Source organism: Bordetella tumbae (assembly GCF_054780995.1).
Genome location: NZ_BAAGVG010000003.1, coordinates 170,978 through 262,380, shown reverse-complemented (window position 1 = coordinate 262,380; position 91,403 = coordinate 170,978). Strand labels below are relative to the sequence as shown.

Annotated in this window: 89 protein-coding genes (1 of these 89 cut by a window edge); 27 read left to right on the top strand and 62 right to left on the bottom strand. The window is 60.2% G+C overall.

From position 1 onward, the window contains the following. Window positions 1-187: 187 nt before the first annotated feature. The 7 genes from ACYVI2_RS02755 to ACYVI2_RS02725 form a co-directional block, all read right to left on the bottom strand. Window positions 188-1,093, bottom strand: a complete 906-nt coding sequence (locus ACYVI2_RS02755) for a LysR family transcriptional regulator (RefSeq protein ID WP_415819115.1) — start codon at window positions 1,091-1,093, stop codon at window positions 188-190. A 39-nt stretch (window positions 1,094-1,132) separates the two neighbouring features. After that, window positions 1,133-1,714: a DUF924 family protein gene (locus tag ACYVI2_RS02750; RefSeq protein ID WP_415819116.1), complete on the bottom strand. Its 582-nt coding sequence runs from the start codon at window positions 1,712-1,714 to the stop codon at window positions 1,133-1,135. Continuing rightward, the gene (locus ACYVI2_RS02745) at window positions 1,699-1,947 is read right to left on the bottom strand and encodes a hypothetical protein (protein WP_415819117.1); all 249 of its coding nucleotides are present in this window, start codon (window positions 1,945-1,947) and stop codon (window positions 1,699-1,701) included. The genes ACYVI2_RS02750 and ACYVI2_RS02745 overlap by 16 nt, the downstream gene beginning before the upstream one ends. A 7-nt stretch (window positions 1,948-1,954) precedes the next feature. Next, window positions 1,955-2,728, bottom strand: coding sequence for an SDR family oxidoreductase (locus tag ACYVI2_RS02740; RefSeq protein ID WP_415808581.1), 774 nt, complete (start codon window positions 2,726-2,728; stop codon window positions 1,955-1,957). A 329-nt stretch (window positions 2,729-3,057) separates the two neighbouring features. Next, on the bottom strand, window positions 3,058-3,708 hold the full coding sequence (locus ACYVI2_RS02735; RefSeq protein WP_415819118.1) for a CoA transferase subunit B: 651 nt from the start codon (window positions 3,706-3,708) through the stop codon (window positions 3,058-3,060). Window positions 3,709-3,719: 11 nt separating this feature from the next. Next, entirely contained in the window at window positions 3,720-4,418 is a 699-nt protein-coding gene (locus ACYVI2_RS02730) for a CoA transferase subunit A (RefSeq protein ID WP_415819119.1), read from the bottom strand. A 124-nt stretch (window positions 4,419-4,542) separates the two neighbouring features. Continuing rightward, on the bottom strand, window positions 4,543-4,998 hold the full coding sequence (locus ACYVI2_RS02725) for an acyl-CoA thioesterase (RefSeq protein ID WP_415819120.1): 456 nt from the start codon (window positions 4,996-4,998) through the stop codon (window positions 4,543-4,545). A 100-nt stretch (window positions 4,999-5,098) separates the two neighbouring features. On the opposite strand from ACYVI2_RS02725, the gene ACYVI2_RS02720 reads away from it, so the two are divergent. After that, window positions 5,099-6,745, top strand: coding sequence for an electron transfer flavoprotein-ubiquinone oxidoreductase (locus ACYVI2_RS02720; RefSeq protein ID WP_415819121.1), 1,647 nt, complete (start codon window positions 5,099-5,101; stop codon window positions 6,743-6,745). A 3-nt stretch (window positions 6,746-6,748) separates the two neighbouring features. Continuing rightward, window positions 6,749-7,585 carry an NAD-dependent epimerase/dehydratase family protein gene (locus ACYVI2_RS02715; RefSeq protein WP_415819122.1) on the top strand — a complete coding sequence of 279 codons (837 nt, stop codon included), beginning with the start codon at window positions 6,749-6,751 and terminating at the stop codon, window positions 7,583-7,585. A 25-nt stretch (window positions 7,586-7,610) separates the two neighbouring features. Here the strand turns inward: ACYVI2_RS02715 and ACYVI2_RS02710 are convergent, their stop codons facing one another. Continuing rightward, a complete protein-coding gene (locus ACYVI2_RS02710) occupies window positions 7,611-8,579 on the bottom strand; it encodes a LysR family transcriptional regulator (RefSeq protein WP_415819123.1) in 969 nt (322 codons plus the stop codon). Between the two features lie 134 nt (window positions 8,580-8,713). Between ACYVI2_RS02710 and ACYVI2_RS02705 the strand changes: the two genes are divergently transcribed. After that, entirely contained in the window at window positions 8,714-9,691 is a 978-nt protein-coding gene (locus ACYVI2_RS02705) for a Bug family tripartite tricarboxylate transporter substrate binding protein (protein ID WP_415819124.1), read from the top strand. A gap of 46 nt (window positions 9,692-9,737) precedes the next feature. After that, window positions 9,738-10,547 carry an alpha/beta fold hydrolase gene (locus ACYVI2_RS02700; protein WP_415819125.1) on the top strand — a complete coding sequence of 270 codons (810 nt, stop codon included), beginning with the start codon at window positions 9,738-9,740 and terminating at the stop codon, window positions 10,545-10,547. Between the two features lie 61 nt (window positions 10,548-10,608). Here ACYVI2_RS02700 and ltaE read toward each other — a convergent pair whose 3' ends face one another. The 6 genes from ltaE to ACYVI2_RS02670 all read right to left on the bottom strand — a co-directional run bounded on the left by ltaE (window position 10,609) and on the right by ACYVI2_RS02670 (window position 18,861). After that, entirely contained in the window at window positions 10,609-11,619 is a 1,011-nt protein-coding gene (gene ltaE, locus ACYVI2_RS02695) for a low-specificity L-threonine aldolase (RefSeq protein ID WP_415819126.1), read from the bottom strand. A 73-nt stretch (window positions 11,620-11,692) separates the two neighbouring features. Next, on the bottom strand, window positions 11,693-12,577 hold the full coding sequence (locus ACYVI2_RS02690; protein WP_415819127.1) for a DMT family transporter: 885 nt from the start codon (window positions 12,575-12,577) through the stop codon (window positions 11,693-11,695). Window positions 12,578-12,689: 112 nt separating this feature from the next. Further along, a complete protein-coding gene (acs, locus tag ACYVI2_RS02685; RefSeq protein WP_415819128.1) occupies window positions 12,690-14,669 on the bottom strand; it encodes an acetate--CoA ligase in 1,980 nt (659 codons plus the stop codon). Window positions 14,670-15,230: 561 nt separating this feature from the next. Continuing rightward, window positions 15,231-16,571 (bottom strand): MFS transporter, encoded by a 1,341-nt coding sequence (locus ACYVI2_RS02680; RefSeq protein ID WP_460490257.1) that lies wholly within the window; start codon window positions 16,569-16,571, stop codon window positions 15,231-15,233. Continuing rightward, window positions 16,568-16,975, bottom strand: a complete 408-nt coding sequence (locus tag ACYVI2_RS02675) for a heme-binding protein (RefSeq protein ID WP_094820258.1) — start codon at window positions 16,973-16,975, stop codon at window positions 16,568-16,570. The genes ACYVI2_RS02680 and ACYVI2_RS02675 overlap by 4 nt, the downstream gene beginning before the upstream one ends. Further along, entirely contained in the window at window positions 16,972-18,861 is a 1,890-nt protein-coding gene (locus ACYVI2_RS02670; RefSeq protein WP_415822579.1) for a propionate--CoA ligase, read from the bottom strand. Before ACYVI2_RS02670 ends, ACYVI2_RS02675 begins: the two co-directional genes overlap by 4 nt. Before the next feature lie 256 nt (window positions 18,862-19,117). Here ACYVI2_RS02670 and ACYVI2_RS02665 point away from each other — a divergent pair, with 256 nt between their 5' ends. Next, window positions 19,118-19,762, top strand: a complete 645-nt coding sequence (locus ACYVI2_RS02665) for a C40 family peptidase (protein WP_415822577.1) — start codon at window positions 19,118-19,120, stop codon at window positions 19,760-19,762. 54 nt (window positions 19,763-19,816) lie between these two features. On the opposite strand, the gene ACYVI2_RS02660 is transcribed toward ACYVI2_RS02665, so the two are convergent. The 4 genes from ACYVI2_RS02660 to ACYVI2_RS02645 form a co-directional block, all read right to left on the bottom strand. Beyond that, a complete protein-coding gene (locus ACYVI2_RS02660; RefSeq protein WP_415808594.1) occupies window positions 19,817-20,128 on the bottom strand; it encodes a DUF2325 domain-containing protein in 312 nt (103 codons plus the stop codon). A gap of 247 nt (window positions 20,129-20,375) precedes the next feature. Continuing rightward, complete coding sequence (locus tag ACYVI2_RS02655; RefSeq protein ID WP_415822576.1) at window positions 20,376-21,320, bottom strand: CysB family HTH-type transcriptional regulator; 945 nt, start codon at window positions 21,318-21,320, stop codon at window positions 20,376-20,378. 432 nt (window positions 21,321-21,752) lie between these two features. Then, a complete protein-coding gene (locus ACYVI2_RS02650) occupies window positions 21,753-23,246 on the bottom strand; it encodes a CoA-acylating methylmalonate-semialdehyde dehydrogenase (RefSeq protein ID WP_415821775.1) in 1,494 nt (497 codons plus the stop codon). 141 nt (window positions 23,247-23,387) lie between these two features. Further along, window positions 23,388-24,605 carry an ABC transporter substrate-binding protein gene (locus ACYVI2_RS02645; protein WP_415821774.1) on the bottom strand — a complete coding sequence of 406 codons (1,218 nt, stop codon included), beginning with the start codon at window positions 24,603-24,605 and terminating at the stop codon, window positions 23,388-23,390. A 143-nt stretch (window positions 24,606-24,748) separates the two neighbouring features. Between ACYVI2_RS02645 and ACYVI2_RS02640 the strand changes: the two genes are divergently transcribed. Next, window positions 24,749-25,669, top strand: coding sequence for a LysR family transcriptional regulator (locus tag ACYVI2_RS02640; protein ID WP_415821773.1), 921 nt, complete (start codon window positions 24,749-24,751; stop codon window positions 25,667-25,669). 12 nt (window positions 25,670-25,681) lie between these two features. On the opposite strand, the gene lptF is transcribed toward ACYVI2_RS02640, so the two are convergent. Further along, a complete protein-coding gene (gene lptF, locus ACYVI2_RS02635; protein WP_415821772.1) occupies window positions 25,682-26,779 on the bottom strand; it encodes an LPS export ABC transporter permease LptF in 1,098 nt (365 codons plus the stop codon). Window positions 26,780-26,833: 54 nt separating this feature from the next. Here lptF and ACYVI2_RS02630 point away from each other — a divergent pair, with 54 nt between their 5' ends. From ACYVI2_RS02630 to ACYVI2_RS02615, 4 genes are all read left to right on the top strand, one after another. After that, on the top strand, window positions 26,834-28,330 hold the full coding sequence (locus ACYVI2_RS02630) for a leucyl aminopeptidase (protein ID WP_415821771.1): 1,497 nt from the start codon (window positions 26,834-26,836) through the stop codon (window positions 28,328-28,330). Between the two features lie 128 nt (window positions 28,331-28,458). Next, a complete protein-coding gene (locus ACYVI2_RS02625) occupies window positions 28,459-28,902 on the top strand; it encodes a DNA polymerase III subunit chi (RefSeq protein WP_415821770.1) in 444 nt (147 codons plus the stop codon). Between the two features lie 20 nt (window positions 28,903-28,922). Further along, window positions 28,923-29,480: a hypothetical protein gene (locus ACYVI2_RS02620; RefSeq protein WP_415821769.1), complete on the top strand. Its 558-nt coding sequence runs from the start codon at window positions 28,923-28,925 to the stop codon at window positions 29,478-29,480. Between the two features lie 247 nt (window positions 29,481-29,727). Then, entirely contained in the window at window positions 29,728-30,438 is a 711-nt protein-coding gene (locus ACYVI2_RS02615) for a Bax inhibitor-1/YccA family protein (RefSeq protein WP_415821768.1), read from the top strand. Window positions 30,439-30,491: 53 nt separating this feature from the next. Here the strand turns inward: ACYVI2_RS02615 and ACYVI2_RS02610 are convergent, their stop codons facing one another. From ACYVI2_RS02610 to ACYVI2_RS02515, 20 genes are all read right to left on the bottom strand, one after another. Further along, window positions 30,492-31,703, bottom strand: a complete 1,212-nt coding sequence (locus ACYVI2_RS02610; RefSeq protein ID WP_415821767.1) for a vWA domain-containing protein — start codon at window positions 31,701-31,703, stop codon at window positions 30,492-30,494. A 517-nt stretch (window positions 31,704-32,220) separates the two neighbouring features. Further along, entirely contained in the window at window positions 32,221-32,829 is a 609-nt protein-coding gene (locus ACYVI2_RS02605; protein ID WP_415821766.1) for a flavodoxin family protein, read from the bottom strand. Window positions 32,830-32,974: 145 nt separating this feature from the next. Then, a complete protein-coding gene (gene recO, locus ACYVI2_RS02600) occupies window positions 32,975-33,562 on the bottom strand; it encodes a DNA repair protein RecO (RefSeq protein ID WP_094820240.1) in 588 nt (195 codons plus the stop codon). Next, a complete protein-coding gene (gene era / locus ACYVI2_RS02595) occupies window positions 33,555-34,445 on the bottom strand; it encodes a GTPase Era (RefSeq protein WP_415821765.1) in 891 nt (296 codons plus the stop codon). The genes recO and era overlap by 8 nt, the downstream gene beginning before the upstream one ends. Next, on the bottom strand, window positions 34,442-35,203 hold the full coding sequence (gene rnc, locus ACYVI2_RS02590; protein ID WP_415821764.1) for a ribonuclease III: 762 nt from the start codon (window positions 35,201-35,203) through the stop codon (window positions 34,442-34,444). The genes era and rnc overlap by 4 nt, the downstream gene beginning before the upstream one ends. A 1-nt stretch (window position 35,204) precedes the next feature. Continuing rightward, entirely contained in the window at window positions 35,205-36,089 is an 885-nt protein-coding gene (lepB, locus tag ACYVI2_RS02585) for a signal peptidase I (protein ID WP_415821763.1), read from the bottom strand. Window positions 36,090-36,110: 21 nt separating this feature from the next. Continuing rightward, entirely contained in the window at window positions 36,111-37,904 is a 1,794-nt protein-coding gene (gene lepA / locus ACYVI2_RS02580) for a translation elongation factor 4 (RefSeq protein ID WP_415821762.1), read from the bottom strand. A 275-nt stretch (window positions 37,905-38,179) separates the two neighbouring features. After that, window positions 38,180-39,664: a DegQ family serine endoprotease gene (locus ACYVI2_RS02575; protein WP_415821761.1), complete on the bottom strand. Its 1,485-nt coding sequence runs from the start codon at window positions 39,662-39,664 to the stop codon at window positions 38,180-38,182. 44 nt (window positions 39,665-39,708) lie between these two features. Beyond that, window positions 39,709-40,764 (bottom strand): MucB/RseB C-terminal domain-containing protein, encoded by a 1,056-nt coding sequence (locus tag ACYVI2_RS02570; protein ID WP_415821776.1) that lies wholly within the window; start codon window positions 40,762-40,764, stop codon window positions 39,709-39,711. Next, window positions 40,764-41,264, bottom strand: a complete 501-nt coding sequence (locus ACYVI2_RS02565; RefSeq protein WP_415821760.1) for a sigma-E factor negative regulatory protein — start codon at window positions 41,262-41,264, stop codon at window positions 40,764-40,766. Before ACYVI2_RS02565 ends, ACYVI2_RS02570 begins: the two co-directional genes overlap by 1 nt. Before the next feature lie 12 nt (window positions 41,265-41,276). Continuing rightward, a complete protein-coding gene (gene rpoE, locus ACYVI2_RS02560; protein WP_094820233.1) occupies window positions 41,277-41,876 on the bottom strand; it encodes an RNA polymerase sigma factor RpoE in 600 nt (199 codons plus the stop codon). Beyond that, the gene (locus tag ACYVI2_RS02555; protein ID WP_415821759.1) at window positions 41,873-42,211 is read right to left on the bottom strand and encodes a hypothetical protein; all 339 of its coding nucleotides are present in this window, start codon (window positions 42,209-42,211) and stop codon (window positions 41,873-41,875) included. The genes rpoE and ACYVI2_RS02555 overlap by 4 nt, the downstream gene beginning before the upstream one ends. Before the next feature lies 1 nt (window position 42,212). Next, a complete protein-coding gene (gene fabF / locus ACYVI2_RS02550) occupies window positions 42,213-43,442 on the bottom strand; it encodes a beta-ketoacyl-ACP synthase II (protein ID WP_415821758.1) in 1,230 nt (409 codons plus the stop codon). 177 nt (window positions 43,443-43,619) lie between these two features. After that, entirely contained in the window at window positions 43,620-43,859 is a 240-nt protein-coding gene (gene acpP / locus ACYVI2_RS02545) for an acyl carrier protein (protein ID WP_003813816.1), read from the bottom strand. Window positions 43,860-43,987: 128 nt separating this feature from the next. Continuing rightward, a complete protein-coding gene (gene fabG, locus ACYVI2_RS02540; protein ID WP_415808653.1) occupies window positions 43,988-44,740 on the bottom strand; it encodes a 3-oxoacyl-ACP reductase FabG in 753 nt (250 codons plus the stop codon). Between the two features lie 42 nt (window positions 44,741-44,782). Further along, window positions 44,783-45,718 (bottom strand): ACP S-malonyltransferase, encoded by a 936-nt coding sequence (fabD, locus tag ACYVI2_RS02535; protein ID WP_415821757.1) that lies wholly within the window; start codon window positions 45,716-45,718, stop codon window positions 44,783-44,785. A gap of 105 nt (window positions 45,719-45,823) precedes the next feature. Next, window positions 45,824-46,810: a beta-ketoacyl-ACP synthase III gene (locus ACYVI2_RS02530; protein WP_415821756.1), complete on the bottom strand. Its 987-nt coding sequence runs from the start codon at window positions 46,808-46,810 to the stop codon at window positions 45,824-45,826. Beyond that, window positions 46,810-47,874, bottom strand: coding sequence for a phosphate acyltransferase PlsX (plsX, locus tag ACYVI2_RS02525; RefSeq protein ID WP_415821755.1), 1,065 nt, complete (start codon window positions 47,872-47,874; stop codon window positions 46,810-46,812). The genes ACYVI2_RS02530 and plsX overlap by 1 nt, the downstream gene beginning before the upstream one ends. Before the next feature lie 49 nt (window positions 47,875-47,923). Then, window positions 47,924-48,106, bottom strand: coding sequence for a 50S ribosomal protein L32 (gene rpmF, locus ACYVI2_RS02520; RefSeq protein ID WP_094820226.1), 183 nt, complete (start codon window positions 48,104-48,106; stop codon window positions 47,924-47,926). Window positions 48,107-48,158: 52 nt separating this feature from the next. Then, complete coding sequence (locus ACYVI2_RS02515; RefSeq protein WP_415821754.1) at window positions 48,159-48,776, bottom strand: YceD family protein; 618 nt, start codon at window positions 48,774-48,776, stop codon at window positions 48,159-48,161. Between the two features lie 164 nt (window positions 48,777-48,940). On the opposite strand from ACYVI2_RS02515, the gene ACYVI2_RS02510 reads away from it, so the two are divergent. From ACYVI2_RS02510 to ACYVI2_RS02500, 3 genes are all read left to right on the top strand, one after another. Beyond that, window positions 48,941-49,555 carry a Maf family nucleotide pyrophosphatase gene (locus ACYVI2_RS02510; protein ID WP_415821753.1) on the top strand — a complete coding sequence of 205 codons (615 nt, stop codon included), beginning with the start codon at window positions 48,941-48,943 and terminating at the stop codon, window positions 49,553-49,555. Beyond that, on the top strand, window positions 49,552-50,268 hold the full coding sequence (locus tag ACYVI2_RS02505) for an SAM-dependent methyltransferase (RefSeq protein ID WP_460490256.1): 717 nt from the start codon (window positions 49,552-49,554) through the stop codon (window positions 50,266-50,268). Before ACYVI2_RS02510 ends, ACYVI2_RS02505 begins: the two co-directional genes overlap by 4 nt. A gap of 129 nt (window positions 50,269-50,397) precedes the next feature. After that, window positions 50,398-51,192 (top strand): N-acetylmuramoyl-L-alanine amidase, encoded by a 795-nt coding sequence (locus tag ACYVI2_RS02500; RefSeq protein ID WP_415821751.1) that lies wholly within the window; start codon window positions 50,398-50,400, stop codon window positions 51,190-51,192. On the opposite strand, the gene msrQ is transcribed toward ACYVI2_RS02500, so the two are convergent. The 4 genes from msrQ to ACYVI2_RS02480 all read right to left on the bottom strand — a co-directional run bounded on the left by msrQ (window position 51,172) and on the right by ACYVI2_RS02480 (window position 54,504). Further along, window positions 51,172-51,792 carry a protein-methionine-sulfoxide reductase heme-binding subunit MsrQ gene (gene msrQ / locus ACYVI2_RS02495; protein ID WP_415821750.1) on the bottom strand — a complete coding sequence of 207 codons (621 nt, stop codon included), beginning with the start codon at window positions 51,790-51,792 and terminating at the stop codon, window positions 51,172-51,174. The genes ACYVI2_RS02500 and msrQ overlap by 21 nt on opposite strands. Window positions 51,793-51,807: 15 nt before the next feature. Then, the gene (gene msrP, locus ACYVI2_RS02490; RefSeq protein ID WP_415821749.1) at window positions 51,808-52,773 is read right to left on the bottom strand and encodes a protein-methionine-sulfoxide reductase catalytic subunit MsrP; all 966 of its coding nucleotides are present in this window, start codon (window positions 52,771-52,773) and stop codon (window positions 51,808-51,810) included. 100 nt (window positions 52,774-52,873) lie between these two features. Beyond that, window positions 52,874-53,533 carry an HAD family hydrolase gene (locus ACYVI2_RS02485; RefSeq protein WP_415821748.1) on the bottom strand — a complete coding sequence of 220 codons (660 nt, stop codon included), beginning with the start codon at window positions 53,531-53,533 and terminating at the stop codon, window positions 52,874-52,876. Window positions 53,534-53,535: 2 nt separating this feature from the next. Then, complete coding sequence (locus tag ACYVI2_RS02480; RefSeq protein WP_415821747.1) at window positions 53,536-54,504, bottom strand: RluA family pseudouridine synthase; 969 nt, start codon at window positions 54,502-54,504, stop codon at window positions 53,536-53,538. A gap of 539 nt (window positions 54,505-55,043) precedes the next feature. Here ACYVI2_RS02480 and ACYVI2_RS02475 point away from each other — a divergent pair. Continuing rightward, a complete protein-coding gene (locus ACYVI2_RS02475; RefSeq protein ID WP_415821746.1) occupies window positions 55,044-58,508 on the top strand; it encodes an Rne/Rng family ribonuclease in 3,465 nt (1,154 codons plus the stop codon). 365 nt (window positions 58,509-58,873) lie between these two features. On the opposite strand, the gene ACYVI2_RS02470 is transcribed toward ACYVI2_RS02475, so the two are convergent. The 6 genes from ACYVI2_RS02470 to ACYVI2_RS02445 form a co-directional block, all read right to left on the bottom strand. Beyond that, the gene (locus ACYVI2_RS02470) at window positions 58,874-59,413 is read right to left on the bottom strand and encodes an acyloxyacyl hydrolase (RefSeq protein WP_415821745.1); all 540 of its coding nucleotides are present in this window, start codon (window positions 59,411-59,413) and stop codon (window positions 58,874-58,876) included. 197 nt (window positions 59,414-59,610) lie between these two features. Beyond that, on the bottom strand, window positions 59,611-60,486 hold the full coding sequence (gene accD / locus ACYVI2_RS02465) for an acetyl-CoA carboxylase, carboxyltransferase subunit beta (protein WP_415808666.1): 876 nt from the start codon (window positions 60,484-60,486) through the stop codon (window positions 59,611-59,613). 33 nt (window positions 60,487-60,519) lie between these two features. Then, on the bottom strand, window positions 60,520-61,380 hold the full coding sequence (gene trpA / locus ACYVI2_RS02460; protein WP_415821744.1) for a tryptophan synthase subunit alpha: 861 nt from the start codon (window positions 61,378-61,380) through the stop codon (window positions 60,520-60,522). A gap of 4 nt (window positions 61,381-61,384) precedes the next feature. Beyond that, entirely contained in the window at window positions 61,385-62,584 is a 1,200-nt protein-coding gene (gene trpB, locus ACYVI2_RS02455; protein WP_415821743.1) for a tryptophan synthase subunit beta, read from the bottom strand. 309 nt (window positions 62,585-62,893) lie between these two features. Next, on the bottom strand, window positions 62,894-64,048 hold the full coding sequence (gene argE, locus ACYVI2_RS02450; RefSeq protein WP_415821742.1) for an acetylornithine deacetylase: 1,155 nt from the start codon (window positions 64,046-64,048) through the stop codon (window positions 62,894-62,896). Window positions 64,049-64,123: 75 nt separating this feature from the next. After that, a complete protein-coding gene (locus ACYVI2_RS02445) occupies window positions 64,124-66,418 on the bottom strand; it encodes a RelA/SpoT family protein (RefSeq protein ID WP_415821741.1) in 2,295 nt (764 codons plus the stop codon). A gap of 107 nt (window positions 66,419-66,525) precedes the next feature. On the opposite strand from ACYVI2_RS02445, the gene ACYVI2_RS02440 reads away from it, so the two are divergent. Both ACYVI2_RS02440 and ACYVI2_RS02435 read left to right on the top strand, forming a co-directional pair. Beyond that, window positions 66,526-67,374 carry a M90 family metallopeptidase gene (locus ACYVI2_RS02440; protein ID WP_415821740.1) on the top strand — a complete coding sequence of 283 codons (849 nt, stop codon included), beginning with the start codon at window positions 66,526-66,528 and terminating at the stop codon, window positions 67,372-67,374. Further along, window positions 67,371-67,883, top strand: coding sequence for a flavodoxin family protein (locus ACYVI2_RS02435; protein WP_415821739.1), 513 nt, complete (start codon window positions 67,371-67,373; stop codon window positions 67,881-67,883). The genes ACYVI2_RS02440 and ACYVI2_RS02435 overlap by 4 nt, the downstream gene beginning before the upstream one ends. Window positions 67,884-68,706: 823 nt before the next feature. Here the strand turns inward: ACYVI2_RS02435 and ACYVI2_RS02430 are convergent. Further along, window positions 68,707-69,060: a RidA family protein gene (locus ACYVI2_RS02430; RefSeq protein ID WP_415822516.1), complete on the bottom strand. Its 354-nt coding sequence runs from the start codon at window positions 69,058-69,060 to the stop codon at window positions 68,707-68,709. 89 nt (window positions 69,061-69,149) lie between these two features. Next, entirely contained in the window at window positions 69,150-70,325 is a 1,176-nt protein-coding gene (gene pncB, locus ACYVI2_RS02425) for a nicotinate phosphoribosyltransferase (protein WP_415822517.1), read from the bottom strand. 195 nt (window positions 70,326-70,520) lie between these two features. On the opposite strand from pncB, the gene fdxA reads away from it, so the two are divergent. From fdxA to ACYVI2_RS02375, 10 genes are all read left to right on the top strand, one after another. Beyond that, complete coding sequence (gene fdxA / locus ACYVI2_RS02420; RefSeq protein ID WP_415822519.1) at window positions 70,521-70,844, top strand: ferredoxin FdxA; 324 nt, start codon at window positions 70,521-70,523, stop codon at window positions 70,842-70,844. Between the two features lie 49 nt (window positions 70,845-70,893). Beyond that, on the top strand, window positions 70,894-71,691 hold the full coding sequence (locus tag ACYVI2_RS02415; protein ID WP_415822521.1) for a ferredoxin--NADP reductase: 798 nt from the start codon (window positions 70,894-70,896) through the stop codon (window positions 71,689-71,691). A 204-nt stretch (window positions 71,692-71,895) separates the two neighbouring features. Beyond that, complete coding sequence (locus ACYVI2_RS02410) at window positions 71,896-73,110, top strand: polyhydroxyalkanoate depolymerase (RefSeq protein WP_415822522.1); 1,215 nt, start codon at window positions 71,896-71,898, stop codon at window positions 73,108-73,110. 18 nt (window positions 73,111-73,128) lie between these two features. After that, window positions 73,129-73,782, top strand: a complete 654-nt coding sequence (gene rsxB / locus ACYVI2_RS02405; RefSeq protein WP_415822523.1) for an electron transport complex subunit RsxB — start codon at window positions 73,129-73,131, stop codon at window positions 73,780-73,782. Window positions 73,783-73,784: 2 nt separating this feature from the next. Next, window positions 73,785-74,423 carry an endonuclease III gene (gene nth, locus ACYVI2_RS02400; protein ID WP_415822525.1) on the top strand — a complete coding sequence of 213 codons (639 nt, stop codon included), beginning with the start codon at window positions 73,785-73,787 and terminating at the stop codon, window positions 74,421-74,423. Between the two features lie 209 nt (window positions 74,424-74,632). Then, a complete protein-coding gene (locus ACYVI2_RS02395) occupies window positions 74,633-75,406 on the top strand; it encodes an ABC transporter ATP-binding protein (RefSeq protein ID WP_415822526.1) in 774 nt (257 codons plus the stop codon). Next, entirely contained in the window at window positions 75,403-76,116 is a 714-nt protein-coding gene (locus ACYVI2_RS02390) for an ABC transporter ATP-binding protein (protein ID WP_415822527.1), read from the top strand. The genes ACYVI2_RS02395 and ACYVI2_RS02390 overlap by 4 nt, the downstream gene beginning before the upstream one ends. 59 nt (window positions 76,117-76,175) lie before the next feature. Then, complete coding sequence (locus ACYVI2_RS02385; RefSeq protein WP_415822529.1) at window positions 76,176-77,390, top strand: ABC transporter substrate-binding protein; 1,215 nt, start codon at window positions 76,176-76,178, stop codon at window positions 77,388-77,390. A gap of 92 nt (window positions 77,391-77,482) precedes the next feature. Further along, complete coding sequence (locus ACYVI2_RS02380) at window positions 77,483-78,370, top strand: branched-chain amino acid ABC transporter permease (protein WP_415822530.1); 888 nt, start codon at window positions 77,483-77,485, stop codon at window positions 78,368-78,370. Further along, complete coding sequence (locus ACYVI2_RS02375; protein WP_415822532.1) at window positions 78,367-79,350, top strand: branched-chain amino acid ABC transporter permease; 984 nt, start codon at window positions 78,367-78,369, stop codon at window positions 79,348-79,350. The genes ACYVI2_RS02380 and ACYVI2_RS02375 overlap by 4 nt, the downstream gene beginning before the upstream one ends. 464 nt (window positions 79,351-79,814) lie before the next feature. Here the strand turns inward: ACYVI2_RS02375 and ACYVI2_RS02370 are convergent, their stop codons facing one another. Genes ACYVI2_RS02370 through ACYVI2_RS02355 form a run of 4 tightly spaced genes read right to left on the bottom strand, consistent with a single transcriptional unit; the run spans window position 79,815 to window position 84,813 of the window. Further along, on the bottom strand, window positions 79,815-80,450 hold the full coding sequence (locus tag ACYVI2_RS02370; RefSeq protein ID WP_415822209.1) for a TetR/AcrR family transcriptional regulator: 636 nt from the start codon (window positions 80,448-80,450) through the stop codon (window positions 79,815-79,817). Further along, window positions 80,447-82,096 carry an efflux transporter outer membrane subunit gene (locus ACYVI2_RS02365; protein WP_415822210.1) on the bottom strand — a complete coding sequence of 550 codons (1,650 nt, stop codon included), beginning with the start codon at window positions 82,094-82,096 and terminating at the stop codon, window positions 80,447-80,449. The genes ACYVI2_RS02370 and ACYVI2_RS02365 overlap by 4 nt, the downstream gene beginning before the upstream one ends. 3 nt (window positions 82,097-82,099) lie before the next feature. Then, window positions 82,100-83,686, bottom strand: coding sequence for a DHA2 family efflux MFS transporter permease subunit (locus tag ACYVI2_RS02360; protein WP_415822211.1), 1,587 nt, complete (start codon window positions 83,684-83,686; stop codon window positions 82,100-82,102). Further along, window positions 83,683-84,813 carry an HlyD family secretion protein gene (locus ACYVI2_RS02355; RefSeq protein WP_415822212.1) on the bottom strand — a complete coding sequence of 377 codons (1,131 nt, stop codon included), beginning with the start codon at window positions 84,811-84,813 and terminating at the stop codon, window positions 83,683-83,685. Before ACYVI2_RS02355 ends, ACYVI2_RS02360 begins: the two co-directional genes overlap by 4 nt. Before the next feature lie 119 nt (window positions 84,814-84,932). Here ACYVI2_RS02355 and ACYVI2_RS02350 point away from each other — a divergent pair, with 119 nt between their 5' ends. Beyond that, on the top strand, window positions 84,933-85,955 hold the full coding sequence (locus ACYVI2_RS02350; protein WP_415822213.1) for an ABC transporter substrate-binding protein: 1,023 nt from the start codon (window positions 84,933-84,935) through the stop codon (window positions 85,953-85,955). Between the two features lie 68 nt (window positions 85,956-86,023). On the opposite strand, the gene ACYVI2_RS02345 is transcribed toward ACYVI2_RS02350, so the two are convergent. The 7 genes in view from ACYVI2_RS02345 to ACYVI2_RS02315 are tightly spaced (at most 14 nt apart) and all read right to left on the bottom strand, a layout consistent with a single transcriptional unit that may run on beyond the window. Continuing rightward, complete coding sequence (locus tag ACYVI2_RS02345; RefSeq protein WP_415822214.1) at window positions 86,024-86,737, bottom strand: ABC transporter ATP-binding protein; 714 nt, start codon at window positions 86,735-86,737, stop codon at window positions 86,024-86,026. Continuing rightward, on the bottom strand, window positions 86,724-87,509 hold the full coding sequence (locus ACYVI2_RS02340) for an ABC transporter ATP-binding protein (RefSeq protein WP_415822215.1): 786 nt from the start codon (window positions 87,507-87,509) through the stop codon (window positions 86,724-86,726). The genes ACYVI2_RS02345 and ACYVI2_RS02340 overlap by 14 nt, the downstream gene beginning before the upstream one ends. Beyond that, window positions 87,506-88,477 carry a branched-chain amino acid ABC transporter permease gene (locus ACYVI2_RS02335; protein WP_415822216.1) on the bottom strand — a complete coding sequence of 324 codons (972 nt, stop codon included), beginning with the start codon at window positions 88,475-88,477 and terminating at the stop codon, window positions 87,506-87,508. Before ACYVI2_RS02335 ends, ACYVI2_RS02340 begins: the two co-directional genes overlap by 4 nt. Window position 88,478: 1 nt before the next feature. Continuing rightward, the gene (locus ACYVI2_RS02330; RefSeq protein WP_094837524.1) at window positions 88,479-89,348 is read right to left on the bottom strand and encodes a branched-chain amino acid ABC transporter permease; all 870 of its coding nucleotides are present in this window, start codon (window positions 89,346-89,348) and stop codon (window positions 88,479-88,481) included. Window positions 89,349-89,362: 14 nt separating this feature from the next. Further along, window positions 89,363-90,526, bottom strand: coding sequence for an ABC transporter substrate-binding protein (locus ACYVI2_RS02325; protein ID WP_415822217.1), 1,164 nt, complete (start codon window positions 90,524-90,526; stop codon window positions 89,363-89,365). Window positions 90,527-90,537: 11 nt separating this feature from the next. Beyond that, window positions 90,538-91,398 (bottom strand): alpha/beta fold hydrolase, encoded by an 861-nt coding sequence (locus ACYVI2_RS02320; RefSeq protein WP_415822218.1) that lies wholly within the window; start codon window positions 91,396-91,398, stop codon window positions 90,538-90,540. After that, window positions 91,395-91,403: the 3' portion of a hypothetical protein gene (locus ACYVI2_RS02315; RefSeq protein WP_415822219.1), read on the bottom strand. 378 nt of this gene lie beyond the right edge of the window; 9 of the gene's 387 nt are visible here — the last part of the coding sequence; its start codon lies off the right edge, out of view — the gene reads right to left on this strand; its stop codon occupies window positions 91,395-91,397. The genes ACYVI2_RS02320 and ACYVI2_RS02315 overlap by 4 nt, the downstream gene beginning before the upstream one ends.

Here is a 91,403-nt window from a genome sequence, read left to right as displayed (position 1 = left end):
TTCCGCCATCTGATGCTGGATGCGGCTGAACGAGGGCTGCGCACGGGCTATCCGCGCGGCAACAGACAAAGGCGCCTGAGTCATGAATTCGGGGGGTGCTACGTAGGGAATACGGCAATGAGCCGACGTATGTAAATTAATTTACATTGTAATTGTATTCAAGAAAATTAATTTTCATACCGCGGGATTACCCCAGGTATGGCCGCATCAGGAACTCGAACCACTCCAGGAACACGGCCAGCCGCCGGGAGCGCTGGCGGCGATGGGGATAGAGCAACGCCACGGGCATGGCCGCGGCGCGATAGTCGGGCAGGATCTCGCACAACGCCCCCGTATCCAACAAGTGCTGCACGTCAAAACGAGGGATTTGTATCAATCCCATCCCTGCCAGGCAGCAGGCGATGTAGCTCTCCGCATTGTTTACGATCACCCTGCTCGGCAATGCCAGCGCATGCTCCGCCCCGTCCGGCCCGATATACTCCCATGGCATTTCCCGCCCCGTCGTCGCAGACGCATAGCCAACCGCCCAATGACCAGCGGCGAGATCCTCAGGGTGCGAGGGCTCGCCCTGCTCTCGCAAATACGCGGGGCTGGCGCAATTGATCAATGCGATATGCCCCAAGGGCCGCACCACGAGGCTGCTGTCATGCAGCGTGCCGATACGTACGGCGCAATCCACCCCTTCTTGAATCAAGTCAATTGCACGATCGGATGATCCCAACGCTAATTGCAAGCGAGGATGGCGGCGCAACAAAGCGGGGAGCGCCGGCGCGATCAGGCGCCTGGCGATGCGGCTCGGCACGTCGATATTCAGACGGCCCGACACCTGCCGTTCACTGAGCTCGAACAACTGATCGATGCTTTCGATTTCGGTCAGCAAGGGACGCACACGTTCGAGCAGCTGTTCGCCATCGGCCGTCAGCCGCACATGCCGCGTCGTCCGGTGCAGCAGGCGAGCCCCCATCCGGGTCTCCAGCTGTTGAACGGCCGCAGAGACGGAGGCTCTCGGTAAATCAAGTGCGTGGGCCGCCTTGATAAAGCTGCCCATTTCCGCGACCCGGACGAACACGCGATATTGATCGAATTTATCCACGCAGCTCGCCCATGCGCATTAAGAAATCAAGGGAATCAATCAGCCGGCGAAACCGCCCGCATCGAGAAAGGCCTGCTCCTGCGCCGTCGTACTGCGTCCAAGCAGCGGATTGCGATGCGGAAAACGGCCAAAGCGCTCAATGATATCGGCATGCCCCAAGGCATGCGTCAACCATGGCTGCCCCAGCCGCTGATTCAGTTCAACCCCACGGCGCTGATCCTCGATACGCTCGGAATGCGAAAACGGCAGGTAGAAGAATACCCGCAACGGTTTTTCAACCTGTTGATCCAGTCCATTATCGACGGCTTGCCGCGCCACCTCTCTGGCTCGCACGTCGGTCTCGTACATTCGCGCCGTCCCCCTGAAGACATTGCGCGGGAACTGGTCCAGCAAAATCAGCAGCGCCAGTGCGCCCTCTGCCGACTGTGCCCAGCCATCGAATTCGCCACGTGCGGCCGCTTCATGCAAAGACAGAAAACGCCCGCCGAACGCGAGATCAAACGCGTCTGATTTGCTGAACCAGCGGTCAGCGCCAGCGTCGCGCCAAAAGCGCACTACCGCCAGGGCCTCATCGGGCGGCTCGTGCGCATCGATCCGATCTGTATTTAACGTCGTAACCACCACCACACCCCCCAGGCCGCCGCGACGGGAATACCAAAGAGCACCACGTGGATAGGCAGCTCTTCGGCCAAGGTATATCCATGTGACAAGCCTGTGCGCAGATTCCAGGCCGACACACCGAACCAGGCCGCGGTAAACACGCCCGCGGCCCAGGTCCGATATGGTACGGGGACCCAACGCAGCAGCGCTGCCGCCACGACCAGCCCCACCACGATAAAAATCACCGTACGCATAGAGTCCTCACTTCGTGGTGTAGCCACCGTTGATCAAAATCGTCTGCCCCGTGATCCACCAGCCGTCACTGACCAAGTGGCGGATAAAGGGTACGACATCCTCAATATCCGTCAAGCCCGTTTTCGACAGCGGCGACAGCGCTGCGGCCGTCTTATGGTAAGCCACGGCATCGGCGCCTTCAGCAGGATAAAAGAATGGCGTGTCCATCGGGCCCGGACCGACGGCGGTGACGGAAATGCCCCGAGCACCGAACTCCTTTGCCGCGGCCCGCGTAAAGTGTTCAACCGGCGCCTTGGTACCGGCATACGCGGCATAAAACGGCGTGAACGCGCCCAAGAGCGACGTCACCAGGGTCACGACTTTGCCATTGTCGTTGACGTGTTTCCCCGCTTCTTTCAAAAAGAAAAAGGCGGACTTGGCATTCACCGCCGTCATGTCGTCGTATTCGGCCTCGGTGATCTCTGTGAAGGGCTTTTTCAGAACCTTGCCCACTGTATTGATCGCGATATCGGGCTTGCCTACCGCAGCAATCGCATCGGCAAAAAGCTTCTCGACAGCACCGGCCGTTGTCAAATCGGCCTGGATCGCAACGGCCTTGGCCCCCGCAGCCTGAATAGCGGCCACCGTGGCGTCGGCATCGGCTTTGCTCGCGGCGCTGTTGTAGTGAATGGCCACGGCCTTGGCGCCCTGTTCGGCCAGATCCCGTGCGATCAAGCCGCCGAGGTTCTTTGCGCCGCCCGCGATCAACGCGACTTTACCCTTGATGGAATGGTCTGCCATGGAAAACTCCTGCTCGGATGGAAAGGAGTTTCAGCATATACACGAAGGCAATGTCGATAAATCCGCTGCGGCTGGATGGATTATCCAGAAAAACCGCCCAATTCAACATACTTGGACAACTAATCAAACCCCAACACACTTTGAGAAATAGTGGAGGAACATTGCGATAGCCTACCCAGAATCCCCACTGCTCTACGGCACGGCACGCGCTTGTCTATTCAACTCCGGCAACCTGCTTACGGTCCGCGAAAGCGATCGAGCAATAAAGGCTGCTGACGATACGAAAAACCCTGCCGAGGCAGGGTTTTTATTGCCACCAATAACGTGGTTTACACGCCGGAGACATCCAGCTTGGCCAGGGTCTTGCCTTTGATCTCTTCGGCAGTCACGCCGGGAGCCAGCTCCAGCAGTTTCAAACCGTTGTCCGTGACTTCCATCACACCCAGATCGGTGATGATCAGGTTGACCACGCCGAGGCCGGTCAAGGGCAAATTGCACTCAGGCAACAGTTTGATGTCCTCGGTGCCGTCTTTTTTCTTGGCCACGTGTTCCATCAGGACCACGACCTTGCCGACGCCGGCAACCAAGTCCATGGCGCCGCCCATGCCCTTGACCATTTTGCCGGGGATCATCCAGTTGGCCAGATCGCCCTTTTCCGAGACCTGCATCGCGCCCAGAATCGCGAGGTTGATCTTGCCGCCACGGATCATCGCAAAAGAATCGGCCGACGAAAAAATCGACGAGCCAGGCAAGGTCGTGACCGTTTGCTTGCCAGCGTTGATCAGATCGGGATCGACCTGATCGTCAGTCGGAAATGGGCCGATGCCCAACAAACCGTTCTCGGATTGCAGCCACACCTCGATGCCCGCAGGCACGTGGTTGGCAACCAGGGTGGGCAAACCAATGCCCAGGTTCACATAAAAGCCGTCTTGCAGCTCGCGCGCGGCGCGCGCCGCCATTTCATCGCGGGACCATGCCATGTTGTTTCTCCTTAGGCCGGGCGAGTGGTGCGTTGTTCGATGCGTTTTTCCGGATTCGCATTCAGCACGATGCGATGCACGTAAATGCCCGGAAGATGGATCTGATCAGGGTCGAGCGATCCTGTGTCGACGACTTTCTCGACTTCGACCACGGTGATCTTGCCTGCCATCGCCACGTTGGGATTGAAATTACGTGCGGTCTTGCGGAAAACCAGGTTGCCGCTGCGGTCGGCGATATGCGCCTTGACCAGCGACACATCGGGCACCAAGGAACGTTCCATGACATATTGCTGCCCGTCAAACTCGCGCAACTCTTTGCCGTCGGCCACAATCGTGCCCACGCCCGTGCGAGTGAAAAACGCCGGAATGCCGGCACCACCGGCACGCAGTTTTTCTGCCAGCGTGCCCTGCGGCGTGAACTCCAGCTCGAGTTCGCCTGCCAGATACTGGCGTTCGAATTCCTTGTTTTCGCCCACATACGAGGCGATCATCTTGCGCACCTGGCGGGTATTGAGCAATTGGCCCAAGCCAAATCCGTCCACCCCAGCATTGTTGCTGATGCAGGTCAGGTCTTTCACACCTGAATCGCGCAGTGCAGCGATCAGCGCCTCGGGAATGCCGCACAGGCCGAAACCGCCCACGGCAATCATCTGGCCGTCTTTGACGACACCTGCCAGCGCCTCGGCGGCGCTTGCATACACTTTGTCCATCTCTCCAACTCCTAATGACATTCCAAATTGGACAGGCGCGGCTGCGAGGGGTGGCGCGCCCGATCGAACTATTGACTGCTTTTGATGTTTGCGTCGATTGTAGCGGCTTGGCGGACCCGGGACGCTAGCCCTGCCCGGCAGGAACGCATACGGCGGCTAATGCCCTCAACACGGCATCCGGCAGCGGCGCGGAGCAATTCGCGCCATAATCGAGCCAGACCATCACCGTACGGCCCTGCGCATAGGCCCCGGTGTCGTCGCCGACCTTGCCCAATATCAAATCTGTTTCCAGGCTGGAGCGGCCGATTCGGGTGACCTTGTGCGTGATACGCACATCGCAGGGGTACGTAAAAGGTCGGACAAAATCACAGGATGCATGAGCCAGGATAAAGCCCTGAGCAGATGGCAGCGCCATGCCGCTGCCATAGAGCATACGCATACGCGCCTCTTCCATCATGCGAAAGTAGACGGTGTTGTTCATATGATTGAGCGTGTCGGCATCGCCCCAACGCATGGGTAAATCGACATGATGGCAATCGCCCACCTGGAGGGCGCGCGAAGCGGAAAGCTCCTGACTCACGGAGAACTCCTAGAAATTTTTTGCACCGCAGCATTGCAATACAATCGATGATAATACTTCCTTGCAACATCAGAAGGCACCATTAGAGGGGATTGGAGTAATGTCCGAACGCGAGTCGATGGAATATGACGTGGTCGTTGTGGGTGGCGGGCCGGCCGGCCTGGCTGCTGCGCTGCGTCTAAAGCAGCTGGCCAGCCAGAAAAATCACGAGTTGAGCGTGTGCGTCTTGGAGAAAGGGGCCGAGCTCGGTGCTCACATCCTCTCTGGCGCGGTCATGGACCCGCAGGCCTTGACTGAGTTGATCCCTGACTGGAAAGACAAAGGCGCACCGCTGAATGTGCCTGTCACCGAGGATCGATTCCTGTTCCTGAGCCAGACGGGCGCGCGCAGCACGCCCAATTGGCTCTTGCCGGCCTGTTTTCAGAATCACGGCAATTACATCGTCCGCCTGGGCGACGTCGTGAAATGGATGGGCGAGCAGGCCGAGGCAGCCGGCGTCGATATCTTCCCCGGCTTTGCCGCTGTTGAAATCCTGTACGACGAAAATGGCGCGGTACGTGGCGTGGCTACGGGCGACATGGGCGTGGCACGCGACGGTTCGCATACCGAACACTACCAGCCCGGCATGGAACTCCTGGCGCGCTACACCATCTTTGCCGAGGGCGCGCGAGGCCAGTTGGGCCGCCAACTGATCGAACGCTACAAACTCGACGAAGGCCGCGACCCGCAGGCCTACGGGATCGGCCTGAAGGAAATGTGGGAAATCGACCCCGCACAGTCGCGCCCCGGCCTGGTGGTACACACCGCGGGTTGGCCGCTGGATGCCGACACCTATGGCGGCTCGTTCCTGTACCACCTGGATAACAACCTGGTCGCAGTCGGGATGGTCGTGGGTCTGGACTACGCCAACCCCTGGCTGTCGCCTTTTGATGAGTTCCAACGCTACAAAACGCATCCCACCATTCGCCCGACCTTCGAGGGCGGCAAACGCATCGCATACGGCGCCCGTGCAATCACGGCGGGCGGTCTGCTGTCGTTGCCCAAACTCACGTTCCCGGGCGGCGTACTGGTCGGTTGCGAGGCAGGATTCCTGAACGCATCGCGCATCAAGGGCAGCCACGCCGCGATCAAGACCGGCATGCTGGCAGCCGACGCCACGTTTGACGCTGTCGTCGCCGACCGCAAACAAGACGAGCTCCCAGCCTACCCGGCTGCCTTCGAATCGTCGTGGCTGCACACCGAGTTGAACAAGGCACGCAATTTCAAGCAGTGGTTCAAAAAAGGCCGCACGATCGCCACCATCATGACGGGCATCGAGCAGTTCGTCCTCAAGGGCAACATCCCCTGGACCATCCACCGCACCAAGCCCGACCATGCCTGCCTGCAACCCGCCTCGGAATGCGCGCGCATCGACTATCCGAAGCCGGACGGCAAGCTGACGTTCGACAAGCTCAGCTCGGTCTTCATCTCGAACACCAACCACGATGAAAACGAGCCCGTCCATCTGACGCTGAAAGACCCGAACGTGCCGGTGTCGGTCAACCTGGCCAAATACGGAGGCCCGGAGTCGCGCTACTGTCCGGCCGGGGTGTACGAATTCGTCAAAGACGACCATGGTGCCGACCGTCTGCAGATCAATGCGCAAAACTGCGTGCATTGCAAGACCTGCGATATCAAAGACCCGACGCAGAACATCGTCTGGGTGGCACCTCAAGGCGGCGAAGGCCCCGTCTATAGCGGGATGTAATCCATGACCGAGCGCGTGCTGCTGGCAGGCTGCGGAGATCTGGGCTTGCGCGTGGCACAACGCTTGTTGGCGCGCGGCGCGCAAGTCTGGGCGCTGCGCCGCCATCCGCCGCGCGATGACGGGCGCGAGCCCGCCATACGCTGGCTGCAAGGTGATTTGACGCGTCCCGAAACGCTCGACGCCTTACCGGCAGGCATCACGCATGTCGCCTATCTGCCAGCACCGGATTCACGCGATCCCGCGATCTATCGCGCGGTATTTCAAGAGGGGTTGCCTGCACTGTTGGCCGCGCTGGATCACACGGCCCTGCAACGGGTCTTGTTCGTATCATCGACCGCCGTGTATGGAGAACATCATGGCGATTGGATCGACGAAACGACACCTACTGATCCAGCGGGCTTTAATGGCCGCATTTTGCTCGACACGGAACACTGGCTGGCCGCGCAGCCAGTCTCCTCGATCAGCCTGCGTTTGGCTGGGCTGTATGGCCCTGGCCGCCTGCAGTTGATCGAACGGCTCCGCGCAGGATCCGCGCGCGCCCCCAGGCATCCACCGCATTGGGCCAATCGCATTCATATCGACGACGCGGCGGCAGCGGTGGTGCATCTGCTGGCATTGCCACATCCAGACGCGCTATATCTGGGCGGCGACGATACGCCTTTGCCACTGCACACGCTTTACGAACATCTGGCAGCGTTGATCCACGCACAGCCCCCTGGCGAAGGCCCCGCGCCCGCCAAGGTAGGCAGTAAAAAACTCAGCAATGCACGGCTGCGAGCCAGCGGCTGGACACCACAGTGGCCTGACTCGCGCACTGGCTACGCTGCACTATTGCGCTGAATCTGCCGGCCTGTCGCCTCATCTCTCACGCCTCAAGCTGAAAACGTTGGCTACGCATGAACGTGCTGAACACCTCGGCCGACGGTACCCGTTCCCTTTCCGGCTGCAGCAACCCCAGCGGCTCCAACGCGGTCTGACCGTCCATCCGCAAGGCCTTCATTTGCCCGGATTGCAGCAATGGTGACACCAGGGTGTAAGGCAAAATCGCCAGCAGATCATGTTGCAACAACAACCACCACATCATCGTGGGCGTGCGCGTCACGAGCGGGTGTATCTGGAAATCACCGCCGTTTGATGCGGCGAACTCATCCAGATGCACACGCGCGGCCGAGCCGGCGGGCAGCGCCAACCATACCGCTTGCTGCAAGGCAGTCCGCGACGGCGTCTTGTCCGTAGCGGCGAGGTTCGCCAACGGATGCTGAGTGCGGCACACAATCACGAAATGATCTGCCAGCAAGGCATGAAACTCCCAGCCCCCCGGAATGACTGGCGGCCGCCGGCAAACTATCACATCCACCTCGGCGCGCGCAATCGCATTGAGCTGCTCATCACGCTCACCCTCCTGCAGATGGACTTGGATCCCCGGCCATTGGCGATTGAATTCACCCATCGCTTTCATCAACAACCCATTGATCGCGGCCAACGATGCCAACAGTCTCACCCGGCCATCACCATGTCGATGGCGCGCCGCGATAGCCTCGGCACTTTCGGTCACGCCGAGCAACACCTGCTTGGCTAGCGGCAGCAGATCGCGGCAAGCATCGGTGGGTTGCACACCCCGGGCATGACGATGAAATAGCGGCGTCTCCAACAGATCCTCGAGATGCGCCAGCGTCTGCGTAACCGACGACTGAGTCACCCCGATCGCCTCTGCCGCACGGCCGAGGCTGCCCAGCTCTGCCAGCCGGATCAGGATCTGGATGTGGCGAAATTTTCCCCGCGCCAGCAACCGGTTGAGCAGGATCGAGGCAGAGCTGGCTGGTGAATTAGCCATACTAATATCTCCGGCCAAATTTTAATTATCGTTTATAGCCTGGCAAAGGCAAGATAGCCTCGGAATCGAACAACACAACAGACCGCCCGCCGATGCGGCAAGCGGTACACATAAAACCGAGACGGAGACACTCAATGCACTCGCGCATCCGCCGCGCAGCCTGCCTGCTGGCCACCAGCCTGCTGTGGACACACATGGCCACGGCCCAAACCAGCAACTGGCCCAGCCAAAGCATCCGCATCATCGTCCCGTCGCCTCCGGGCGGTGCTTACGACGCCACAATGCGCCCGGTAGCACGGTCCTTATCGCAGACACTGCAGCAAGCTGTCGTGATCGAAAACAAGGCCAGTGGCGGCAACATCATCGGCACACAGGCTGGCGCGCGCGCCGTGCCGGACGGCTATACCTTGACCATGACAGGCATGGTCAACACGATTTCGGCAGGCATCTACGACAACCTGACGTTTGATATCAACCAGGATTTCGCTCACATTGGCGCGATTGGCGCAGGCCCGCAATGGCTTGTCGTTCGCCCCGACGCGGGTATCGACAGTTTGCAAGACCTGATCGAACAAGCCCGCAAAGCACCTGGCAAAATCAATTACGCCAGCTCCGGGATAGGCAGCACCGCGCATCTGCTCATGGAATTGCTGCAACGAACGGCCAACATTTCACTCACTCATGTTCCATACAAAGGCGGCGCACCAGCCTTGCAGGATGTGCTCGGCGGCGTCGTTCCGACGATTGTGGTCCCGCCCAATACGGCGATCCCTTTTGTGAAACAGGGCACGCTCAAAGTCCTGGCGATTTCGTCGGCTGAGCGCGATCCGGCGCTGCCCGATGTCCCGACGTTCAAAGAGCTGAACTATCCTCAACTGACCGCCAGCGCATGGGTCGGACTATCCGCTCCCAAAGGCACGCCCGCCGAAATCGTCAACAAAGTCAACGCAGCCATCGCAACAGCCATGCAAGACCCCGATTTGAAATCGCAGCTGCTGGCCCTGGGTATGGTCCCCATGACGATGAGCCCCGCGCAATACACCGAACTGGTACGCAGCGACACCGAACGCTGGGGACAACTGACCAAAAGCCTGAACATCAAAGCCAACTAGGCCACTACGCTTTTCAAACTCAACCCTTAACATTCACGAGCCACTCATGCCCTTTGTTGTTTCCCATGGCCGCCAGATTTACTACGAGCGTCACGGCAGCGGTCCCGCCGTGATGTTTTGCCACGGTGCCGGCTCGAACGCCGCCACATGGTGGCAACAGTTGCCGGCATTCTCGACGGATTTCACTTGCCTCACGCTCGATCAGCGATGCTTTGGCCGCTCCGTCGCGCCGCTGGAGGAATTCCAGTTCAATCTGTTTGTCGACGATGTGCTGACTATCCTGGATGCGGAAAACATTGAGCGCGTCAGTCTCGTCGGCCAATCGCTGGGCGGCATGGTGGGCCTGCGCCTGGCGCTGGACCATACAGAACGCATCTCGGCTTTTGTCGCCTGCGATACGACCTTGGCCATTGACCATCCCGTGTTGTTGGACCTATTGGCCAAACGCGTCACCACTACACAGGCGCTGACTGTCGAGCAGCGTTCGTTAGGTGCCTGGTTTCTGGCCCATCATCCGGACAGGGCCGCCCTGTACGCGCAGATCAATCACTTCAATCCCAGTGCGCACACCTACTCTCGAGAGGCCTGGGGCGCAGCAATGATGAATCTGATGAAACCCGAGCATCTGCTCGCCATGGACCGCCTGCGAGAGGTCACCTGCCCCACCCTGCTGGTGGTCGGCAGTGTCGATCCCTTGGTGCCTGTTGCCGTGATGCAAGAGGTCCAGCAACAGATCCACGGCAGTGAATTATTTGTGGTGGATGCGGCCGGGCATTCGGCGTATTTTGAAAAGCCCGCCGAGTTCAATGAACGCGTCTTGCGTTTTCTGCGCCGCGTGCATGATCGATCGCGTTAACCCGCGCTCAGCCTCGTGATATGTGCGTGGCATTTTCTACGCCACGCACATATCGATGACGTCAACCGAAATACGCCCGCACGGCGTCGACGACTTTGCGGATGTCGTCTTGCGACACATCCAAGTGCGTCACCATACGCGTCGGGCCGCGATAGATCGCACGGATGATGATGTCCTGCGCCTGCAAGGCTTGGGATAGCTTTTCGGTATGCTCAGGCGCGAATTCGGCAAACACCATGTTGGTGTTCTGTGCCAGCACCTTGACACCCTCAATGCCGCGCAGCCCCTCTGCCAGCAATGCCGCATTCTCGTGGTCTTGCGCCAGACGCTCGACGTGATGATCCAGCGCATGCAAACACGCAGCCGCCAGAAAACCTGACTGCCGCATCCCGCCGCCCAGCACTTTGCGCCAACGACGTGCCTCGTCAATCAGGGCTTTGCTGCCCACCAGCACAGATCCCACGGGCGCGCCCAGTCCTTTAGAAAAGCAGATCGAGACGCTATCGAAAGGCGCACACACCTCATGTGCCGTACGGCCCGACGCGACTGCCGCGTTGAACACACGAGCGCCATCCAGGTGCAAGCCCAGCCCATGCTCGCGCGCAAACTGGGCGGCCTGATCGATGTAGGCTGCGGGAATCACTTTGCCTTGAAAGGTATTTTCCAGCGCCAACAAACGTGTACGCGCGTAGTGCGGGTCGCCTTTGGGCTTGACGGCTGCTGCCAATTTTTCCAACGGCAGGCTGCCATCGTCGGCGTGCTCGACCGGCTGCGGCTGGACACTGCCCAGCACCGCCGCCCCACCGCCCTCATATTTATAGGTGTGCGCCAACTGGCCCACCAGATACTCATCGCCTCGACCGCAATGCGCCATCAGGGCCGCCAGATTGCTTTGCGTGCCAGATGGGAAAAACAATCCCGCTTCTTTACCTACGCGCTCGGCCAGCGTTTGCTGCAGCCGTTGAACGGTAGGATCCGCTCCCATCACATCATCGCCTACAGGTGCATTAGCCATCGCCTGCAGCATGGCTGCAGTTGGCCGGGTGACGGTATCGCTACGCAGATCAATCATCAAAAGCTCCCGATATACCCCAGCATTATCTACGCCGGAAAAAAAGAGGCACGGCCATCAGGCCACCGATTGTTTACTTGGCATTACGACGAGGCGCTCGGCTCACGACTACCAAGCCGACCATAACCAGCGCCATTCCCATGATTTCCACAGCCGCCGGCTGCTCGCCCAGCAGCAACCAGGCCAGCAATGTCGCCATGATGGGCACGCCCAAACTGGACAGCCCCGCGATCGATGCAGGCACACGGCGCACCACCGACAACCACAGTAGCCATCCCGCTGCCGTGGCAATCAGGCCGGAATAAAGCAGCCCCACAGTGACCTCCCATCCCCACACCACCGGGGCATGGGGCACCCAGATCGCGGCAGGTACCGTCAACAATCCGCCCAGCAACATCTGCCAGGTCGTAAAGGTCATCAAATCGGGCGCGTGCAGATCGAACATACGCTTGGACAACACCGTCCCCAAGCCCCAGCTCAGGCCTCCTGCGAGCGCGAGCACGGCCGAGGCCCAATCCCCGCCCCCACTCCACGGCTGCAGAAAACAGACCAATCCCGCCGCGGCAAAACCAATGGCAATGCCATGACGCGCCGTCGGCCGTTCCCGCAAAATGAGCCAGGCAAAGGGGATGACCCAGAACGGCATCGTGTACGCCAATACCGAGACCTTGCCTACGCCGCCGCTGAGCAAGGCTAATTGAACCAGTGTCTGAAACCCTGCCGTTTGCGTCAAACCGGTGAGCAAGGTCAATTTCCATGGCGTCATCGCCAACGGCCGCCGCAATACGATCAGCAACGCGAACAACACCACCGCGCCGATCAAATACCGTGCGGCCACGACCTGAAACGGCCCCATGTATACGACCAGCAGCTTCATCGATATCCAACTTCCCGCCCACACCACAATCGTGGTGAACATTAAAACCAGGCCGGTCCTATCGAAATTGCTGCTACTCACTGGAAAACTCGTCAAAGAAAAGAAAAAGCGCTCGATCCGATATCAATCGGATCGAGCGCACTCGATGATACTCCTGTCGAACGGCGCGCCGGATGCGGCGCTGGCGTCACGGTCACACGGATTTCGACAACTGATCCAGAATGGCGGGGTTCTCCAGTGTGGAAACGTCCTGCGTGATTTCCTCGCCCTTGGCCACGACACGCAACAAACGGCGCATGATTTTGCCCGAGCGGGTCTTGGGCAGGTTGTCGCCGAAACGGATGTCTTTCGGTTTGGCAATGGGGCCGATTTCCTTGCCGACCCAGTCACGCAACTGCTTGGCAATCGCTTGTGCCTGATCGCCCTCGGGACGTGCTCCCTTGAGCACCACAAAGGCGACGACGGCTTCGCCGGTCGTGTCGTCGGGACGGCCCACGACAGCGGCCTCGGCCACCAACTCATGTGAGACCAGGGCGGACTCGACTTCCATCGTTCCCAGGCGATGGCCGGACACGTTCAGTACGTCATCGATACGGCCCATGATCCAGAAATAACCATCGGCATCGCGCTGCGCGCCGTCACCGGCCAGATAGCAGCCGTTGAGTTCCGGCGGAAAATAGCTTTTCTTGAAACGCTCGGGGTCGCCCCAGATCGTGCGGATCATCGAGGGCCACGGGCGTTTGATCGCCAGGAACCCGCCATTGCCGGGCTGGACATCGTTGCCGGTCTCGTCCACGACGGCGGCAGCAATCCCCGGCAACGGCAAGGTGCACGACCCCGGCTTGGTAGGCGTGGCGCCCGGCAAGGGATTGATCATGTGGCCGCCAGTCTCGGTCTGCCACCAGGTATCCACGATGGGGCAACGTTCCTGACCCACGTTCTTGTGATACCAGATCCAGGCCTCGGGATTGATCGGCTCGCCGACTGTCCCGATGATGCGCAGGCTATTCAAATCGTAGTTGCCCGGATGCGTGGACGGCGTGGCCTCGGAGGCCTTGATCAGCGAACGGATGGCCGTCGGCGCCGTGTAGAACGTCGTGACCTTGTGACGCGCAATCATGTCCCAGAAACGGCCTGCATCCGGGTAGGTGGGCACGCCCTCGAAGACGATTTGTGTCAGGCCTGCGGCCAATGGTCCATAGGTAATGTAGGTGTGGCCCGTGACCCAGCCCACATCGGCCGTGCACCAATAGACGTCGTCTTTACGCGCGTCGAAGGTCCATTTCACGGTCAGCAAGGCCCACAACAGATAACCGGCCGACGAGTGCTGCACGCCCTTGGGTTTGCCGGTAGAACCGGAGGTATACAGGATGAAGAGCGGATGCTCGGCGTTGACCGGCACGGGCTCGCAGGTATCGGCCTGACCGGATTCGACATCATGCATCCACAGGTCGCGCCCTTCGGTCCAGGGGATGTTGCCGCCGGTGCGCCGATAGACGACGATCTTGGTCACGGCATCGCAGCCGCCCATCGCAATGGCGTCGTCGACGGCGGGCTTGAGGGGGATGGTCTTGCCGCCGCGCACTTGCTCGTCGGCGGTGATCACGACCGATGCGCCCACATCGCCGATGCGTTCTTGCAGGCTCTTTGCGGAGAAACCGCCGAACACAACGGAATGGGTGACGCCCAGGCGTGCGCAGGCCTGCATGGCGACGACGGCCTCGATCGACATGGGCATGTAGATGATGGCACGGTCACCGGTTTTGTAGCCCAGGGATTTCAGGCCATTGGCAAAGCGGCTGACGCGCGCCAGCAGTTCGCGATAGGTGACTTTGGTGACCTTGCCGTCGTCGGCCTCGAAAATGATGGCGGTTTTGTCGGCGTTGCCATTGGTCAGATGCACGTCGAGGCAGTTGGCGGACACGTTGAGTTCGCCGTCGCCGAACCAGCGGTAAAACGGTGCGTTGGATTCGTCCAGGACCTCGGTAAAGGGTTTGGTCCAGGTCAGATGTTCGCGCGCATGGCGGGTCCAGAAGCCGTCGAAATCCTGTTCGACTTCCTGGCACAGGGCACGATAGGCATCGAGGCTGTCGATGCTGGCGCCTTTTGTTGCCCGCTCAGGCGGTGGGAATACGCGGGTTTCAACCAGGACGGACTCGATAGTGTTGGACATGGTTCTGTCTCCGAATGCGTGGTGTTTTAGGTATGCAATGCTGGCTATACCTAACCGTATCGCCGTGCTCTTACGGGCACCTTACGATGGTGCTGATCGCTTGGGGCTTTCGAGCCTGCGCGATGCGGGGGGCACGGCTGTTGGTGTAAGGATAACAGTCTGGGGAGGGCTGTTTTATGGCGGTGCAGCATGGGGGAGGATGCGGAGGGTGGGGTTGGCATTCCATTACTGCGGGCTGTAGAGTTCTTTTGGCGCCAGAGGCTGCCGGGCAATAGCCCCATCGGCCCTATCGCGGCGACTCGGCCCGTCAGCAGGGGCCTCGGCCTCGCTGCGCGAGGCTGAATCGCCGCTCTACGGGCCGGTGGGGCTATTGCCCGGCAGCCTCTGGCTCGCGATTTCTGCTGTTCGCGGATGCTTTGCGGGAGCGTCATCGACCGATCCTTTGGCCGGCGATGCTCATCTCTTGACGCGGTGGCATCAGGTTCGCAAAACAGGGTTGTAGACGCGGTGCGGAATTAATTTAGGTGACGGGAAGGCACACTGATCGTGCGGGGGCGCGATCTACGCGGGTTCTTGGGCTCGGCGTGCCAGGCCGCGGCGTACGTCGACGCGGGTCAGCAGCAACAGGCCGCCGACAAAGAAGATGCCCGTGATCAGGATGGCCAGGCGATGATTGCCCATCGTCAACCAAGTGACCAGGCCATATGTCAGCGGTCCGACGACGGCGGCCAGTTGTACGGCGAATGTCCAGAGGGCGAAAAATTCGGCCAGGCGTTTGCCGGGCGCCAGGGCGCCCACCATGGCTCGGCCGGCGCTCTGGCTTGTGCCCATGCATAGGCCGGCCAGGATGGCGGCGACCCAGAATACGGCCACGGTCACTGCAGCATAGGCAACCAATACCATGATGATCCAGCCAACGAGAGTGATGGCCAATGCTCGTTTGTGGCCAATACGGTCCTGGACGTAGCCAAAGCTGAATGCGCCGACGGCAGCGCCGATGTTGACGGTGAACACCAGCAGCATGATCTGCGGCATGGTAAAGCCCATGACCTGATCGGCATAGACGGCAGCCAGGGTGACGACGACGGCGATGCCGGCCTGATAGCAGGCACCGCACATCAGCAATCGACGAAATTCAGGATAGTGGGTGCCGGTATCGCGCCACACGGCGGCCAGTTGGCTCAGCATCCCGGACGCATTGAGCGCCATGCCCTGCGGCCTGGCTCGCTCACGCAATAGGAAAAACGAGGGCAAGGCTGCCAGGGCAAAGACGGCAGCAGTGATGACGATGACCCACGGCACGTACTCGGGCGCGGTCAATCCGCGCGATTCGCCTACGGTGACCGCAGCCAGGGACAAGCCCAGCGTGAGCATGCCGCCGCAATAGCCAAAGCTCCAGCCCCATCCCGATACGCGGCCGAGCGCATCGGGTCGCGCCAGCTCGGGCAAGAAGGCCGCCACGACGGATTCGCCGATGCAATAGCAGTAGTTGGACACGGCCAGCGCTGCGAGCGCCAGCCACACATCGCCCGGCCCGGCCTGGGTCAGCACCAGTGTGGCGACAACGCAGCCGATGGTGCTGGTATAGAGCAATCGCCGCTTGGCGGCCCGTGCATCGGCACGGGCCCCCAGCCGCGGCATGGTCAACATGATCAACAGATACGACAGCGACAACGCTGCCGTCCAGGCCAGCGTGGCCCAATGGGCACGCTGGCCCACCACGCTGACGAAATACGTGCTGAACACCGTGGTCAATATCACGGTGGTATAGCCCGAATTGGCGAAGTCATACATCGCCCAGGCCCAGACCTCTCGACGAGCCACGCCGGGATTCAATGCGCTCGAGACGTTGCCCGGCGTGCTCTCAGTTGGGCCAGCCTGTGGCGGTAAAGGCTGTGTCACAGACCTAGCGCGGCGATACCTGCGCGAGCGATTTCGACGTCCTCGGAGGATTTCACCCCGGACACGCCCACCGCACCCACGACTTCGCCGTCGACGATCACGGGCACACCGCCCTCCAACAGGCCTTCGAGTTGCGGAACCGACAGAAAGGCATAGCGGCCATTGTTGATGATGTCCTCGTAGCCGGCGGACTCGCGGCGGCCCAACGCAGCGGTTTTGCCCTTGGCCGGCGAAATGTAGCTGGAAATCGGCGCGGCCCCATCCAGACGCAGCAGACCCAATGTATGCCCCCCGTCATCCACCACGGAGATGGTCACCGCCCAGCCGTTCTTGACGGCATGCGCTTCGGCAGCCGCCAGGATTTTCTTGACGTCTTCGGCGGTCAATACGGGTTTGCTTTTCATTGCAACGAATCCTTTATTTGTTCAAGAGAGGTAGGGTCTTCGATCGTGGTGAGATCGCCCGGGTCCCGGCCCTCGCATACCGCGACGATCGCACGGCGCAGGACTTTGCCTGAGCGCGTTTTCGGCAAGGCGGACACGAACCGGATACGGGCCGGACGCGCCACCGCGCCCAGCTGATCTTCCACTACACGCATGATATCGCCTTCCAGCGCGCGTGCATCGTCAGGCCGTTCGGCTGCCGCGGGATTTTTCAATACGGCGAAGGCCATCGCCACCTGGCCTTTCAAGGAATCTGCTACGCCGACAACTGCGCATTCGGCAATTCCCGCGTGACTGTTGACGGACTCTTCGATTTCGCGTGTGCCCAGACGATGGCCCGCCACGTTGATCACGTCATCGGTACGGCCCAGAATGAACCAATAACCCTCATCATCGACCCGCCCCCAATCGAAGGTCGAATACAACTGCCGGCCGGGAATCGATGTGAAGTAGGTCTGTACGAACCGTTCATCATCGCCCCAGATCGTCGACATCGCGCCGGGCGGCAGGGGCGCTGCAATCGCAACCACGCCTTTTTCGCCCGGGCCGAGATCCTCGCCGGTATGCTCGCTGACAATGCGGGCATCAAAGCCATACACGGGAAACGATGGGCTGCCGAAACGCGTCGGCACCCGTTCAACGCCGGGCTGCGCCGACAGAATGGGCCACCCCGATTCCGTTTGCCAATAATTGTCGATGATAGGCTTGCCTAGCCCCTGCGAAATCCATTGTGCCGTGGGCTCATCGAGCGGCTCGCCGGCCAGATAGACCGCACGCAGTGACGACAGATCGTGCCGCGAGAGCAGCTCGGGCGCCTGGCGCTTGAGCACGCGCACGGCAGTGGGAGCCGAAAACAAGGTATTGACGCCAAAGCGCTCGACCAGCTTCCACAATATCGCGCCATCGGGGCGTACCGGCGTGCCTTCGTACAGGACCGTCGCCTGCCCGCCGATCAATGGCCCGTACACAATATAGGAATGCCCGACGACCCAGCCTATGTCACTGGTGCAAAAGTAGGTGTCGCCCGGCTTGCCATCGAACAGATATTCCATGGATGACGCCAGCGCCACGGCATAGCCGCCCACATCGCGTTGCACGCCTTTGGGCTTGCCGGTCGTGCCGGAGGTGTACAGGATATAGCTGGGCTCGGAAGACTCCAGCCATTGCACCGGCACCTGGGTGCCGTCATGACGCTGGCGCAGCTCGGCATAATCCAGATCGCGGCCCGGCTGACGATCGCACGGCGCCAGGCCGCGATCCAGCACGATCACTGCGCCCGGCGGATGCTGGCAAAGGCTGAGTGCCTTGTCGAGCAAAGGCTTGTACGGCACGACCTTGCCTGCGCGCGAGCCTGCATCGGCCGAGACAATGACTTTCGGCGTCGCATCATCGATGCGCTGCGCCAGATTCACCGAGGCAAACCCGCCGAACACCACCGAATGCACCGCGCCCAGACGTGCACAGGCGAGCATCGTAAATACGGCCTCGGGCACCATCGGCATATAAAGCAGCACGCGGTCACCGCGGCCCACGCCCTGCTCGCGCAGCATGGCGGCCACGGCATTGACCTCGTCATACAGTTGCCCGCGCGTGTACGTGATTTCTTTATCGACCTCGGTGGACACCCAGATCAGTGCGGGCTGGTCCGCCTGTTGCGGCACCCAGCGGTCAACCGCGTTATAGCAAAGATTGGTCTGCCCGCCGACAAACCAGCGGGCAAAAGGCGGACGGGAAAAATCCAGCACTTGTTCGAAGGGCGTTTCCCAATGGATACGCTCGGCCTCGGCACGCCAGAAGGCATCGCGGTCGTCAATCGAACGGCGGTGAAAATCGCGGGTTCTTTGCATACCTGTCTCCGGTGATATGCGGACGCTGTGGTCTCGTTTGCGCTATTGTCGCGGGCAAAGCTTGCATCAGACTTGCCGCTGAACCTGGGGTATTCCCGTAGTTATCGAGCTGTTTTTGCGCAGATGTAGCGCAAATAAAAAATAAATAGGCTATTTGGTGTAAGCATTTACCCAATTTGCAACCAAGCATTTGCTAGAATCGCGGCATCCCACATTTTTACGGCGTCCCTCTGCGGGGCAGCCTACACCGGCACTCATGACGCGCGCGCCACACACGCAAAGCGACCGCTTTACTTATCGTATTCCGGGTTTACTGATTGCCGCCCTCTGCGTGGTGCTGGCGGGCTGCGCAAGCACCAATCGCCATAGTGCCGACGCTGGCATCCTGGACGAACAGGATATCGAACTCGCGTCATTGTCCAGCGACCCCATCGGGGCACTGGCCACTACCACCACCACTCGCCGTACGATCAGCGCCGAACGGCGGCAGGCCATTGCCAATCCATTGATCGACACAGCGCTCGATCAACTCGGCATACGCTATCGCTATGGTGGGTCGTCGCCTGACACGGGCTTTGATTGCAGTGGCCTGGTGGCCTACAGTGCCGAACAAGGTCTGGGACTGAAACTGCCTCGCAACGCATCGGCTATCGCATTGGTAGGCACGTCGATCGACAAGCCCGAGTTGCGCCCTGGTGATCTGGTGTTTTTCAATACCCTGGGGCGGCGCTATTCGCACGTCGGGATCTATCTGGGCGAGGATCGTTTTGTGCATTCGCCCAGCGCGGGCGGCGTGGTGCGCATCGAAAAAATCACCATGAAGTACTGGGCCAAACGCTATAACGGCGCCCGACGCCTGGATGGCAATCTGGTGGCTTCGGCCAGCAATACGCGGCGTTAAACGAAAACAGGCCCGATCAGCAACAGCTGGCGTCGGGCCCGAGTCGGCGCGCCATCAATGGAGACCGCACAGGCCGCACTGCTGCAGGGCCTGCTGCATGCTGCATACCGAACGGCGGCATGCCACCACCCGGATACCACCGCGCTGGGCCGCGTTCCGGAAGGTTTTCATTACGTTGTGGCCTAAAAAATCTGTCAGCAAAATGACCAGCTGAGTGCCCGAAGGCAGTTGCAGGGTTTTTTTCTGATGAGACGGATCGCGCCCACTGATGTGATGCGTGATCGATATGTTGTGCCCTTTCAGCAGGTCTGGAATATTGCCCAGCCTGTCGGCGCCTACTACCACTGCGCTAAGCGCTGATGTCATGATGTGTACTCCAGATCGTTGAGGAAGTGGAGTTAATGATAATGATTCCTATTTTTTAGTCAACACAAATGAGATCGGTTCTTATTTAATATATTTATCGGCTTTTGATCCGGCATAGCAAGGCTCTCAAATGCGATAGGAAATCACATAATTCGGTAATAAGCTAAGCCGGAAATGACAGGAAATGCGATAAAAAAACCCGGCATGAAGCCGGGCCGATATATCTGCAACGCAAGGAGATCCACGACTATTCGCGACTGCCCTGCACTGCGTCGGTAACGACCTGACGAGTCAATGCAGGCGCCATCATTTCCAGGAAGGTGTAGACGTAGTCACGCAGGAATACGCCTGCTTTGACGCCCACGCGCGTGGTGTGTGTGCCAAACAGGTGCCCCACCGGCAGACCAACCAGATTGCCGTCGCGGCGCGGATCGTAGGCCACACCGGCAATAATGCCTATGCCCAGGCCGACGTCGACGTAGGTCTTGATCACATCGGCATCAATGGCCTCGAGCACGATATCGGGATGGATGCTTTGGCTGGCGAACACCTCGTCGATCGTGCTGCGGCCGGTAAAGGCGCGGTCGTAGGTCACGATGGGATATTCGGCCAATTGCGCCAAGCTCAGGTTCTTTGCGGCGCTGGAGGTCAGTTCGGCCAGAGGATGATCTGGACGGACCACGACGGTGTGTTCCCAGGCGTAGACGGGCAAGGTCGCCAGGCCTGGTGTCAGCGCCAGTGATTCGGTCGCCAGCGCCAGGTCGGCCTGCTCGTGCAACACCATTTCGGCCAATTGGGCGGGGCTGCCTTCGGCCAATGACAAGTGCACTTTGGGGAATTGTTTGCGAAAGTCGGGGATCACGCGCGGCAATAGATAGCGTGCCTGGGTATGGGTGCATGCAATGACCAGGCCGCCCTCGTCGCGGCGGGCAAATTCGTCGCTGACTTTTTTCAGGTTGTCGACTTCGCGCATGATGCGATCGATGACTTGGGAGACTGCCAGGCCCGGCTTGGTCAGGCCTTTGATGCGCTTGCCGTGGCGTTCGAAGATCTTGATGCCTAGCTCGTCTTCGAACTCGATGATGGCCTTTGATACACCCGGTTGGGAGGTGTATAGCATCCGGGCGGCTTCGGTCAGGTTGAAGTCGCGGCGGATGGTCTCGCGGACGAAACGGAATTGTTGCAGGTTCATAATGGCCCCGGATAGATTGGGGCATTATAGGTTATATAGAAGGTTGTTTATATTACTTATATTTATAAACTTAGAGGGGGCTGTGTCCCTGAATTGGTGCAGGGGGTTTGGCTGTCATCAGGGGGCATACGACGGGGTTCTTAAGACGTTTGCCGCAGCCGGGCAGGAGGGGACGGGCGGGCCTGGTCCGCTGACTCGTCCCCTGAACGGGGACTCGGCCTACGTCCGCGAAGGATCGGCGGGCCGGGGGCCAAACTCGCTTCGCTCAAACATGGCCCCCGGACTTCCCCCGCCGATCCTTCACGGACTCGGCAGCTTCCAACAGGCCCACCCGCCCCCTCCTGCCCGGCTGCGGCAAACTCGCGTTAGAGGGCTCGCGGAGAGGCCTGCGGGCTCGTGTTGGCAATGGGAGGGCCGGTGGCTAATAGTGGCTCAGCGCATTGAGATGGTGGTGTTTACTGTTCTTCCGTGTGCTGACCAACGGGCTGTGACTGTTTTGGTTTGGGTCCAGAACTGTACTGCCTGCTTTCCGTTCGGGCCCAGGTCGCCTAGTTTTGAGCCGCGAGAGCCTGTGAAACTGAACCATGCCACGGGCACGGGAATGGGGATGTTGATCCCGACTTGGCCTACGTCGATATTGTTTTGGAAGTAACGGGCGGCGCCGCCGTCTTGGGTGAATAGCGCTACACCGTTGCCGTTGGGGTTGCGGTTGATGAACGCTACGGCGTCCTCTAGGGTTTCGACACCGACCACGCACAGCACGGGGCCAAAGATTTCCTCGGTGTAGATGGTCATGTTTTCGGTCACGCCGTCGAACACGGTCGGGCCGACAAAGTTGCCTTGTTCAAAGCCGGAAACTTTCAGGTTACGGCCATCGAGCAGCAGCTTGGCGCCTTCGTCGACGCCTTTTTGGATCAGGCTCTCGACACGCTTTTTGGCATTGGGCGACACCAGTGGGCCCAGATCCGCCTCGCGGTCGGTGCCGGCATTGACTTTCAGACGCTTGGCACGCTCGACGAAGTCAGGCAGCCAATTGCGGGCCTCGCCCACCAGCACGGCGACCGATGCGGCCATGCAGCGCTGACCGGCTGCACCGAACGCGGCGCCGATCAGTTGATTGAGCGCGACTTCGGGATCGGCGTCCGGCAAGATCACGCAGTGATTCTTGGCGCCCATCATGGCCTGGCAACGCTTGCCGGCATTGGAGGCGCGTTGATAAATCTCGGAACCTACGCGGGTCGAACCGATGAACGATACGGCCTTGATGTCGGGGTGTTCGCACAGGCCGTTGGCAATCTCGGGGCCGCCGTGGACCACGTTCAGTACGCCGGGCGGCAAGCCTGCCTCCAGGGCCAATTGGGCGAGGAACAACGATGACGTGGGGTCTTGTTCCGAGGGTTTGAGCACAAAGGTATTGCCGCACGCTATCGCAATCGGGAACATGAAGCATGGCAACATCACGGGGAAGTTGAACGCGGTTATGCCCGCGCACACGCCCAGGGGTTGAATCAAGGTATAGACGTCGATGCCGCCCGCGGCATTCTCGGCGTATTCGCCCAGTTGCAGGTTGGCGATCGAGCATGCGTGCTCTACGACCTCCAGGCCGCGCCCTACTTCGCCCTCGGCGTCAGGCAAGGTCTTGCCGTGTTCGCGCGTGATCATTTCGGCGAGTTTGCCTGTGTTTTCGCGCAGCAGTTGTTGCAGCTTCAGCATGACGCGCATGCGCGCGCCCTGCCCGGCATTACGCCAGGTCTGAAAGGCCTCTTTGGCATTGGCTACCGCCAGATCCAATTCTTCCCGGGTCGCAAAGGGGACACGGGCGACGACCTGCTGCGTGGCGGGGTCGATGACATCGCGCCATTCTGTCGTCTTGGACTGCACGAGCTTGCCGCCGATCAGTAGCGGGACGTTGGGAACTTCACTCATGATGACTCCTTATTCCGAAAAAAACCGCTGCGCTGTTGCGCAGCCCGTGATTTAAAAAGGCTCCACGCCCGCCGCTACGTTGGAATACTGCCTCTGCAATGGCATTTTTCCTGCATGGCGGGCCTGGGATAAAAATGAAATCTACTTCTTGAGCAGCGGGCAGCTGGAGTCCGCCAACGGCTGAAAGGCTTCGTCGGCCGGGATCGTGGCGATCAATTTGGAATAGTCCCAACCGCCTTTGGATTCGTCCGGTTTTTTGACTTCATACAAATACATGTCATGAATCACGCGGCCGTCGGGCCGGATGCTGGCATTGCGCATGATCGGATCTTTGATAGGCAGCTCACGCATTTTGTCGGCCACCGCACGGCCTTCGGTACTGCCTGTAGCGGCGACTGCGCGCAGATAATGCAAGACGCTGGAGTACACGCCGGCCTGCGTCATCGTCGGTTTTAGGCCGCGAAACGCTTTTTCGAATCGAGCTGACCATTCGCGTGTCGTGTCGTCGTAGTCCCAATAAAAGCCGTCGACGTAGGACAGGCCTTGTGCGTTATCCAACCCCAAGGCACGCAGGTCCGACAGGAATATCAACAACGACACCAGCCGTTGGCCACCCGCGACGATGCCGAATTCACGAGCCTGTTTGACGGCATTGACGGTGTCCTGGCCGCCATTGGCCAAGGCCACGACTTGGGCTTTGGAGCTCTGCGCCTGCAATAGATAGGAGGCGAAATCGGGGGCGTTCAAAGGATGACGGACCGAGCCTGCCACGGTGCCGCCCAGGGCTTTCACGGCCTTGGCGGTGTCGGCCTCGAGCGAATGGCCGAAGGCATAGTCCACGGTGATGAAATACCAGGACTTGCCGCCCGCTCGTACCGTGGCTTTGGCGCCGCCGGCCGATTGCGAATAGGTGTCGAACATCCAGTGGAAACCGACCGGCGAGCATTCTTTATTGGTCAACGCCGTCGTGGCCGGCCCGGAGAACATTACGACCTTGTCTTTTTCTCGGGCAATGCCCTGTACGGCCAGGGCCACGGCGGAATTGGTCAGGTCGGCGATCGCGGTGACGCCTTCGCGGTCGAACCATTCACGGGCACGAGCGGCGCCGACGTCGGCCTTGTTCTGATTATCGGCCGACACCAGTTCGATCTTCATGCCTTTGCATTCGGCAGCCAGGCAGTCGTCGATCGCCATCTGAGCCGCGGCTACCGAGCCTGCGCCACCCATCGCGGCATAGGTGCCCGACATATCTGTCAGCACTCCGATTTTGACGGGCGGCTTGTCCGCAGCCCAGGCTGGGGCGGTCAAGATAGCGCCCAGGCACAAACTTGCGGCCACGCCGCGCGCATGCAGTGTCATGATGATTGTCTCCGGTGATTATTTATCTTGTTCGCGGTCCGCTGCACCGTTCGGACCTGCCGGTCTAGTGTAGATGTGTAAAAATCATCCAGCAACAGCACAAATTGCACATTCATTGTGCATAAATACACAAGGAAGCCACGATGCTGGATTGGGACAGTCTGCGCTATTTCCTGGAGGTCGCCCGCACGCAGCGCGTCAGCGCGGCCGCACGCAAACTGGGCGTGGAGCACACAACGGTGTCACGGCGCATTCGAGCGCTGGAGGCGGAGCTCGATTCACTGCTGTTCGAAAAATCGCGCAATACCGGATTTCTGTTGACCGAAGACGGTCATCGGCTGTTCGTCTACGCCGAGCAAATGGAAAGCGCAGTGCACACGGCGCGAGAAAATCTGTCTGGAATCGGACAAGCCCTGTCGGGCCATTTGCGCATCGGAGCGACTGAGGGATTCGGCAGTTATGTATTGACCCCACTGGCGGCGGACTTTCAGCGGCGCTATCCTCATATCACGCTGGATATCCTACCAGTGCCGCGTTTTGTCAGCCTGTCGAAACGTGAGGCGGATCTGGCCATCACCATTGAACGGCCTCAACGCGGGCCTTATGTGTGCACCAAACTGTGTGATTACACCTTGCGGTTATATGGCACGCCCGGCTATCTGGCGGATCATGCGCCCATCACGCGCCGCACGGATCTGACCGAGCATACGTTCATCGGCTATGTGGATGAATTGCTGTTCAGCGAGCGCCTGCGCTATCTGGAAGACCTGCTGCCCGAAAGCCGGGTCGTCTTGCGCAGCACGAGCGTGATTGCCCAATATCACGCCGCGCTGCAAGGACGATCGCTGGCCATTTTGCCGTGTTTTATCGCCGCCCAGGATCCGCGGCTGGTGCCTGTGCTGGAAAATGAAATCACCATCACGCGCAGCTTTTGGATGTACTGCCATGAAGACCTGCACAAGCTCAAACGGATGGCGATTCTGTGGGACTTCATGCGCAAATCCGTGATGCGCAATGCGAAGCTATTAGCGGGCAAACAAGGCGTCATGCGTTATCTGCCCTGAGGGTTGGCAGCCTCACGCGCCTTTTGGCGCCTTGACCCGTAAGCGCCGCATCAGCAGGTAGATCGCCAGCCCGGCGACGACGGCGTGAATCACCCACACCCCGACACCGAATGGCAATTTGCCGCTGCTGATCCAGGCTCGCGACAGGTTGATCAGGTTCATGTAGAGCAAACCGACCAGGCCCGCGATCAACAGATCGCCCGAACGGCCCAGACGCGGATTGACCGCGCCCAGCGGAATTGCCAACAGCGCCAGATTCAAGGCGGCGATGGGCAGAGAAACCCGCCACATGATCTGTGACCAGGAACTATCCGTATCATCGGCCACCAACTGCAATGTCGGGCGTGCCTTGCTCGAGCGCTCGGCGGCAGCTCGCGCCTCGGCAATAGGATCGCCGGACTTGCTCTCTAAGCGAAAGCCGTATCCCTCAAAGTCCACCAAGCGAATTTCGGGCGTGCCCGGCTTCAAGTCATAACGATGGCCTTTGCCCAAGACCAGAAAGCGATCGCCGTTCGGCTCGGTCTCGATATGTGCGCTGCTGGCGGTCATGACGCTGTGCCATTCAGGGCCGGTTTCGCGGGCGAAGACGCTACCCAGCTCATCACCGGCGTGAGCGGGCTCTTCGGCGAAAAAGACCCGCTCGCCGCCATTGGATTCGACAAACTGGCCAGCGGCGACTTTAGACAGATCCGATCGCTGCTCGAAGCGCTCACGATATTCTGCAATCTGGCGATACGCCCACGGCGACGCCCCTAAAGTCAGCACGGCGACAAGGACCGACACCGGTATCGCCACGCGCAAGACCGGGCGCAACCAATCCGCCAGCGACAGTCCGCTGGCAAACCACACGACCATTTCGGATTCGCGATAATTGCGGGTCACCGTCGTCAACACCGCGATGAACAGGGATACCGCCAACACGGTAGGCAGCGCGGTGATGGTGGAAAACGCAGCCAGCCCCAGCACGACATCCGCGCCGATAGTTCCGCCCGCGGCTTCGCCCAGCAGGCGTACCAAGAGGACGCTAAGCCACACCACGACCAACGTGGAAAACACGACCCCAGCATGGCTGGTGATCTCAGCAACGACAGACCGTTTGAATAGAGACATGTGAGAATATGCGGGATAATCAACCGCACTGCACCACGCACACGGGAATCCTCCATGGAATTTAGCACACAGACCACCGCCTCTTTGCACCAAATCAAGACAGCCGCACTGGCGATAGGCGTCTATGCTGACGGCGAGCTCAGTCCCGCCGCCGATGTCATCGACCGCGCAAGCAATCACGCCGTGCGTAATGTCGTCAAAACCGAGTTCCGTGGCCGTGCTGGCGCTACGCTGGTCTTGCGCGCCTTGCCGGGGGTCAGCGCGCAACGCGTCGTGCTGGTCGGCCTGGGCAAACAAAGCGAATACAACGCCCGCGCCCATGCATCGGCCGAGCAGGGTTTTGCAGCGGCCTGCGTCGCTGCCCGCCTGGCCGAGGGGGTATCCACCCTGGCCGCCAACCCGATCGCCGACGTCGATCTGCGTAGCCGTGCGCGTGCCGCAGCCATTGCCGCCGGCGCCGCGACCTATCACTATGACACCACGTTCGGCTCGCCTGATCGTGACAGCCGTCCAAAACTGAAAAAAATCGTGCAGGTCGTCGAGCGCGCCGACGCTGCAGCAGCCCAGCAAGGCCTGCGCGAAGGCGCCGCCATTGCCCACGGGATGGAATTGACCCGCACGCTGGGCAATCTGCCTGGTAACGTCTGCACACCAACTTACTTGGGCGACACCGCCAAAAAACTGGCGCGCGAGTTTCAATCGCTCAAGGCCGAAGTCCTGGATCGCAAACAGGTCGAGGCACTGGGCATGGGCTCGTTCCTGTCGGTCGCGCGTGGATCCGAGGAACCGCTGCGCTTCATCGTGCTGCGCCACCAGATCAAGAACGCCAAGAAATCCAAATCCGGCCCGGTCGTGCTGGTCGGCAAGGGCATCACGTTCGACGCGGGCGGCATCTCGCTCAAGCCGGCGGCCACCATGGACGAAATGAAATACGACATGTGCGGCGCGGCCAGCGTACTCGGGACGTTCCGCGCCCTGGCCGAACTGGAGCTGCCGGTCGAGGTCGTGGGCCTGATTCCCGCATGCGAAAACCTGCCCAGCGGCAAAGCCAACAAGCCTGGCGACGTTGTAACCAGCATGTCCGGCCAGACCATCGAAATCCTGAATACCGATGCCGAAGGCCGCCTGGTGCTGTGCGACGCCTTGACCTATGCCGAACGCTTCAAACCCTCGGCAGTCATCGATATTGCCACCTTGACCGGTGCGTGCGTCGTCGCGCTGGGCCACGTCAACACGGGGCTGTTCTCGCCTGACGAAAGCCTGGCCGATGCCTTGTTGTCGGCAGGCAAACAGTCGCTCGATACGGCATGGCGCATGCCGATGGATGACGCCTACCAAGACCAGTTGAAATCAAACTTCGCTGACATTGCCAACATCGGCGGCCCACCGGCTGGTTCGGTCACGGCGGCGTGCTTCCTGTCGCGCTTTACCAAGGCCTATCGCTGGGCGCACTTGGATATCGCCGGCACCGCATGGCGCAGCGGCAAGGACAAGGGAGCCACCGGCCGCCCCGTGCCCCTGCTGATGCAGTACTTGCTGGATCAGGCCTGAGTCCGTTGCATGCTTATTAACGTTACCGCGCCAGGAAAGACCGGCCATTATCCAGCCGGCTTGCCTCTCGTAGAGGGGAAACAGGGCCATGCCCTGTCCTGGTGCAGACCTCAGAGCGGCGTTGGTTTATGACGCGCATCGATTTTGCTTTTGGGGCCAACGACAGATTGCGCGCCGCCTGCCAAGTGGCGCGCAAGCGTTATCTGGCAGGCCAGCGGCTGGTGGTGTACTGCGCCAATGGATCTCGCCTGTCCGCGTTTGATCGTTTGCTCTGGGCATTTGACGACATTTCTTTTGTGCCGCACGTGCTGGCGAGCGATCCGTTGGCTGCCAGTACGCCGGTGATCCTGACGGCAGCTCCGCCGGCCGCGCCCCCCTCGGATGATGCCGAGGGGCCGTGGCTGATGAATCTCGATGATGACTGCCCCCCGGGCTACGAGGCGTTCACCCGAATCCTGGAAATCGTGTCGGGAGAGCCCGATGATCGTCAGGCAGCGCGCCAGCGCTGGCGGACTTATCAGGCTGCCGGGCACGATCTGCACGGCCACGATCTCGCCGGTCGTTTAGCATAAGGGCTGATTCAGGAGCCCTTATGCCCCAATATTCAGACCCTGGCATCCCTACGCTGACGCAACGCGTCGAGCCGACTTTGGCGCCGGCCCAGCCGGACAAGGAACAAACCGCGCAAGATCATCACGATGATTTGCCGGTCTTGACCGATGTCGCCGACCCGGCACCGTCCCGTACAACGCCGGCTGAACGGCAGGATGAGAACGAGCTGCCGGTCTTGACTGACATTGCCGATGCGACACCCGTGCCGGCCAGACCCCGTTCACCCGCGTCCGAACAGCAGGATCGAGACGAGCTCCCTGTGTTGACCGAAATCGCAGGCGATCAGGATGCACGGTATGCCTCATCGGAAGCTTCCTCTGGTGCTGCAGGTGGCGTTGGCTTGCCGCAGGCAGCTTTCAGCACCACGGCCGGCGGTACAGATGCCAATACGGCGGTCCTCAGAGCGGCCCTGCAGGCCGAGCTCGAACAAGCCCTGCAGCAGGCCATGGACGATGCCACGACCGGTGTGCGCGCCCGTCTGGAAGCAGAACTGCCGACATTGATCGCGCGTGCGCTGAGCAAAGTCCGGCCAGGCTGAGGCCAGAATGCCATTCGAGCGGGACAAACCGTATCCCGGCCACGATAAAGTCCATCCGGGCTAGATCCAGCGCGCTTAAACTCAGATACTTACCTCTTGTTTCGCATCATATGACCCCCATATTGGGTTCAAGGCAAACCGGAACCCAGCAAATTCTGCCTGCCAGTAGATTTTTCAGGGAACTGTAAGGTATCCTATCCCTCTAATACGTTGGGCAACCCCCGTTTGCCGTACACAGGAGCCGTCCATGAACGATTACCGTCCTTCCCCTTTTAACCGCTCTGGCGCCTATGCTGGCGCGCCGGGCGAAGTCGTCCGCAATAAAGTCCTGCGCAACACCTATTGGCTGCTGGCGCTATCGCTGATCCCCACCGTGCTAGGCGCGGCAGTCGGCCTGTATAGCGGCATCAACCAAGTCATGATGGCCAGCCCGGGCCTGTCGGCCATCATCTTTCTGGTCGGCGCCTTTGGCCTGATGTTCGCCATCGAAAAGAACAAAAACAGCTCGCTGGGCGTCGTCCTGCTGCTGGCCTTTACGTTCTTTATGGGTGTGATGCTGTCGCGCCTGCTGGGCTTTGTGCTCGGCATGGGTAACGGCGCCCAGTTGGTCATGACCGCCTTCGGTGGTACGGCGGTGGTGTTCGGCACCATGGCAACGCTGGCCACGACCATCAAGCGTGACCTGTCCAGCATGCAGAAATGGCTGTTTACCGGCGCGGTGGTCATCCTGGTCGCCGCACTGGCCAACATCTTCCTGCAGATGCCCGCCCTGATGCTGACCATCTCGGTCCTGGCCATCGTGATTTTCTCGGCCTTTATGCTGGTGGACCTGCAGCGTGTGGTCAATGGCGGCGAAACGAATTACGTGTCCGCCACGCTGGCCATCTATCTGGACGTCTACAACGTCTTCTCGAACCTGTTGATGCTGTTGGGTATTTTTGGCGGTAATCGCGAATAAACCGTCCGCAGCTCGGCATCCTGGGGCCCGCCTTGTGCGGGCCTTTTTCATTCTTAACGCTTGAGTGAATCAGTGTGATGATCGCCGTAGGCAGCGTTGACACGAGCCCTGTCCGCATCAATGCGCGCATTCATTTCCGCGAGCTCTGCCTTGGCCTGGTCTCGAAACGCCTGCATGTCGGCGTGCAGGTCATCATGATGCATCTTCAATTCGTTATACGCGTCGCGCGCGGACTGGGCATCGGTCTGCCCGTCCTCAATCATGCGGTGTGTCATGTCCAGAAACTGGGACGACTCGCGACTGATGATGTTTGAGACACAGGTGTTGGCGTGATTTGACGCGTGTAGCGCTTGCTGCGTATTTTCGTTTTTCACCTGCAGGGCCGCCGTTTCGTAGGCGGCCTTTTTTTCCCGGTTGGCATAACTGACACGCAGGTGTTGCTCCAGCTCTCGTTGATTCGCGGCATGAACAAATACCCCCCCGCCCGCGTGGGCGACCTGTTCGAGCGTGGGGCGATCCTTTTTGGGGACGTCAAAGCCGATGATGTTTACCACGGCTTTCACGTTCGAGTCATGCAGCGCCTGCGCAGCGGCGACCGGATCTCCGTCACAGGTTTCCAGCCCGTCTGACACGACAAAGAGGACCCTATGATCTTTTTTCTTATCCGTCTCTGGTTTGAACGCAGCCCCTGCCTGGGTAATCGCGGCAGCCAACGGCGTCCAGCCTTTGGCTTGCAAGCCATCCAACGCCTTGTTGAGTTTCCGCTCATCCACGCGGGCTGGATCAGAAAGCATCTCGACTGCCGCGCACGACATCGCCTTGTCTCGTTCGTCATTGCTACCGCGATGGCCGAACGCTAACAAACCCACTTCGGCATCGCTGGGGACGGTTTGCAGAAACGCGCGCGTGGCGGTTTTAGCAGCGTCCAATTTGCGCTTGCCACCCGCGCGGCCTCGCATCGAGCCCGAGGCGTCAATGGCAATCACGGCCTTGTTCCACCGTTGTCCCAGTGTCTCGGGCGCATCCGGCAGGGGCGGCCCCGCATGGAGACGATAGTCTGAGTAGCAGGCGTCGGCAGACTCGCCAAACTCGGAGAGAAAGTCCGTATATAGATCCTCTGCCGTCCAGAAGTCTCGTTTTGCCGACAATGTTGGGACATCGGCGCTCATCACAGTGATGGGCAAAAGCCAGACGCAGCCCACGGCGAACCCTAGCCATCGGCGTATCGCCAAGCGGGTTTTATGCGTCGATGCTGCGCCGTCCAAAATTCGCCTCCGTCAGAGGGGGCGAGGCTCATCGCCCCCAAGATTCCGGGGCCAACGATACCACCGGCGACAGCACCATAGGGACGAAAAACCTTGGCAAAGCCGTTACAAGCGCTACGGCCTATAACCGCTGCGGGCTCGACGATCGTCTTTTAACCAGCGCGGTCTCTCAACTCGGGCGCGCCCATTGCCCCTGCACAGTGCGCGCAGCAGAACATTTTTCCCTCTTTTTCAAGGCCGTGCCCAATAATTCGGACGCCACAATGTTCGCAGGTGGGAGCGAGCGTTTTAATGGCGCATTCAAAGCTATCAAACGTATATGACTTTCCCTGGATAGCTATTTCAAAAGATTTGTCATATTCATTTCCACACGAATCACATTTCGCCATATCGGCCTCCTCGATTAAGTCGTACTGAATGAGCAAAATTTGCTGTCCGGCTGATGACGGGTAGTCAGCGCGCGCGTCGTTCCGGCTTTATTGGTGCTGCGCCCAGACGCTGGCCCCTGGGTGATCCATTAACGGGGCGGATAAGGCGAGGCACGCAGCATAGTCGCCAAATGGGCGCAGTTGAGCGCCAGCTCCCTCGTCGCTTGAGCCGTCTTTTCAGGCGTAGCAGGCAACTGGTCAAAATTCGTTTTTTGCATGGCTTCGCCGACCCAATAGGTCACAGCACCGGCCGGTAATGTAAAGCCCACGTCATTCAACGCCTGAAACAGTTCGGCGCTGACATGGTGTGCGCCGTCCTCGTTGCCGACCACCGCAACCCCGGCCACCCGGCCGTAAGTGACCATGCGCCCGGCGTCATCCAGCTCGCCTAGGAACGCGTCCATACGCTCCAGAATGCGCTGGCATACGCTGGAAGGATGGCCCAGCCAGATGGGCGTTCCCAGTATCAGAATGTCGGCGGCCAGGATTCGCCGCCGCAGGTCCGGCCATTGGTCGCCGGCGCCCTCGTCCGACGTCACGCCGGGTGAAATGGCCAAGTCGACTGCGCGCACCATTTCATCACATTGAACACCCTGCGTGCGAAGCGCCTCAGCGACTTGGCCAAGCAGCTTTTCACATGATGAGGCGGCAGGGGATTTTTTGAGTGTGCAATTAATCGCGATCGCTGAAAGAGCCATGACGTGCCCTCCGTGAGACAGACGCTTTCATTGCGCAAGGAGCATGCCTGCAGGGGGAGCCGGTGGTAACGCGCCGCGTGGCCCGCGCAGACATCGGATCGATCTATCCAAGCCGCTTAACGAATCGCCGACAACCTCGCAATGATTACAAGCGCTGCAAGTCCAGCAACACGCGTCGGGTGGACAAAGGACGGCCGACTAAATTAGCGGCCAAGCGCTCACGGAGATCTCGTCGTAATGCAGGCTCAATCGCCGGATCATCGAAATCCGGCGCGGCCTCGTCGATGCCATAGCCGGTTTCACTGAGCAAGGTCCATTCAAAGCGCCGCAACGCACCGGCTGCCCGCGTCCCACCGGCCAATTGTTGCAATGCCGTGTCGTAGGCATCAAACAAGGCAGGATGCGCATCCTCACGCGGCAGCAAGCGCAACAGCAGCTCGTTCATGTACCAGGCGGACATGAGTGCCGTGCCTTTCAACGGCCTCAGGCCGACGACCTCGGCACGAGTCAAGGTTTTGACTTCGCCCGCACCGCTCCACGACAACAACAGTGGTTGAAACGCGGACAACACCGGCCGCAACACCGAATAGGGTCGCTTTGCCCCTTTGGCGACCAGGGCCACACAGCCGTGATCGCGGGAGAAACTCTGGACGATCAGAGAGGTTTCGCGCCACGGCGTGGCGTGGAGCATAAAGGCGGGGCAATCCTGGACGCGATGCGCCCTTTTACTCATAGCCTAAGTCGCGCAACGCACTTTCACGGTCGGACCAGCCCTTGCGCACCTTGATATAGACCTCGAGATGCACGGGCTTGTCGACCAGCTTGGCGATGTCTTGGCGTGCCTCGGTCGCGATGCGTTTCATGTGCTCGCCGCCGGCACCCAGCAAGATAGGCCGATGGCTCTCGCGTTCGACCACCACGCAGGCCGCCACACGCAGCGCCTGATCGTTTTCTTCCCATTGTTCGATGACGACGGTGCACGCGTAGGGCAACTCATCGCCGACCAGGCGGAAGATCTTTTCGCGGAGCAATTCGGCCGCGATGAAACGCACGGGCCGGTCGGTGAGCGTGTCTTCCTCGAACATGGGCTCGCCCTCGGGCAAGCGCACCGCGATTTCCTGCAGCAACTGATCGAGTTGCTGCGACTTGAGCGCGCTGACCGGCACCACCGCATCATAGGGATGCAGGGCCACGATCTTGGAGACGAAGGCAAACAGGTCATCGCGCCGCTTGATCGCGTCGATTTTGCTCACGACCAGGATGGTGCGCTTGGCATCGGGCAACAATGGCAGCAGCTTGGCATCGCCGTCGGTCCATTTGCCAGCCTCGACCACATGCACCACGACGTCCACGTCAGCCAGTGCCTGCGTCACGACGCGATTCATCATGCGGTTCATGGCACCGCCATGGCGCGTCTGAAAACCGGGGGTATCGACAAAAACGAATTGCTCGTGCTCGCGCGTGAGCACGCCGTGAATACGGTGACGTGTCGTCTGCGCCTTGCGCGAGACGATGGAGATTTTCGAGCCGATCAAGGCATTGGTCAGGGTGGACTTGCCCACGTTGGGGCGGCCCACCACGGCCACGAAACCGGTTCGGAAAGGGGTATCGCTCATTTGACCTCTTGAGCCACTGCCACGGGCAGTGACAATTGCGCTGTTTTACGGGCTTTGCCCGATTTACGGGCGGGGCGTCCTGGCGGACTCGCGACCTGGGCGGCCTCCAGGGCCAGCTTGGCGGCTGATTGTTCGGCAGCACGCCGGCTGGCACCAGGAGCTACGATCTTGATCTCCAGGGCCGGGATGGAACACTCGACCTCGAATTGCTGGCTGTGCGCCGCACCATGCGTCGCGACAACCGTATAGAGCGGCAGGGCCAGTTTCCGGCCCTGCAGGAACTCTTGCAGCAGGGTTTTGGCGTCTTTGCCCAGGGTTTTGGGATCCACGCTGGCCAACACCGGCTGATACTGCCGTGCGATGACCTTGCGAGCCACCTCAAAACCGCCGTCCAAAAAAGCTGCGCCAAAAATGGCCTCGACCGCGTCAGCCAGAATGGACGGACGGCGAAAGCCGCCGCTCTTGAGCTCGCCCTCGCCCAAACGCAGATACTGGGACAGCTCGAGACGCTGGCCGATCTCGGCCAGTGAGGCTTGCTTGACCAAATTGGCGCGCAAACGTGACAAATCGCCCTCGTCCAGCTTCGGAAACCGCTCGAACAGCAGTGCCGCCACGACAAAATTCAACACCGAGTCCCCGAGAAACTCCAGTCGCTCGTTGTGCCGTGCGCTATGGCTGCGATGCGTCAGCGCCTGCTCAAGCAGGCCCGCATCGCCGAAGCGATGATCGAGGCGGGTTTCCAGCGTGGCGAGAGACATGTCAGTGAAAGCTGCCGATACGGCCTAGGTCGCTGAAGTTCATCCAGATAAAGAATGCCTTTCCGACGATATTGGCATCCGGGACAAACCCCCAGTAACGGCTATCGGCGCTGTTATCCCGGTTGTCGCCCATGGCGAAATATTGCCCTTCCGGCACCTTGCAGCGTACTCCATTACGGGCGTACTGGCAGTTACCCATGTTGGGAAACTGCCAAATTGGGCCGTACATCTGTGTTTTACCCTCATCCAGCAGGATCTGGTGCTCAACGTTGCCCAATTTTTCCTTGTATTGGGCAATATACGACACCCGGTCCGGCTCGAAATACTCACCGTCCTGGGCATGAGGCACCAATTGGCCATTGATGTAGAGTTTTTTGTCCAGATAGGCGACCTCGTCACCCGGCAAACCAACGATACGCTTGATGTAGTCCACGCTGGGATCCACGGGATAGCGAAAAACGACCACATCCCCGCGCTGGGGCGAGCCGGTATCGACGACTTTTTTGTCAACGATAGGCAGACGCACGCCGTAGCTGAACTTGTTCACCAGGATCAAATCGCCCGATTGCAGCGTCGGCAGCATGGAACCCGACGGAATGCGAAATGGTTCGACCACAAAAGAACGCAGTACGAACACGAACAAAATGACGGGAAAGAAGCTGACGGCATACTCGATCCACCATGGCACACGGGTCGCCGACTCGAGCGCGGCCTGGCGCATGCGAGTGGCTTCCTGGGGATCCGTCACATAACTGGTATCGACGGCGTCGGCGGCCTCCCGGCCGCGTTGCGCACGTTTGCGACGCAGCATCGACACGTCCAGCGCCCAAACAATACCGGTCACCACCAACAGCACAAAAAGTATCAGTGCAAAATTCCAACTCATAGGGTTGCCGCCTTTTTCTTACTACTTGTCTTCGACCTGCAAAATAGCCAGGAACGCCTCTTGGGGGATTTCCACGCTACCCACTTGCTTCATACGCTTTTTGCCCGCTTTCTGCTTTTCAAGCAGTTTTTTCTTGCGGGTGATGTCGCCGCCGTAGCACTTGGCCAGCACGTTCTTGCGCAAGGCCTTGACGTTTTCGCGGGCAATCACCTCTGCGCCGATGGCCGCCTGAATCGCGACATCGAACATCTGGCGAGGGATCAGGCCACGCATTCGCGTCACGACGTCACGCGCCCGATAGCGCGCATTGGCCCGGTGCACAATCATGGCCAGGGCATCGACACGATCACCGTTGATGAGCAGATCGACCTTGACCACGTCTGCCGAGCGGTATTCGAGGAACTCGTAATCCATCGACGCATAGCCGCGCGACACGGACTTCAGTTTGTCGAAGAAGTCGAGCACGATCTCAGCCAAGGGGATCTCGTACGTCAAGTGGACCTGACGCCCGTGGTAGCTCATGTTGATCTGCGCGCCGCGTTTTTGATTACACAGCGTCATGACCGGCCCCACGTATTCCTGGGGCATGAACAGAGTCACTTTAACGACCGGCTCGCGAATATCGACGATATGGCCGACTTCCGGCATGCGCGCCGGGCTGTCGATCACGGCCAGAGTGCCATCGCGCTGCTCGACCTCGTACACCACCGACGGCGCGGTGGTGATGATGTCCATATCGAACTCGCGCTCCAGGCGCTCTTGCACGATTTCCATGTGCAACAGGCCCAAAAAGCCACAGCGGAAACCAAAGCCCAGCGCCTGAGAGACCTCGGGTTCGAACATCAGCGCGGCATCGTTGAGCTTGAGCTTTTCGAGCGAGTCGCGCAGTTGATCATATTCAGAGCTTTCGACCGGGTACAAGCCAGCAAACACCTGCGGCTTGACCTCTTTGAAGCCAGGCAGCGGCGCAGGCGCGGGCTTGCCGGCGAGCGTGATGGTATCGCCGACTTTGGCATTGGCGAGCTCTTTGATGCCCGCGATGATAAAGCCCACCTCGCCTGCCGATAGCTTGGTGCGGGGTTGGGACTTGGGGGTAAACACCCCTAATTGCTCACACAAATGCGTGGCGCCGGACGCCATCAGCAGGATTTTGTCTTTGGGATTGAGCGTACCGTTGACGATGCGCACCAGCATCACGACGCCTACGTAGTTGTCGAACCAGGAGTCGATGATCAGCGCCTGCAACGGGGCGTCCGGATCGCCGACAGGAGGCGGCACACGCGCCACGACAGTCTCGAGAATCTCGTCGATCCCCATCCCGGTCTTGGCGCTGGCCAAGACAGCCTGACTGGCATCGATGCCGATCACATCCTCGACCTCTTGACGAGCGGCATCGGGATCCGCCTGCGGCAGATCCATTTTGTTGAGCACAGGCAGGACTTCGACGCCCAGTTCGATCGCGGTATAGCAGTTGGCGACGGTTTGCGCCTCGACGCCCTGCGAGGCATCAACGACCAGCAATGCACCCTCGCAGGCTGACAGCGAACGGCTGACTTCGTACGAAAAATCGACGTGGCCCGGGGTGTCGATCAGGTTCAGGTTGTAGACCTTTCCGTCCTGGGCATGGTATTCCAGCGCGGCGGTCTGGGCTTTGATGGTGATGCCCCGCTCGCGTTCGATGTCCATCGAATCCAGCACCTGAGCGGACATCTCGCGCGCTGCCAGCCCGCCGCAACGTTGGATCAGGCGATCGGCCAGGGTCGATTTGCCGTGATCGATGTGGGCGATGATGGAAAAATTGCGAATATGCTGCATAGAGTGGATTTATTAGGGACAAAACGCACGCAAACCCGGTGCGCGACAGAGACACAAAACGCAAGCCATACACGACTGCGGTCACCATACCGAGCCCCGATGTCACTCGGGTCACGAGAAAAGAACCAGCCAAAAACGAGGGGGCGCATCGCGCCCCCTGCTGTGCCGTCTAGCCGCTCCCGGGGTTTGTACTCCCCCTATGGGAGCAACAAGCCTGAGGAAACGGCGTGACGGCCATTTTTGTGGCAACCAGGCATTTTAGCCGGTCTTGGCGTTTATTTGGACGGCTCGACCGCCACCCACTGCGCTTGGTCGCCACGACGGACCAATAAACCAGCCGCTTTACCCTTGGGCAGCTTGCTGACCAGGCTGTTGAACTGATTCGCATCCGTCACATCGGTGTTATTGACCGCCAGGACGATATCCCCGGGCTGCAGGCCGGCAGCGTCCGCCGCGCCGGTCGCCGTGCGCACTTGAACGCCGCCTTTGATGCCCAGTTTGCGCTGAACATCATTGGGAACATTCACCACGCCCAATCCCAGGGCATTGCCGGCCGGCTGGGCCTCTTCCTGAGGGGCTGCCTCGGAATCATCGGCCTTGGCGGTGAGCTCGCCCACTTTGACCGACAGCGTCACGGTTTTGCCACGGCGCCAGACTTCCATGTCGGCACGAGTGCCCGGCTTGGTTTCCCCGACGATACGAGGCAAATCGGACCAGCGTTTGATGGTTTCGCCGTTGAACGAGGTAATCACGTCGCCCGCCTTGACGCCGGCATCCCCAGCGGGGCCGTCGGCCTCGACATTGCTGACCAGGGCGCCTTCGGCCTTGGGCAGGCCAATGGCGCTGGCAACGTCCTTGCCAACCTCACCGATCTGTACGCCGATACGGCCGCGAGTCACCTTGCCGCTGGCACGCAGTTGGTCGGCAACGCGCATGGCCTCATCAATCGGAATGGCCAGGGAAATACCCATGAAACCGCCGCTACGCGAGACGATCTGCGAGTTGATCCCAACGACCTCGCCTTTCAGGTTGATCAGCGGGCCACCCGAGTTGCCGGGGTTGACCGCCACATCGGTCTGAATGAAAGGCAGGTATTCACCCGTATCGCGGCTCATGGCGCTGACGATGCCCGCCGTAGCGGTGGAGTCCAGGCCAAATGGCGAGCCGATTGCGAGCACCCACTGGCCCTTTTTGAGCTGTTTGGGGTCGCCGATCGACAGCGGAGTCATATCCTTGGCCTCGATCTTGATCAGCGCCACGTCGGTGCGCTCGTCTGTTCCGATGACCTTGGCCTTGAACTCGCGCCCGTCGGTCAGCGTGACATAGATATCAGCCGCGTCGCTGACAACGTGATTGTTGGTCAGGATGTAGCCATCAGCCGAGATAAAGAACCCTGAACCGACACCACGGGGGACTTTACGCTCTTCGGGTGCCTGGCGGGGCGTAGGATGCGGTTGCTGCGGGACGCCCGGACCTTGGAAATCCGGACCGAAGAACCAGCGGAATAATTCGTAGGGGTCGCCGCTGCCGCCTGGAGAGCGCACCGGCACGTTCGCCGTCGTGCGGATATTGACCACGGCAGGATCGGCTTTGGCAATGACGTCGCTGAAATCAGGCAGCACTACCGCGGGACTGGCCGCGGCGGGTGCTTGCGTCTGTGCTTGTGCAACAGGCCCGTAGGCGCCGGCCAGCAAGACGGCTGACATGACTGCAGGGGCAAAGCGCCGGATAAAAGGTTTCGACACTGAAAGTGATTCCATGAGAGAACTCCGAAAACTCCCCATACCTTTTGCAGGCTTTATTGTTATTGAGAAGATACAGGCACGTATTCAGTAGAAGTAGCAAGCTGCTCCAGCGTCTCGGCGGGGACCTCGCCCAGCGCCGTCAGCCAGAAATCAGCGATGCGTGTGCTATAGATATTGATCGCACCGCGCCGCACCGCCCCATTGGACATGGGGTGGTCGCGTTGATCATCATAGGGCTCGATAAAGACGGAAATGGCAGCCAGGCCATCAGAGAGCACGAGCTGGCTGACATTGCTGCGCCCCATCGAACGTACGACCTGCATGACCGAGACAAAGCCGGCCGGGGCAGGAATACGCCATCCTTGGGCAGCCAGATCGATGGTTTCGATTTTGGGCTGCAGGACTTTCCAGTCTCGCGTGTTCCACGGCGACGTCAACTCGTTTGCATCGACCTTGTCGCCCAAACGGATGGAACTGAACGAGACCTGCTCGACCACGCTCTGGTCGCTGTCTACCGTCTGCGCGCGGAGCAATAAATTAGTGGCCACATCTGCGCACAGCCGATAGCCGTAGCGCTGCCCGTCGCGCGGCTGAATCGTGATGATCCGGCATTGGCGGTCCGCAACACGGTGCAGCTTGTCTTGCACCCGAATGTCGTAATGTTGCGCCAACTCGGTCGGATTACCCAACAGCAAGCCCGGGAAGCGGTCACCGCGGCGCGGCTCCATCAACACGGTCTTGCGCTCGGGAATAAGACATTGAATTTCGTCGTTGTGGCGCAGGTATTCGCGGGGCTGGCCATCGAGGATTTCCAGACGCTCACGTTCACCGGTACCGTCGATCACATGAACAAGCCGGGACGACTGAATGGCCTCGCCCTGCTGGTACATGAATACGCCGGCGTAGTCTTGCTTGCGTGCAGCCTGCTGAATATCGTAGAGCAGTTGTACTGCCGCTTCGGGCGCTGCAGCCCCGGCGGCGCGGGCAGTGTCATGCAGCGACGAAAACGCAACCAGAAAAACGGCCGTCAACGCCCACCCTGCCCCTTGTATCGGCCTGCGGATCAAGCCAGCACGATGCCATGCGGGGCGACAGAAATGTTGTAACTGCGCGATCAACGTCCGGCTCCGGCATCAAACGACACCTGGCGTACCGCACTGGGCCCCGCCATTTGGCGATGAGCCTCGAGGTAGTCCCGTAGCGCTGGGGTTTCGTTGACGGACGCGTCCGCCAACGTACGAGTCTCGGCCGGACGGCTGCTGCCGCCCATGATGTACGGCTGGGCGACCCATGCCACCGTCGCGACGGCAGCGGCAACAGCCAGACTGGATAATCCGAAACGCAACGGAGAGCGGCGTCGCTGCGGTGCAACAATAGGAAGCTCGGCATCCAGCGCACGTGACAGACGTGCATGAAAATTTGCACTGGGGCTGACGGCCAGATCGGCATTGCGCAAGGCATCGCCTATCAAATGATAGGTGTCCCAGGTTCGGCGGCCTTGCTCAGTGGAAAGGTCGGGGAAATTGAAATCGGATGGCTCACCGTCCATCCAGGCCGACACCGACTCCTCGAGGGAAACTTCGGTCTCTACCACTGATTTTGCTGTTGACTGCATGACTGCCGCTCCTTACCAACGACGCTCGGCATCGGTGTCCAGCAACGGACGCAACCGGGTGGCGATGGCTTCGCGCGCACGAAAAATGCGCGAACGTACCGTGCCAATGGGGCAGTCCATGCTTTGGGCGATGTCTTCGTAACTCATACCTTCGATTTCACGCAGCACGATAGCGGTCCGGAGCTCTTCGGGCAAATCCTCGATGACGGCGTTCACTGTCTCGGCGATTTCCCGGCTAGCCACCATGGATTCCGGTGTGCTGATATCGGTTAGGTTGTCTGTTTCGTTAAAAGTTTCACCGTCTTCGGTTTCAATTGCATTTGGCGCGCTGGGACGACGCCCGGCAGAGGCCAGCCAATTGCGGGCCGTATTGACGGCAATGCGGTAAAGCCAGGTATAAAAGGCGCTCTCGCCGCGAAATTGGGGCAGCGCCCGGTAGGCCTTGATAAAGGCTTCCTGAGCGACGTCTTCGATTTCGGCGGGATCACGGATCATGCGGCCCAGTAGCCGCAGGATTTTGCGCTGGTATTTGAGCACCAGCAGGTCAAAGGCTTTTTTGTCGCCCCGTTGTACGCGGGCGACTAATTCGGCGTCGACATCGCGCTCGCTCATGATGCCCCCTGTCCGGGTGACGCTTGCAGGCGCTGGGCGGCCCCAGCCAGCAGGCAAAGCCGACGCCAGACGGCTGCGGGAACGCCCGGTTGCCAGATGGACACGCGATAGAGGGTACGAGGGCCGGCAGCAGACGCATCGGCCTGCAGACGCAGGCTCAGCCAACACGGGCCGCGATGGCCGTCTTGCAAGACGGCGTGAACCCAGTGCCGCCCCTGGCGGATCTGCCAGCGGCGGCTGCCCGCAACCGCGCGGATTGCGCGCACGGCCGCGTGACGCGTCGCGCGCACCGGAACGCACAGCGTCCGCAGGCCGGGTTCCCAGAGGACGGTCAAATTAAACCCGGCGAACGGCCATGGAGCCGTTGGTGCCGCCAAAACCAAAGGAATTGGAAAGCCCCACGTCGATCTTCATGTCCCGTGCCTCGTTGGCGCAGTAATCCAGGTCACACTCGGGATCCTGGTTGAAGATATTGATGGTGGGAGGCGATTTCTGGTGGTACACCGCGAGCGTCGTGAACACGGCCTCGATACCGCCGGCGGCCCCGAGCAAGTGACCCGTCATCGATTTGGTGGAATTCACCACCAGCTTTTTGGCGTGATCACCAAAGGCCAGTTTCAGCGCATCGGATTCGTTTTTGTCGCCCAGCGGCGTCGAGGTGCCATGGGCGTTGACGTAATCCACCTCGTCGAGGTTGATGCCGCCATTACGCAAGGCGTTGACCACGCCACGGCGCGGACCGTCCTTGTCGGGGGCGGTGATGTGATGCGCATCCGAGCTCATCCCGTAGCCCGCAAACTCGCCGTAAATACGAGCGCCACGCTTTTTGGCGTGCTCGTATTCCTCGAGAACCAGGACGCCAGCGCCCTCGCCCAGCACGAAACCATCGCGATCGCGGTCCCAGGGACGTGACGCCGTCGTCGGATCGTCGTTACGGGTCGACAGGGCACGCATGGCAGCAAAACCGCCGATACCCAGGGGCGATACGGTGGACTCGGCACCGCCTGCCAGCATGACGTCGGCATCGCCGTATTCGATCAAGCGCGCAGCATCACCGATGCAGTGCAAACCCGTCGTACATGCGGACACCACGGCATAGCTCGGGCCTTTCATGCCGAATCGAATCGACAACTGGCCTGAAATCAGGTTGATCAGGGAGCCAGGCACGAAAAAGGGGGAAATACGCCGCGGACCTTTAGCGAGCAGCTCGGTCTGCGTTTCTTCGATACGGGGAAGACCGCCAATGCCGGACCCCACGATCACACCAATGCGGTCGGCATTGGCTTCGGTAACGTCCAACCCGCTGTCTTGCCAGGCCTGGATGCCCGCAGCCATGCCGTAATGGATGAAAGTATCCATCTGGCGGGCTTCTTTGACGGGCATGTACTGCGTGACGTCGAAATCCTTGACCTCACCGGCGATATGCGTGGTGATGGCAGAAGGATCGAAACGGGAGATGCGGCTGATGCCAGAACGTCCGTTGACGATATTGTCCCAGGCGCTGGAGATATCGTTGCCCACGGGCGAGATGATACCCAGGCCGGTAATGACGACTCGTCGCTTCACGGAGGACTCCTAAAAGACAAAAGAAAGGCGGCTTTCGGATGCGCCGTGCGAACGGCAGACATGCAAGAGCATCGTAACAATACTCTCGCATGCGAACCGCACGACACCTCTGAAACCGCCCCGACTCCCGATCGCCACCCCTGTGTGGGATAACGCCGGGAACAATATAGGCTGCGCTTACTGCTTACCGTGCGAATTGATGTAATCAATCGCCTGCTGCACGGTGGTGATCTTTTCGGCCTCTTCGTCGGGGATCTCGGTCTCGAATTCGTCTTCGAGCGCCATGACCAGTTCAACCATGTCGAGCGAATCGGCACCGAGGTCGTCAAGGAAGGAGGACTCGTTTTTGATCTCGGCTTCGTTAACGCCAAGTTGTTCAGCGACGATCTTCTTGACGCGCTGTTCGATGCTTTCCATGCAGATCTCCAAGTGGGAAAAATCCCGCGAATTATAGCCAAGCGTAGAGGAATGCAAACGCCTGGCCGTGATAAAAGTAACTGTACGCCCTGAGACGCACCCCAAAATCGCCCTTTTTCAGGCCGACTTTACATGTACATTCCGCCGTTTACGTGCAGCGTTGTTCCCGTAATGTAACCTGCCTGCGGGCCGGACAAAAAGGCCACGGCATGAGCAATGTCCGTCGGCGAGCCTAAACGGCCCAGCGGAATCTGCTGCAACAGTGCCGCCGTCTGGGTTTCACCCAGAGCGCGAGTCATGTCCGTATCGATGAAGCCGGGCGCCACGCAATTGACGGTCACGTTGCGGCTGCCGAGCTCGCGCGCCAATGCACGCGACATCCCGGCGACGCCGGCCTTGGCCGCCGCGTAGTTGGCCTGACCGGGGTTGCCGCTGGAGCCAACCACCGAGGTCACATTGATGATGCGGCCCCAACGGGCCTTCATCATGCCACGCAATACGGCACGGGACAGGCGGAACACCGAAGCCAGGTTGGTATCGATCACCGCAGACCACTCCTCGTCCTTCATCCGCATGGCGAGGTTGTCGCGCGTAATGCCGGCGTTATTGACCAGGATGTGGGGGCCACCCTCGGGAGCCTTGCTCAAGGTGTCGATCAGCGCATCACAAGCCTGCGCGTCGGTGACATCCAGCACGACACCGCGCCCGCCCAGAGGAGCAAGCGCTTCGCCGATCGCTTGCGCGCCAGACTCGCTGGTGGCCGTGCCGACAACGATGGCGCCGCGCTGTGCGAGCTCTAGGGCAATGGCCTTGCCGATGCCACGTGTGGCGCCGGTGACCAATGCCACCTTGCCTTGCAATTCTGCTGATTGTTTATCCATATCCGTTTCCGTAATGACTGGCGATTGGTGCGCAGAACGGCCTCAGGCCTGTCCTAACGTCGCCAGAGCGGCCTCGAGAGAAGCCGGATCGGTGATTGAAAGCCCGATGAGCTCACTGTCGATACGCTTGGTCAAGCCTGCCAGGACCTTGCCGGGACCGCATTCGACAACGTGGGTCACGCCTTGGGCCTTCATGGCGCGCAAGGTTTCTACCCAGCGCACAGGATGCCATGCCTGACGCACCAGTGCGTCCCGGATAGCGTCCGGCTCGGCAGGTGCTGCAACATCGACGTTATTGATGACAGGCACCTGAGGTGCCAGTACGGAGGCTTGCGCCAACGCGCCGGCCAGCACATCGGCAGCGGGCTTGAGCAAGCTGGAGTGAAATGGCGCCGATACAGACAAGGGCAAGGCGCGCTTGGCGCCTGCGGCCTTGGCCGCCTCGCAGGCACGCTCGACGGCGGCCTTGTGGCCGGCGATCACGACTTGCGCGGGCGCGTTGAAATTCACAGCCTCGACGACTTCGCCCTGAGCGGCCTGGGCACAAGCTGCACGCACGACATCGTCATCCAGTCCCAGGATCGCTGCCATGCCTCCCGTGCCAACGGGCACAGCGGCTTGCATCGCATCGGCCCGCACACGCACCAGGCGCACGGCTTCCTCGAGAGTCAACACACCGGCAGCCATCAAGGCGGCATATTCGCCCAGACTGTGGCCAGCCATCAGCGCCGGCAGCGGGCCGCCGGCAGCACGCCAGGCGGCGAATACGGCAACGCCTGCCGTCAACATGGCGGGCTGGGTATTGGTAGTGAGATTGAGCTGATCCGCAGGGCCTTGCGCGATCAAGGCGCCGAGATCCTGGCCGAGCGCCTGATCCGCGCGGGCAATGACATCGGCCACGGCAGCGTTACCGGCCCAGACATCGAGCATGCCAACCGACTGCGAACCCTGGCCTGGAAAGACAAACGCGATTTTCATGATGGAAGTATCAACTGATTTCAGATTTGGGAGAATACCCGACATCGGGCGATCACTGAGGTTGCCACCGCCCTCGCGGCGCTGGCAACGCCTGAACGTGCCGCACTACATGCGCGCCAGCACCGAGCCCCAGGTAAAACCGCCTCCCACGCCCTGCATCAACACCAGTTGGCCCGGTTTGACCCGCCCATCTCGGCGCGCAGCGTCCAGTGCCAACGGGACACTGGCAGCAGAGGTATTGGCATGGGAATCGACCGTAATCACGACTTTTTCAGTCGGAACGTGCAATTTACGGGCCAGGAAATTCAAAATGCGGACATTCGCCTGATGAGGAATGAGCCAATCGACGTCTGATACGTCCACGCCCGCCTCTGCACACACGTCCCGCGCGGAGCGATCAAGCACCGTCACGGCCTGCTTGAACACAGCCTGACCGTCCATGCGCAGGAATGGATCTCCCACGACGTTGCCATAGGCGACGTTACCCGCGGCGCACAGGATTTTGGTTTGTGAGCCGTCCGCATGCAGCTGGGCCGCCAGGATACCGGGCTGGTCCGAGGCCTTGAGGACCACTGCCCCTGCCCCATCACCGAACAATACGCAGGTACCGCGGTCGTTCCAGTCAAGGATGCTGGAAAACACCTCGGCGCCAATCACGAGCGCGCAGCGTGCCCGCCCGGCCCGCATAAAGGCATCGGCCGTACTGAGCGCATAGACGAATCCGCTGCAAACGGCCTGCACATCAAATGCGGCCCCGCCTTTGGCGCCCAGATTTGCCTGAACCAGACAGGCGGTGCTGGGGAAGACGAAGTCCGGCGTCGAGGTCGCAACGATGATCAGATCGACATCCGCTGCCTGGACTCCGGCATCTGCCAACGCGCGCTTGGCGGCCTCGGTTGCCAACTGGCTGGTGGTCACCCCACGCTCGGCTAAGTGACGTTGGCGTATCCCTGTCCGCTCGACGATCCACTCGTCGGACGTGGAAATATTACGCGTAGCCAGCTCGGCAGCCAGCTCATCATTGGACACGACCCGCTCGGGCAGAAAACTGCCAGAGCCCGCGATCACGGCATATGTCATTGCATTACCCATCAGACGGTATCCCCGGCCGTTTCGGACGCGCCGGAGGCTGCTTCGCCCATCTGAACGCGCTGAGTGATCAGCGCCACGGTCTGGGCGGTACGTTCTTGCAGTTTACTCACCACGGCCTCGCGTGCACGCTGCAGGGCGAACCCATAAGCATACACATCAGCCGAGCCGTGGCTTTTGATCACCACGCCACGCAAGCCCAACAACGCAGCGCCGTTGTAACGGCGATTGTCGACGCGGCCGCGCAGGCGATTGAGTACGGGTTTGGCGATGGCGCCGGCCAGCAACGTGACCAAATTGCGCTTGAATTCCTCGCGGATCACGCTGGAGAGCATTTTTGCCAGCCCCTCAACGGACTTGAGCACGACATTGCCAACGAAACCGTCGCATACCACTACATCGACGGTACCCTTGAAAATATCGTTGCCCTCGACGTTCCCGTAGAAGTTCAGCGGGCTGCGCCGCAAGAGCTCGGCAGCCTCTTTGACGACCTCGTTGCCCTTGATGACTTCTTCGCCGATATTGAGCAAACCCACCGACGGGTTGTCCCGATGATCGACAGCCTGGGTCAACGCCGCACCCATGATCGCAAACTGCAACAGATGTTGCGCCGAGCAATCGACGTTGGCCCCCAGATCGAGCACAGTGGTGGCCCGGCCGGTCTGGTTGGGAATGGACGTGGCAATCGCTGGACGATCGATGCCATCCAGGGTCTTTAGCACGTAGCGCGAGATCGCCATCCATGCGCCGGTATTGCCTGCCGACACGCAAGCGTCGGCACGCCCGTCCTTGACGGCCTGAGCCGCCAGGCGCATGGAGGAATCTTTTTTACGGCGAAGCGCGACCTCGACCGGATCGTCCATCGTGACGACCTCGGTCGCGGGAACGATTTCCAGACGATCGCGGGGGGCGGCCTTGTGTTCGTTCAAGGCCGCTTCGATAGCGTCAGGCAGCCCGACCAGCAATAGCTTGGAATCGGGAAACTGCCGGGCGAACTCGATCGCGGCCGGAATCGTAACGGGCAGACCGAAGTCGCCGCCCATGCAGTCAATGGCGATACGTATCACAGGTGCAGTACAGCTGCTGCCGTGAGTGCGAAAGCGCTTTTACAGCGACTTATTCGTCAGCTTTGGTCTTGAGAACCTTGCGGCCACGATAAAAGCCGTTGGGGCTGATGTGGTGACGCAGATGGTTTTCGCCAGTGGTGGGCTCGATCGCGGTCGGCGGGTTGACCAGAAAATCGTGCGAGCGATGCATGCCACGCTTGGACGGGGACTTTTTGTTTTGTTGAACAGCCATGATGACTCCTAGAAACGGGGCGCATTGTACGCGATGCACGCCCGATGTTGACCTAATCTTTACGCTTTAATTGTTCGAGCACCGCGAACGGCGACGGACGCTGGGTGGCGGGCGCCTGCTGCGCGTCGCCGTCTTTGGCCTGTGCGCCCGGGCATACAGGATGCTTGGGCACATATGGAATACTCAAAATGAGCTCGTCTTCGACCTGGGCCAACAGATCAAAACGATGCGAACCCACGACCTTTTCGGGTAGCGAATCTGCAACATCCGGGTCTTGCGCATCAAAGGACAGATCGTCGTCGAGCTCGTCCTCGGACTTGACCAACTGCAATACTGCCTGGGAATCTACTGCAAAAGCAAACGGGGCATTGCACCGCTGACAAATCAGCACGGGGTGCGCCTGCACACGCAAGTGCAAGAGCGGCTGACCAGACGCAAAGCCCGTCCCAACCACACCCTTGCCGATTTCGCCCTGGACTGACCAGCGGACTAATCCCGCCTCGCCACCCGGCTGCTCGGGCAACCCCTCGACAGCCCGGGCCAAGCGTACCAGTGGTATCTCGCCCTGAACAAAATCGCCTTGCCTGGCCAGCGCAAACGCGTCGATCACAGCATCCGCGGACACGGACGCGCGCGGCGATGCCGCTCCTGCCCGTTGATTGTCACTCATGCGAACTCCGTAACCCTATCGTTTAGCTGTACTGCACGCATCGAAAAACATATTCTCGCGACGCGAGCGCAGACATCCCGCAGCACCCAAAACCCAGGCGCCGTGCAAAAATCCCGCAAAACGTTAGATAATACCGTGACTTACGCCTAACCGTCAAACAACGCATGCCCATTTCCACACCCCGCCTGATCCTGGCCTCGAGCTCGCCATACCGCCGTGAACTGCTGTCACGGTTGCGCCTGCCCTTTGAGGCGATTTCCCCCAATGTGGACGAAACGCCCCGCGACAACGAACCACCTGCGGCGCTGGCATTGCGCCTATCCGTCGACAAAGCCATGGCCATAGCGACCCAGCAACCGGGCTGCATCGTCATCGGCTCCGATCAGGTCGCCACCATCGATGGCAATCCTATCGGAAAACCGGGTGATTTTAGCCGCGCCCAAGCCCAACTGCGGATGCTGGCCGGACAAACGGTAGAGTTTCATAGCGCACTGGCGGTCACCGATGGCCAACGCGTAGAAAAAGCCGATGTCGTCACGCAATGCCGGTTTCGCCCACTTTCGGAGGTGGCCATCGACGCGTATCTGCGCGCCGAAGCCCCCTTTGACACGGCAGGCAGCGCCAAAGCTGAAAGCCTGGGAATTGCCCTGATGGAATATATCCGCAGCGATGACCCTACTGCCATCATCGGCCTGCCCCTGATCACGCTGACCCGCATGCTGGCCACTTTTGGCCTGGACCCGCTGACGCACGCCCAGCCCGCGGGACAAGCGACATGAGCGGCACGTTACACCTCATCCCCGTGGGCCTCGGACCGGCGCAACCCGAGCGCTGGTTACCCGCGGATGCCCGAGCCCTGGCCGGCAGCCTGAACACCTATATCGCCGAGAACGCAAAAACCGCGCGAGCGTTTCTCAAACAGATCGGCACGGCACGCCCGCTGCAGGAAATCACCATCCACACGCTCAGCCCCAAAACGGATGCCAGCCAGATACAACAATGGCTGGCTCCTGTGCGCCAGGGGCAGGACATCGGCCTCGTATCCGAGGCCGGCTGCCCTGCCGTGGCCGATCCCGGCGCCACGGTTGTCGCGGCGGCGCATCGGCTCGGCATTCATGTGCGCCCCTGGGTCGGCCCCTCGTCGATTTTGCTGGGATTGATGGCGAGCGGCCTGGATGGACAGCGCTTTGCATTCCATGGCTACGCTCCTGTCGACCCAGGCGAACGCGCCAAGCAATTGAAAGCCTGGGAGCAGCACTCTGCCCGCCACCACCAGACCCAGTTACTGATCGAAACTCCCTATCGCAACGCCGCCATGTTCGCGACTCTGCTCTCGGCACTGCGCGGTGACACGCGGCTATGCGTAGCACGATCCCTCACGACAGACGAGGAATGGGTGCGCACCTATAGCGTCGCCGAGTGGAAAAAACAGCCTGCACCAGAACTGGATAAGCAACCGACGCTATTCCTGTATCTCGCTCAGCGCGCGTAAACTCGTCCTGCGCCGACGACCAACGGCCCTGCCAACTGTAATCATCACTGCTGCTCACGCCCCCAAGTCCGCCCCATGCCGATAACCCTAAGCCCCCGCCTCTCTTTTCCCCGACTCCACGCGGGGCTGATGTGGGCGGTTGCCGTGTTGGCGCTGGCGGGCTGCGCAGGGCCCCAGGCCGTGCCTACCAGCCTGGACATCGACGACTCGATCAAGGCCGTCAGTCACGACAGCCGCGTGCGGTATATCGTGCTGCACTACACCTCCACCGACACCAAAGAGTCGCTGAGGCTCTTGGCACAGGGCAGAGTCAGTACCCACTACTTGATCACAGACGACGCACGCCCTCGCATCTATCGCCTGGTCGAGGAGACTCAGAGCGCCTGGCACGCAGGAGAGAGCCGCTGGTACAACCAGGTGTCGCTGAACCCGGTTTCCATCGGCATCGAGTTGGTCAATATCGGCCGCACCGACCTGGCACACGGCCAGGTCAGTTGGGAGCCCTATTCCAAGCCGCAGATCCAGACCTTGATTCTGCTATTAAAAGACTTGACCAAGCGGTACGGCATCCGCGCCGAAAACGTGGTGGGGCACAGCGATATCGCCCCTCAACGCAAGACCGATCCTGGCCCGCTATTTCCTTGGAAACAACTGGCCGAGGCTGGCATCGGGCGTTGGTACAACGAGGCACAGGCGGCGACGAACTGGGTCACCCTGCAACGTCAAGGCACGCCTGACGTTGCCTGGTTTCAGGAACGGCTGGCGAAATTAGGCTATGCCTGCCCCCAGCACGGGCAATTGGATCGCGAGACCCAAAATGTGCTGTCAGCCTTTCAAATGCACTATCGGCCCAGCAACTACGACGGCAAGCCCGACGCCGAGACCGGGGCCATCATCATGGCACTACTTGAGCCGCAGCGCTAAACGCCAGCCGAGCAACACCGTCAGAATGACGCCATAGACCAGAGGCTGCTCAAAATCGTTCTTGCCCGCCTTGTGCCACCACAAGTGCACCACGGCCAGGATGCCGATCAGATAAACCAGGCGATGTAGCGTCTGCCATCGCCGCCCTAGTCTGCGGATGGCCCATTGGGTCGAGGTGAGAGCCAACGCCGTCATGCATACGAACGCCACAAAACCGGCAGTGATGAAGGGCCGTTCCCAGACATCTTGCAGCATCGCTCCCACGTCCAAGCCCCGATCCCACCAGACCCAGGCAGTAAAGTGCAGCGCGCCATAGAAAAACGCGAACAATCCACAGGGACGGCGCAAGCGCACCAGCGCTGGCTGCCGTAGCAAACGGCGCAGAGGCGTAATCGATAGCGTGACCAACAAGCACACCAGCGCCCATGTCCCTGACGAACGCGTCAAAAACTCAATGGGATTGGCAGTCAGATCATCGTTGAATCCGAGCCAGAACCAGCGTGCGAATGGCAATAACCCTGCAATAAATAGCAGAGGCTTGAATCGGCTCACCGCAGCGGCGGACCATTGCGCCCTAGGTGCGGCGACTGTATTAACCATGAACGCGACGACCCGTCAGTAATTCGCTGCCAAATCCATCCCCTGATACAGCGAGGCGACCTGGTCGGCATAACCATTAAATAACAGCGTCTTGCGCTTGGGCGTGAAAAAACCACCCTCGCCGATCCGCCGCTCGGTCGCCTGGCTCCAGCGAGGGTGAGGCACATCGGGGTTCACGTTGGCATAAAACCCATACTCGTTGGCAGCCGCCTGCATCCATGAGCTCGTCGGCTGACGCTCGACCAGACGAATACGCACAATCGACTTGGCCGACTTGAAGCCATATTTCCAGGGCACAGCCAAACGCAGCGGCGCACCATTTTGATTCGGCAGGACTTTTCCGTATAAGCCAAAGACCAGCAACGCCAGCGGATGCATGGCCTCGTCCAGTCTCAGCGCCTCGACATAGGGCCATTCGAGCACGGGATAACGCAATCCGGGCATATTTTCCCGCTGCTCGACCGTCGTGAACTCTACATACTTGGCATTGCCTGTAGGCTCGACCTGCTTGAGCAAGGCCGACAGCGAATACCCCACCCATGGAATCACCATGGACCATCCCTCGACACAGCGCAGGCGATAGACCCGGTCCTCGAGAGGGGCCAGTTTCAGCAGGGTATCGATATCAAAGGTTTGCGGACGCAGCACCTCGCCCTCGACCGAGACCGTCCAGGGACGGGTCTGCAGCTTGTCCGCGTATTTTGCGGGCGCGTCTTTATCGACCCCGAACTCGTAGTAGTTGTTGTAGGTGGTGACGTCTTTCCATTCGGTCGGCTTGTCCATGACCGAATAGGCGGGGCTCGGCTGGCCGGGCAACTCGGCGCCGCTCTGGGCGAATGCACTGCGCGACGCCCAGGCCGGCAAACCCGCGGCCGCTGCGGCCATGGCGGCGCGTGCCATCCATTCGCGACGCGACTGCCAAACAGCCTCGGGCGTAATTTCGGACGATGCGGGCTCGTGACGGGGCTTACGTATCAACATGACCAGTTCTCCTGGCGTCTACCCAGGGGATGAGACGCGACAGATGACAACAGACTAACCACTGCAAGCAAACAACGCCAGGATGCGCATCAGACGCCGATCAAACCCCGACGCGAGACAAGAGCCACTCTCGCAAAGCGGGCACGGTATCGACTACAGCCTGGGGCGTGCACCCCAGCAATTCTTGTGGGCTATGAGCACCATAGGCGACCCCCAGACCATGTACGCCGGCGTTGGCCGCCATATTCAGGTCATGCGAGGTGTCGCCCACCATGATCACGCGTTCGGGTTCGACATCCAATTCCTGCATGAGTTCATGCAACATGGCCGGATGCGGCTTGCTGAACGTTTCGTCGGCCGTGCGCGTAGCGTCAAAGATATCGCGCAAGCCCGTAGCGGCCAACACACGATTGAGCCCGACGCGGCTTTTCCCGGTCGCGACTGCCAAGCGGATTTTCTGGCCGGCCAGTTCGCCCAGCAGCGGCTCTATTCCCTCGAATAACTGCAAATCGGGGTCGCGCAACAAATAATGAATGCGATAACGCTCGAGGAATCGCGGCAACATGGCCTGGGTCAACTCGGGCACCGCCCGGCGCAAGGCGCTCTCCAGCGACAAGCCAATCACCCAACTGGCCTCGGAGGCGGACGGCACGGGCAACTCCAGGTCGCGGCACGCGCCCTGAATGGCGGAAACAATGCCGTTGGTGGAATCCATCAAGGTTCCGTCCCAGTCGAACACCACCAGCGAATACGACGACATGGTTATTGATTCTCCAACTGCTGCAATAGCTTACGGCAGGCTGGCGGCAACTCGGCCGTCAACCTGAGGATCTCGCCGGTCAAGGGATGCGGCAAGGTCAATTGATGGGCATGCAGAAACATGCGATTGAAGCCCTGACGGGCAAATTGTGCCCTCGTTTCATCCGTCCCGTATTTATCGTCACCGATGATCGGAAAACCGCTGGCCGCCAAATGCACACGGATTTGATGCGTACGCCCACTGCGCAGTTCCGCGTCGACCAGACTGTAACGGCCAAAGCGTTGCCGCAGCGTGACGATGGTATGGGCCGATTGTCCGTCAGGATCGGGACGCACGCGGCGCTCGCCGGACTGTGTGGTCCATTTAGTCAGCGCCAGCCGGATATGCTGGCGATCATTGACCCAGTCTCCCTCGACCAAGGCGAGGTAATGCTTGTCGCCTTTGCCTTCGCGCAGCATGGCGTGCAACGCCAATAGCGCGCTGCGCTTTTTGGCCACCATCAGCAAGCCCGAGGTTTCACGGTCCAGGCGATGCACCAGTTCCAGGAAACGGGCCTCCGGCCGCGCCGCCCGCAATTGCTCGATGACGCCGAATGAGACGCCGCTGCCCCCATGAACTGCCACCCCGGCAGGCTTGTCGATGACGAGCAAAGCGTCGTCCTCGAACACGATAGGGAACTCAGCCCCCGGCACTGGCCTGGCCTCACCCGCCGCCGGCAACCGCAGCGGCGGTACGCGGACCATATCTCCGGCTACGACACGATAGTCCGCCTGAATGCGTCCCTTATTTACCCGCACCTCACCGCCACGGATTGCCTTGTAGATATGGCTCTTGGGCACGCCCTTGCACAGGCGAAGCAGAAAATTGTCGATACGCTGGCCGTCGTGTTCCACGTCCACCTCGACGAGGCGGACAGCAGGTGCAGACGAAGTCGAGATAGGGGTTTCTTTGCGCATTACGGAAAGCGACATATAATCGGGACAGCCTTGAGGGGCTGAACATCGGGGGCTGAACAACGAGGCTGAAAAGCCGCCCGGCGTAGAGATGCAACAACGCGTCTCCGTCGAGCGCGCGGGCCGCCATTGTACCGCTGCCTGCTGGTTCAGCTCCGGGGCCTCTCGGTCGCCGGCGCAACCGCGCTCTGCCGGACGGTGGTGTGGCACTTTTTGCCCGCTGTCCTGGCTGAGTCGTTGCATGCCGCAAGCGGCTCTGAAGCACTGCAAGAATCATCGCGTAATTTAAAGCACCAGGTGCGCGCAGGCTGATCGTTCGCCGCATCTGTCGTTCACAGCAACCCTTTCCGTCAACCACTTAGTGAAACTGACTCTCCTGCTGACAGAACCCCGTGCCCTCTGGCACGATGTGCCCGCCTAACCGGCGGCGGCTCTGCCTGGGCGCAGCCCGGCGGCCGTTTGACGTTTGATTTTCTTGCCCTGCTTCAGTCCGCAGCCCGAGTGGCCCGGGGTCACGCGCCGATATCGGCGCGTCATGACAACGGAGAACACCACTCATGAAGCGCATGCTGTTCAATGCAACGCACCAGGAAGAACTGCGCGTTGCCATCGTCGATGGGCAAAAACTCATCGACCTCGACATCGAAACCGCCGGCCGCGAGCAGCGCAAAGGCAACATCTATAAAGGCGTCATCACCCGCATCGAGCCCGGCCTTGAGGCCTGCTTCGTCAACTACGGCGAAGACCGCCACGGCTTTTTGCCCTTCAAGGAAGTCGCCCGTAGTTACTTCAAAGAAGGCGTCGACGTCCGCAGCGCCCGCATCCAGGACGCCCTGCGCGAAGGCCAGGAACTGATCGTTCAGGTCGAAAAAGAAGAACGCGGCAACAAGGGCGCCGCCCTGACCACATTCATCTCGCTGGCGGGCCGCTATCTGGTCCTGATGCCCAACAATCCGCGTGGCGGCGGTGTCTCACGCCGCGTCGAAGGCGAAGACCGCCAAGAACTGCGCGATACGATGGAGCAGTTGCAAGTGCCACAAGGCATGAGCATCATTGCCCGCACCGCTGGCATCGGCCGCAATGTCGACGAGCTCCAATGGGACCTGTCCTATTTGATGCAGCTCTGGACGGCCATTGACTCAGCCGCCCGCGACAACGCCGCCCCCATTCTGATTTATCTCGAGTCCAGCCTGGTCATCCGGGCCATCCGCGACTATTTCTCGCCCGAAATTGGCGAGATCCTGATCGATACTGACGAGATCGCCGACCAGGCCACCGCCTTTATGAGCGTGGTGATGCCGGACAACGTCCAGCGCGTCAAACGCTACCGCGATGACATCCCGCTGTTCTCGCGTTTCCAGATCGAACACCAGATCGAAACCGCCTACTCGCGTACGGTGCAATTGCCCTCGGGCGGCGCCGTCGTGATCGACCACACCGAGGCGCTGGTTGCAGTGGACGTCAACTCGGCGCGCTCGACCCGTGGTGCAGACATCGAAGAAACCGCGCTGCGCACCAACGTGGAAGCCGCCGACGAAGTCGCCCGCCAGTTGCGCCTGCGTGACTTGGGTGGCCTGATCGTCATCGACTTTATCGATATGGAGGACAGCAAAAACCAGCGCGCCGTCGAACAGCGCCTGCGTGATGCCCTGCATTTCGACCGTGCCCGCGTGCAAATGGGCAAGATCTCGCGCTTTGGCTTGATGGAGCTGTCGCGCCAACGCCTGCGCCCCGCCCTGAACGAAGGCTCGCACATCACCTGCCCGCGCTGCAACGGCACCGGTGTGATCCGCGACGCAGAGTCCAGCGCCCTGCATGTACTGCGCCTGCTGCAAGAAGAAGCCATGAAGGAAAACACCGCGGCGGTTCACGCCCAGGTGCCGGTCGACGTGGCCACCTTCCTGCTCAACGAAAAGCGTTCCGACATCACCAAGATAGAGGCCCGCCTCAAGGTCAATCTGGTGCTGATCCCCAACAAGCACCTGGAAACACCTCACCATCACATCGAGCGCCTGCGTCACGACGACCCGCGCCTCGAAGAAGTCAAAACCAGTTTCGAGCTGACCGAGGCCCCGTCGACCGACGTAACGTGGGCCCCGAAAGACCAAGAAATCAAGGCGCGCCCCGAAGCTCTGGTCAAGGGCATCACCCCCTCGCAGCCCGCTCCCGTGTCGACGCCTGCCGCGGCGCCTGCTGCAGCATCGTCCGGTTTCAGCCTGGGCAATCTGTTCAAACGCCTGTTTGGCTGGTTGAGCGGCAGCCCGACCCCGGCTCCGACCGAAACAAAAGACGAACCGAAACGTGGCAACCAGGCTCGCGGCAAACGCGGCCAGGACGGCCAGGAACGCCGTGGCGACCGCCAGGGTTCGGATCGCAACCGCCAGCGCCGTAACAATGACGCTCGCCAAGCCACCGACGCCAGTGATCCGTCCGAAGGCGCGGCCCGTCATCACGTGCGCGGCAATCGCCGCCACGAAGAACGTGCAGACCGCCCCGCACGTGCCGACCGTGACAATGCTCGCGCAGAAGCCGACTCCACGGCACGCGCTGATCGTGACAACGCCCGTCAAGACCGCGCTCAAGGCGCTGACGCCTCGGCAGACGAGGCACCTCGCGGCAATCGCAATCGCCGCGGCCGTGGCCGCAATCGTCGCGACGACAGCAACCAGCAAGACGTCTCCTTGAACGATCAGGACAACGCGCTGGCAGCCGGCGCAGCCGTTGCAACGGCTGCCGTCTCGGCCGCTGACTACGCTGTTGCAGCCAACACGCAACGCGTGGCCGACGCAGCTCCAGCGCCGAAAGCAATCGTCCCCGAAAATGCAACGGACGCCGCCGTGACGGACAGCCAAGGGATTGAGGCCGCCACCGAAGGTAGCGATACCGAAGGCACGGGCGATCCGGAACGCAAACGCCGCCGCCGCCGCAGCCGTCGTGGCCGTCGCAGCCAAGAGGATCAGGCCCTGCAGGGTGCCGACGATCAAGCCGATGCCGTTGAATCCACGGACACACTGGCTGTGCAAGCCTCGTCTGCGGCTGAAGCCGGCGCCACTCAGGCCCCGACTGCAGCACAAGACATGCCATCGGCCATTGAACCGGCTCCCCAGGCTACGACTCCGTCGGAATCCGCCGCGCAACCGCTGGCCGCAGTGACAGCGGCTGCGGCAACGGCAGCCGCCGCGGCAACGACCGCGGCAGCCGCTGCTGCCGTACGCAACGCCGCCGCCGAGACAGCCAAACCCGCTGACACCGCCTCCGTATCCGCAGAGCCCGCGGTGGCTGCGGAGCAACCGGCGACGACCGAACCTGCCACGGCGAGCGCAGCACCGGCTCAACCAGCATCGGCCGGCGAAGCCGCGGTTGTCGCAGCAGTTGACCAAGCCAGAACGACCGAAGCGCCCGTCGAAACAGCGCCGGTCAAGGCAGAGCCCACTGCCGCCACGCCATCGACTGAGTCGGACGCGACCACGACGGAGACCACCGCTCCTGTGGCAAGCGTATCGACAGCGACCGAAGCAGTTGTAGCCTCGGCGCCTTCGGCACCGGCTCCGGTCCGGGAGCTTTCGGCCCCTGAGGCAGCTCCTGCTGCGCCAGAGCCTGCCACCCCGGTAACGGTCCCCGCTGCCATCGCGGACGCGACCGCAACAGAGGTTCTCGCCAGCGCTGCAGTACCCCAGGCACCGGCAGCCACCTCGGCAGCCGCAGCCGGCGAAACCGCAGCAACGCCCGCTCCGGCAGCCGCTGCGCCCGTTGCTCAAGCCCCTGCTACGGCCCCTGCCGCAGCGTCTGTGGCTTCGCAGCCCATCGTCGTACCGGCAGCACCGGCCACGTCGACCCAAGCCTTGCACGACGTCGTGGATGCAGCGGGCCTGAAGTGGGTAGAAACCGATCCGGAACGCCATGCGCAAACGCAGCAACGCATCGCAGCCGGCCATGTCCCGTCCCGTCTGGGCCGCGAACGCAAGCCAGTCGCGCCGGTCTCGAACGCCCCCTTGGTGCAAGTAGAAACTCAGCGCCAATAAACCAGCGTCACGCGAGGCCCAGAACGCCGGCAGCAATGCCGGCGTTTTTTATTGCTGATCGCATCTGCTCAATCTGCTCACTCAGGAATAACGAAAAAAAACCCCCACGCTGCGCCTTCGGCTGGCTGCCCCCCCAAGGGGGTATTTTTGTTTTGGGACGGCCCGGCAACAAAAAAAGCCCCCACGCTGCGCCTTCGGCTTGCTGCCCCCCAAGGGGGCATTTTTGTTTTGGGACGGCCCGGCAACAAAAAAACAAAACCCCGGCCGAAGCCGGGGTCGCGTTATCAGGTCCGCTGCGACAACATCCGCACAGACGGCGGAAAGCGCATTGAACGAGGCAGGGAACTACCCTGCTTCAACAAACATTAGAACTGATACGTGTACGTCAACTGCAACACATCCAGACCCGGGTTCGGGCGTTTGATGCTGGCATTGGAAAAGTGCGAATAACGCAGGCCCAAGCGGTTGTTCGGCGTGACCAGGAAACCCAAGCCAACGTGATCGCCGAATTGGTATGCGGTACTGATATTCTCGTCGGCAAACCTGGTGTGCGTGAATAATGTCGCGCCGATACCAGCCTCGACATAGAAACGATCGCTCATCCACCAGCGGAACATCGGAATCGCATTGAATTGCCAGACGTGGCTCGGATCACGCGAACCATTGGCAGACCAATAGGCTGCGCCAAACTCGCCGTTCAGATCAATGTGACCCCAATTACCGCCAAATCGATACAGCTCGAGGGACGGGGTTTCATACACCAACTCGGTGCGCGAATAATGGTCGCCCACGCCATAATGCAGGCCAATGCCGCCCTGGCTTTGAGCCTGGGCCGAGCAAGCCAGGCCAGCTAACGACAAGGCAGCCGCAGCTGCCAGCATGTTTTTATTATTGAAACTCAGCATGAAAGCTCCTGAATTGGGTGCGCCAATTAAGTTATCAGAAATTCGGCAATTGTCTGCAACCTATGTATGACCCAGACAACAGTTCTCTAGGAAAATCCGACATCTCGTGGTGAATACTGGGAGCATTCCTGTTCAATATGGAAATATCGCCCAGGTATTTCACGCCACCAGCATCACCTATCTCGCACAACAAAGCGTCAAGCGGCAACGACGTCTGCGGGCTGATCCGTGAGCAGCGCCAGCAGACGGGCAATTTCCTCGCGCAGCTGGCGCCGGTCGACCACCATGTCGATGGCGCCCTTTTGCAGCAGGAATTCGGCTCGCTGAAAACCCTCGGGCAACTTCTCGCGAACGGTCTGTTCGATGACGCGAGGACCGGCAAAACCGATCAGCGCCTTGGGTTCTGCAATCACCACGTCGCCCATAAAGGCGAAACTGGCCGATACGCCACCCATGGTCGGGTCAGTCAAGACGCTGATGAATGGCAGTCCCGCTGCCGACAGACGCGTCAACATGGCGTTGGTCTTGGCCATCTGCATCAGGGACAGCAAGCTTTCCTGCATCCGTGCGCCACCCGAGGCCGCCACACAAATAAACGGGGTCTTGTTGTCCAGCGCCGCCTGAGCACCGCGCGCAAAGCGCTCTCCCACGACCGAGCCCATCGAGCCGCCCATGAACTCGAACTCAAAGCAGGCCACCACCGCCGGCACGCCGCGAATGGCGCCGCTCATGACTACCAGCGCGTCAGTTTCGCCGGTTTGCTTCATGGCCTCTTGGACACGCTCAGGATACTTGCGCGTGTCTTTGAATTTGAGCGAATCCACCGACCGCGTGGTCTGGCCGATCTCGACCCGCCCCTCGACGTCCAGCAACGAATCGATGCGTGCACGCGAACCAATGCGCATGTGATGATCGCATTTGGGGCACACATGCAAGTTGGCAGCCAGGTCTTCGCTGTAGAGCACCGACTCGCAAGACGGACACTTGACCCAGAGGCCTTCGGGTACGCGGCGTGCACCGCTGTCATTCGTCTTGTTGATACGAGGAGGCAGGAGTTTATCAATCCAGCTCATTGTCTTTTTCCATGAGGAAACCGCGCACCGGCCTCAGGCCGAGGCGCCGTCTCGTTTGACTTGGTCGAGTGCCTGACGGATACCGGCCAGCCATTGGCTGGCGGCGGTAACGGCAGACTCGGTCTGTTGGCCGGCGGGCGCAGAGGCAACCGCCTGTTCCAGGGTTTCGATCAGTTTGGAGCCGATGACCACGGCGTCGGCCTTGCGGGCAATACGCTGGGCGCTCTCCGCGTCGCGAATACCAAAGCCCACACCGACGGGAATGTGGACATGCTGCTTGATCAGCGCCACGCGTTCGGCCACGTCATCCGTGTTCAGACTGCCCGCCCCCGTCACGCCCTTGAGCGAAACGTAGTAAACATAGCCACGCGCCACACGTGCCACTGCTTTGATGCGTTCCTCGGTCGAGGTCGGCGCCAGCAGGAAAATCGGCGCAACGCTGCAGGCCTCCAGTTGGCCGGCAAAGGCATCGACTTCTTCGGGCGGATAATCGACGACCAGCACGCCATCGACACCGGCGGCCTGAGCGGCTTGGGCAAAGGTCTCCTGGCCCATGCGTTCGATCGGGTTGGCGTAGCCCATCAACACCACTGGCGTCTCGGCATCATCGCGCCGAAACTCGGCTACCAGCTCCAGTGTCCGGCGCAGCCCCACCCCTTGGGCAATGGCGCGCTCGGCGGCACGTTGGATCACCGGTCCATCAGCCATGGGATCGGAAAACGGTACTCCCAATTCGATGATGTCGGCGCCCGCTTTCGTCAGGGCATGCATCAGAGGCACCGTGGCCCCAGGCGAGGGGTCGCCCGCAGCAATGTAGGGAATTAACGCAGCGGCACGGCCGGATTCGGCCACACGGGAAAACGCTGCTGCGATACGGTCGGTTCGGCTAGTCATGGTGTCAGAACTGAATGCCCGCGCGCTCGGCGACGGTGTGCATGTCTTTGTCGCCACGGCCCGACAAATTGACCAGAATGATTTTGTCTTTCGAGAGTGTAGGCGCCATTTTCACGGCCTGAGCAATCGCGTGCGAGGACTCCAGCGCGGGCATGATGCCCTCGATGCGGCAGCAATCATGGAACGCCGCCAAGGCCTCGTCGTCGGTGATCCCTACGTATTCGGCACGGCCGCTGTCTTTCAGCCAGGCGTGCTCGGGGCCGACACCCGGATAGTCCAGGCCTGCCGAGACAGAATGCGTGTCCAGGATCTGGCCGTCCTCGTTTTGAATAATGTACGTGCGATTGCCGTGCAACACGCCGACCTGCCCTGCAGCCAGCGATGCCGCATGACGGCCCGTTTCCATGCCGTCACCGGCCGCCTCGACGCCAATCAGCCTGACGTCTTCGTAGGGGATATAGGGATGGAAAATACCCATGGCATTCGAACCACCGCCCACCGAGGCCACCACATAGTCGGGCTGGCGGCCGGCGTCCTGAGGCATCTGCTCCAGGCACTCGTTGCCGATCACCGTCTGGAAATCACGCACCATGCGCGGATAGGGATCGGGTCCCGCCACCGTACCGATGATGTAGAACGTGTTTTCGATGTTGGTCACCCAGTCGCGCATGGCTTCGTTCAGGGCGTCTTTCAGTGTGCGCGACCCCGACTCGACCGGCACGACGGTCGCGCCCAGGAGCTTCATGCGATAGACGTTGGACGCCTGGCGCCGGACGTCCTCGCTGCCCATGTACACCACGCACTCCATGCCGTAGCGGGCGGCGACGGTGGCCGTCGCTACGCCGTGCTGGCCAGCACCGGTCTCGGCGATGACGCGCGGCTTGCCCATGCGACGAGCCAGGAGCGCCTGGCCAATGCAATTGTTGACCTTGTGGGCGCCGGTATGGTTGAGATCCTCGCGTTTGAACCAGATCTGAGCGCCGCCCAGCTCGCGTGACCAGCGCTCGGCATGGTAGACCGGGCTGGGGCGTCCGACAAAGTGCTTGAGCTCGTAGTTGAACGCCTCAATGAACGCGGGATCGACGCGGCAGCGGTCGTACGCGGCACGCAACTCGTCGAGCGCATGCATCAGCGTTTCAGCTACGAACACGCCACCATAGGGGCCAAAATGACCCTGGGCATCCGGAAGATCGTAAGAATTCACCAAGTTTCTCCTGGGCAGGAGGCGAACACCGCATTCGCCGCTCAACCCGCTTCGCAACCCATTATTTTACCCGAGCGCGCCATAGACGCCGAAACGATAGGGACCAGTCCGCCCGCAAGGGCGCAATAGGACCCACACGCAGGGTACGGTCTCATCAGAATCGGCAAGCCACAGCGTCGGGCCAACAATGGCCCCCAGCGCGCGGAAATCGTCAACCAGCGCCTGCTGGCGGCCAGGCCAAGCGGATCAGGCCCCATGCCAGACGGACCCGCTACCCGCACTCGCTCTGAACAATCACCGCTGCGCAGGCTACGCCAGCGATTGTCCCAAACGGCGCAGAAAGCTCTCGCAGGCGGCCAACTGGTCCAACGCCACGAATTCATCCGGCTTGTGAGCCTGCTCGATATGTCCGGGACCGCAGACTACCGTCGGAATCCCCAGCCCCTGAAACAGGCCGGCCTCGGTGCCATAGGCAACCTTGCGCGTGGCACGGTCATCGGTGAGCGCACGCACCAGTTGCGTAATCGCTGCCGCCTCGGAGGCATCCAGCCCGGGAGCCTGGGCCCCCGTCCGAATATCGATGCGCGCCCCGTCAAACTCCGCTCGCATGGCGGGCAGGAGCGTTTCCTGCACATAGCGTTCGATTTCCGCCTGAATCTCATCAGCCGGGGTCCCGGGCAAATTGCGAAACTCATAGGAAAATTCGCAGCGTTCCGGAATCGTGTTCACGGCGATCCCGCCCTGAATCAGATTGGTCGTCAACGTGGAATACGGCACATCGTAAAACTCGTCGTACGGGCCTTTGGCCTTGAAGGCGTCGGCCACCTCGCGAATCCGGCAAATCAACCGGGCCGCGTATTCGATGGCGTTGCAACCGCGCGGGGTCAACGAAGAATGCGCGGCCTTGCCCTGAACACAACAGCGGAACAGATTGATCCCCTTGTGCGCCACCACGACCTGCATCCCGGTGGGTTCGCCCACCACACACCCATCGGGCCGAATACCGCGATCGCGCAATTCGGCCAACATGACGGGTGCGCCTACGCAGCCGACCTCCTCGTCGTAGGAAAATGCCAAATGAATGGGCTTTTTGCGCGGCATGGCCAAGAACTCGGGCACCAGCGCCAGCGACGCCGCGATAAAGCCTTTCATATCGCAGGTGCCGCGGCCGTACACCAGGCCATTCGATTCGGAGAGCGTAAACGGATCGGTAGACCAATTCTGTCCATCGACCGGCACCACATCGGTATGCCCCGATAGCACAATCCCCCCCTGCTCGCCGCCATCACTGGCCGGTAAAGTGGCAAAGAGATTAGCCTTGCTGCCATCGCTGTTATGCGCCAACCACGCTTGCACCCCTTGCGCCTTGAGGTGGTCCCTCACGGTTTCGATCAATCCCAGATTCGAATTGCGGCTGGTGGTATCGATCCCCACCAAGGTTTCAAGCCAGGTGCGCGTATCCATGTGATGGCCCTTTAGGTATAAAGCATCAGTGTAGGCGAGAAATCGGAGATTTCCAGCCAGCGGTCCGGCCCCCGCCTAATATCGAACCGCAGAACTCACGCCAGGCACCTCGGACAGGGCTGCCAATGCCTTGTTCAGCGACTCGCCGCCGCGCACCTCGACCGTAAAAATCATGTGCGCCAACGACTGGCGGCTTTGAGTATTCACGCCCACCACATTCAACCTGAGACGCGCAAACACCTCGGACAAATCCCTCAAAAGTCCCGACCGATCGCGGGCGTGCACGCTGACAGCCACGGGGTAAAACGTTTCGGCGGTGTCGCCCCAGGCGACATCAATGATCCGCTCTGGTTCGCGCTCAGCCAAGGCCTGATAACTATGGCACCCCTTGCGGTGGATCGACACCCCGCGCCCACGGGTCACGAACCCGGCGATCTCGTCCGGTGGCGCCGGGCGGCAGCAGCGCGCCAACTGCGTGAGCAGTGATCCCACGCCTACGACCAGCACCCCGCTTTTTCCACTACGGGCCGCGCTGTCCGCGCTATGCGCGTGGGCCAGATCCGCGGCCTCGGGCTCTGCCTCAGGCGCGGGCTCCTGGAACACCGCATCGATCTGGCGCAGGCTGAATTCGTCTTTTGCAGCAGCCACATACAAATCGTCGGCCCGCGCAAACCCCAGATTCTGCGCCAGCTGCTCCAGATTGACCGCAGTCTTGCCCAGGCGCTGCAATTCCTTTTCCACCAACGCTTGGCCGGTATTGATGCGCTGCTGCAGTTCGATCGCGTTGAACCACATGCGCACCTTGGCACGCGAACGCGGACTGGCCAAAAAGCCCAACTGCGGATTCAGCCAATCGCGTGATGGGCCGCCCGATTTGGCAGAAATAATCTCAACCGTCTGGCCCGTCGACAAATGCGTCTGCAACGGCACCATCTGGCCATCGACGCGTGCGCCCCGGCAACGATGCCCCAGATCCGTGTGCAAATGATAGGCAAAGTCCACCGGCGTCGCGCCCTCGGGCAATTCGATCACGCGAGCCTGCGGCGTCAATACATAAATGCGCTCGTCCCGCCCTTGATTGGCCGGGCCCGGCGCCTGGACATCACGTGCACCGCGCGCCTTGCCGCCCGCCGCCTGCGGCGCCTCTGTGGCGGAACCTGGGTTGGCATCGCCGGCCTCGACATCGGTATTCCAGGCCAACAACTGCCGCATCCACGACAACTGACGGTCATAATCGCTGGACGCCGAGACTTGGCCGCCCTTGGCTCCCGCTTCCTTGTAGCGCCAGTGCGCCGCCATCCCATACTCGGCAAACTGATGCATCTCGCGAGTGCGAATCTGCACCTCGAACGGCCGGCCATCGTCGTCCGTCACCACCGTATGCAGTGAACGATAACCGTTAGGCTTGGGGCGCGAAATGTAGTCGTCGAACTCCTCTGACAGCGGTGTCCACATATCGTGGATCATGCCCAGTGCCGTATAGCAATCGCGCACATCGTCCACGATCACACGCAACGCCCGCAGGTCATAGAGTTGTGAAAACTCCAGCCCTTTCAGGCGCATCTTGTTCCAGATACTGTAAATATGCTTGGGCCGCCCGCTCACCTCGGCGGTGATCCCAGCCTTGGCCAACGCCGTCTGCAAACGCTCGATCGCCGCCTCGATAAAAGCCTCGCGTTCGACCCGTTTTTCTTCCAGGAGCTTTGCGATCTGCTTATAACGATCGGGCTCGAGAAAACGGAACGACAAATCCTCCATTTCCCATTTGACCTGCCAAATGCCCAGGCGATTGGCCAGCGGCGCATACAGATCCATGGTTTCTCGGGCGAACGCCACCGAGCAGGGTTCTTTCGAAGCAGCATGCCACCGTAAGGTCTGCAAACGCGAAGCCAGGCGCATCAGCACAATGCGCAGGTCGGCCGCCATGGCCAACAGCATTTTGCGCTGCATTTCTTTTTGGTCGCCGGTGTCGGCTTCGCTGTCGCTCGCGTGCCGTGCTACCAGTCCCAGGCGCAACAGCGCACGCGCCCCTTGCACCAGGCGAGCGATCTCGGAGCCGAACTCGGCCGCCAAGGGATCATTGCGCAAGGGCGGGGCCGGCGCCGACAAATCCGCCGGCAACGCAGCCAACAACGCCGCGATACGCGTTGCCACATCCGTTTGCAGCCCTGCCAAAATACGCACCACACCCGCCCCGTGAGCAGCCGAAGGCTCACCGGACACAGCGCGCTGATCAGCGAACTGGGGCAACGCCCAAGCGACAGCATGCTCTATGCGCGCGGACGCATCGGCATCCAGGCCGGCCCCAGCCATCTGGTGCCACGCGTCGTCAAAGGGCGAGAACGCATCAGAATCAGGAATTACGGACATCGCAAACGAAACGGACCAGCAGGCTAAGAAGCGAAATTTCCTACACTCTACACTAAGCCCGGGCGTGGTGACGGCTCTCCCACGCGGTTGATAAGGAATTTTGACTCATGTTGCGATGGCTCAAAGGCCGAGGCGCAGCCGCCTCGGCAGTCGCTCAAATGCAAGCTCGCATTACACCGGAACTCTGGCGCGACGTTCTGCAGGCCTATCCCTTCCTGGCAACCCTCGGCGCCGATGAAGCCGAACAGCTGCAAGCTCGCGCCGCCTGGCTTCTGGCCAGCAAAACCATGAACGGGGCACGCGGCCAGGTACTCAGCGACTTCATGCGCTTGTCTATTGCCGCCCAGGCCGCCCTGCCTATTTTGAATCTATCCCCCACCCTATACGAAGGCTGGGAAGAAATCATCGTTTACCCCGAAGGCTTCAGCATCCCTCGCACCCATCAGGACGACGCCGGCGTTGTCCACGAATACGACGAAGAAGCCGCGGGCGAGGCGTGGGAGGGAGGCCCCGTCATCCTTTCCTGGGCGGACACCCTGCCTGGCGACACCGCCTTTAATGTCATCATCCACGAGTTCGCCCATAAACTGGACCTGTCCTCGGGCGACGCTGACGGCATTCCGGACCTGAGCGCCCATCCCGGCCTGTCGCCACGCACCTGGCACCGCATCCTGAATAGCAGCCTGGACCAATTCACCGCAGCCCTGGACACGATCGAAGCCGCCATCCCCGGCGACATCGACCCTGAAAGCGACGCCGCCGCCCCCTGGTACAGCCAACTCCCCCTGGACCCCTACGCCGCCACCGACGAGGCTGAATTCTTCGCCGTCAGTTCCGAACACTTTTTTGTCGAGCCAGAACCACTGGCACAGGCGCTGCCCGACTGGTACGAGCTCCTACGTACCTACTACCGCCAAGACCCTCTGGCACGTGCAATGCGGGGAACGCACCGATGAAACAACTGCTCATCATTTGGCATTCTCGCACTGGCTACGCCGAGCAAATGGCCCAGGCATTGGCACGCGGCGCCGCCGACACGGCCCGAGCGCTCGAACAAACTGCGAGCATGCAAGTCCACCTTCAACGCGCACAGGATACATCGCCTGCCGACCTGCTCAATGCCGACGGGTACCTATTCTGCGCCCCTGAAAACCTCGCCAGCCTCACTGGCGAAATGAAAGAATGCCTGGACCGCTGCTACTACGGGGTCCTCGACCACATCCAGGGCCGTCCCTACGCCGGGGCCATCAGCGCCGGCACAGACGGCACAGGAGCGGCGCGCCAACTGGAACGCATCTGCACCGGCTGGCGCCTGCGAGCCATCGCACCACCCCTGATAGAACGCAACGGCGCCCAGACCCCGGCAGCCATCCTAGCCCCCAAGACCGCGCCTCAGGACACCCTCTCCCGCTGCGAAGAACTCGGCGGCCTGCTCGCGGCTACTTTGCTGGCGGGCGAACCTTGATTGGCATGCTGGGTGTCAAGAGGTGCAGGTGAGGGTTTGCAGTCGTGGGACAGAGTTGAGTACTTATGGACGTCGATGCGGGGCAGTGGCCGCGTGGGGGCTTCACGTGGCCGGTCCGGCGCCCTGCGCGCCGGACACCGTGTTCGCTCACCTCGTCCGCGCCTTCGCGCTCCCTCCGGTGTCCGCTCCACTCGACCACGAGGCGCCCCCACACGGCCACTGCCCCGCATCGACTCGCAGTAACTCAAACTCATCACATCGCTGGCACGGCTTTCTTGCTTGGCATTTTTCTGTATCGGCCTGGGTAAAGAGAAAGATCTTGCAGGGCTGCGATGAGCGGGGGCCCTGCACCCCCGCTCATCGCGTTCGGGATCTGCATGCACGGGTTGTTGCACCGTTGCTGGACAAAAAGATCTCTCGAGCTACATTGACGTGAAGCCACGGTGTAGCACTCACTGGCGAGATGTCACAGCATCACATCGCATTGCTTATCGCGCGATCACGGCATTCATCGTGTCGAGACGACAACGGGATGCCAAGCGTGAGGCACGTTATGTCTGAAGCGACACGGTGTCCCTCACCCCAGCGCCTTCCCCACCTTCAGAAGACGCCCTTACACCATACAAGCGAACACGGTGTCCGGCGCCCGCGCGCCGGACCGACTTTGTGAAGCCCGGCCGGGCCGATTGCCTCGGCTCGACGACCAACAGAACACCTACCTCGTCCTAAACACCAACAACACCAGCCAAAACAAAAAGAGCCATCGCGCATTCCACACGACGGCCCCTCACTACCTCAAAAGAAAGAAGCGCAGCCCCCCTCCTTAAGCAACAGCAGCAGTCACCACAATCTCAACCTTGTAATCAGGATTGGCCAACCGCGCCTCGACCGTGGCACGCGGAGGCGCATTGCCCGCCGGCACCCACGCATCCCAAGCCTTGTTCATGGCATCGAACTCTTTCATATTGGCCACAAAAATCTGCGCCATCAGAATCTTGGTCTTATCGGTACCAGCCTCAGCCAGCAAACGATCAATCGTCGCCAAAACCTGTGCCGTCTGCCCCGCCATATCCAGCGAAGCATCATCCGGCACCTGGCCAGCCAAATACGCTACCCCGTTGTACACGGCCATATCAGACAGGCGCTTTTCCACATTGACGCGCTTAATACCACTCATCAAACATCCCCAAAGAGTCAGTTAAAGAAATGCCCAGCCTTCAACGGCCCGGCAAAAAAAACACGCCTGCGGCAAAAAACGCCACTCGCTCAAGCCGGCGGCAATTGAAACACCTGGCGCAGATACGCCAGATACGCCGGATCGTCGCACATCGTCTTCTCTGGCGCATCCGAGACTTTCGCCACCGGCTGGCCATTGCATCGAACCATCTTCATCACAATCTGCAGCGGCTCGTGACCCAGATCATTCGTCAGATTCGTACCGATCCCGAACGACACCTTGCAACGCCCCGCAAACTGCCGCGCCAGCTCGATCGCGCGCGGAAAAGTCAGCGAATCGGAAAACACCAATGTCTTGGCGCGCGGATCGACACGATTGTTCCGATAATGCTCCAACAACCGCTCGCCCCACACGAACGGATCGCCCGAATCATGCCGCGCACCATCGAACAGCTTGCAGAAATACATATCGAAATCACGCAAGAACGCGTCCATGCCATAGACATCCGATAGCGCGATACCCAAATCGCCCCGGTACTCTTTCGCCCAGACCTCCAACGCATACACCTGCGAATCGCGCAGCCTCGCCCCCAATGCCTGGCAGGCCTGCAAATACTCGTGGCCCATGGTGCCCAGCGGCAACACATTGTGCTCCATCGCCAACAGCACATTGCTTGTGCCCGCAAAATGCTTGCCCATCTGCGCTTTCATCGTCGCCACGATTTCCTCGTGCCACTGCTTGGAAAAGCGCCGGCGCGTCCCATATTCGGCCACCCGGAAATCCGCCAACGCGGGATCATCCAACACCAGATGCATTTTCGACTGCAGGCGTTTGCGGCCTTCTGCCCAATCCGGATCCCGGCGGGTATTACGGAAATACACTTCGTTCACAATGGCCAGCACCGGGATCTCGAACAAGATCGTGTGCAGCCACGGGCCTTTCACCGTGATCGATATCTCGCCGGGCTGATCGCCCTCGCCGATGAAAATGCAGCGCTCGGGCAAGTGGAACAAGCGCAGAAAATCCACAAAATCGCTCTTGATAAAGCGCAATCCGCCCAAGTACTGCAGCTCGGCATCAGTAAACCGCAACTGGCATAGCGCGTGCACCTCGGCGCGGATCTCATCCAGATATGGCTGCAAATTCACGCCGGGCGTGCGGCATTTATAGCGATATTCGACCTGAGCAGCGGGAAAGTGATGCAACACCACCTGCATCATGCTGAATTTGTACAGATCGGTGTCAAGCAGTGAAGTAATGATCATGATGACGCGCGTCGAGCGCGCAGGGGTTCGTCAAACCGATTTTTTTCCACACCATAGCATAAGCAGCCCCCTGCACCCTCCTCCAGCCAGAGGCCCCGCCACTACCGCAGCCAGGGTTATCATCGCCTCGATGGGCCGCATGTGGGTAAAATCTTAGGAATTCAAAAAAGCTGTTGCTTGTCCGCGGAGCCCCGAATGACCCACGTCGTTACCGAAAACTGTATCAAATGCAAGTACACCGATTGCGTCGACGTGTGCCCGGTAGACTGTTTCCGCGAAGGCCCCAACTTCCTGGTGATCGACCCCGACGAGTGCATTGATTGCGCAGTCTGTATCCCTGAATGCCCTGCCAACGCCATCTACGCCGAAGAAGACGTACCGCAGGACCAGGTACAGTTCATCGCGATCAACGCCGAGTTGACGCCCGAATTCGCCCCCATCAGCCGCGCGAAAAAACCGCTGCCCGATGCCGACGACTGGAATGGCAAGGAAGGCAAGCTCGAGCTCCTGGAAAAATAGGCCGGGCCCGGCCGCGCTACTCGCGGCCGCACGCCCGACTACGTTCTAGATGACAGAATCCAAGTACACGCGCCAAACCGTCACCCATGTGCAGACATGGGTCCCCGAAAAACTGTTCTCGGTACACGTGACCCGCGATCCGGCCTTTACGTTCCAGGCCGGCCAATTCGCACGCGTGGGGCTGCCTGAGGCGAACGACCCAGACGGCGAACCCACGCTGTGGCGCGCCTACTCCATGGTCTCCGCCCCTCACGAGGACCGGCTCGAGTTCTATTCCATCGTGGTGCCCGACGGGCAGTTCAGCCCACGGCTGGCGCAACTGCGCCCGGGCGATGCCCTCTACGTCGACAAAACGCCCTTTGGCTTTCTGACCATCGAACGATTCCCCCAGGGCGGCGACCTGTGGCTGCTGGCCACGGGAACGGGCCTGTCAGCCTATCTATCCATCCTGCGCGATCCTGCTACGTGGCAGGCATTTCGACGCATCGTTCTGGTCCATGGCGTGCGATCCGCCAGCGAGCTGGCCTATCGAGACGAGATCGAAAACTGGTCGCAGCAGCCCGCCTACGCGGACTATTTCAAAGAAGATCCGCGCAAACTGATCTACCTGCCTATCGCCACGCGCGAGACTATCCCAGGCATGCCTCAGGCACGGCTGACGACCTTGATCGAAAACGGCGGTCTCGAGCAGCTCGTCGGCCAGCCCCTGGACGCCCAGCAGTCCAAGATCATGCTGTGCGGCAACCCCGCCATGCTGAGCGAGGCCCGCAAACTGCTCGCGGCACGCGGATTTGCGCCCGGCCGGCGCGGGATTCCCGGTAATTTGGCCGTCGAGAATTATTGGTGACCTGCCTTTTCAGGCAAAATGTTGTTTTTTAGGGACAAAATTCGCGCTTTTGCGCCCGACTTGCCAGACGAATTAGATATATCCTTACTCGAAATAGTAATAATCAATTCGACGTCTGGACGCGCTCCGACGGATAGTCCGGTTCATTCATGGACGCCTTGGCCAGCTCTGCTGCCCTTGCTCAGTTAAAGGACCCTCGCCTAGATGCTGTATCACTTACATGAAATGCAGCGAGCATTCCTGACGCCTCTCGCCGCATTCACCGACGCCAGCTCGCAATTATTTTCCAACCCGTACAGCCCGCTGGCCTACACGCCGCTCTCGCGCCAACTGGCGGCCAGCTGTGAATTGATGCACCGGCTGGGCAAGGAATATCAAAAGCCGGCCTGGGGACTGCCCGCCACCGAGATCGACGGCAAACACGTCGAGGTCAAAGAAACCGTCGCCCTGGCACAGCCGTTTTGCCGCCTCGTGCATTTCGAGCGTGCCGTGCGCCGCAACGATCCGCGCGTGCTGCTTGTCGCCCCGCTGTCCGGCCACCACGCGACCCTGCTGCGCGACACCGTCCGTGCGCTGCTGCCCAATCATGAGGTCTACGTCACCGATTGGGTCGATGCGCGCATGGTCCCGATGGCGGCTGGCCCCTTTCATCTGAACGACTACGTCCGTTATATCCAGGAATTCATCCGTCATCTGGGCCCAGACGTTCATGTGATCTCGGTCTGTCAGCCGACAGTGCCCGTCCTGGCGGCCGTGTCGCTGATGGCCACCGCGGACGACGCCCATCAGCCGCGCAGCATGGTCATGATGGGCGGCCCCATCGATCCCCGCCAATCCCCCACTCAGGTCAATCGCCTGGCCACGACCAAGCCCTATTCCTGGTTCGAAAGCCAACTGATCGACACCGTGCCTGCCCGTTATCCGGGCGCTGGCCGGCGGGTCTACCCCGGCTTTCTCCAGCATGCCGGATTCGTGGCGATGAATCCTGATCGCCATCTGAAATCCCACTACGATTTCTACCTGGACCTGCTGCGCGGCGACGACAGCGATGCCGAGGCCCATCGGCGCTTCTACGACGAATACAACGCCGTACTGGACATGCCCGCCGAGTTTTATCTGGACACCATACGCATCGTGTTCCAGGAATTCCAACTGCCCAACGGTACCTGGACGGTCGGCAAACAGACGGTCAAACCTGCCGACATCAAGCACACCGCGTTGCTGACCATCGAAGGGGAACTGGACGACATTTCCGGCCAGGGCCAGACGCGCTCAGCGATCTCGCTATGCAGCGGGATTCCGGCGGCACGCAAACAGCACTACACCGCGAAAGGCTGCGGCCACTACGGCATTTTCTCGGGCCGGCGGTGGCGCGAGCTGATCTGTCCTAAAATTGCGGAGTTCATCCGTCAGGCATAGCCCTGACGTGTAACGATCATGTCCTGTCTTACCCTTGCCGACCGTATCGACGCCTTGCTGCCTCAGACACAGTGCACAAAGTGCGGCTACGACGGCTGTCAGCCTTATGCCCAGGCGATTGCCGATGGCGCAGCGCCCATCAATCGTTGTCCGCCAGGGGGTGACGATGGCATTGCCGCCCTCGCCGCGTTACTGCACACGGCCGTCCTGCCGCTGGATCAGACTCGCGGCGAGCCCGGCCCGCTGCTGGTCGCGCGCATCGACGAGGCGCATTGCATCGGCTGTACGCTTTGCATACGCGCCTGTCCGGTCGATGCCATCGTGGGCGCCAACAAGCGCATGCACACCGTGCTCACCGACTGGTGCACAGGTTGCGACCTCTGCGTTGCTCCGTGCCCCGTGGACTGCATCGACATGGTGCCCGCCAATCGGGCCTGGACATCGGCCGATGCAGACGCGGGCCGCCAACGTCATCGGGCGCGGCAATTGCGCCTGGCGCGCGAAACGGCGCACAACGAGCGGCTCATGGCCGCATCGGCTGAATTAGACAGCCCTGCGCCTCTAGCCGCCGCACAGCCTCCAGCCATCAGCACCGACGACGAAACGCGTAAACGCTCGGCCATCGAGTCCGCCCTGGCGCGCGCCCGCGCACGCCGTACCGCCTCCACTTAAATATGAACGCTGCAAAACGCCGGGCCATTTTTGAACGCCTCAAAGCTGCCAATCCGCACCCTACGACCGAGCTCGAATACGACACGCCCTTTCAATTGCTGATCGCGGTGCTGTTGTCGGCCCAGGCCACCGACAAATCCGTCAACATCGCCACGCGCAAATTTTTCCCGCGCTACGGTACGCCCAAAGCGATAGCCGACCTAGGCGAAGAAGGATTATCGGAATACATCAAGACCATCGGCCTCTATCGCACCAAGGCAAAAAACGCGATCGCCACCTGTAAGCTGCTGCTCGAACACCACGGTGGCGAGGTCCCACAAACACGGGAAGCCCTCGAGGCCCTGCCCGGGGTCGGCCGCAAAACCGCCAACGTCGTACTCAATACTGCCTTTGGTCAGCCGACCATGGCAGTCGATACGCATATCTTTCGGGTATCCAATCGCACCGGCATCGCGCCGGGCAAAAATGTGCTCGAAGTCGAACACAAACTAGTCAAATTCGTCCCCGCCGAATACATGCAAGACGCCCACCATTGGCTGATTTTGTTGGGTCGTTATATCTGCGTCGCACGCAAACCCAAATGCCCGCAATGCGGCATTGCAGATTTGTGCGAATACAAACATAAAACCCCGCTGCAATAATGCAGACATAACCCTGCCATCCCTTTGGATGGCAGGGTTATTTGCTTGTTACCGTTGATTATTCCAGGTATTTGGGCAGCGCATTGTCGGCTGGCCGACAATGCGTAATGCCGCATTGCAATACCTATGAAAAACCCTCATGGAATTTTCAACCGTAGATGCGCATACTCGCCGCAACTCTTAAAAAAGATAATGCGGGTGCCGCGAGTATGGATGACATAATCCTGGAGACAAAGGGCCTCACGAAAGAATTTCTCGGCTTCGTTGCCGTCAACGGGGTGAACCTGCGCGTCAAGCGCGGGCAAATCCACGCGTTGATCGGCCCAAACGGTGCAGGCAAAACCACCTGCTTTAATCTGCTGACGAAATTTCTCGCCCCGACCAAGGGCCAGATTCTCTTTAACGGCACTGACATCACCCGCGACCGCCCTGCGCAAATTGCGCGGCGCGGCATTATCCGCTCATTTCAGATTTCGGCCGTATTCCCGCACCTGTCGGTCCTGGAAAACGTACGCATCGGCCTGCAGCGCAAGACAGGCTTGTCATTTCATTTCTGGCGTAGCGAAAAACAACTGAATTCGCTCAATGCAGCGGCGCTCGCGCTGCTGGAACAAGTCGACCTCGGTGCATTCGCCAACGAAATCACAGTCAATTTGCCTTACGGCCGTAAACGCGCACTCGAGATTGCGACGACATTGGCCATGGAGCCCGAACTCATGTTGCTGGACGAGCCCACGCAAGGCATGGGCCACGAAGACGTAGACCGCGTGACCCAACTAATCAAACGCGTCAGCCAAGGGCGCACGATCTTGATGGTCGAGCACAACATGAACGTCATCTCGTCCATCGCCGACACCATCACCGTGCTGGCACGCGGCGCGGTGCTCGCAGAGGGCCCCTACGCAGAGGTGTCGCGCCATCCCGCAGTCATGCAAGCGTATATGGGCACCACGGAAGGAGCATTGCAAGGAGCACACGCATGAGTACGCTCGCCCTCGAAATCTCCGGCTTGCAAGCCTGGTACGGCGAATCGCATATTCTGCATGGCGTAGATATAAAGGTAGGCCAAGGCGAAGTCGTCACCCTATTGGGGCGCAACGGTGCAGGCCGTACCACTACCCTGCGTGCGATCCTCGGTTTGACGGGCTCACGTAAAGGCTCGGTACGGATCCATGGCACCGAGGCCATTGATCTGCCCACCTACAAGATCGCGCATTTAGGCGTCGGCTACTGTCCCGAAGAACGTGGCATCTTTGCCAGCCTGTCGTGTGAAGAAAACCTGCTGTTGCCTCCCCCGGTTGGCGGCGCGTTGGGTGGAGGCATGTCGTTGGCCGAAATCTACGACATGTTTCCCAACCTGCAAGAACGCCGCAATTCGCCAGGCACGCGCCTATCCGGCGGCGAGCAACAAATGCTGGCCGTTGCACGCATCCTGCGCACGGGTGCCAATCTGCTGTTGCTGGATGAAATATCCGAAGGGCTTGCCCCCGTCATCGTGCAAGCCCTCGCCCGCATGATCACCGCCTTGAAACAACGCGGGTACACCATTGTGATGGTCGAGCAGAACTTCCACTTTGCGGCGCCGTTGTCTGATCGTTTCTATGTCATGGAACATGGCCAGATCGTCGAGCACTTCGAAGCCCATCAACTTCAAGAGAAACAGGATACGCTGAACGAACTGTTGGGCGTATAAGAATCCTGTCGTTCGCCGCATTGACGGCATCCATAAAAGAGAAGCAAAGGAGTCATCCCATGAAGCTGCATCACATCACTGCCGTGCTGGCCCTGGCGGGTCTGGGATTGGCCGGGCTACCCGCCCAGGCACAAGGTATCTCCGGCGATGTCATCCGCATCGGTTTCATCACTGACATGTCGGGCGTCTATTCCGACATCGACGGTCCGGCCGGCGTCGAAGCCATCCGCATGGCGATTGCCGATGCGGGCGGTGCGATCAATGGCAAAAAAATCGAGCTCGTCACCGCAGACCATCAAAACAAAGCCGACATTGCCTCGAGCCGTGCGCGCGAGTGGTTCGACCAACAAGGCCTGGATGTCCTGATCGGCGGCACCAACTCCGCCACCAACCTGGCCATGGCAGCCGTTGCAGCAGAAAAGAAACGCCCCTTTATTTCCATCGGCGCGGGTGCATCGGACCTGACCAACGCACAATGCACCCCGTACACCGTGCACTATGCCTACGACACCGTCGCATTGGCACGCGGCACGGGCTCGGCAGTCGTGAAAAACGGCGGCAAGAGCTGGTTCTTCCTCACGGCTGACTATGCGTTCGGCCATGCGCTCGAACGCGACACCAGCGCCGTGGTCAAGGCCGCCGGCGGCGAAATCAAAGGCGCAGTGCGCGCACCGCTGGCCACTGCCGATTTCTCGTCATTCCTGCTGCAAGCCCAAGCCTCCGGCGCTCAGATCCTGGGCCTGGCCAACGCGGGCGGCGACACGATCAACTCGATCAAAGCCGCCAATGAGTTCGGCGTCACGCAGACCATGAAAATGGCGGGACTGCTGATCTTCATCAACGACATCCATTCCTTGGGTCTGCAAGCCACGCAGAACATGTACCTGACCGATAGCTGGTACTGGGATCAATCCGACGCAGCCCGCGCCTGGTCGAAGAAGTTCGAAGAAAAGGTCAAACGCAAGCCTTCCAGCCTGCAAGCCGCCGACTACTCCTCGGTCGCCTTTTACTTGAACGGCGTCAAGGCCACCGGCACCGACGACGGCGATGCGTTGATGAAATGGATGAAGTCCAACAAGATCAACGATTTCTACGCCAAAGACGGCTACGTGCGCGAAGACGGCCGCATGGTGCACGAAATGTACCTGATGCAGGTCAAGACCCCCGCAGAATCCAAAGGCCCGTGGGACTACTACAAGGTCGTTGCCAATCTCCCAGGCGACGAGGTCTACACCAAGCCCTCGGAATCAACCTGCAAACTCATCAAGAAGTAATCCGCTGATCCTCGAGGCGCCCTGACCCTCTACCCGAGCCAGGGTGCCTCGAATCAGCACGCATCCATCCGAACGCGCAGGATTCTTGCCACATGACTGATTTATTCGGCATACCAATACAGGCCTTGCTGGGCCAATTGCTTCTGGGCCTGGTCAATGGCTCGTTCTATGCCATGCTGTCCCTGGGTCTGGCTGTCATCTTCGGACTGCTCAACGTCATCAACTTCGCGCACGGCTCGCTGTACATGCTGGGGGCATTTGTCGCGTGGATGGGGTTGTCGTACTTCGGCCTGAACTACTGGGTCATGTTGATCCTGGCGCCGATCGTCGTGGGCCTGTTCGGCATCATCATCGAAAAACTGCTGCTCAAGCATCTCTACAAACTCGATCACCTCTACGGGCTGCTGCTGACCTTTGGCTTGACGCTCTTGATCGAGGGATTGTTCCGCAGCTTTTACGGCGTATCGGGCCAGCCCTACCCCACGCCCGACGCCCTGCGCGGCGCGACGAATCTGGGCTTCATGATCCTGCCCAACTATCGCGGCTGGGTCGTGATCGCGTCGATCACCGTGTGCATGGCCACCTGGTTCGTCATCGAACGCACCCGTCTCGGTGCCCTGCTGCGCGCCGGCACGGAAAACCCCAAACTCGTCGAAGCCTTTGGCGTAAACGTACCGCGCATGGTTACCCTGACCTATGGTTTCGGTGTCGCCCTGGCCGGCTTTGCAGGCGTACTCGCCGCACCGGTACTGCAAATATCGCCCCTGATGGGTTCGAACCTCATCATCGTCGTCTTCGCCGTGGTGGTGATCGGCGGCATGGGCTCAATCCTGGGCGCCATCGTCACAGGCCTGGGACTCGGTGTGATTGAAGGCCTGACCAAAGTATTCTGGCCCGAGGCTTCGAGCACCGTCGTATTCATCATCATGGCCATCGTCCTGTTGCTTCGCCCCGCCGGGTTGTTTGGGAAAGAGAAATGAATCGCCAATTACTCTGCTACGCGGCGGCGGCCATCATTGTGGCCCTGTTGCCCTACGTGGGCGTATATCCCATCTTTGCCATGAAGGTGATGTGCTATGCACTGTTTGCCTGCGCCTTCAACCTGCTCTTGGGATACACCGGCCTGCTCTCATTCGGCCATGCCGCATTCCTGGGCAGCGCAGCCTATGCAGCGGGACATGCCATCAAGATATGGGGATTCCCCACCGAACTGGGCCTGATATTCGGCACCGCTGTCGCCGCCGCACTCGGCCTTGTCATGGGCTTGCTGGCCATTCGCCGCAGCGGCATCTATTTCGCGATGATCACGCTGGCCCTGGCGCAGATGGTCTTTTTCTATTTCCTGCAGGCGCCCTTCACCGGTGGCGAAGACGGCCTGCAGCGCGTCCCGCGCGGCACACTGCTGGGCTTTATTGACCTGAGCAATGACCTGAATCTCTACTACGTGGTGATGGGGATCTTTGCGATCGGCTACTTCATCATCTGGCGCACCGTCCATTCGCCATTCGGCCAGGTACTGCAAGCACTGCGCGAGAACGAGCCGCGCGCCTTGTCATTGGGCTATGACGTAGACCGGTTCAAACTGCTCGCTTTCGTTTTATCGGCCGCGATCGCCGGCCTCGCAGGCGCAACAAAGACACTGGTGTTCGTATCCGCCACACTGTCCGATGCGACGTGGCAGATGTCGGGGCTGGTGATTCTGATGACGCTGGTCGGTGGGCTGGGAACATTGACCGGTCCTATTCTGGGAGCCTTTATCGTTGTGCTCCTGGAAAACAAAGTCGGCGACTTCGGGCGGTTCATGGCCAACGTAACGGGCAATGAATGGTTCCTGCGACTGGGTGAATCGGTCACGATCGTCATTGGCCTGATTTTCATCATCTGCGTGCTGGCGTTCCGGCGTGGCATTGTGGGGGAATTGCAGGCGTTTGTGGCTCGGCGGCGGGTTTCTTCTTCGTAGAACGTTCGTTTGTATGGATCGCCGGATTTGGAGCGTTTGCTGATGCCGGTGTTGAGTTCTTTAGGCGTCCCGGGTGCGTGCCTGAGTGCGGCGCCGGGCCTATCGCGCGGACTCGGCCCGTCACCAGGGGCCTCGGCCCGCTTCGCGGGCTAAATCCGCGCTCAACGGCCCGGCGCCGCACTCAGGCACGCACCCGAGACTCACAATAGAGATGAACATCGGATGCGAACTGGCCATGGCCAGTTTTTTTATGATGCTCGACGTCCAGCATCCGATGCCAGCAGACATTACGAGCATTCGGTCGGTGTGCAAAAGCCGCGCCGGCCCGTTGAGCGACGGGTAGTCCCCGAAGGGGACCTCGGCGCCTGGTCTTGCGCCGAGCCGTTGCGATAGGGCCGGCGCGGCTTTTGCACACCGACCGAATGCGCCTAAAGAACTCTACTCATCGCAAGCAACCGCCCTACTCAACGACATCCCCCACCAAACGCCCGCAAGAACACTTCCACACTCTCCCGCACATGCTCATGCACCCCCGCCTGTAGCTCCCGCGCCGCACTAGCATCAAACAACGCCGTCATAGCAACATCCCCCCGCACAATAGACAGAAACGTCTGCGCAGCAAACTGAGGATCCGGACAGGAAAGCTCGCCCTTCTGCGACGCCTGCAACAACATCTGCGCCACACTGTCCCGCAACGGCGCCCGAAAGTCTTGATTGATAATGCGGCCCAGCTCCGGAAATCGCAACGTCGCAGCAATAATGGCGCGAAAGAAAAACACATGATCCGGCATCGTCGCCGCGCAAATCACCGTATTGCCGATCTCGAGCAACTTATCCCGGATAGGCCGGCTCTCGTCCTCGCTAGTCGACATGATGGTCGCGCGCAGCGTCGTGACCTCACGCTGAATGACCGCGACAAAGACCTGTTCCTTCGTAGGGTAGTACGCGTAGAGCGTGGCCTTTGAGACCTCGGCTTGTGCAGCGATCATGTTCATCGTCGCTCCCTCAAAGCCATGCTGCAGGAACAGATCACGCGCAGCATGGATGACCTGCTCTTGCTTGCGCCCCAACACGTTCGTGGGCATCGCGGACTGCGTCATTGCGCCAGCTCCGATTTTCCGAGACCGGCATTATCGTGCGAATCTCCCTTATTCTCGATCGGTTCAGATGGCGCAACATGCCCAGCATTCCCAATAGAACCGACCGGCGGTACCATCTCCCCCGGTTGCGCATCATCCTGCCAACCTCCCCCCAAGGCCTTGTACAAAGCCACCAGGTCTGTCGTCACCTGTAGATTGGCCTCCACCCAAGCTTGACGGGACTCATCCAATCGCGACTCTGCAGACAACACATCCAGAAAGCTGCCCAATCCACCCCGGTACGCATCACGGGCGAGTTCGAAAGCCTCCTGGCCCGCATCTACCGCGCGTTGCAGAGAATCGCGCTTGACCTGATCGCTGCGATACGCGACCAATGCGTTCTCTACATCTTGCAGCGCGGTCAGCACGGTTTGCCGGTAGTTCAACGCCATCTCGGCTTGCTGGGCTTTAGCAAGCTTCACATTTTCGACCAAGCGGCCGCCCTGAAAAATGGGTAAAGACACGCTGGGACCGATAGACCAGAACCGGCTGGCCCACCGCCCGATGTAGTCGCCATCGGTGGCACGCGTACCGAATTGCCCTGACAACGAGACATCGGGAAATAGCTGCGCGATCGAGACACCCGTTTGTGCCGTCGCGGCATGCAGCTGGGCTTCGGCCTGACGTACGTCGGGACGGCGGCGCGCCAACGTCGATGGCACTCCCACAGGCACCATTTGCGGTACGGCAGGAATGGCTGCCGGCGCACTGAGCTCGGCATCCAACGCCCCTGGCGTCAATCCTAACAGTACCGCCAACGCATTGGATGCCTGGCGTTCTTGCCGCTCGGTCGAAGGCAAACGCGACTCCAGCTGCGCGAGTTGCGTCTGCTGGTTCGCAACATCCATTTGACTTGCCAGTCCTGAACGCTGGCGGCTCTGTGTCAGATCCAACGTATCGCGTGCGACATTCAACTCATTCTGCAAAACTTGCCGCATCGCTTGTGCGCCGCGTAGTTGCGCATAGGCCTGTGCCACCTCGGCTTGCAGGCTGACCAAGGCATCGTTGCGGCTTTCTATGACTGCATCCGTTTGAGCCTGGGCAGCCTCTTCGGCACGGCGCACACGGCCGAACAGATCCAGCTCCCACGAGGCATCAAAGCCCACCTGGAACAAGCCCGTTGGCTGGGTAATTTGATCAAGCACGTTTGACGCGCCGTCATAGTCCTTGGCCTTGTCATACGCGCCGTTAGACTGCAACAAGCCTTTCAACCCCAGCAACTGCCGGTTGTAGCTGGCGTTGGCGCTGATACTGGGCAATCCTGCCGCGCCCTCCATCTGGGTTTGCGCTCGGCCTTGCGCGATCCGCAGCACAGCCATACGCAGGGTCAGGTTGCCCGCGATGGCGCGGTCGATCAGGCTGTCCAGCACTGGATCATTAAAACCTCTCCACCAACGCGGGTCCGGTTCGGACTGCATGGTCACCGAAGACGCAGCCGCTGAGGGATGCGCCGTATCGTTGAACTGCGCCGGCGCCTGAGAATCCGGTTGATGATAATCGGGCCCTACCGCGCAACCTGCCAGCGCGAGAGCCAGCAGCGCACTCGCGCCTCGCGGCGTAAGACGATGAAAATGACGGAGCATACGTGATGAATGATGAATAGCCATGGCTCAATGTCCCGGCGCAGCGCCTGCGGTCTTCACTTTGGAAAACAACAGCGTCAGCGGGATCAAACAAAAGGCAAGAATGGCGCAATAGATGAACACGTCCTTGTAGGCCAGGATGGTCGATTGCGCGATCAGCGTCTGGTACATGTGTGCAGCGGCAGCCTGCGTGCTGTCGCCAGCGACATGCGCATAATCCTGGATCGAATTCGTCAGACCGTGCAGCGTGTCTTGATAGTTCTGATTGGTGGTACTGAGGTGCTCGGATAAATACGCCTGCTGTACCTGCGAACGCTCGCGCAACAATGACGATGCCGTCGAAATACCGACCGAGCCCGCGATGTTGCGAAACATCGTAAACAACGCCGTGCCGTCGGCCTGAAAGCGCGTGGGCAGCGTGATGTAGGCCAGCGTCGTCACCGGCACAAACAACAGCCCGATCGCCATCGACTGCGCACTGCGCATCATCGCCAGGTTGTGAAAATCAATATTGGGAGTCAGTCCGTGCGAATACACCATCGCCAAGCCCAGCAATAAAAACCCCGTCGCCACGATGTAGCGTGTCTGAACATAGGGCATGATTTTGCTGACGATGGGAATGATCAGGATAATCAGCACCGCGCCAGGCGTCAGCACCAGCCCTGCCCACATTGCGGTATAGCCGAGTTGCTGTTGCGCCAATTGCGGAATCAACACCGCGCTGCCATACAGCACCGTCGCAAAGCCGAATATGCATACGCATGCCAAGGCAAAATTGCGATCTTTCAAGGCACGCAACTCCACCACCGGATGACGCGTGCGCAATAGCCAAATCACTGCACCAACGAGGCCCACCACCGTCAACACGGCCGATACCCGGATAAAGTTCGACCCTAACCAGTCCAGGTTTTCACCTCGATCCAAGGTCACCTCCAGTGCTCCCAGACCCAAGGCAATCAATCCGATACCGATATAGTCGATGCTGAGCGTGCCCTTGTCAGCGCGTTTTTCCCAAGGCGGATCTTCGACAAACTGCATGACCGCCAACGCCGTGACGATCCCCACCGGCACGTTGATCAAGAACACCCAACGCCATGAGAACGTATCGGTAATCCAGCCACCCAATGTCGGGCCGCAGATCGGCGCCACGATGATGGCGATAGCAGATACAGAGAATGCCTTGCTGCGGTCCTCCGGCGGGAAATAATCCAACAAGATCGCCTGTTGATTAGGCTGCAATCCGCCGCCGAAAAACCCTTGCAGCAAGCGAAACAGGATCAGTTGCCACAACTCGGTCGCAACGCCGCACATGAACGAGCACACGGTGAACATCACAATGCACACCATGAAATACCGCTTGCGCCCCATCCAGCGCCCTAGAAATGCAGAGATCGGCAGTACGATGCTGTTGGCCACCAGATATGAGGTCAATGCCCACGTCGACTCGTCATAGCTGGCCGACATGGTGCCCGCGATATGCGGCAGCGCCACATTGACGATGGTGGTGTCCAATACCTCCATGAACGCGGCCAGCGTCACGATCACGGCGACCGCCCAGGGATTGGCGCGCGGCGTCCAACCGAGTTGGCCCTGCACGCTGCCAGCCGCACTCATTGCACAGTCACCGTAGGAATCACTGACAGCCCCAGCGGCATAGGCTGTTTTGCATCCAGGCCCTCGTCAATAACGATTTTCACCGGCACTCGCTGCACGACTTTGACGAAGTTGCCGGTCGCGTTTTCCGCCGGGAATGCCGAAAAGCGCGAACCACTGCCCTGTTGAATGCTGTCGACATGACCGCTGAGCTTGAGACTGGGATAGGCATCGACTTCGATGTCCACCTTGTCGCCAGGCTGCATGCGATCCAGTTGAGACTCCTTGAAATTCGCGGTGATCCAGCGCTCAGGCGTAACCAGCGTGAACATCGCACTGCCCTGTTGCACCAGCGTGCCTACCTGTACATTGCGGCGCGCAATCCAGCCGTCGTTTGGTGCGCGAATTTCCGTACGAGACAAGTCCAGCTCGGCCTGTGCCAGCTCTGCCCGTGCCTGCTCCACCTGTTGTTTGCGTTGCGCCACTACGGTTTGCACTTCGGCTACTTGTTGCGATGCCTGACTGGCGATGCGCACTTGCGCCTGAGCCGATTGCAAGGTGGCTCGTGCATCGCGCAGCTGCGCCGTTGCTGCATCGATGTTCTCTTGCGTCGTTGCCCGCTCATTGACGGACCGTTGGCGGCGGTACGATTGCTCGGCGCGTTGCAAGGCGGCAGACGCTGAGGCCTCTTGCGCCTTGGCCTGATCCAGTTGCGCAGGATACTGGGTCTGCGCCAAGGTGAGTTGCACCTGTGCCTGGTCGTATTGGGCCTGCGCCAGACCCAACTGCGCCTTGGCACGATCACGTCGCGTCACATAATCACGCGGATCGATACGCAACAACAAGGCGCCACGTTTAACGTAAGCGTTATCCTGAATGTGCAGTTCCTCGACATAGCCGCTGACCTGCGCCGCCATACTGACCGTGTTGCCTTCGGTAAAAGCATCGTCGGTAGATTCTTGATTGCGAGTCAGAAACCACCACCCCACACCTAGAACGACAATGATCAAGACCACCAGAATCAAGATGGCCTGGGACCTTTTATTGGCTGGTTTCCGCCGGGTGTCTGCCGTGCTGCTCGGACCGCTGTCTGGTGAGGCGGCCTCGCCCTGCGCCGAATCGCCTTTAGGAATCGAATCGTTTTCCATGAGTTTTTGCAATGCAAAAATGAACTGAGACGTTCAGTCTAGTTTTGATCACCTTACAAAAACCCGACAAGGCACTACGTACAATGAAATTTCCTACTTCCATCAGCCCAGGAGTTCCCATGCGCCTGATGCGTTCCGCTCTGAGCTTTCTCGCCGTCCTGACCAGCGCCACGGCGCTGCTCTGGGCCTCATCCGCCTCCGCTGCCTCGACCTCCTCCGCTGCCTCTTGTGAAATCGATCGGCCCGTACGCTTTAGCGGGCTGAACTGGGAATCCAACCTCGTCCTCGCCGGTATCGAACGCTTTATCGTGGAACACGGCTATGGCTGCAAAACGTCGGTGGAAATCGGCGAGACCTTGGCCATGCTGGCCGCGTTGCAACGCGGCGATGTGGATGTGACCCCTGAGGTCTGGCCCGGCCAGATCGAGGTCGCTTGGGAAAAGGCTCAAAAGTCCGGCAAGGTACTCGCTGCAGGCCATGTCTTTGATGCGGGCGAAGGCTGGTACATTCCGCGGTACACCCAGGAGCGCCATCCCGAGCTCAAACAGGCCGCCGATCTGGCGGCATTCACCAAGGTCTTTGCCGATCCCGAGGACCCGTCCAAAGGGCGCATCTATGGTTGCCCTGCCGGGTGGGCATGCGGCACCCTGAATGCAAATCTGCTCAAGGCCCTGAAACTCGAAGACAAATACACGCTCTTCGCACCCGGCTCCGGCGCCGCGCAAAAGGCCGCCATCATCTCGGCCTATAAACGCAAACGCGACATGGTGTTTTATTACTGGACGCCCACGGCATTGGTAGGCTCGCTGGACCTGGTCAAGCTGGAACTGCCGCCGTTTGATCAAGCAGCCTACACCTGCATGACCGATCCCAAATGCGAAAAGCCGGTTGCTACCGAGTTCAAGTCCAATCGTGTGGTCACCGGTTTGAACGCCGATTTCGCACGCCAGGCTCCCCAGCTCGAAGCATTTTTCACGAAACTCAATGTGCCCGATGCGGCTATCGATGACACATTGGGATGGCTTGAAAACGAAAAGGCCGAGCCTGAGGATGCTGCGTTGTATTTTCTGCGTAAGTATCCGGACGTTTGGCAGAAGTGGGTTCCTACAGATGTTGCGGAGCGGGTGCAGGCTGGGCTGTAGGGTGGTGGTGGATTAGTGCTATTGGCGTCGATGCGGGACAAAAGATCTCTCGAGTTGCAGGTCATGGATCAGATTCCGAGATAAGCTTTTTGCACAAAGGGATCGGCGAGCAATTCCACGCCTTTACCGGTCCTCACGATCTCTCCATGCTCGAGCGCATAAGCACGATGCGACAAACGCAGCGCCAAGCGAGCATTCTGCTCGACCAGCACGATCGACATCCCTTTATCGCGATTGATCCGTTCGATCGCGGCAGCAATTTCACCGACGATCTTTGGAGCAATACCCAGGGACGGTTCGTCCAGCATCAGCAATCTGGGATTGGCCATGAGGGCTCGGCCTATCGCCACCATCTGCTGCTCTCCCCCGGACAATGAGCCCGCCAGCTGCGCGCTGCGTTCTTTCACTCTGGGAAACAGCGCATATACCTCATCCAGGCTATGTGCCACGGCCGAACGCGACCGCACTCCGTGCGCGCCCGCCAACAAATTATCACGCACGGACATGCGGCCAAACAGGCGCCGGCCTTCTGGCGATAGGGCAATTCCGGCAGAGACTCTGGTGGCAGCCCCCTGCGACGCGATGTCATGACCCTCAAAACGTATGGTGCCTTCGGCGGCGCGAACCAAACCAATGACAGCCTTCAACGCCGTGCTCTTGCCGGCACCATTTGACCCGATCAACGCGACGATCTGGCCCGCATCGACCGAGAAATCGATGTTGTGCACGGCACGCAATGCACCGTAGCGCACCGTCAGACCGGTCACCTCAAGCATGGGCATAGTCAGGTGCTCCTAAGTAGGCTTCAATCACGGCTGGATGTTCACGTATCTGCTGTGGAGTGCCTTCGGCAATTTTTTCTCCTTGCACCAGGACCACGATACGTTGGCACAGCTCCATCACCAACGCCATATGGTGTTCGACCAGCAGCAAGGTCAAACCATGCTCGTTGCGCAGACGGCGCAACAAATTGCCTAGCTCCCGGCATTCTTCGTGATTCAACCCCGCGGCTGGTTCGTCGAGCAGCAACATGCGAGGCCGAGCGGCCAATGCCACTGCAATACCCAGCTTTTTCTGCAGGCCATAGGCTAATGCGCTTGCGGGTGTCTCACGCCACGGGTCAAGATCCGTCATGGACAGGATGCGATCGATTTCCTCACTCACTTGTCCCCCGGACAACGCCGCATCACGCCGCCCGACCAGGCGCGCAGCCATCGATCCAGAGATTCGCGACAGCAGCCCTCGATAAATATTCTCCGCGACCGACACGGCAGGATAGGTGCAGGTCGCCTGGAATGTACGAGCCAGCCCCACGGCGACGACACGGCTCGGCGGACCTCCCGTGACATCATGGTCCGCGAATCGCACCGTTCCCGACGACGGAGGCATACTGCCGCTGAGCACATTGAAAGCCGTTGTCTTGCCCGCACCATTGGGGCCTATGAGGCCGAAGATCTCGCCCTCCTCAACCGAGAACGTCAAGTCGCGCAACGCGGTCAATCCGCCAAATCGGCGCGACAGATTGTTGACCTGCAATAGCGAGGGGGAACTCATGCGTGCTCCTTGCGTCTACGATTGACATGGCGCGCGATCCCGACCAACCCATCGGGTAAAAAGCGCAGAATCAAGATCAACGCGGCTCCGTAGAACACGTGCTGTGTCTGCACGGCACCACGAAACAGTTCGGGTAACGGCGTCAGCACCAAGGCGCCGATCAACGGCCCCCATACGGATTGACGTCCGCCAATTACTAGCATGATGACAAACGCGATAGACATCCCGGTGTTAAAAGACTCGGGCGAGACAAAGCCGATATAGCGGGCCTGCAACACGCCACCCAGCGCAGCCAACATGCAGCCCAAGACAAAGCAGAGCAGTTGCAAGCGATGAACGTTCAGGCCTGTGGATTCCGCCAAGGCAGCGTTATCACGCACGGACTCAATCGCATGCCCCAGAGGACGCCGAAACAGCCACCACAAACCTGCTGTCGACAACAATGCAGTCATCAATGCCAAACCATAGAACCGGCCGCGCGTATCGAATTCGAATCCCAGCAGCGACGCCGCGGGAATACCCGCTATCCCGTTCGCGCCGCCACTCCAACTCGCTCCGTCCAGCAGCGCCAACCTGACCAGTTCTCCAAAGGCGAACGTAACCAGCACAAAGTACACGCCACGCAGTCGCAGGATGACCCAGCCCAAGAGCACGGCAATCAATGCAGCAGCCACCACCCCTATCGCGGCGGCTGGGAGAAAAGACCATCCCAGATGCTGGCCCGCCAGCACCGAGGCATAGGCGCCTACGGCGACAAATGCTGCGTGGCCTAGAGACAATTGCCCCCCGAGATTAATGAGCGCCAAGCCATTGACGATCAGGATATTCAATGCCGCCAATACTGCCAGATGCAGTACGAACGGACTGCCGAACCATGGCAGCATCCCCGCCAGCACGATTCCGATCAGCGCTGCTACCCGCCAACCGGGACGCATCGTTTGTCGAGACGTCAGAGCCAATGCCGTCATATCAAACCTCTCCTCGACCGAGCAGCCCCTTGGGGCGTACCACAAGCATCAGAATCACCAAGGCGAAAATCAACATGTCGGCCGTGCTGCTTGTGAGATACAGGCTGGCATAGCTTTCCACTAACCCCAGCACCAAGCCGGCGACCGCTGCGCCAGGAATACTGCCCAGCCCACCCAGGATCACCACGATAAAGGCCTTGAGCAATGGCGTAGCGCCGACAAATGGCGAGACCGAAAACAACGGTGCCATCAAGGCCCCCGCCACGGCAGCCAAGCCCACACCAATGCCGAACCCCAACGGATAATAGATACGAGCGCGTATGCCCTGGATAGACGCGATCTCGAAATCCTCGACCACAGCGCGCAATGCGCGACCCGGACGCGAATAGCGCAGAAAGCCATACAGCAACGCCAACACCCCGAGTGCAAAGATCACGACGTAAACGCGCGCTGAGGGAATCACCACGGATCCCAGCCTGGTCACGCCCTTTACCACGGCAGGCATAGAGAGCGGATCGGGACCGAAGAACATCAGGGCCAGGTTCTGCAAGATCATGGCCAATCCGATGGTGGCGATCATGCCGTTGAGTTCATCGTGCCGGAATGGCTGCAATATCACCCACTCCAGCAGCGCGCCTATCACCACGGCGCCAGCGAACGTAACGGCCACGGCTGCCAGAAAAGGCAAATGCAGATTGCTCGTCAGGAAATACGCGCCAAAGGCGCCCAGCATGTAGAACTCGCCATGCGCAAAGTTCACCATGCGCATGACGCCGAATACCAGCGTAAAGCCCACCGCCATCAAGAGATACAGCAGGCCCACGACCAATCCGTTGATGGTGGCTTGCGCCACCAGAATGCTCCAGTCCACGCATGCCTCCCGGGTTATTGGCAGCCGTCGACGGTGCAGCGAGCGCGAATTACTTCCTTGGCCTCGTGCACTTGCGCCACATAGAATGGCGCATTCAACTGATGGTTGATGCCATACATGGCCTGCCCCGTCCAATTCAATGTGCCCAGCGCCCCGTCGAAATTACTGATTTTTTGTAATTCGTCGCGGACCTTTTCAGTATCTGACACTGTGCCAGCACGGCGCATCGCTTCAAACAACAGATTGGTTCCGTCATAGAAGGCGGGACTGAAGCCGTTCATCGCATGCTTGTATTTGGCTGCGTACAGCTCGGCATAGGCTTTGGTCGAGGGTAGTTCGGGATCGACTGGCGTATGCACGAACATCCCTTCTGCCGCCTCCGCCCCCGCCACATTGATGATTTCCTGAGTCGCGGGACCACCCGTGCGCACGATCTTTCCAGAGAATCCCAACTCACGCGCCTGCTTCACGATCAGGCCCGCCGTCGTGGGCGAATTACCGTCCAACTCGATGGCGTCGATTCCCCGCGCCATCATACGGGTCAACAACGGTACGAAATCGACGCGATCACGCTCAAAGAACTCCTTCACTGCGAGGTCTGCGCCAGCCTTCTTGTAGGCGCCTTCCAAGTCGGAAGCAATCTGCTGACCCGTTTCGTCGTTGGGAAACAGGGCACCCACTTTTTTCAAACCCTGTGTCTTCACCAGCCAATTGATCTGGGGTTGCGAGACCTCGGCTGTGGTCACATTGGGGCGGAACGTATACGGTTTGTCGGGGCTCAGGGCTTTTGCCGTAAAGCCCAGCGTCATGACAATGACCTTGTTTTTCTCGGTGGTAGGCTGTATTGCCAACACCGGCGCCGAGCCCACCGGGCCGATGATGTACTGCACCTTGTCCTCGAACACGAGACGGTTGGCCACCGTCACAGCCTCGTTGGCCTGGTACTTGTCATCGTAGGCCACGACGCTGACCTGATACTTCTTGCCGCCCACCTCGAGTCCACCTGCCTTGTTGACTTGATCAGCAGCGATCTCCGCGGCATTTTTCATGCCCTGCCCCCAGGCAGCCCCCGCTCCGGACAACGTCACCAGGGCACCGACTTTCAACGTCTCTTGAGCGCAGACTGCCGCGGGTAAAACCAGGCAAGCGGCAACTGCCGCCATGCGAGTGGATATCATGTTGTCTCCTGTTATCCGGCCGCCGAGCGGGACGCAACCGCATCCAGCACGGGCAGCAAATAGCCGCGAAACTGCTGCGGATTCTCGCTCATGGGGAAATGCCCCAGTTCGCGCATGATCGTGACTTGTGCACCGGGGATGGACGCGGCAGTACGCAAGGTGTCCTCGGGCGTGCAAGAAAAATCGTATTCACCTGTCAGCAGGTACAGGGGGCACACATCCGTACGGATGCCATTCAGCCTGCCACGTAGATCGCCATCGACGCGATAGAAATACAGATCGCCACGGAACACGCCCGGGCCGCCCTGCATGTACTGCCATAGCGTCTCATTGCGGTACTCGGCAGGCGACTGCGGCGCCACCAGGCCCGACACCAAGGCGGCACACACCTCACCGCCATGCACATCGCCGCGATGCAGCCACGATGTGTCGTACCAAGGCTGCTGAAAATCCGCCGCCTCGACGCCGATCAGCGCGCGGAAACGTTCCGCATGCAACCGGGCCAGCTCCAGCACAATCCGGCCACCGATAGAACAACCGATCAGCGCGGGACGATCCAACGCCAGCGCATCGCAAAATGCGACGATCGTCTGCACATACTGCTGCGTCGTCAATTGATATTCGGTGTCCTGCCAGCCTTGCGGCGGATAGGATTTGCCATGCCATGGCATATCAAACGCGATCACACGAAAGCGTGAGGTCACGGCCTCATCGCACATCACATGCCGATACTGACGGCTGTCGGCGCCCGCGGTGTGCAAACACACCAACGGGATACCGCTGCCAGCCTCTTCGAAATACACGCGGCAAGATCGGCCAGCGATATCAAGGTGCACATAGCGTCCCGTGATGGGCTCCAGCTCGGCGCTCATGGGTT

Excerpts from the sequence above, each read along its gene's own strand:
- ACYVI2_RS02745 (WP_415819117.1), bottom strand. The coding sequence starts at position 1,947 with ATGCGTACGGTGATTTTTATCGTGGTGGGGCTGGTCGTGGCGGCAGCG.
- ACYVI2_RS02740 (WP_415808581.1), bottom strand. The coding sequence starts at position 2,728 with ATGGCAGACCATTCCATCAAGGGTAAAGTCGCGTTGATCGCGGGCGGC.
- ACYVI2_RS02735 (WP_415819118.1), bottom strand. The coding sequence starts at position 3,708 with ATGGCATGGTCCCGCGATGAAATGGCGGCGCGCGCCGCGCGCGAGCTG.
- ACYVI2_RS02730 (WP_415819119.1), bottom strand. The coding sequence starts at position 4,418 with ATGGACAAAGTGTATGCAAGCGCCGCCGAGGCGCTGGCAGGTGTCGTC.
- ACYVI2_RS02720 (WP_415819121.1), top strand. The coding sequence starts at position 5,099 with ATGTCCGAACGCGAGTCGATGGAATATGACGTGGTCGTTGTGGGTGGC.
- ACYVI2_RS02715 (WP_415819122.1), top strand. The coding sequence starts at position 6,749 with ATGACCGAGCGCGTGCTGCTGGCAGGCTGCGGAGATCTGGGCTTGCGC.
- ACYVI2_RS02710 (WP_415819123.1), bottom strand. The coding sequence starts at position 8,579 with ATGGCTAATTCACCAGCCAGCTCTGCCTCGATCCTGCTCAACCGGTTG.
- ACYVI2_RS02705 (WP_415819124.1), top strand. The coding sequence starts at position 8,714 with ATGCACTCGCGCATCCGCCGCGCAGCCTGCCTGCTGGCCACCAGCCTG.
- ACYVI2_RS02700 (WP_415819125.1), top strand. The coding sequence starts at position 9,738 with ATGCCCTTTGTTGTTTCCCATGGCCGCCAGATTTACTACGAGCGTCAC.
- ltaE (WP_415819126.1), bottom strand. The coding sequence starts at position 11,619 with ATGATTGATCTGCGTAGCGATACCGTCACCCGGCCAACTGCAGCCATG.
- acs (WP_415819128.1), bottom strand. The coding sequence starts at position 14,669 with ATGTCCAACACTATCGAGTCCGTCCTGGTTGAAACCCGCGTATTCCCA.
- ACYVI2_RS02675 (WP_094820258.1), bottom strand. The coding sequence starts at position 16,975 with ATGAAAAGCAAACCCGTATTGACCGCCGAAGACGTCAAGAAAATCCTG.
- ACYVI2_RS02670 (WP_415822579.1), bottom strand. The coding sequence starts at position 18,861 with ATGCAAAGAACCCGCGATTTTCACCGCCGTTCGATTGACGACCGCGAT.
- ACYVI2_RS02665 (WP_415822577.1), top strand. The coding sequence starts at position 19,118 with ATGACGCGCGCGCCACACACGCAAAGCGACCGCTTTACTTATCGTATT.
- ACYVI2_RS02660 (WP_415808594.1), bottom strand. The coding sequence starts at position 20,128 with ATGACATCAGCGCTTAGCGCAGTGGTAGTAGGCGCCGACAGGCTGGGC.
- ACYVI2_RS02655 (WP_415822576.1), bottom strand. The coding sequence starts at position 21,320 with ATGAACCTGCAACAATTCCGTTTCGTCCGCGAGACCATCCGCCGCGAC.
- ACYVI2_RS02650 (WP_415821775.1), bottom strand. The coding sequence starts at position 23,246 with ATGAGTGAAGTTCCCAACGTCCCGCTACTGATCGGCGGCAAGCTCGTG.
- ACYVI2_RS02645 (WP_415821774.1), bottom strand. The coding sequence starts at position 24,605 with ATGACACTGCATGCGCGCGGCGTGGCCGCAAGTTTGTGCCTGGGCGCT.
- ACYVI2_RS02640 (WP_415821773.1), top strand. The coding sequence starts at position 24,749 with ATGCTGGATTGGGACAGTCTGCGCTATTTCCTGGAGGTCGCCCGCACG.
- lptF (WP_415821772.1), bottom strand. The coding sequence starts at position 26,779 with ATGTCTCTATTCAAACGGTCTGTCGTTGCTGAGATCACCAGCCATGCT.
- ACYVI2_RS02630 (WP_415821771.1), top strand. The coding sequence starts at position 26,834 with ATGGAATTTAGCACACAGACCACCGCCTCTTTGCACCAAATCAAGACA.
- ACYVI2_RS02625 (WP_415821770.1), top strand. The coding sequence starts at position 28,459 with ATGACGCGCATCGATTTTGCTTTTGGGGCCAACGACAGATTGCGCGCC.
- ACYVI2_RS02620 (WP_415821769.1), top strand. The coding sequence starts at position 28,923 with ATGCCCCAATATTCAGACCCTGGCATCCCTACGCTGACGCAACGCGTC.
- ACYVI2_RS02615 (WP_415821768.1), top strand. The coding sequence starts at position 29,728 with ATGAACGATTACCGTCCTTCCCCTTTTAACCGCTCTGGCGCCTATGCT.
- ACYVI2_RS02605 (WP_415821766.1), bottom strand. The coding sequence starts at position 32,829 with ATGGCTCTTTCAGCGATCGCGATTAATTGCACACTCAAAAAATCCCCT.
- recO (WP_094820240.1), bottom strand. The coding sequence starts at position 33,562 with ATGAGTAAAAGGGCGCATCGCGTCCAGGATTGCCCCGCCTTTATGCTC.
- era (WP_415821765.1), bottom strand. The coding sequence starts at position 34,445 with ATGAGCGATACCCCTTTCCGAACCGGTTTCGTGGCCGTGGTGGGCCGC.
- rnc (WP_415821764.1), bottom strand. The coding sequence starts at position 35,203 with ATGTCTCTCGCCACGCTGGAAACCCGCCTCGATCATCGCTTCGGCGAT.
- lepB (WP_415821763.1), bottom strand. The coding sequence starts at position 36,089 with ATGAGTTGGAATTTTGCACTGATACTTTTTGTGCTGTTGGTGGTGACC.
- lepA (WP_415821762.1), bottom strand. The coding sequence starts at position 37,904 with ATGCAGCATATTCGCAATTTTTCCATCATCGCCCACATCGATCACGGC.
- ACYVI2_RS02575 (WP_415821761.1), bottom strand. The coding sequence starts at position 39,664 with ATGGAATCACTTTCAGTGTCGAAACCTTTTATCCGGCGCTTTGCCCCT.
- ACYVI2_RS02565 (WP_415821760.1), bottom strand. The coding sequence starts at position 41,264 with ATGCAGTCAACAGCAAAATCAGTGGTAGAGACCGAAGTTTCCCTCGAG.
- rpoE (WP_094820233.1), bottom strand. The coding sequence starts at position 41,876 with ATGAGCGAGCGCGATGTCGACGCCGAATTAGTCGCCCGCGTACAACGG.
- acpP (WP_003813816.1), bottom strand. The coding sequence starts at position 43,859 with ATGGAAAGCATCGAACAGCGCGTCAAGAAGATCGTCGCTGAACAACTT.
- fabG (WP_415808653.1), bottom strand. The coding sequence starts at position 44,740 with ATGGATAAACAATCAGCAGAATTGCAAGGCAAGGTGGCATTGGTCACC.
- fabD (WP_415821757.1), bottom strand. The coding sequence starts at position 45,718 with ATGAAAATCGCGTTTGTCTTTCCAGGCCAGGGTTCGCAGTCGGTTGGC.
- ACYVI2_RS02530 (WP_415821756.1), bottom strand. The coding sequence starts at position 46,810 with ATGGGTAATGCAATGACATATGCCGTGATCGCGGGCTCTGGCAGTTTT.
- rpmF (WP_094820226.1), bottom strand. The coding sequence starts at position 48,106 with ATGGCTGTTCAACAAAACAAAAAGTCCCCGTCCAAGCGTGGCATGCAT.
- ACYVI2_RS02515 (WP_415821754.1), bottom strand. The coding sequence starts at position 48,776 with ATGAGTGACAATCAACGGGCAGGAGCGGCATCGCCGCGCGCGTCCGTG.
- ACYVI2_RS02510 (WP_415821753.1), top strand. The coding sequence starts at position 48,941 with ATGCCCATTTCCACACCCCGCCTGATCCTGGCCTCGAGCTCGCCATAC.
- ACYVI2_RS02505 (WP_460490256.1), top strand. The coding sequence starts at position 49,552 with ATGAGCGGCACGTTACACCTCATCCCCGTGGGCCTCGGACCGGCGCAA.
- ACYVI2_RS02500 (WP_415821751.1), top strand. The coding sequence starts at position 50,398 with ATGTGGGCGGTTGCCGTGTTGGCGCTGGCGGGCTGCGCAGGGCCCCAG.
- msrQ (WP_415821750.1), bottom strand. The coding sequence starts at position 51,792 with ATGGTTAATACAGTCGCCGCACCTAGGGCGCAATGGTCCGCCGCTGCG.
- msrP (WP_415821749.1), bottom strand. The coding sequence starts at position 52,773 with ATGTTGATACGTAAGCCCCGTCACGAGCCCGCATCGTCCGAAATTACG.
- ACYVI2_RS02485 (WP_415821748.1), bottom strand. The coding sequence starts at position 53,533 with ATGTCGTCGTATTCGCTGGTGGTGTTCGACTGGGACGGAACCTTGATG.
- ACYVI2_RS02480 (WP_415821747.1), bottom strand. The coding sequence starts at position 54,504 with ATGTCGCTTTCCGTAATGCGCAAAGAAACCCCTATCTCGACTTCGTCT.
- ACYVI2_RS02475 (WP_415821746.1), top strand. The coding sequence starts at position 55,044 with ATGAAGCGCATGCTGTTCAATGCAACGCACCAGGAAGAACTGCGCGTT.
- ACYVI2_RS02470 (WP_415821745.1), bottom strand. The coding sequence starts at position 59,413 with ATGCTGAGTTTCAATAATAAAAACATGCTGGCAGCTGCGGCTGCCTTG.
- accD (WP_415808666.1), bottom strand. The coding sequence starts at position 60,486 with ATGAGCTGGATTGATAAACTCCTGCCTCCTCGTATCAACAAGACGAAT.
- trpA (WP_415821744.1), bottom strand. The coding sequence starts at position 61,380 with ATGACTAGCCGAACCGACCGTATCGCAGCAGCGTTTTCCCGTGTGGCC.
- argE (WP_415821742.1), bottom strand. The coding sequence starts at position 64,048 with ATGGATACGCGCACCTGGCTTGAAACCTTGGTGGGGATCGATACCACC.
- ACYVI2_RS02445 (WP_415821741.1), bottom strand. The coding sequence starts at position 66,418 with ATGTCCGTAATTCCTGATTCTGATGCGTTCTCGCCCTTTGACGACGCG.
- ACYVI2_RS02440 (WP_415821740.1), top strand. The coding sequence starts at position 66,526 with ATGTTGCGATGGCTCAAAGGCCGAGGCGCAGCCGCCTCGGCAGTCGCT.
- ACYVI2_RS02435 (WP_415821739.1), top strand. The coding sequence starts at position 67,371 with ATGAAACAACTGCTCATCATTTGGCATTCTCGCACTGGCTACGCCGAG.
- ACYVI2_RS02430 (WP_415822516.1), bottom strand. The coding sequence starts at position 69,060 with ATGAGTGGTATTAAGCGCGTCAATGTGGAAAAGCGCCTGTCTGATATG.
- pncB (WP_415822517.1), bottom strand. The coding sequence starts at position 70,325 with ATGATCATTACTTCACTGCTTGACACCGATCTGTACAAATTCAGCATG.
- fdxA (WP_415822519.1), top strand. The coding sequence starts at position 70,521 with ATGACCCACGTCGTTACCGAAAACTGTATCAAATGCAAGTACACCGAT.
- ACYVI2_RS02415 (WP_415822521.1), top strand. The coding sequence starts at position 70,894 with ATGACAGAATCCAAGTACACGCGCCAAACCGTCACCCATGTGCAGACA.
- ACYVI2_RS02410 (WP_415822522.1), top strand. The coding sequence starts at position 71,896 with ATGCTGTATCACTTACATGAAATGCAGCGAGCATTCCTGACGCCTCTC.
- rsxB (WP_415822523.1), top strand. The coding sequence starts at position 73,129 with ATGTCCTGTCTTACCCTTGCCGACCGTATCGACGCCTTGCTGCCTCAG.
- nth (WP_415822525.1), top strand. The coding sequence starts at position 73,785 with ATGAACGCTGCAAAACGCCGGGCCATTTTTGAACGCCTCAAAGCTGCC.
- ACYVI2_RS02395 (WP_415822526.1), top strand. The coding sequence starts at position 74,633 with ATGGATGACATAATCCTGGAGACAAAGGGCCTCACGAAAGAATTTCTC.
- ACYVI2_RS02390 (WP_415822527.1), top strand. The coding sequence starts at position 75,403 with ATGAGTACGCTCGCCCTCGAAATCTCCGGCTTGCAAGCCTGGTACGGC.
- ACYVI2_RS02385 (WP_415822529.1), top strand. The coding sequence starts at position 76,176 with ATGAAGCTGCATCACATCACTGCCGTGCTGGCCCTGGCGGGTCTGGGA.
- ACYVI2_RS02380 (WP_415822530.1), top strand. The coding sequence starts at position 77,483 with ATGACTGATTTATTCGGCATACCAATACAGGCCTTGCTGGGCCAATTG.
- ACYVI2_RS02375 (WP_415822532.1), top strand. The coding sequence starts at position 78,367 with ATGAATCGCCAATTACTCTGCTACGCGGCGGCGGCCATCATTGTGGCC.
- ACYVI2_RS02370 (WP_415822209.1), bottom strand. The coding sequence starts at position 80,450 with ATGACGCAGTCCGCGATGCCCACGAACGTGTTGGGGCGCAAGCAAGAG.
- ACYVI2_RS02365 (WP_415822210.1), bottom strand. The coding sequence starts at position 82,096 with ATGGCTATTCATCATTCATCACGTATGCTCCGTCATTTTCATCGTCTT.
- ACYVI2_RS02360 (WP_415822211.1), bottom strand. The coding sequence starts at position 83,686 with ATGAGTGCGGCTGGCAGCGTGCAGGGCCAACTCGGTTGGACGCCGCGC.
- ACYVI2_RS02355 (WP_415822212.1), bottom strand. The coding sequence starts at position 84,813 with ATGGAAAACGATTCGATTCCTAAAGGCGATTCGGCGCAGGGCGAGGCC.
- ACYVI2_RS02350 (WP_415822213.1), top strand. The coding sequence starts at position 84,933 with ATGCGCCTGATGCGTTCCGCTCTGAGCTTTCTCGCCGTCCTGACCAGC.
- ACYVI2_RS02345 (WP_415822214.1), bottom strand. The coding sequence starts at position 86,737 with ATGCCCATGCTTGAGGTGACCGGTCTGACGGTGCGCTACGGTGCATTG.
- ACYVI2_RS02340 (WP_415822215.1), bottom strand. The coding sequence starts at position 87,509 with ATGAGTTCCCCCTCGCTATTGCAGGTCAACAATCTGTCGCGCCGATTT.
- ACYVI2_RS02335 (WP_415822216.1), bottom strand. The coding sequence starts at position 88,477 with ATGACGGCATTGGCTCTGACGTCTCGACAAACGATGCGTCCCGGTTGG.
- ACYVI2_RS02325 (WP_415822217.1), bottom strand. The coding sequence starts at position 90,526 with ATGATATCCACTCGCATGGCGGCAGTTGCCGCTTGCCTGGTTTTACCC.
- ACYVI2_RS02320 (WP_415822218.1), bottom strand. The coding sequence starts at position 91,398 with ATGAGCGCCGAGCTGGAGCCCATCACGGGACGCTATGTGCACCTTGAT.